The 115,343-nt window shown below is 38.2% G+C and carries 114 protein-coding genes and 3 pseudogenes (1 of these 117 running past the window's edge); 101 read left to right on the top strand and 16 right to left on the bottom strand.

Translation table 11 applies throughout. The features are described 5' to 3' along the window. The 8 genes from BLR86_RS03830 to BLR86_RS03795 form a co-directional block, all read left to right on the top strand. Nucleotides 1-583 carry the end of an ATP-binding protein gene (locus tag BLR86_RS03830; protein ID WP_217642359.1) on the top strand. The gene continues 1,097 nt to the left of window position 1, outside the view, so 583 of the gene's 1,680 nt are visible here — the last part of the coding sequence; its start codon lies off the left edge, out of view; its stop codon occupies nucleotides 581-583. A gap of 45 nt (nucleotides 584-628) precedes the next feature. Continuing rightward, on the top strand, nucleotides 629-2,665 hold the full coding sequence (locus tag BLR86_RS03825; RefSeq protein ID WP_090758482.1) for a TnsD family Tn7-like transposition protein: 2,037 nt from the start codon (nucleotides 629-631) through the stop codon (nucleotides 2,663-2,665). Nucleotides 2,666-2,838: 173 nt separating this feature from the next. After that, nucleotides 2,839-3,642: a LytR/AlgR family response regulator transcription factor gene (locus tag BLR86_RS03820; protein WP_090758480.1), complete on the top strand. Its 804-nt coding sequence runs from the start codon at nucleotides 2,839-2,841 to the stop codon at nucleotides 3,640-3,642. Between the two features lie 9 nt (nucleotides 3,643-3,651). Beyond that, complete coding sequence (locus BLR86_RS03815) at nucleotides 3,652-4,905, top strand: sensor histidine kinase (RefSeq protein WP_090758478.1); 1,254 nt, start codon at nucleotides 3,652-3,654, stop codon at nucleotides 4,903-4,905. 114 nt (nucleotides 4,906-5,019) lie between these two features. Then, nucleotides 5,020-5,814: a hypothetical protein gene (locus BLR86_RS03810; RefSeq protein WP_090758476.1), complete on the top strand. Its 795-nt coding sequence runs from the start codon at nucleotides 5,020-5,022 to the stop codon at nucleotides 5,812-5,814. A gap of 77 nt (nucleotides 5,815-5,891) precedes the next feature. Beyond that, nucleotides 5,892-7,295: a hypothetical protein gene (locus BLR86_RS03805; RefSeq protein WP_217642358.1), complete on the top strand. Its 1,404-nt coding sequence runs from the start codon at nucleotides 5,892-5,894 to the stop codon at nucleotides 7,293-7,295. Nucleotides 7,296-7,300: 5 nt separating this feature from the next. Beyond that, a complete protein-coding gene (locus tag BLR86_RS03800) occupies nucleotides 7,301-7,972 on the top strand; it encodes an ABC transporter ATP-binding protein (protein WP_090758472.1) in 672 nt (223 codons plus the stop codon). Between the two features lie 387 nt (nucleotides 7,973-8,359). Next, on the top strand, nucleotides 8,360-8,683 hold the full coding sequence (locus BLR86_RS03795; protein WP_090758470.1) for a hypothetical protein: 324 nt from the start codon (nucleotides 8,360-8,362) through the stop codon (nucleotides 8,681-8,683). A 685-nt stretch (nucleotides 8,684-9,368) separates the two neighbouring features. Here the strand turns inward: BLR86_RS03795 and chrA are convergent. Beyond that, nucleotides 9,369-10,516 (bottom strand): annotated as a pseudogene (gene chrA / locus BLR86_RS03790) (chromate efflux transporter). Nucleotides 10,517-10,881: 365 nt separating this feature from the next. Between chrA and BLR86_RS03785 the strand changes: the two are divergent. Continuing rightward, nucleotides 10,882-11,103 carry an urease accessory protein UreH domain-containing protein gene (locus tag BLR86_RS03785; protein ID WP_090758468.1) on the top strand — a complete coding sequence of 74 codons (222 nt, stop codon included), beginning with the start codon at nucleotides 10,882-10,884 and terminating at the stop codon, nucleotides 11,101-11,103. Between the two features lie 453 nt (nucleotides 11,104-11,556). On the opposite strand, the pseudogene BLR86_RS03780 reads toward BLR86_RS03785, so the two are convergent. Together BLR86_RS03780 and BLR86_RS03775 are read right to left on the bottom strand one after the other, a co-directional pair. Beyond that, nucleotides 11,557-12,730: pseudogene (locus tag BLR86_RS03780) on the bottom strand (IS256 family transposase). Between the two features lie 245 nt (nucleotides 12,731-12,975). Next, nucleotides 12,976-13,863 carry a LysR family transcriptional regulator gene (locus tag BLR86_RS03775; RefSeq protein ID WP_090758466.1) on the bottom strand — a complete coding sequence of 296 codons (888 nt, stop codon included), beginning with the start codon at nucleotides 13,861-13,863 and terminating at the stop codon, nucleotides 12,976-12,978. Nucleotides 13,864-14,193: 330 nt separating this feature from the next. Between BLR86_RS03775 and BLR86_RS03770 the strand changes: the two genes are divergently transcribed. Continuing rightward, nucleotides 14,194-15,081 carry a DMT family transporter gene (locus BLR86_RS03770; RefSeq protein ID WP_090758464.1) on the top strand — a complete coding sequence of 296 codons (888 nt, stop codon included), beginning with the start codon at nucleotides 14,194-14,196 and terminating at the stop codon, nucleotides 15,079-15,081. A 230-nt stretch (nucleotides 15,082-15,311) separates the two neighbouring features. Here BLR86_RS03770 and BLR86_RS03765 read toward each other — a convergent pair whose 3' ends face one another. After that, nucleotides 15,312-15,542, bottom strand: coding sequence for a sigma 54-interacting transcriptional regulator (locus BLR86_RS03765; protein ID WP_302847205.1), 231 nt, complete (start codon nucleotides 15,540-15,542; stop codon nucleotides 15,312-15,314). Between the two features lie 221 nt (nucleotides 15,543-15,763). Here BLR86_RS03765 and BLR86_RS03760 point away from each other — a divergent pair, with 221 nt between their 5' ends. The 18 genes and pseudogenes from BLR86_RS03760 to BLR86_RS25595 form a co-directional block, all read left to right on the top strand. Beyond that, nucleotides 15,764-16,495 (top strand): FadR/GntR family transcriptional regulator, encoded by a 732-nt coding sequence (locus BLR86_RS03760; RefSeq protein WP_175492781.1) that lies wholly within the window; start codon nucleotides 15,764-15,766, stop codon nucleotides 16,493-16,495. A gap of 233 nt (nucleotides 16,496-16,728) precedes the next feature. Then, a complete protein-coding gene (locus tag BLR86_RS03755; protein WP_090758457.1) occupies nucleotides 16,729-17,445 on the top strand; it encodes a (Fe-S)-binding protein in 717 nt (238 codons plus the stop codon). Between the two features lie 39 nt (nucleotides 17,446-17,484). Next, nucleotides 17,485-18,924: a LutB/LldF family L-lactate oxidation iron-sulfur protein gene (locus BLR86_RS03750; RefSeq protein WP_090758455.1), complete on the top strand. Its 1,440-nt coding sequence runs from the start codon at nucleotides 17,485-17,487 to the stop codon at nucleotides 18,922-18,924. Further along, complete coding sequence (locus BLR86_RS03745) at nucleotides 18,921-19,640, top strand: LutC/YkgG family protein (RefSeq protein WP_090758453.1); 720 nt, start codon at nucleotides 18,921-18,923, stop codon at nucleotides 19,638-19,640. Before BLR86_RS03750 ends, BLR86_RS03745 begins: the two co-directional genes overlap by 4 nt. 913 nt (nucleotides 19,641-20,553) lie before the next feature. After that, nucleotides 20,554-21,390, top strand: coding sequence for a 3-hydroxyacyl-CoA dehydrogenase family protein (locus BLR86_RS03740; RefSeq protein WP_090758451.1), 837 nt, complete (start codon nucleotides 20,554-20,556; stop codon nucleotides 21,388-21,390). A 73-nt stretch (nucleotides 21,391-21,463) separates the two neighbouring features. Next, nucleotides 21,464-21,856 carry a Zn-ribbon domain-containing OB-fold protein gene (locus BLR86_RS03735; protein ID WP_090758449.1) on the top strand — a complete coding sequence of 131 codons (393 nt, stop codon included), beginning with the start codon at nucleotides 21,464-21,466 and terminating at the stop codon, nucleotides 21,854-21,856. Nucleotides 21,857-21,858: 2 nt separating this feature from the next. Further along, entirely contained in the window at nucleotides 21,859-23,019 is a 1,161-nt protein-coding gene (locus BLR86_RS03730; RefSeq protein ID WP_090758447.1) for a thiolase family protein, read from the top strand. A gap of 30 nt (nucleotides 23,020-23,049) precedes the next feature. Beyond that, nucleotides 23,050-24,252, top strand: coding sequence for a cytochrome P450 (locus BLR86_RS03725; protein ID WP_090758445.1), 1,203 nt, complete (start codon nucleotides 23,050-23,052; stop codon nucleotides 24,250-24,252). 53 nt (nucleotides 24,253-24,305) lie between these two features. Beyond that, nucleotides 24,306-24,497: a ferredoxin gene (locus BLR86_RS03720; RefSeq protein ID WP_090758443.1), complete on the top strand. Its 192-nt coding sequence runs from the start codon at nucleotides 24,306-24,308 to the stop codon at nucleotides 24,495-24,497. A 217-nt stretch (nucleotides 24,498-24,714) separates the two neighbouring features. Continuing rightward, complete coding sequence (locus BLR86_RS03715; RefSeq protein WP_090758441.1) at nucleotides 24,715-25,473, top strand: SDR family NAD(P)-dependent oxidoreductase; 759 nt, start codon at nucleotides 24,715-24,717, stop codon at nucleotides 25,471-25,473. 11 nt (nucleotides 25,474-25,484) lie between these two features. Continuing rightward, nucleotides 25,485-26,432, top strand: coding sequence for an MBL fold metallo-hydrolase (locus BLR86_RS03710; protein ID WP_090759415.1), 948 nt, complete (start codon nucleotides 25,485-25,487; stop codon nucleotides 26,430-26,432). Between the two features lie 304 nt (nucleotides 26,433-26,736). Next, the gene (locus BLR86_RS03705; protein WP_090758436.1) at nucleotides 26,737-26,925 is read left to right on the top strand and encodes an aspartyl-phosphate phosphatase Spo0E family protein; all 189 of its coding nucleotides are present in this window, start codon (nucleotides 26,737-26,739) and stop codon (nucleotides 26,923-26,925) included. Nucleotides 26,926-26,966: 41 nt separating this feature from the next. After that, entirely contained in the window at nucleotides 26,967-27,317 is a 351-nt protein-coding gene (locus tag BLR86_RS03700; protein ID WP_368086754.1) for an LrgB family protein, read from the top strand. Nucleotides 27,318-27,542: 225 nt separating this feature from the next. After that, a complete protein-coding gene (locus tag BLR86_RS03695) occupies nucleotides 27,543-27,689 on the top strand; it encodes a thiamine pyrophosphate-binding protein (RefSeq protein ID WP_090758432.1) in 147 nt (48 codons plus the stop codon). A 248-nt stretch (nucleotides 27,690-27,937) separates the two neighbouring features. Next, nucleotides 27,938-29,632 (top strand): thiamine pyrophosphate-binding protein, encoded by a 1,695-nt coding sequence (locus tag BLR86_RS03690; protein ID WP_090758430.1) that lies wholly within the window; start codon nucleotides 27,938-27,940, stop codon nucleotides 29,630-29,632. An 18-nt stretch (nucleotides 29,633-29,650) separates the two neighbouring features. Then, nucleotides 29,651-30,946, top strand: coding sequence for an MFS transporter (locus BLR86_RS03685; protein ID WP_090758428.1), 1,296 nt, complete (start codon nucleotides 29,651-29,653; stop codon nucleotides 30,944-30,946). A gap of 113 nt (nucleotides 30,947-31,059) precedes the next feature. Further along, nucleotides 31,060-32,610 carry a long-chain-fatty-acid--CoA ligase gene (locus BLR86_RS03680; protein WP_175492779.1) on the top strand — a complete coding sequence of 517 codons (1,551 nt, stop codon included), beginning with the start codon at nucleotides 31,060-31,062 and terminating at the stop codon, nucleotides 32,608-32,610. Nucleotides 32,611-32,699: 89 nt separating this feature from the next. Then, nucleotides 32,700-32,848: pseudogene (locus BLR86_RS25595) on the top strand (DUF4372 domain-containing protein); the annotation flags it as partial. Between the two features lie 241 nt (nucleotides 32,849-33,089). Here the strand turns inward: BLR86_RS25595 and BLR86_RS03675 are convergent. Next, the gene (locus BLR86_RS03675; RefSeq protein ID WP_090758424.1) at nucleotides 33,090-33,644 is read right to left on the bottom strand and encodes a DDE-type integrase/transposase/recombinase; all 555 of its coding nucleotides are present in this window, start codon (nucleotides 33,642-33,644) and stop codon (nucleotides 33,090-33,092) included. Nucleotides 33,645-33,941: 297 nt separating this feature from the next. Here BLR86_RS03675 and BLR86_RS03670 point away from each other — a divergent pair, with 297 nt between their 5' ends. Continuing rightward, complete coding sequence (locus tag BLR86_RS03670) at nucleotides 33,942-34,703, top strand: SDR family NAD(P)-dependent oxidoreductase (RefSeq protein ID WP_090758422.1); 762 nt, start codon at nucleotides 33,942-33,944, stop codon at nucleotides 34,701-34,703. 325 nt (nucleotides 34,704-35,028) lie between these two features. Here the strand turns inward: BLR86_RS03670 and BLR86_RS25590 are convergent, their stop codons facing one another. After that, complete coding sequence (locus BLR86_RS25590; RefSeq protein WP_175492778.1) at nucleotides 35,029-35,250, bottom strand: TCP-1/cpn60 chaperonin family protein; 222 nt, start codon at nucleotides 35,248-35,250, stop codon at nucleotides 35,029-35,031. On the opposite strand from BLR86_RS25590, the gene BLR86_RS03665 reads away from it, so the two are divergent. The 9 genes from BLR86_RS03665 (at nucleotide 35,250) to BLR86_RS03625 (ending at nucleotide 45,451) form a co-directional block, all read left to right on the top strand. Continuing rightward, a complete protein-coding gene (locus BLR86_RS03665; protein WP_254782242.1) occupies nucleotides 35,250-35,639 on the top strand; it encodes an SDR family NAD(P)-dependent oxidoreductase in 390 nt (129 codons plus the stop codon). The two genes, BLR86_RS25590 and BLR86_RS03665, sit on opposite strands and share 1 nt — an antisense overlap. Before the next feature lie 162 nt (nucleotides 35,640-35,801). Next, nucleotides 35,802-37,013, top strand: coding sequence for an acyl-CoA dehydrogenase family protein (locus BLR86_RS03660; protein WP_090758420.1), 1,212 nt, complete (start codon nucleotides 35,802-35,804; stop codon nucleotides 37,011-37,013). Next, nucleotides 36,991-38,043: a phosphotransferase family protein gene (locus tag BLR86_RS03655; protein ID WP_090758417.1), complete on the top strand. Its 1,053-nt coding sequence runs from the start codon at nucleotides 36,991-36,993 to the stop codon at nucleotides 38,041-38,043. The genes BLR86_RS03660 and BLR86_RS03655 overlap by 23 nt, the downstream gene beginning before the upstream one ends. Before the next feature lie 21 nt (nucleotides 38,044-38,064). Then, nucleotides 38,065-39,213, top strand: coding sequence for an acyl-CoA dehydrogenase family protein (locus BLR86_RS03650; protein WP_090758415.1), 1,149 nt, complete (start codon nucleotides 38,065-38,067; stop codon nucleotides 39,211-39,213). Nucleotides 39,214-39,477: 264 nt separating this feature from the next. Further along, on the top strand, nucleotides 39,478-40,212 hold the full coding sequence (locus BLR86_RS03645; RefSeq protein ID WP_090758413.1) for an urease accessory protein UreH domain-containing protein: 735 nt from the start codon (nucleotides 39,478-39,480) through the stop codon (nucleotides 40,210-40,212). A 162-nt stretch (nucleotides 40,213-40,374) separates the two neighbouring features. Next, the gene (gene copZ / locus BLR86_RS03640) at nucleotides 40,375-40,581 is read left to right on the top strand and encodes a copper chaperone CopZ (RefSeq protein ID WP_090758411.1); all 207 of its coding nucleotides are present in this window, start codon (nucleotides 40,375-40,377) and stop codon (nucleotides 40,579-40,581) included. Nucleotides 40,582-40,660: 79 nt separating this feature from the next. Then, on the top strand, nucleotides 40,661-43,075 hold the full coding sequence (locus BLR86_RS03635; RefSeq protein ID WP_090758409.1) for a heavy metal translocating P-type ATPase: 2,415 nt from the start codon (nucleotides 40,661-40,663) through the stop codon (nucleotides 43,073-43,075). Nucleotides 43,076-43,393: 318 nt separating this feature from the next. Then, a complete protein-coding gene (locus tag BLR86_RS03630; RefSeq protein ID WP_090758407.1) occupies nucleotides 43,394-44,080 on the top strand; it encodes a response regulator transcription factor in 687 nt (228 codons plus the stop codon). Next, nucleotides 44,081-45,451 (top strand): sensor histidine kinase, encoded by a 1,371-nt coding sequence (locus BLR86_RS03625; protein WP_090758405.1) that lies wholly within the window; start codon nucleotides 44,081-44,083, stop codon nucleotides 45,449-45,451. It abuts the gene before it with no gap. 91 nt (nucleotides 45,452-45,542) lie between these two features. Here BLR86_RS03625 and BLR86_RS03620 read toward each other — a convergent pair whose 3' ends face one another. After that, a complete protein-coding gene (locus BLR86_RS03620) occupies nucleotides 45,543-47,333 on the bottom strand; it encodes an urease accessory protein UreH domain-containing protein (RefSeq protein WP_090758403.1) in 1,791 nt (596 codons plus the stop codon). A gap of 195 nt (nucleotides 47,334-47,528) precedes the next feature. Here BLR86_RS03620 and splB point away from each other — a divergent pair, with 195 nt between their 5' ends. Together splB and BLR86_RS03610 are read left to right on the top strand one after the other, a co-directional pair. Next, nucleotides 47,529-48,554: a spore photoproduct lyase gene (splB, locus tag BLR86_RS03615; RefSeq protein WP_090758401.1), complete on the top strand. Its 1,026-nt coding sequence runs from the start codon at nucleotides 47,529-47,531 to the stop codon at nucleotides 48,552-48,554. Between the two features lie 89 nt (nucleotides 48,555-48,643). After that, nucleotides 48,644-49,528, top strand: coding sequence for a patatin-like phospholipase family protein (locus BLR86_RS03610; RefSeq protein ID WP_090758399.1), 885 nt, complete (start codon nucleotides 48,644-48,646; stop codon nucleotides 49,526-49,528). A gap of 30 nt (nucleotides 49,529-49,558) precedes the next feature. Here the strand turns inward: BLR86_RS03610 and BLR86_RS03605 are convergent, their stop codons facing one another. Further along, nucleotides 49,559-49,951 (bottom strand): SA1362 family protein, encoded by a 393-nt coding sequence (locus BLR86_RS03605; RefSeq protein WP_302847193.1) that lies wholly within the window; start codon nucleotides 49,949-49,951, stop codon nucleotides 49,559-49,561. 339 nt (nucleotides 49,952-50,290) lie between these two features. On the opposite strand from BLR86_RS03605, the gene BLR86_RS03600 reads away from it, so the two are divergent. The 16 genes from BLR86_RS03600 to BLR86_RS03525 all read left to right on the top strand — a co-directional run bounded on the left by BLR86_RS03600 (nucleotide 50,291) and on the right by BLR86_RS03525 (nucleotide 62,480). Continuing rightward, the gene (locus BLR86_RS03600; protein WP_090758395.1) at nucleotides 50,291-50,788 is read left to right on the top strand and encodes a YqhR family membrane protein; all 498 of its coding nucleotides are present in this window, start codon (nucleotides 50,291-50,293) and stop codon (nucleotides 50,786-50,788) included. 101 nt (nucleotides 50,789-50,889) lie between these two features. Beyond that, nucleotides 50,890-51,951: a M24 family metallopeptidase gene (locus tag BLR86_RS03595; protein ID WP_090758393.1), complete on the top strand. Its 1,062-nt coding sequence runs from the start codon at nucleotides 50,890-50,892 to the stop codon at nucleotides 51,949-51,951. A 20-nt stretch (nucleotides 51,952-51,971) separates the two neighbouring features. After that, the gene (efp, locus tag BLR86_RS03590; RefSeq protein WP_090758391.1) at nucleotides 51,972-52,532 is read left to right on the top strand and encodes an elongation factor P; all 561 of its coding nucleotides are present in this window, start codon (nucleotides 51,972-51,974) and stop codon (nucleotides 52,530-52,532) included. A 165-nt stretch (nucleotides 52,533-52,697) separates the two neighbouring features. Next, complete coding sequence (locus tag BLR86_RS03585; protein WP_090758389.1) at nucleotides 52,698-53,141, top strand: PCYCGC motif-containing (lipo)protein; 444 nt, start codon at nucleotides 52,698-52,700, stop codon at nucleotides 53,139-53,141. Between the two features lie 10 nt (nucleotides 53,142-53,151). Continuing rightward, a complete protein-coding gene (locus BLR86_RS03580) occupies nucleotides 53,152-53,835 on the top strand; it encodes a c-type cytochrome (RefSeq protein WP_090758385.1) in 684 nt (227 codons plus the stop codon). Nucleotides 53,836-54,217: 382 nt separating this feature from the next. Next, nucleotides 54,218-55,276, top strand: coding sequence for a hypothetical protein (locus tag BLR86_RS03575; protein WP_090758383.1), 1,059 nt, complete (start codon nucleotides 54,218-54,220; stop codon nucleotides 55,274-55,276). 13 nt (nucleotides 55,277-55,289) lie between these two features. Continuing rightward, nucleotides 55,290-55,754, top strand: a complete 465-nt coding sequence (locus BLR86_RS03570; protein WP_090758381.1) for a cytochrome c maturation protein CcmE — start codon at nucleotides 55,290-55,292, stop codon at nucleotides 55,752-55,754. Between the two features lie 15 nt (nucleotides 55,755-55,769). Then, nucleotides 55,770-57,752, top strand: a complete 1,983-nt coding sequence (locus BLR86_RS03565; RefSeq protein WP_090758380.1) for a heme lyase CcmF/NrfE family subunit — start codon at nucleotides 55,770-55,772, stop codon at nucleotides 57,750-57,752. A 1-nt stretch (nucleotide 57,753) separates the two neighbouring features. Beyond that, nucleotides 57,754-58,257, top strand: a complete 504-nt coding sequence (locus BLR86_RS03560; protein ID WP_090758377.1) for a cytochrome c-type biogenesis protein — start codon at nucleotides 57,754-57,756, stop codon at nucleotides 58,255-58,257. 12 nt (nucleotides 58,258-58,269) lie between these two features. Further along, nucleotides 58,270-58,647 (top strand): hypothetical protein, encoded by a 378-nt coding sequence (locus tag BLR86_RS03555; protein WP_090758375.1) that lies wholly within the window; start codon nucleotides 58,270-58,272, stop codon nucleotides 58,645-58,647. Beyond that, nucleotides 58,644-59,639 carry a hypothetical protein gene (locus tag BLR86_RS03550; protein WP_090758373.1) on the top strand — a complete coding sequence of 332 codons (996 nt, stop codon included), beginning with the start codon at nucleotides 58,644-58,646 and terminating at the stop codon, nucleotides 59,637-59,639. The genes BLR86_RS03555 and BLR86_RS03550 overlap by 4 nt, the downstream gene beginning before the upstream one ends. Before the next feature lie 21 nt (nucleotides 59,640-59,660). Continuing rightward, a complete protein-coding gene (locus BLR86_RS03545) occupies nucleotides 59,661-60,368 on the top strand; it encodes an ABC transporter ATP-binding protein (RefSeq protein WP_254782225.1) in 708 nt (235 codons plus the stop codon). Then, a complete protein-coding gene (locus tag BLR86_RS03540) occupies nucleotides 60,368-61,042 on the top strand; it encodes a heme exporter protein CcmB (protein ID WP_090758369.1) in 675 nt (224 codons plus the stop codon). Before BLR86_RS03545 ends, BLR86_RS03540 begins: the two co-directional genes overlap by 1 nt. Before the next feature lie 3 nt (nucleotides 61,043-61,045). After that, the gene (locus BLR86_RS03535; protein ID WP_090758367.1) at nucleotides 61,046-61,807 is read left to right on the top strand and encodes a cytochrome c biogenesis protein; all 762 of its coding nucleotides are present in this window, start codon (nucleotides 61,046-61,048) and stop codon (nucleotides 61,805-61,807) included. 12 nt (nucleotides 61,808-61,819) lie between these two features. Then, nucleotides 61,820-61,945 carry a CcmD family protein gene (locus BLR86_RS03530; protein WP_090758365.1) on the top strand — a complete coding sequence of 42 codons (126 nt, stop codon included), beginning with the start codon at nucleotides 61,820-61,822 and terminating at the stop codon, nucleotides 61,943-61,945. 22 nt (nucleotides 61,946-61,967) lie between these two features. After that, nucleotides 61,968-62,480, top strand: a complete 513-nt coding sequence (locus BLR86_RS03525; RefSeq protein ID WP_090758362.1) for a TlpA family protein disulfide reductase — start codon at nucleotides 61,968-61,970, stop codon at nucleotides 62,478-62,480. A gap of 44 nt (nucleotides 62,481-62,524) precedes the next feature. Here the strand turns inward: BLR86_RS03525 and BLR86_RS03520 are convergent, their stop codons facing one another. Beyond that, nucleotides 62,525-63,199 carry an SIMPL domain-containing protein gene (locus BLR86_RS03520; RefSeq protein ID WP_090758360.1) on the bottom strand — a complete coding sequence of 225 codons (675 nt, stop codon included), beginning with the start codon at nucleotides 63,197-63,199 and terminating at the stop codon, nucleotides 62,525-62,527. 165 nt (nucleotides 63,200-63,364) lie between these two features. Between BLR86_RS03520 and spoIIIAA the strand changes: the two genes are divergently transcribed. The 11 genes from spoIIIAA (at nucleotide 63,365) to BLR86_RS03465 (ending at nucleotide 70,958) form a co-directional block, all read left to right on the top strand. Next, nucleotides 63,365-64,288, top strand: a complete 924-nt coding sequence (spoIIIAA, locus tag BLR86_RS03515) for a stage III sporulation protein AA (RefSeq protein ID WP_090758358.1) — start codon at nucleotides 63,365-63,367, stop codon at nucleotides 64,286-64,288. Beyond that, complete coding sequence (spoIIIAB, locus tag BLR86_RS03510; RefSeq protein ID WP_090758356.1) at nucleotides 64,289-64,804, top strand: stage III sporulation protein SpoIIIAB; 516 nt, start codon at nucleotides 64,289-64,291, stop codon at nucleotides 64,802-64,804. An 11-nt stretch (nucleotides 64,805-64,815) separates the two neighbouring features. Next, nucleotides 64,816-65,019 (top strand): stage III sporulation protein AC, encoded by a 204-nt coding sequence (spoIIIAC, locus tag BLR86_RS03505; protein WP_090758354.1) that lies wholly within the window; start codon nucleotides 64,816-64,818, stop codon nucleotides 65,017-65,019. A gap of 16 nt (nucleotides 65,020-65,035) precedes the next feature. Then, nucleotides 65,036-65,425, top strand: a complete 390-nt coding sequence (gene spoIIIAD, locus BLR86_RS03500; protein WP_175492795.1) for a stage III sporulation protein AD — start codon at nucleotides 65,036-65,038, stop codon at nucleotides 65,423-65,425. A gap of 37 nt (nucleotides 65,426-65,462) precedes the next feature. After that, nucleotides 65,463-66,662, top strand: a complete 1,200-nt coding sequence (spoIIIAE, locus tag BLR86_RS03495; protein ID WP_090759413.1) for a stage III sporulation protein AE — start codon at nucleotides 65,463-65,465, stop codon at nucleotides 66,660-66,662. 11 nt (nucleotides 66,663-66,673) lie between these two features. Continuing rightward, entirely contained in the window at nucleotides 66,674-67,306 is a 633-nt protein-coding gene (spoIIIAF, locus tag BLR86_RS03490; RefSeq protein WP_090758350.1) for a stage III sporulation protein AF, read from the top strand. Next, the gene (gene spoIIIAG, locus BLR86_RS03485; protein WP_090758348.1) at nucleotides 67,296-67,946 is read left to right on the top strand and encodes a stage III sporulation protein AG; all 651 of its coding nucleotides are present in this window, start codon (nucleotides 67,296-67,298) and stop codon (nucleotides 67,944-67,946) included. Before spoIIIAF ends, spoIIIAG begins: the two co-directional genes overlap by 11 nt. 15 nt (nucleotides 67,947-67,961) lie before the next feature. Further along, nucleotides 67,962-68,516 (top strand): SpoIIIAH-like family protein, encoded by a 555-nt coding sequence (locus BLR86_RS03480; RefSeq protein ID WP_090758346.1) that lies wholly within the window; start codon nucleotides 67,962-67,964, stop codon nucleotides 68,514-68,516. A 128-nt stretch (nucleotides 68,517-68,644) separates the two neighbouring features. After that, on the top strand, nucleotides 68,645-69,160 hold the full coding sequence (gene accB / locus BLR86_RS03475; protein WP_090758344.1) for an acetyl-CoA carboxylase biotin carboxyl carrier protein: 516 nt from the start codon (nucleotides 68,645-68,647) through the stop codon (nucleotides 69,158-69,160). Nucleotides 69,161-69,176: 16 nt separating this feature from the next. After that, nucleotides 69,177-70,532 (top strand): acetyl-CoA carboxylase biotin carboxylase subunit, encoded by a 1,356-nt coding sequence (gene accC, locus BLR86_RS03470; RefSeq protein ID WP_090758342.1) that lies wholly within the window; start codon nucleotides 69,177-69,179, stop codon nucleotides 70,530-70,532. An 18-nt stretch (nucleotides 70,533-70,550) separates the two neighbouring features. Continuing rightward, a complete protein-coding gene (locus BLR86_RS03465; RefSeq protein WP_090758340.1) occupies nucleotides 70,551-70,958 on the top strand; it encodes an Asp23/Gls24 family envelope stress response protein in 408 nt (135 codons plus the stop codon). 303 nt (nucleotides 70,959-71,261) lie between these two features. Here the strand turns inward: BLR86_RS03465 and BLR86_RS03460 are convergent, their stop codons facing one another. After that, nucleotides 71,262-72,308 carry a nuclease-related domain-containing protein gene (locus BLR86_RS03460; RefSeq protein WP_254782224.1) on the bottom strand — a complete coding sequence of 349 codons (1,047 nt, stop codon included), beginning with the start codon at nucleotides 72,306-72,308 and terminating at the stop codon, nucleotides 71,262-71,264. Nucleotides 72,309-72,445: 137 nt separating this feature from the next. On the opposite strand from BLR86_RS03460, the gene nusB reads away from it, so the two are divergent. The 11 genes from nusB to spo0A all read left to right on the top strand — a co-directional run bounded on the left by nusB (nucleotide 72,446) and on the right by spo0A (nucleotide 84,053). Beyond that, the gene (nusB, locus tag BLR86_RS03455; RefSeq protein WP_090758338.1) at nucleotides 72,446-72,835 is read left to right on the top strand and encodes a transcription antitermination factor NusB; all 390 of its coding nucleotides are present in this window, start codon (nucleotides 72,446-72,448) and stop codon (nucleotides 72,833-72,835) included. Nucleotides 72,836-72,862: 27 nt separating this feature from the next. Next, complete coding sequence (gene folD / locus BLR86_RS03450) at nucleotides 72,863-73,717, top strand: bifunctional methylenetetrahydrofolate dehydrogenase/methenyltetrahydrofolate cyclohydrolase FolD (protein ID WP_090758337.1); 855 nt, start codon at nucleotides 72,863-72,865, stop codon at nucleotides 73,715-73,717. A gap of 13 nt (nucleotides 73,718-73,730) precedes the next feature. Beyond that, nucleotides 73,731-75,089: an exodeoxyribonuclease VII large subunit gene (gene xseA, locus BLR86_RS03445; RefSeq protein ID WP_090758335.1), complete on the top strand. Its 1,359-nt coding sequence runs from the start codon at nucleotides 73,731-73,733 to the stop codon at nucleotides 75,087-75,089. Continuing rightward, complete coding sequence (locus tag BLR86_RS03440; protein ID WP_090758333.1) at nucleotides 75,079-75,312, top strand: exodeoxyribonuclease VII small subunit; 234 nt, start codon at nucleotides 75,079-75,081, stop codon at nucleotides 75,310-75,312. The genes xseA and BLR86_RS03440 overlap by 11 nt, the downstream gene beginning before the upstream one ends. A 3-nt stretch (nucleotides 75,313-75,315) precedes the next feature. After that, the gene (locus BLR86_RS03435; RefSeq protein ID WP_090758331.1) at nucleotides 75,316-76,209 is read left to right on the top strand and encodes a polyprenyl synthetase family protein; all 894 of its coding nucleotides are present in this window, start codon (nucleotides 75,316-75,318) and stop codon (nucleotides 76,207-76,209) included. A 150-nt stretch (nucleotides 76,210-76,359) separates the two neighbouring features. Beyond that, on the top strand, nucleotides 76,360-78,255 hold the full coding sequence (gene dxs, locus BLR86_RS03430; protein ID WP_090759409.1) for a 1-deoxy-D-xylulose-5-phosphate synthase: 1,896 nt from the start codon (nucleotides 76,360-76,362) through the stop codon (nucleotides 78,253-78,255). Between the two features lie 2 nt (nucleotides 78,256-78,257). Then, the gene (locus tag BLR86_RS03425) at nucleotides 78,258-79,097 is read left to right on the top strand and encodes a TlyA family RNA methyltransferase (protein ID WP_090758328.1); all 840 of its coding nucleotides are present in this window, start codon (nucleotides 78,258-78,260) and stop codon (nucleotides 79,095-79,097) included. A 308-nt stretch (nucleotides 79,098-79,405) separates the two neighbouring features. Next, nucleotides 79,406-79,855 (top strand): transcriptional regulator AhrC/ArgR, encoded by a 450-nt coding sequence (argR, locus tag BLR86_RS03420; protein ID WP_090758326.1) that lies wholly within the window; start codon nucleotides 79,406-79,408, stop codon nucleotides 79,853-79,855. Nucleotides 79,856-79,870: 15 nt separating this feature from the next. Continuing rightward, nucleotides 79,871-81,571 carry a DNA repair protein RecN gene (gene recN / locus BLR86_RS03415; RefSeq protein WP_090758324.1) on the top strand — a complete coding sequence of 567 codons (1,701 nt, stop codon included), beginning with the start codon at nucleotides 79,871-79,873 and terminating at the stop codon, nucleotides 81,569-81,571. Nucleotides 81,572-81,685: 114 nt separating this feature from the next. Further along, a complete protein-coding gene (gene spoIVB, locus BLR86_RS03410; protein ID WP_090758321.1) occupies nucleotides 81,686-82,975 on the top strand; it encodes a SpoIVB peptidase in 1,290 nt (429 codons plus the stop codon). Between the two features lie 286 nt (nucleotides 82,976-83,261). Continuing rightward, nucleotides 83,262-84,053, top strand: coding sequence for a sporulation transcription factor Spo0A (gene spo0A, locus BLR86_RS03405; protein WP_090758319.1), 792 nt, complete (start codon nucleotides 83,262-83,264; stop codon nucleotides 84,051-84,053). 65 nt (nucleotides 84,054-84,118) lie between these two features. On the opposite strand, the gene BLR86_RS03400 is transcribed toward spo0A, so the two are convergent. After that, complete coding sequence (locus tag BLR86_RS03400) at nucleotides 84,119-84,253, bottom strand: YycC family protein (RefSeq protein WP_090758317.1); 135 nt, start codon at nucleotides 84,251-84,253, stop codon at nucleotides 84,119-84,121. A gap of 42 nt (nucleotides 84,254-84,295) precedes the next feature. Here BLR86_RS03400 and BLR86_RS03395 point away from each other — a divergent pair, with 42 nt between their 5' ends. Then, nucleotides 84,296-85,024 (top strand): glycerophosphodiester phosphodiesterase, encoded by a 729-nt coding sequence (locus BLR86_RS03395; protein WP_090758315.1) that lies wholly within the window; start codon nucleotides 84,296-84,298, stop codon nucleotides 85,022-85,024. 15 nt (nucleotides 85,025-85,039) lie between these two features. Here BLR86_RS03395 and BLR86_RS03390 read toward each other — a convergent pair whose 3' ends face one another. Further along, the gene (locus BLR86_RS03390) at nucleotides 85,040-85,276 is read right to left on the bottom strand and encodes a DUF2627 domain-containing protein (RefSeq protein ID WP_090758313.1); all 237 of its coding nucleotides are present in this window, start codon (nucleotides 85,274-85,276) and stop codon (nucleotides 85,040-85,042) included. A gap of 188 nt (nucleotides 85,277-85,464) precedes the next feature. Here BLR86_RS03390 and BLR86_RS03385 point away from each other — a divergent pair, with 188 nt between their 5' ends. The 17 genes from BLR86_RS03385 (at nucleotide 85,465) to BLR86_RS03305 (ending at nucleotide 105,702) form a co-directional block, all read left to right on the top strand. After that, the gene (locus BLR86_RS03385) at nucleotides 85,465-87,540 is read left to right on the top strand and encodes a sigma-54 interaction domain-containing protein (RefSeq protein ID WP_090758311.1); all 2,076 of its coding nucleotides are present in this window, start codon (nucleotides 85,465-85,467) and stop codon (nucleotides 87,538-87,540) included. Nucleotides 87,541-87,633: 93 nt separating this feature from the next. After that, the gene (yqiS, locus tag BLR86_RS03380; RefSeq protein WP_090759407.1) at nucleotides 87,634-88,575 is read left to right on the top strand and encodes a phosphate butyryltransferase; all 942 of its coding nucleotides are present in this window, start codon (nucleotides 87,634-87,636) and stop codon (nucleotides 88,573-88,575) included. A 37-nt stretch (nucleotides 88,576-88,612) separates the two neighbouring features. Next, nucleotides 88,613-89,707: a branched-chain amino acid dehydrogenase gene (gene bcd, locus BLR86_RS03375; protein ID WP_090758310.1), complete on the top strand. Its 1,095-nt coding sequence runs from the start codon at nucleotides 88,613-88,615 to the stop codon at nucleotides 89,705-89,707. Between the two features lie 95 nt (nucleotides 89,708-89,802). Then, nucleotides 89,803-90,906: a butyrate kinase gene (gene buk, locus BLR86_RS03370; protein WP_090758308.1), complete on the top strand. Its 1,104-nt coding sequence runs from the start codon at nucleotides 89,803-89,805 to the stop codon at nucleotides 90,904-90,906. 18 nt (nucleotides 90,907-90,924) lie between these two features. Further along, complete coding sequence (gene lpdA, locus BLR86_RS03365) at nucleotides 90,925-92,346, top strand: dihydrolipoyl dehydrogenase (protein ID WP_090758306.1); 1,422 nt, start codon at nucleotides 90,925-90,927, stop codon at nucleotides 92,344-92,346. A gap of 34 nt (nucleotides 92,347-92,380) precedes the next feature. Beyond that, nucleotides 92,381-93,376: a thiamine pyrophosphate-dependent dehydrogenase E1 component subunit alpha gene (locus BLR86_RS03360; RefSeq protein ID WP_090758305.1), complete on the top strand. Its 996-nt coding sequence runs from the start codon at nucleotides 92,381-92,383 to the stop codon at nucleotides 93,374-93,376. A 12-nt stretch (nucleotides 93,377-93,388) separates the two neighbouring features. Beyond that, nucleotides 93,389-94,372, top strand: a complete 984-nt coding sequence (locus BLR86_RS03355) for an alpha-ketoacid dehydrogenase subunit beta (RefSeq protein ID WP_090758303.1) — start codon at nucleotides 93,389-93,391, stop codon at nucleotides 94,370-94,372. 15 nt (nucleotides 94,373-94,387) lie between these two features. Beyond that, nucleotides 94,388-95,680, top strand: a complete 1,293-nt coding sequence (locus BLR86_RS03350; protein WP_090758301.1) for a dihydrolipoamide acetyltransferase family protein — start codon at nucleotides 94,388-94,390, stop codon at nucleotides 95,678-95,680. 318 nt (nucleotides 95,681-95,998) lie between these two features. Next, complete coding sequence (locus tag BLR86_RS03345) at nucleotides 95,999-97,873, top strand: methylmalonyl-CoA mutase subunit beta (protein WP_090758299.1); 1,875 nt, start codon at nucleotides 95,999-96,001, stop codon at nucleotides 97,871-97,873. Further along, complete coding sequence (gene scpA / locus BLR86_RS03340) at nucleotides 97,854-100,052, top strand: methylmalonyl-CoA mutase (protein WP_090758297.1); 2,199 nt, start codon at nucleotides 97,854-97,856, stop codon at nucleotides 100,050-100,052. Before BLR86_RS03345 ends, scpA begins: the two co-directional genes overlap by 20 nt. Next, nucleotides 100,053-101,171, top strand: a complete 1,119-nt coding sequence (gene meaB, locus BLR86_RS03335; protein WP_090758295.1) for a methylmalonyl Co-A mutase-associated GTPase MeaB — start codon at nucleotides 100,053-100,055, stop codon at nucleotides 101,169-101,171. It abuts the gene before it with no gap. Nucleotides 101,172-101,250: 79 nt separating this feature from the next. After that, on the top strand, nucleotides 101,251-101,688 hold the full coding sequence (locus BLR86_RS03330; RefSeq protein ID WP_090758293.1) for a BrxA/BrxB family bacilliredoxin: 438 nt from the start codon (nucleotides 101,251-101,253) through the stop codon (nucleotides 101,686-101,688). Between the two features lie 219 nt (nucleotides 101,689-101,907). Beyond that, nucleotides 101,908-102,678, top strand: a complete 771-nt coding sequence (locus tag BLR86_RS03325) for a transporter substrate-binding domain-containing protein (protein ID WP_090758291.1) — start codon at nucleotides 101,908-101,910, stop codon at nucleotides 102,676-102,678. Nucleotides 102,679-102,750: 72 nt separating this feature from the next. Then, nucleotides 102,751-103,410: an amino acid ABC transporter permease gene (locus tag BLR86_RS03320; RefSeq protein WP_090758289.1), complete on the top strand. Its 660-nt coding sequence runs from the start codon at nucleotides 102,751-102,753 to the stop codon at nucleotides 103,408-103,410. Beyond that, nucleotides 103,403-104,125, top strand: a complete 723-nt coding sequence (locus BLR86_RS03315; protein WP_090758287.1) for an amino acid ABC transporter ATP-binding protein — start codon at nucleotides 103,403-103,405, stop codon at nucleotides 104,123-104,125. The genes BLR86_RS03320 and BLR86_RS03315 overlap by 8 nt, the downstream gene beginning before the upstream one ends. 57 nt (nucleotides 104,126-104,182) lie before the next feature. Beyond that, complete coding sequence (locus tag BLR86_RS03310) at nucleotides 104,183-105,166, top strand: aromatic acid exporter family protein (RefSeq protein WP_090758285.1); 984 nt, start codon at nucleotides 104,183-104,185, stop codon at nucleotides 105,164-105,166. A gap of 23 nt (nucleotides 105,167-105,189) precedes the next feature. Further along, nucleotides 105,190-105,702 (top strand): L,D-transpeptidase, encoded by a 513-nt coding sequence (locus tag BLR86_RS03305; protein WP_090758283.1) that lies wholly within the window; start codon nucleotides 105,190-105,192, stop codon nucleotides 105,700-105,702. Nucleotides 105,703-105,751: 49 nt separating this feature from the next. Here BLR86_RS03305 and prli42 read toward each other — a convergent pair whose 3' ends face one another. Next, nucleotides 105,752-105,886 carry a stressosome-associated protein Prli42 gene (gene prli42, locus BLR86_RS25895; protein WP_175492777.1) on the bottom strand — a complete coding sequence of 45 codons (135 nt, stop codon included), beginning with the start codon at nucleotides 105,884-105,886 and terminating at the stop codon, nucleotides 105,752-105,754. A gap of 123 nt (nucleotides 105,887-106,009) precedes the next feature. Between prli42 and mce the strand changes: the two genes are divergently transcribed. From mce to BLR86_RS03285, 4 genes are all read left to right on the top strand, one after another. Continuing rightward, a complete protein-coding gene (gene mce / locus BLR86_RS03300; protein ID WP_090758281.1) occupies nucleotides 106,010-106,414 on the top strand; it encodes a methylmalonyl-CoA epimerase in 405 nt (134 codons plus the stop codon). A gap of 7 nt (nucleotides 106,415-106,421) precedes the next feature. Beyond that, nucleotides 106,422-107,972: an acyl-CoA carboxylase subunit beta gene (locus tag BLR86_RS03295; protein ID WP_090758279.1), complete on the top strand. Its 1,551-nt coding sequence runs from the start codon at nucleotides 106,422-106,424 to the stop codon at nucleotides 107,970-107,972. Between the two features lie 73 nt (nucleotides 107,973-108,045). Continuing rightward, a complete protein-coding gene (locus BLR86_RS03290; RefSeq protein ID WP_090758277.1) occupies nucleotides 108,046-109,167 on the top strand; it encodes a tripeptidase T in 1,122 nt (373 codons plus the stop codon). A gap of 73 nt (nucleotides 109,168-109,240) precedes the next feature. Further along, the gene (locus BLR86_RS03285; protein WP_090758275.1) at nucleotides 109,241-110,512 is read left to right on the top strand and encodes a DNA polymerase IV; all 1,272 of its coding nucleotides are present in this window, start codon (nucleotides 109,241-109,243) and stop codon (nucleotides 110,510-110,512) included. 40 nt (nucleotides 110,513-110,552) lie between these two features. On the opposite strand, the gene zwf is transcribed toward BLR86_RS03285, so the two are convergent. Next, the gene (zwf, locus tag BLR86_RS03280) at nucleotides 110,553-112,022 is read right to left on the bottom strand and encodes a glucose-6-phosphate dehydrogenase (RefSeq protein WP_217642362.1); all 1,470 of its coding nucleotides are present in this window, start codon (nucleotides 112,020-112,022) and stop codon (nucleotides 110,553-110,555) included. 198 nt (nucleotides 112,023-112,220) lie between these two features. On the opposite strand from zwf, the gene rnz reads away from it, so the two are divergent. Beyond that, complete coding sequence (gene rnz, locus BLR86_RS03275; protein WP_090758273.1) at nucleotides 112,221-113,144, top strand: ribonuclease Z; 924 nt, start codon at nucleotides 112,221-112,223, stop codon at nucleotides 113,142-113,144. Between the two features lie 48 nt (nucleotides 113,145-113,192). Here rnz and BLR86_RS03270 read toward each other — a convergent pair whose 3' ends face one another. Both BLR86_RS03270 and proC read right to left on the bottom strand, forming a co-directional pair. Next, a complete protein-coding gene (locus BLR86_RS03270) occupies nucleotides 113,193-114,332 on the bottom strand; it encodes a glycosyltransferase family 2 protein (RefSeq protein WP_090758271.1) in 1,140 nt (379 codons plus the stop codon). Between the two features lie 62 nt (nucleotides 114,333-114,394). After that, the gene (gene proC / locus BLR86_RS03265; RefSeq protein ID WP_090758269.1) at nucleotides 114,395-115,240 is read right to left on the bottom strand and encodes a pyrroline-5-carboxylate reductase; all 846 of its coding nucleotides are present in this window, start codon (nucleotides 115,238-115,240) and stop codon (nucleotides 114,395-114,397) included. Nucleotides 115,241-115,343: the final 103 nt, after the last annotated feature.

Below are 115,343 nucleotides of genomic sequence, written 5' to 3'. Positions count from 1 at the left end.
AGTGTTATTTGATGAAACGAATATAGATGAAAAAATAGCTCCACAGGTGCTAAGACAAACAGCAAAGATAGATATGAAAATTATCCAGCCAATGCTCAATGCTATTCGTAAAAACAATTTAAAAGCGATGTATAAATATGAGGATATTATGATTAATCTTGACGACTTAATGATTAATCATAAGAAAGGCACTGAATACGAAGGTAAAATCAAAGATGCGATGAAAGAGCGTTTAAAAACATTAGATTACAAGCGCCGAGATACGATTGAGATTCTAAGTGTTGAATTAGCTGCTTTGGGGATTTTTACTGCATTGGATGCAAAGGATCTGCGAAATTTAGTCACAAAGGCAGTTGAAAAATATCCTGTGGAAATCGAATACAATCAATTAAAATTGCATGTAATTCAGCAGGCTATGGAATTGAATCAAAAAAAACTTTCTAAGGTTATTTTAAAAGAAAGACAAGTGATCAATTTGCCGTTATTAGCTTTAAGGGAAAGAGCTTTGGCAAAGAAAAAACAACCGTATGATTATCTAAAGCAAAATAACTTTATTCGAGATCCAATGGGTGAATTCTTCTGAACTTAAATTACTAATTTACTAGAAATTTAAAGTGTGGTGATTTAATTGCTCCCGTTTTTTACTGATCCTTACCCGGATGAATTGATTTATTCAGCTATTAGCCGTTTTCATTTTTATAGTGGTAATATCAACTTTGTAGAAACATTAGAGGAATTATTCCAAAGTCGAACCGTTGTACCAAGTATAGAGTTTGGTAGTCATTTCTCTACATTGGTAAAAAATTTGGGAAGCAACTATTCAGTTGAGAGCCTATTAGCTCAAAATACTACATATCCGTATTTCGCTCCATTTATTACGATTGAGCGTCAAAATAATGTGTTAGAAGATGTCCGTACAAATGGACAAGGTATGCATGGAAGATTGGGAATTTCAGGTGGTAAAATTAGTAGAAAACAAGGGTTATATTATTGTTCAAAGTGCGCCAACAACGATATTAATATATACAGTGAACCATATGTTCACCGTGAGCATCAGCTCCAAGGTATTGATTATTGTCCGCATCATGAATTGATATTAAAGATGTATCCTGTTGATTATAGAGTTTTTAGTAGACATGGGTACATAAGATTTGATAGAAGATTAATGGACTTATCTGATATACAGGAAACAGAATCCTGTGAATTTAAAGAGGTACAAGTTAAGTTAGCCAAAATGGCTTATCGATTACTGCAAATACCAATCAACCAATTTAGCATCGAAAAAGTCTTTAAAAAGTATAGAACGCTCTTGAGGGAAAATAATTGGTTAATGACCAATACTAGACTAAAAAGAGAAGAACTTTTTAGAGCCTTTATATCAAAGTTTCCACAAGGTTTTTTAGAAAAATATGAGTCACTAGTAACAGTTAATGGACAAAACCAATGGTTGCAAACAATGCTTACTAACTATTTAAGAAGTAGTGTACATCCATTCCGTCATTTGCTTTTATTGTATTTCTTTGATCAAGATATAGAATCGTTCCTAGAATTAAAAGGTGATGAAGGGCCATTTGGGAGTGGACCGTGGCCTTGTTTGAATAAAGCTGCCAAGCATTATAAAGATTTGGTAATATCGGAGGTAGAAATAAAAACCAGAGATAAAGTTCTAATTGGAAAATTTTCATGTTTGTGTGGTTTTGAATATACAAGGATAGGACCAGACAAGAGTGAGGAAGACAAGTGGCGTAAAAGTCGAATATTAGCTTATGGAAAAGCATGGGAAGAGAAGTTTGAAAAGTTAGTGAATATGAATGAAAGTCGTAAAAAAATCGCATTAGAGTTAGATGTGAGTCTAAGGACAATTTATAGGCTAATTGAACTTCAAATAACATCCCCAGAACTCAATGAAAAATATCGTGCAGAATTATTAGGGTGGAGAGAGAAATTTCCAAATGCTAATCGAATGCAATTTCAGACGGAGTTAAAGAAAACTTTTACTTATTTATATAATCATGATAGAGAATGGCTTAATGCCAAATTTCCTTCAAAGCGTGATACCTTGCATACACCGAAGAATCCTGATATTACTTTAAAAAATAATACTGAAAATCGTATTAAATACTATCGTTCCTTGTTATCAGATGCAATAAAGGAATGCCCTGATGTTACAAGAACACAGTTATGGAAAAAGTTCCATAGCGCATGTAAGTATCTATCTGAACATGATAAAGAATGGTTCGATGCTAATTTACCTCAGACACGTCAGGCAAAAACGATAACAAATGCAACAGACTGGGATTTGCGCGATCAAGAATATTACCAAAAGATAAAGGAAGCTTATCCCGAATTAATAGCATTAGAAAAACCAGTTAGAATTACAGGTACATTATTTAGCAAACGACTAAACATATTCAACCTCTCAATCAAAACTTATGTGGAAAAATTGCCACAGACTAACGAGTTACTTAATGAAATTACAGAAACAGTTCAAGAGTTTCAAATTCGACGTTGTTGCATAGTAATAGACCAAATGTTAAAGGAAGATAATTGGGTGAGATTTGAGAAATTAAGGGAAACTTGTGCTATTGAAACCAAGAATTTTAAAAAAATAAAACCATATTTGGAAGGTACATCAGTAAAAAGCAGAAAAATATATAAAAAATGAAGTTATACTGTCCGCACAAATTCCCTTAATCTTTATTTTGCTAAATAACCTTTCAGATGATCCGTCGTCATTGAGGTAACATTCAGATCGTTAAAGTATTGGATAAGTAGCCTAGATTGGAGCTCATACGCTTTTAATGTCTGAGGTGTATTTTTAGCTAAATAATTTTTACTTTGTATCTTTTTCAATTATTACTCATTATTGCTCTGACTGCTGGTAATCGTGTAAGGTTAAATCAGAATGTGACAATGAGGGAATGGAGGATGCAGATGCGTGCATTAATCATCGAGGACGATCAGCGCATACAACAGTTTTTACAGTCTATATTAACACGACTTCAGCCGACAATTCAAATTGATGTAACGGATAGTGCAGTGGAGGCGCTAGCAATTGCACGGGCAAAAGCGATTGATTTTTTCATTGTCGATATCCAGCTTGTCGATTTTAAAGGGACAGATCTCGTGAAGCAAATTCGAATGATGCCTGCGTATCGGTTTACGCCAATTGTGTTTGAAACAGGGGTTGCGACGGAGGAGCTGTATGCGTATCGAGAGCTAAAGTGCTTTTATTATTTAGTGAAGCCGTATACAGAGGTTGAGTTTGTGCAGGTGATGACAGATGTGTTTGCTTTTTTAGATTATGCGGACAATGGGGTGGATGAGCAGACGTTGAAAATTGAGCAAAAGGGCTTTTTGTTTGAATATTACTTAAAAGAAATTGCGTACATTGAGTCGTTTGGCAAGAAGGTTTGTCTCCATGTAGAGCGCGATGGGCAATTAGAGGAAGTGATGCTCTCAAGCTATTCATTAAAGCGCATGCTCGAGCTGTTAGACAAGCACTTTATCCAAGTACATAAAAGTTATATTATCAATCGGGAGAAGTTGGAGAAAGTGGATTTTGCACAGCAAACGCTGAAGTTACGAAGTGTGGATGTAGCGGTTCCAATTGGTTTGAAATATCAGGATGTGTTGAAATAGGGTGAATAGATGACAGTGATGGTAGCATTAGATATTGTGGCTTTATGGTTCCTTGCGTGCTTATTTTTTAGGGAACAAATTAGCAAGCGTATAGGTCATGTAATTTGGATTAGTTTTTTAGTAGGCTTTATTTCGATAAGTGACTATAATAATTCTATTTTTACAGTGAAAGAACATCTTTCTATTTTACCATTTCAGTATTCGGGGACACTTACTATCTTTTGTATTTTAACGTTATTAGCTAATAGCTATTTATTTAAACGTAGCCATTTGACGATTTTATTAATGACGTTTTTGAGTCTAATTGTATGGCTGATTATTCGAATACAAGCCGTATTATTAAACGAATTAATAGGTGCGCCACAATTATTGAACCATATACTCGGATGTGCTTTTGCAATCGTTCTTTATATTGCTTTTACTAAATTTGTTGGACATGTCTATTTTGAAAAGATGACAGCTATTCAACAGTTTGTTTTATATATTATCTTTTTTGCAAGCATCGTTGCCTATGAGTTTTATATTGAAGGAATACCAGAGGTTTTACAGCGAATCCTCTTGATTGTGGCAGCTTTATTATGTGTATTTTTTACATTATTCATTTATACACAAAAGCGACAGCAGGCAATGGTTGCGCGACTTCAGGCGGCAGAGGAATATGTGCCGATTATCGACGAGCTTGTAATGGAGGTACGTTCACGTCAACATGAATTTGCGAATAAAATGCTGGCGGTGACAAGCATTTTAGAAACGGCGGAAACATTGGAAGAGGCGCGAGCAAACATTACAGCGTTTACGCATAATGTACGATTGCAGCCACATCAGGAGCAGCTGCTGACGATGGAACAAAAAATTGTGGCAGGCTTTTTATATGCGAAGCTTCGACGGGCGGAGCAAATGGGGATTCATGTTGCTATGGATTTTGCTGTACCTGCACATAAAATGCCGTGTGAGGAAGTGGATTTAGTGGAGGTTTTAGGCATTTTACTTGATAATGCTTTTGAAGCGAGTCAGAGCGGGGAAACAGTAAAGCTTGTTTACCGATTAGTAGACGGACAAGTGCGTTTAGAAGTAAGCAATTCAGCACCGCATTTAACGAATGAACAAATGATGCAAATGTTTGAATTAGGTTATTCTACAAAAGGAGAAAAGCGTGGGTTTGGCCTTCATAATTTAAAGCAAATCGCTAAGCAATATAACGCAAAAGTCATATTAAAAAATGAATCGAACTGGCTGACAATTGGTCTTCAATTTACGGTATGAAATAAGGTTTTACGGGAATGAAAAAGTTTACGTTCCTGTAAAACCTTTCTTTGTTCTAAAAGGGTTGTTTTCGTCTATTCGCTTATTTATAGTGGGCTGTGAGGAGATGAGGAAATGAAAAATTTATTAAAAAATGAATGGCAGAAAGTAAAGTTTCCATTTTGGCTCGTATTCTTACTTTCTATCATAACTGTTAGTATGACAACCTTCACAACATATAAAACATATCAAATTGAACAACAACTGCAAGTATATGAGGTAGGATTTGAATATTTCATCTTATTTTACGCACTCGTATGTGTAATTCCTACAGCTTGGCTAATGTATTTTGAACGGAAAACGTACTACGTGAAATATATACTCCCTCGAGCGAAGCAGCGTACATATATTTTAGTGAAAGCTTTTATGAGTATGGTAATTGGCTTTGTAATGATTTTTGGTATATCTCTTATCAGTTTAATTATTGCTCTTTATATAGTGCCGGAAGTACCAGAAAGAATATCGTCATTTGATTTACATACAGGAGCGCCGATTAGTGTAAGAGAAATGAGGATTTTTGGTGATATGTTCGTAGAGCATCCCTTTTATTATGGATTTATTTCGAGTGTATGGAAAGGCTTTATCGGTTCGTTGATTGGATTGTTTGGCTTTGTTCTAAGTGTATTTAGTCGAAATTTATTTGTTATTTTAACGGGTCCTTTTTTATATACAATCATTGAAAATTATAGTTTGTCTGCTTTTGGATTAGAGGAGTTCCGATTAGTCACTTCTTTTGAACCGTCAACTATTTATATCAAAGATTTTACATGGGCAAGCGCGTTAGCAGGTCCAGCATTATTAGTTGTTGTCGTTTTTGTTTATGTATTGTACCTGCGAATGATAAAAAAGAAATCGACCTTTGAGCTATAGGTGATTTCATGCAACCGCTAATATTATTTTATTTTAAGCAAACGTTGACGAAGTTTTGGGGGGCATTTCTCATCCTATTGGCTATTTTTTGTTTCGCTGAGCGCCAACGATTTGAGGGAAATGGACAGTTATTTATTATAAAGCTATTAACGGATCATTATTTCATTATTTTTTTAATGACACCCATTTTCATACAGTGTGTTTCGCAAGTAGTTAATGAAGCACGGATGGTGGAGCTGATTCGAGTAAGGCGCTATTACTATTTGACGCTAGCGAAATGGTCCGCAACTATTTTGTTTACTATGGTGTTTGTTGCAAGTGTTTGTGCTGTGACAGCATTAATGTCTATAGGACTATCGTTTAATAATGAATGGACAGGAACAATTGATGAAGAATTAGCAGCATATTTAATCGCAACATTTCAAAGTCCGTTCGAAGCTATTCTATCAACATCGTGTTTTATGCTAGTTGGTTATAGCTTTGTCGGTTGTACATTTATAACCGCTTCGCATTTTTTTTCGCGAAAAGGGGCGTATATTTTTATAGTCGCCAGTTATGTATTGATGATATTAGCATTTAAAATCGTATGGATTGATTGGTTGAAATATATTTCGATGAGCCGGTTTATTATTTTGCATCATAATTTTACATGGAAATTTACATGGCAAGAAACACTTTTGATTGTAATGATTGGCATCGTGGTACAGTTTATATTAATAAAAAAATGGAGGTATAAGGGCAAGTTGTTGCAAATAGGGGAGCAAGTTGTTGGAAAAGGTTTGTTTCGCTATTACGCACGTATTCTCTTTGCAAGGCAGCAGATGATAATATGGTTTGTTGGGCTATTGGTACTCATCGTGATGAAGGCTTCTAGATATGAGGAAACGTTACAGGATTTTATTGTCCGCTTTTTTTATGGCTATATGAATGGAGAAGTACATTTATTTACGTGGTTAGAGCAGCTAATTTATGTGGGGATACCGATTTATTTATTTGCGGTGTTTATGCAAGGTTGGTTCGTGAAAAGAGATTGGCCGCTGTATATGAGAGTGCGATCGAAGCGTCATTGGATTCAAGCGGTTGTATCTTTAATGGGGCTGTATGTGATGAGTTATGTGCTATTAACATTGCTATTGATTATTAGTGTTTCAGTTCTTTTGGATAAACCGTTTGTAATTGATGGTGGCCAGTTGGCTTATATCTTTGGTATGAAAGTGCTTGAAATTGGAGCGTTAATGGGGCTGATGTTGTTATTATTTATTATGACGAATAACGTGACGCTTGCATTCCTATGCATACTTGGTTTATTTATCCTAAATTTTTTCCCGTTTGCATGGACGAACTATAATGTGGCAGGAATTGGTCAGTTAGCAAGGATGGTGGAGATGAATCAGTCTATGCTTGTGAGTGGTTTTAGTTATTTAGCTAGTGTATTCATTGTCATAAGCTGTTTTTATAAAAAGTATTTTGCAGGAAGGTGAGTTATATGGTTTGGGCGATTGAAGTGAGTAATGTAACGAAGCAATTTGCAGGAGAGGTTATATTAGAGAATGTTCAATTAAAGGTAGCACAAGGAAAATCGATTGGCATTGTTGGTGGGAATGGAAGCGGCAAGTCGTTACTATTTAAGCTTATTTGTGGTTTCGAGAAGCCAACGAGCGGGCAGGTGAAAATTCGGCAGCAGGTACTAGGGGAGAAGCTGGATTTCCCAGAGAATGTTGGGGTGTTTATTAATGAGCCAGGCTATATCGAGCTGTTTTCGGGCTATAAAAATTTGCAGTTTTTAGCGGCCATCAATAATAAAATTTCGGCGAAGGAAATCAAGACAGCGATGGAGCTAGTTGGCTTGAATCCAAGCAATAAAACGAAGGTAAAGGATTATTCGCTCGGGATGAAGCAAAAGCTGGGCATTGCGCAGGCCATTATGGAAAATCAAGATATACTCATTTTTGATGAGCCATTTAATGCGCTGGACTATAAGACATATCAGGATATGAAGGCAATTATTCAAGAGCTAAAGTCGCAAAGGAAAACGATTTTGCTGACGAGCCATCATTTTGCGGATATTGAGGAGCTTTGTGATGAGGTATATGTAATTGAAGAGGGGAAGTTAATGCCTTTATCAATTAGTATGAGAGAAACATTTTCACAAAAATAGAAAGTGTACTTTTTATGTAATCCCTACTTTATTATACAGGTCATTAATTAGTATTTATCTTTATTATTTAATGAGAAATTATCATAAATAGGGATTGTTTTGTAAATTGAGTATATTTCAAATAACGATTAATTAGAGGGGATGAATGGCTTTTAAATCTTCTCCTAGATTAATTTATAAAAATTTGCATCGCTATATGTAATGAAAATTGGTAATATTTCATAATACACCCGTTCCCCCACTATATTTGGTAGCATCTTTGTGATTAACGTTGTAAGTGAATAAATCTGATGACTTCTACAACAATCGGGCGCGATTCCAGATTATTGACTGCACTCTTTCTTGATGTAAAGGTCCAGATTGTTGAAGATACAAAGGGGAATTGATATGTCGAATGAAACTGTTAATGAATGGTTAAGAAATAAAGGATTATCTAATACTGATATTGATTTTATTGAAACGCTTTTAACTTTTACATCTACTGCTAAACGACTTAGTAGTAAATTAGATGAGATTAATCAAAGATTTCAAAGTTTATTTCCTGACAAAAAAGCCGAGATTAATCCAAATTTAACATTTTGGAAATTTGAGAAATTACTACAAGGTAATGTATTGTTCATTGACTTAAATGAAATGCTGAACAGATATAAAGCACAAGGTCTTTGTGTGGATCTCTGTAATCAATTATTAGAAAGTCAGTTGAAAAAGTAATTATTCCATTATCGGGCGCTTTTCTTGAAGAACGGATCTCAGAAAGTGATCAAACTTTAATATAAAAAGTTGTGAATCATTTCACAAAAAAAGAACTGTTTTGATCAATCTTTATTTCAAAACGGTTCTTTTAATTTAACGTAAAATATGGGTTTGTGAGTAATTTTTGATCAAACATTATTTTAAAGCTACACTTGGGGCTAACGGGTTCTCTTTTGAAATACAAGGATTGAAAAAACAGGTTAAATAACTTACAAAAAAGCATGGTAAAATTCACATAAATGAATTTGCCATGCTTTTTATATTTCTTTAAACCTATATAAAACCTAAAATTTGTAAATAATTATTGATTTTCTTGTAGGTATAAGAATTCATAGGCGGAGAATTTCCGGCTAATGTGTATAGGGGAGGCTTTAGATGCAGATATAAGCGGAGATATTCCGATTAACTGCTCTAAATAAGACGAAATCCAAGGATATGGATAATATAAGCGGAAAGGCTCCCCTTATTTTAAGGGAAATATGGGTATTTCCCAATTTAATCGGAATTTTTCCGTTTATTTTTCAAACAAAAAAAAGGGTGAGAAATCACTGCGATTTCGCACCCTATTTGCATTGCAATTTACTGATTTGCACCTTTAATGAGAACCCGTTGCTCTTGGGGCATCCTCGTTTTATTACAATAATTATCCAATCAAACCAAGCAGATAACCACCAATGGTTCCAGTAACCACAATCACCCAAGGTGGCAGTTTCCAGTAAGCAAGCATACTAAACAATAGGGCAGCAAGCGCAAAATCCATTGGGGCCAAGATTGAACTGGTCCAAATGGGAGTATAAAACGCAGAAATTAATATGCCGACAACTGCTGCATTAATACCCCTTTTATTTTTGGATTACGGCTTAAACTTTCCCAAAACGGCAGCGTACCTAATACTAGTAAAAACGCTGGGAGAAAGATAGCAAAGGTTGCCAGCAAACCGCCAGCCCAGCCATTCACAACTGCGCCTATATATGCAGCAAAGGTAAACAATGGTCCAGGTACTGCCTGTGCAGCGCCATACCCCGCTAGGAACGTTTCTTTACTTAGCCAGTTGCTAGGAACAAATTCGCGTTCCAATAATGGTAAAACCACATGCCCCCCGCCAAAGACTAAGGAACCAGAACGATAAAAGCTATCAAACATTGCAACCCAGCTAGAACCTGTCAACTCTCTTAAAATAGGCAGAAAGAGCAATAATCCGAAAAATAAGCCTAAACAAATGACTCCAAATCTACGAGAAAGTGGAAACTGTATAGTCGAAGGAGAATCTTCTTTTTGCTCCTTGAAGATAAAATAACCTGCGATGGCTGCGATCAGGATTACACTTACCTGTGTATAAGCTGTTTGCCAAAGAAGAGTAGATATCAAAGCAAACAAAGCAATTGATTTTCGTGATAAATCGGGGGTTAATTTGGACGCCATACCACTAATAGCATGTGCAACCACGGCAACGGCTACAATTTTTAAACCGTGAATCCAACCCGCTTCAATATCCATTCCTTGTAGTAGAAGAGCAAATAGGATAAGCACTATGACAGAAGGTAAGGTAAAACCAATAAATGCCAATATCCCTCCAAGTAGCCCACCACGCAATACGCCAATGCCTATCCCAACCTGACTGCTCGCAGGGCCGGGCAAAAATTGACAAAGAGCTACTAAATTGGCATCATCCAGCCACTTCCTTTTCCGAACATACTCTTCGTGAAAATAACCTAAATGAGCAATTGGACCTCCAAATGATGTTAGACCAAGCTTGGTAGAAATGATAAGGATTTCGAATATTCGTTTCATAAAGTCTCCTTCTGTATTTTTTTAAAATTTAAATAGTAAAAATGAACTCTAAATAAAATAATCTCTTTCTTTTATTTTAAGAGTTCTCAAGAAGGTTTCATATTTTTTGTTTGTAAATATTATTAATGATTCATTACAATAAAAATCCCTTGAAAGGATTTACTAAAAATAAAAAAAGAATCATCATGTTTTTACTATCCAACCTTAAGAGATTGTAGAAATCTCTTCATCTCCTCTTCATATAATCTGAGTACTAAATAGTAGTAATTAGTAAATAAACCTATTTACTAGAATTCAGGTGATCAAATGTATAATTTATTGAGTCAGTCACCAAACCGTTTTTTATCATTGCTAATAACTTAGAGTTGTTACCCATTGTTTTTGCCCTTTTATTTGTTGGGGCATTAGCACCATGTCAGCATACTGGAAACATTAGTGCGTTAACCCTTTATGGGAACCAATCTTTTCAACAAAAAATTGTTTGGAAGGATGTAATCTACCTCACATTAGGGAAAGTAGCCGCCTTCTCATTATTAGGCGTGCTTGTATGGATGTTAGGAAGAGAAATTGAAGAAACCCTAATATGATCTCTGGGGATTTGCCCAAGTAATAAATACTAATATCGCTGATGACCTATTACAAAATAAAATATAATCATTTAAAAAGCCCAGTAAAGGCTTTTTGTTATTTTTGGGATTGGCACGTAAATTGCATATATAAAAATAAGGAGGTGAAGAGATGGGTTTTACTCAACTTGAATTAATAGCTGAGATGCTATATGCCGAAATAGAAGAAATAGAGCAAATAGGTCTTAGTGCATAAGCTTGCATAAACGAATGAATGAAAGTGGGATTATATTTACTGGTAATAATATAATTTCCTTTTACCATAAAACAGGATAGGGCAATGCAGAAGTGCAACCCAAGCGGTTTTATGGCTTTTACATTAAAACGGACGGATTTATGCTGTTCGTTTTTTTGTGTCCGTTTTAGGGAAAACAAAAGCGATAAACTTCAGGGGTTAGGGGACAGAGTCCCCAATTATGATGTTTGGTTTAAAATCTCAAGCTGGCTCAAAATCATGTCCCAATTACGGTAACGCATTGTCCATTTCTTCCATATTTTGAGCCGCCAAGTAAAGCATTTTTCTTAAGCTATCATCATTAGGAAAAATGGACTTGGTTTTTGTTACTTTTCTAAATTGACGGTGAAGTCCCTCAATAATATTCGTAGTATATATTATTTTCCTGATTTCTGGAGGATATGCAAAGAAGGTGGCCAAAATGTCCCAATTTTCTTCCCATGACCTAACCGAAGATGGATATTCTTTGCCCCACTTATCTTTGAATTCTATGAGTCTTTCTCTGGCCGTTTCGCTTTAAATCGGCGACAAATTCCTTTATGTGTTTATAAGATACATATTTGGTGCTTGAGCGAATCTGGTGAATGATACAACGTTGAATACCGGCAAAAGGATACACCGCTTGAATGGCTTCTCTAAAGCCTGTAAGCCCATCAACACAGAAAAGATTAACGGTTTTCACCCCTTGGGTTTTCAAATCGTTCAACACACCTAGCCAAAACTTACTACTTTCATTTCCTCCAACCCAGCTGCCCAGTATTTCTTTATTTCCTTCAATGTTGATTCCCAAAACAACGTAGGCTGCCTTCGAGATAATTTGGTGATTATCACGAATTTTATAATGGATGGCATCCATGAAAATGAAAGGATAATAGGCTTCAAGTGGACGGCCCTGCCACTCATTCACCTGTGGCATAATTTTCTCACTAATCTTACTAACTAATTCGGAAGAAATTTCAATATTATAGAGATCCTTGACCTGTTCCTGTATATCCCTAGTGGACATTCCGTGAGCGTATAGGGACTGTATTTTTTCTTCCAGACCATCCATATTTCTTTGGTATTTGTCCGAAATTTGTGGCTCGTACGAGCCATTTCTGTCCCTAGGAACACTTACTTCAACTTCACCGAATGAAGTTTTTAATTTACGTTTAGTTGCGCCATTTCGGTAATTGCTAGGTCCATCACTCCGGCGCTGGTGTTTCTCATAACCTAGCTGCTCATCAATTTCACATTGGAGTACTTCCTCCAAATATCAGAAAACATTTCTTTAATCGTTTCCATGATTTGATTGGTACTTGTGAATTTTTCTTCCTTAACAATTTCTTTGATTAATTCCTTTGGTAATTTCATGTCGAAAATCCTCCATTGCAAAAATTATTTATCGTAATTCATGCCAAGAAGGATTGCTTCCATACTTATTTACACAACATTTTCCGCACTGTCAGTGGATTTAACCTTTTCAGTAGCTTCTCCTATTAAGGATTCTTTTTCTTCTTCCAGAATGTTTTGTTTATAACATTTTTACTTGCATTGTATAGCTTTACATAAATTCATATTTGACTGAAGCCAATTGTGATGAATTTATCCGTTTCTTACTAGATACATTCAATGACTTGTGTTGCTGTAGCGATAAATTGTTTAACCAAATTTGAATTGTCATCTGTTCGCCTAGCAAGACTCATTTCTACACGTGGGGCTTCTTTCTCGATGTTCACATATGTGACATCGCGTGTATAAATATTCGATGTTGATCTTGGCACAATACTAATACCCAGTCCTGACGCAACCAATCCTATAACTGTCTGTATTTCTTTCACACTTTGACGTATAATTGGGCTGAAACCAGCATCGTGACATTTTGAGATGGTATCATCGTACCACCCCGGCCAAATTTCCCTCTCCACCAATATAAATTGTTCAGGGCTCAGATCATCCATCGATACTGAAGCACGCTGCGCAAATGGATGCAACTTCGGTACAACAGCGATACATGTCTCTTGATAAACTGACAAGAGTGATAAAAGCGGATCAAAAATAGGGGGTCTTACAAAACCAATATCAATTTCCTTATTATGAAATGCCTCAATTTGCGTAGGAGTAGGCATCTCTTGAAGAATCAAATCTACGTATGGAAACTGTTCACGAAACCCCCGAACAATGACAGGAAGAATATCAAATGTTGCGGATCCAACAAACCCCACTACTAACTGTCCAACCATTCCATTTTGTGCCCTAAGAGCTAAAGCCTTAGCTCCCTCTAATTTCGTAAGGACTTGGCGAACTTCTTGTAAGAAAATTTTTCCTGCATTTGTCAGCTCTACATGTCTTTTTGATCTCTCAAACAACTTTACTCCAAGTTCACTTTCGAGTTGTAAAATCTGTTGACTTAAAGGTGGTTGTGTCATCTGTAAACGCATTGCCGCACGTCCAAAATGTAACTCCTCTGCCACAATTGTAAAATATTTAAGTTGACGCAATTCCACGCTTCTACTCCTTTCAATTAAGTCGTTTTACGACTTAAAAATATGATATTTATATATTAGACACTAATTGATTTTCGTTGTAAAGTTTTTTAATAAGAATGAAGATGTAGAGGTGGAAACAAATGGGCTATGTTTCTTCAAAATTCATACACTGTTCTTCAAATGATAGCTATCAGTGAAATTTGAGAACAGGTAGAGGATTTAAAAAACTAACGATTCCGAGAAATTTAATTAGATTGTTCACACTAGATGGTGAAACCCAATAGTTTGTTAAATGGTTAACACCATTTTTCTAAATATTTAATTATTTAAGGGAGGGGAATCATTCATATGAATGCTGCGATGGCCATTTTATGTCTGATATGGGGATTTAATTTTGTTATCATGAAATTAGGAAATGGTGCATTTCCTCCTGGAGAGTTTGCTACTTTGCGGTTTTTAACAGGTTCTTTTGTACTCCTAGGTGTGTGTGTGATGAAAAAAATACCACTTCCTAATAAATCCGATTTCAAATGGTTGGTTCTATGTGGACTGTTCCAAACAGCTTATTTTAACATTGCTATTCAAATATCGCTTAACTACATTAGTGCAGGTCTTTCCTCTGTTTTGACCTACAGTATGCCGCTTTTTCTATCAATTATGGCACATAAGTGGATACCTGGTGAACGGTTAACTGTAAGAAAGATGTTTGGAATTTTGATAGGCATAGTCGGGTTATTTCTCGCTATGAATATCCGTTTAGGAGGATCAATATGGATTATGTTTCTGGCATTAAGCTCGGCTATTTCTTGGGCTATTGCCAACTTGCTTTTTAAACTGAAATTAAAGCATTGTGACACCATTCAATTTACAACTTGGCAAATGACGATCGGAACGGTGGGATTATTAATATATACGCTTTCATTTGAACACGGTGAATCTCATTGGGGATTTATGCCGGTCGTTTATATTCTGTTTTCTGGGATTATTGCATCTGCCTTGGCTTTTGTAATGTGGAATCAAATTCTGAGGCGTACAGAAGCAAGCAAAGCATCGATTTCTTTACTGATTGTACCCATCGTGGGTGTCATTTCTGGATACATATTTTTAGATGAAAACCTAAGTATAGTTACTTTAGCAGGAATTATGCTTGTACTGGTAGGGATATGGATTGTAAATAGTAAAAATACTCAAGAAACCAATAAAAACGTATCAAGGGATGTCGATAAAGCACTGTAGTAGAAACTGCCTTTATTGTGTATTATTTACTACTAGTGGAATCTCTAAAATTTTGTAATTAAGTTCACCCGTTAGGGAAAAAAGAATTAATTGATTTTAAAATTGAGATTATATTTTGGTTATTCCATTAAGCGTATGCAATAACATGTAGATTTAAATGGCTTTATTGTTATCATTTTTTAGTGTAGTGAAGTATTTCATATTAAAAGTTAAATAATTTTAACCCCGTTCTACTCTGTAATATTAAAGACAAGTTCGGATTCCAAGAGATGTTCAGGAATGGCGCCACAATTAATTTTTACAAATGGCCCTTTATCTTTTCGGTCACTGATCGAATGAATATAATTTGCGAGCACATCTTTACCTACACCGGACTCTCCTAAAATGAGGACAGGGGTATCCACAGCAGAAAACTTATTTGCAAGCGAAACTACTTTTTCCATCGCAGGGCTTCGGTAGATAAGATAATTCCCATCCGCGATTGAGAGTTGAACTTCTTGTAGTGTTTGCTTAAAACTTTTTGTTAGTGCTGTTGTTTCTTTTAGATTTCGTTTTAAAGTATTGAGCCAAAGGTGTATTTACAGAAAGGACGATTGGCGAGTATACTCAAAGTGTAACCTGGTGTTCAGATCACCTTTAGCTATAGGTTCAAATGGGTATATACGTAATAGGAGTGATTAATGTGTGGGAAATTCAGCAAGTGAAGCCAAAAAATTTATACGAGAATGTGGTTGAACAACTAAAAGAAATTATATCTAGTGGAAATTTGAAACCTGGAGATAAAATACCATCGGTACGTTCACTATCAAGTTCATTTAATGTTGGGCAATCAACAATACGTGAAGCATTGAGTGTATTAAAAACGATTGGTTTGATAGAAGCAAGACATGGAGAAGGGACATTCATTCGTAATTTTGATTCCTCTATCCTAAACCAGTCTATTCCCGATTATCTCCTCATTACAAAAGAGGACATAATAAATTTGTTGGATGTTCGTAAGATCCTAGAGAAGGGGACGGTAGCATTTGCTGCTCAAAGAAGAACAACAGAAGATTTAATAAAAATTGAAACTGCCATTAACCAAATGGAATCCGATTTAACCTCTGTTATCATTGGCGGTGAAGCTGACTGGGCTTTCCATTTCGCAATTGCTGAAGCTAGCCAGAATAAAATTTTGATATCGTTGATGGAACATCTTTCAACTACAATGCAAAAGGCTATGAAGTTTATCAGGGATAAATATTATGTCTCTCCGAGCATGCCAGAAAAATTATTGGCAGAACATCGCGGGATTTTTTTAGCAATCAAGGAACAAAATGTTGCCCAAGCTGAGGAACTAATACTTGCACATTTGGTTAGTGGCCAGGATCTGATTTCATTTGACCGATACGAAGATATCGTGGAAGAAAATTGAAAGGATCGTAAAAAAATTAAAAAAATCTAAATCATTTCTATTGCGGACTTAATTTACTCTGTGCTTTCAACTGTTCTCCACAAAAATTGAACTACTTTTTCAAATATAAGTGCATTATTTTATGAAACCCCTTTCAAAAAGGGGTTAATTGGTGTAATATTTAGAATATTGAGTAGTCTGGTGATCAGATGACCTGCAAGAAGAAATAGAACGCTTTTAAGGGGAAGAGAAAAATGAAGGTTACTCTATTTGCAACGTGTATAATTGATATGTTTCAGGGGAATGTAGGCAAAGCAACAGTTGAACTACTTGAAAGACTTGGGTGTGAAATTGCATTCCCTGAGTCGCAGGTTTGCTGTGGCCAACCGGCATATAACAGCGGGTATGTAAAAGAATCAAAAGAGGCCATGAAACGGATGATTGAAACGTTCGTTGATGCCGAATATGTTGTCTCACCTTCCGGTTCTTGTGCTTTTATGTTTAAAGAGTATCCACATATTTTTGCAGGCGACCCCGTTTGGGAACCTAAGGCGCAGGCATTGGCAGATAAAACATATGAGTTAACTCAATTTATTGTGGACGTTTTAAAAATTGAGGATGTCGGGGCTACTTTCAAGGGGAATGTTACCTATCACACATCGTGTCATATGACACGATTATTGGGGGTTAAAGAACCACCAATGATTCTACTAGGAAATGTTAAAGGATTGAAGTTCACTGAATTACCAGGAAAAGAACAATGCTGCGGTTTTGGAGGTACCTTTTCTATTAAAATGTCACAAATCTCGGAGCAGATGGTTGACGAAAAAGTCTCCCATGTTGAAGAAACGGACGCGGAATATCTTGTCGGTGCAGATGCTGGTTGCCTGATAAACATCGGCGGCCGGATAGAACGATTAGGGAAGCCCATTAAGGTATTGCATATTGCAGAAATATTGAACAGCCATTAATCTATGTACTTTTTCGAAAAGATATAAGGGGGATTTCCAATGGCGATAAAGATTGGTACGCAACAGTTTACGGAACGTGTTGATAACGGAATTCATGATGAATTCATGCGTGGTGCAGTTGCTTCTGCACAGGATGGGATGAGCATGAAGCGCAAGGCAGCAACAACCGAGGACTTGACCAACTGGGAGGCATGGCGCAATCATGGGGAAGAAATCAGGCAGCATGTTCTTGAATATTTGGATTATTACTTAGAGCAATTAAGTGAAAACGTAGCCAAACGCGGTGGACACGTCTTTTTCGCTCAAACGAAGGAAGAAGCGAATGAATACATCAGAAGTGTAGTGCGAAAGAACGAAGCGAAAAAAATTGTGAAATCCAAATCGATGGTGACGGAAGAAATTAGTGTTAATGCAATGCTTGAAGAGGAAGGCTGTGAAGTTGTGGAAACTGACCTCGGTGAATACATTTTACAGCTTGATGAGCATGATCCACCATCACATATTGTAGCACCGGCATTACATAAAAATCGAGAGCAGATTAGGGAAGTTTTTGAAAAGAAATTAGGATACAAGAAATCATCCAATCCTGAAGAACTTGCCTATCAGGCACGGGTTACGCTTAGAGAAAAGTTTTTAGCAGCGGAGATTGGGATAACAGGCTGTAACTTTGCAGTTGCAGAAACAGGTTCCTTTTGTTTGGTCACAAATGAAGGGAATGCTGACTTGGTAACGGCACTGCCGAAAACACAAATAACCGTTATGGGCATGGAGCGGCTGGTTCCAACCTTTGAAGAAATGGAAGTACTCGTCAGTATGCTGACTAGAAATGCGGTTGGGCAAAAACTGACCAGCTATATCACCTTATTGACCGGACCGCGAGAAGAACTGGATGTAGATGGACCGGAAGAATTCCATCTGGTCATTGTCGATAATGGCAGATCCAACATTCTAGGCGGTGAGTTCCAATCCGTATTGCAATGTATTCGCTGTGCTGCGTGTATCAATGTATGCCCGGTATATCGTCATATCGGCGGGCATTCTTACGGTTCCATTTACCCTGGACCAATCGGTGCCGTTTTGACACCACTGCTTGAAGGGTATGATGAATTCAAGGAGCTGCCATATGCATCCACCCTGTGCGGTGCCTGTACAGAAGTATGTCCAGTGAAAATTCCGCTTCACAATCTGCTGCATAAACATCGGGAAGTCATTGTGGAAAAAGAAGGGAATGCCCCTATTTCTGAAAAATTATTGATGAAGGCATTCGGGTTAGGTGCTGCATCACCAACTCTATATAAAATTGGTTCGAAGATTGCACCTGCTGCTATGTCTCCATTTATCTCAGGGGATAAAATTTTAAAAGGACCGGGACCATTAAAGGCATGGACAGAAATTCGGGAATTTCCGGCACCAAAAAAAGAGAGATTCAGAGATTGGTTTAGCAATAGAGAGAAAGAGAAAGGAGACAATAATTCATGATTGGCACGATCCATAATCGAGATAAATTTTTAAATCAAGTTGCCAGCAGGTTGAACCGCCCGCGAATTTCTAAACCGATGGAAAGGCCAAGATGGAAATATCAGCCTCAACTTGAAATCTATAAGGATGCTTTACAGGATGAACTACTGGGGATTTTAAAAGAGCATTGTAAAAAAATCCATACGAAGATTTTTACCGTAGATTTGGCCGAGCTCTCCACGGTGGTACATGATGTGGTCGCGGAAAATGGCGGCGGTCCAGTAGTAACATGGAAGGATGAACGGTTTTCCAAATGGGGCCTCGATTCCCTGATGAAAGAAAAGTGGCCATCTGAAAATGTTGATGTTTTTGAATGGGATTATACATTAGGGGAAAAGAATGTCCATCAGGCTGAGCATGCAAATGTCGGGATCACAATTAGTGAAATAACGCTGGTTGAGTCTGGAACGGTCGTTATGTTCAGTGACAAAGACAGGGGAAGAACTGTCAGCTTTTTGCCAGCGACCTCTATTATGCTGATTCCCAAAAGTTCGCTTGTTCCAAGAATGACTCAAGCGGCGGTGAAAATCCGGGAAATGCACCAAAATACAGGACATATTCCCTCCTGCATAAATTTTATCACGGGTCCAAGTAACTCTGCTGATATTGAATTAAACCTTGTTGTTGGCGTACACGGACCGATAAAAGCAACGTATATTGTGATAAATGACATATAGGGCATAAGATATGCAATGGTAATTTATGGACCCTAGGAAGAGTTTTGGCTTAAACGCTGGTTGAGGCCGGTGCTATATGTTTTCATTGTTGTAGGGAAAAATCTATTAACTCAAAAGTTGAAGGAAAAGATTATCTAAAGAAAGACTATTTATTATTGACAGAAAATTATGTATGTTGATATAATTATAAATAGTTGGAAAATTCATGAGTAAATCGATGAAATAGAGAAAATAAACAGAGTCAAAAATCTTTTTAAACTCTAATGATCAGATCACCTAATAACCGCATTAAGTTATTTACTTGACATACTCATTGTAGTATATAAATTTTTTTAAACCTTCAAAAGTCTGCTAAAAATCAATTTAACATCTTGTTCAGATCCGCGATACATTTCAATGATTTTTAATTTGTCTATTGTGACCAGATCACCTCATAACCATGTGGCTTGTTGTCCAATTACAAAGTTGTATGAACATTGGAATATAGAAAAAATGTTTTTTTTTTCAACAGTTTTGAACATATGAACAGTGAAAATAGAACAATCACGCAGACACTAAATCCTGCTGACAGTTTATATAGTGATGATGATGTCTCGTATGATCCGCTATAAAACAGCACCTATCAAGTTTACGATTTGACATAATGATCAGATCACCCGATTGCTTTGTTAATATATTTTATGAGTGGTCAAATTCTAGGGAGTTTCGGTGAAAGGTCACGAAATATAACAATCATAAATGTCTATTAAGGGGGTGGGTAGCACTCGTTGCTAAAGAAGAACAATCTTTGCTTTATCAAAATTAAAACGTTTTTAATCTAACGGAATTCGATTTAAACCGATACGTTCTGTAACTGCCATGTAAAAAGCATGGAAGGCAGATCGTAACAACAGTAAAATTTGGGGGGATTTAAGTGAATAAATTAAAGGTGTGTGTTGTTGGTGCCGGAACGATGGGACGCGGAATTGCCCAAGTTTTTGCGGAAGCAAACTGGGATGTTCTGTTAATTGACAAGAGCAAAGATCAGCTATCAACAGCATTTCAGTTTATTAGGAAATATTTGTCTTTCAACTATAACAATGCCGAAATCGAACAAATTATTGCACGTATCTCAACAAGCGAGCAAATCGATCGTCAAATTTCCGACTATTCATTAATTGTAGAAGCGGTTCCAGAGAATCTAGATTTGAAGAAACGTATTTTTAGTGAAATTGAACCATTGGTCCCGGTAGAAACAATTCTAGCAACAAATACTTCGCAAATAAGTGTTACTTCCATTGCAAGTGCTTGTAAAAGTACTGGAAGAGTTATAGGAATGCATTTTTCCAATCCACCGCATCGTATGGAATTAGTGGAAATTATTCGCGGTTTGAAAACGGATGAGAATACGGTTGATAGGGTAGTAGAAATTACAAAGCAAATTAGGAAAAAACCTTATGTAGTGAACGATGTCCAGGGATTTGTAGTAAGCCGTATTGCAGCAGCTGTCATTTCGGAGGGAATAAGGATTTTAGAAGAAGGCGTATGTGATAAAGAAACACTCGATGGAATTGTAAAGACAGGTTTACATCATCCTATGGGTCCTCTAGAGTTGGTCGACCATATCGGTCTAGATATATTTTTAATGTTAAGTTCCGATATGTTTGAAGCTTATGGAGACCGGTTTCGAGCATCTCGAACGTTAAAGCAATATGTGGAGGCAGGAATGTTGGGCAAAAAAGCAGGAGAAGGGTTTTATAAATACGCATAACCTTTCAGTCTACATATTCTGAGTATTTATATAACACCACTAAACTGAAATTTATGAAATTGGAGTGATTTGATTGTATAACTTAGAAAAGTTGATGGTCACTGATTCTCAGGACGATAATATTAAGCTGAATTGTTCCTATTGTCCTAAATGCGAAAAAAAATATTTTCCGTTAAAAGAAATATGCGCTGATTGTTTGGAGTCATTGACGAATGTTGAGATTAGTTCAACTGGACGCATATTTTCCTATACGACTATTAGGACAGATTCACCGTTTTATAAAGCACCATATACACTAGCGTTTGTTGATTTAGATGAAGGGGTCCGTCTTCTAGCAAGGGTAAATGTCGAGAGTCACCAACACCTAGATAGTAACAAACGTGTGAAAGGAGTCCGTACTACCATCCCTACAAAGAGTGGAGAAACAATCAACGCATTTGAATTTAAGTTAATAGAGGAGGTTTAAAAATGAGAGATGTTGCGGTAATTGGAATGGGAATGACACCATTCGGAAAATTTCCAGAAATGCCAATCAGTAAGCTAGGGTATACTGCCATTATTGAAGCTTTGAAAGATAGCGGGATCGAAAAACAAAGAATTGAAGCTGCATTTATTGGGAGCGTTTACGGGGAGATGGGCATCGGTCAAAAAATATTAATGGAAATTGGGTTAACAGGAATCCCTGTAACAAATATTGAAAACGCTTGCGCAAGTGGTTCAACTGCTTTTCGGGAAGCCTGGCTGCAAGTGTCAATGGGAGTGGTAGACGTTGCTTTAGCTGTTGGTATTGAACAATTATCAACAAGTATTAGCGGACCTATACCATTAAATTTGGAAGATTATGAAGTGAGTCAAGGTTTAATTTTACCAGCTCAGTATGCATTAATGAGTCGTAGATATATGGATCGGTACGGCATAACTGAAGAACAACTCGCTCAAGTATCGGTAAAGAACCACTATAATGGGACATTAAATCCAAAATCTCAATATCGTAAACAATTAACAATTGATGAAATTATGTCATCAAGACCAATCGCGGATCCTATTAAGCTATTAGAATGCTGTCCAATTGGTGATGGTGCAGCAGCTGCAATACTAGTGTCAAAGGATTACGCAAAAAAACTAGGTATTTCAAATCCTGTTAGTGTAAAGACTTCGGTGATGTTAAGTGGAGATACAGTTTACGAACCTGAAGAAAGCGTTTGGAGTCAAAAGTTAATTAATAAGACTGTTTCTAAAGCCTATGAAAATGCAGGGCTGGGACCTAATGACATTGATTTTGCCGAAGTGCATGATGCTTATCCGATAGCGGAGCTTTTAGCTTATGAGGGTCTACAATTTTGTATGCCTGGTGACAGTGGGAAATTAATTAGTGATGGTGTAACCGAATTAACTGGAGCTAAACCAGTCAATACAAGTGGGGGATTGCTGTCCAAAGGTCACCCATTAGCAGCTACAGGCATAGCACAGCTATATGAGATATATTTACAGCTTCATGGTAGAGCAGGAAATAGACAAATAGAAAAAAACGGGAAACTTCCTCTTGTCGGTGTGGCAGAGACGATGGGAGGAGGAGGTATTTCAAACTTAAGTGGTAACATTTGTTCTATTATTATTCTCGCAAAATAAAATTAACCCCATATTAAGGAGGAAATCTTAATGATTGCAATTACTAATGACCTGTTGGATCCTCAAGCTGTCAGTGATCCCTATTCCTATTTTAAACAAATACGGAAAGAAGATCCTGTTTATTGGAATGATCGCTGGAAAGGATGGATCGTCACTAAATACGATGACGTGTATGCACTTTTACAAGATCCACGAATTTCCGCGGACCGAATTAGCAAACAAGTAATGGATAAAATGCCGACAGAGGGAAAATATGTTGCGGAGGTAATGAAAAAGTGGATGCCCTTAACCGATCCGCCCAATCACACTCGTATTCGCAGGGTATTACAAAAGGCTTTTTCCCCTCGAGTTATCGGGTCAATGAGGGAAACAATACAGAAAATAGTAAATGAAGCCATCGATGAAATTGAAAAAAGAGAACGTATAGATCTTGTTTCAGATTATGCATTCTCCATTCCGTCAAATATACTTTCAGCAATGATGGGGCTGCCAACGGAGGATTTTGATAAAATCAAAACCTGGACACATGATCTCAATACTTTAGTTTTCATTGATTTATCCGTAAAAGATCGACACATGAAGGCTTTTCTTGCTGTTAAAGAGATGTCGGCTTACTTTGAAGAAAAGTTCGAAGAAAGAAAAAGAGAGCCAGGATCAGATCTTATTAGTGCCCTTATTGAAGCAAATGAGGGAGGGATTTTAAGCAATGAAGAATTAATTGCTCAGAGTATTCTTTTGTTTCAAGCTGGACATGAAACAACGACAGGAATGATTGCAAATAGTGTGCTAGCACTTCTTAAAAACCCTAGTCAAATGAAATTATTAAAAGAGAACCCATCATTGATTAACACAGCCGTGGATGAGTTTGTTCGTTATGATGGTGCTGCAAAAGCAGTGGTTCGAGTTGCTAAAGAAGATATCGAAATTCGTAATAAAATCATAAAAAAAGGTGAAAGACTACTAATTGTAAATGCATCTGCAAATAGGGATGAAGAAAAATTTGAGGATCCAGATCAATTGGATATTACACGGGATCCGAATCCGCATCTTGGATTTGGTCATGGGGCTCATTATTGTCTTGGAAATCAATTAGCGCGATTAGAAGTAAATATTGCTGTCAACACCCTATTACAAAGAATTAATCATCTGGAATTGGCAAATGATCAATTAACTTGGGAATCAACAATCATAGGCCGTCTTTTAAAATCACTTGATGTTTATATAGCAAAGTAACTAGATTTATATGAAAAAAGTTTTCATTCCTATTTAAATGGGGGTAATTCTTCGTGAAGGTTACAGTTAATAAAAACGCATGTATTGGTAATGGAATGTGTATCGGAATTGTATCAGAAGCTTTTAAATTTGGAGAAGATGGTAAATCGCAAGCCTATAATACAGATCCCAAATTACTAGATTTAATCCGTGAGGCTGAAGAGAATTGCCCTGTTGGTGCAATAATAATCGAGGAAGTTGACTAATGGGGGTCTAATTTATTTATTTTGGATATGAGGACCAGTGGAATGATTTGTTACTTTTGGCTTTTTTCCCAATGTACTGTTAGCTGCGGATCCTGAGCTAGGAGATAGTCCGCAACATAACGATTAAACCATGTACATTCATCTGGCACTGGTCCTTGTTTCGAGTTATTTGGTATTTAAGTGATTCTATAAAACTACATGTTATGGGGAGATTCTATTGCGACTTAAAGATAAAGTTGCCTTCGTAACTGGTGCTGGCGGCCCAATGGGGGAAGCAATCGCTTTACGATTTGCGGAAGAGGGTGCCCAATTAGTGATTACAGATATTTCTCAGAATCGGTTAAATCAAACAAGAGAAAAACTACTTGAATTTATGGATGTCGACCAGGTTGTAGCGATAAGGGCAAATGTACTAAATTTTGATGAAGTAAAGGAAGTAGTGGAAGAGGCAAATAAAAGATTCTTGAAAATAGATATTCTTGTGAATGTCGTTGGCGGAATCCGTGATACGACCATGATGAAATCTATTTTTGAAATAGATGGGGAACGCTGGGATCATACGATGGAACTCAATTTAAAGGGAACCTTTCATTGTACAAAATTAGTGGCTCCAAAAATGATGGAGAATGGATATGGAAAAATAGTCAATATTTCTACTATTCACTTTGAAGGGGATAAAGGATATGCAGATTATGGTGCTGCGAAGGCAGGAGTATCCTCATTTACGAAAACGGCTGCCAAGGAATTAAGTCCTGCTATTAATGTTAATTGTATTGCTCCTGGGTTAATTCAAACTTCAGTCGTAGACAGAATGGACAGTGAAACCCTTGAAGAATATCGGAATAAAACATTATTGGGGAGGTTAGGAAAGCCAATTGATGTCGCCAATGCTGCTCTATTTTTAGCCAGTGATGAGTCAGCCTTTATTACTGGGCATATCATACCTGTTTCAGGTGGCATTTGGCCACATCTATAATGGATATTAATATGACAAATAAAATATATGATCTCTCCAACTCTATTTATCTAATTGATGTATTTGATCTAGGATTACCTAATCGTACAGGTACATATGTCATTATTGACGATGACATTACACTAGTGGAAACAGGTTCTAGCATGTCTTTGCCTCATATATTAAATGGATTAAAAGAATTAGAAATTGATCCACAAAATGTGAAAAACATCATTGTCACTCATATTCACCTTGATCATTCCGGAGGAGTCGGATTATTATTGCAAGACTGTCCGAACGCTGCTGTTTATGTACATTCTAAAGGTGCTCGTCACTTAATTGACCCTTCCAGACTAAAATTGGGGGCAAAAGCAGTTTATGGCGATGATTTTGACCGCCTTTTTGAACCAATTCTGCCCGTACCTGAAGAGAAAATCACTATTAAAAAAGATGGTGACATCTTGCAGATTGGCAAAAACCGCACTCTGACTTTCTTTGATACGCCGGGTCACAGTGATCATCATTTTTGCATTTTAGATTCCGTTAGTAATGGAATATTTACGGGTGATACACTCGGAATGAACTGTGAAGAAGTTCTAGCAGACTTAGAAATTAAACTTTATCTGCCTTTATCTTCTCCCAATCAATTTAAGCCAGATGCAACACTGGATTCTCTTGAAAGAATAAAGAAACTGAATGTAGATCGCATTTATTTTGGACATTTTGGAGCTGCCTCAGATGTAGAAGAAGTGTATAAACAAATTAATTCATGGTTACCGCTTTATGTAGAAATCGGAGAAAAAGCTGTCCATCTAAATGAGGATCAAACATGGATTGCTGATCAAATATTTGACCTTATTAAAGGTGAATTAACGATATTAGGAGTACCTGATTCGCATCAAATTTACGATTACTTACAAATCGAATTACCTATCAGTGCAATGGGTATTGCCGATTATTTTAGCAAAAAAAATCGATAAACCTGATCTAAGGGTTTTATATGACTGGGAAAACGAATTTCTCCTGATTGAGCAGAAATTCAACAAAGGCGGACTGAACCATTTAGACGGACATACTTTACGCCCCAATGTTCTCATAATCTGAAAAATAAGTATTTTACAAATTGTGGATCCTTATGTCACTGTTGTTTTTTACTTTAGTTAGAAAGAGTAATTAACATAATTTACAGTCTCGTAAAGTGGACTATTTTCTTGCTTAGGGATAGATTCCTCTCAAACTTAGAACGTCGATTGAATTGAATTCAGAAAAAAGGAGATTTTGACTATGCATCTAAGAGCTGCAATAGAATGCTATAAACGCATAGGTGTATATCGTAAAGAGCTGTATTCAATGGCAATAGATAGAGAAATTTCACATCCAGATGTCATCAATATCAGTCAACAATTAGATAAAGAAATTATAAATATACAAAAAATAATCCAAGAAGTCGGATTATTCGGTGTTTTAAAATAGAAGATCGCCTTAGGAAATCATACTATTATTAGAATAGGCGGATTTCCTTCCAGCTTGGTGTACTCGATAGTATCGAAGCTGTAACTACCCCTATAGCGATGGAACTATCTAGGATAATGGGGGGAGACCCCTCCATTACTGTCGGAGTAACTTTTTTTTCGGGAATGTTTGGATTTCTAACTGTCGGATACTTTTTGGATCGTTTCTCGATTAAAGATCCTATTTCAAGTGGGTTAGTTATAGGTGTTTCATATCATGGATTGGGAGCAGTACGTGCCATGGAAGAGGGGGAATTAACCGGTGCAATTGGCAGCATTGCCTTTATTATTACCGGAACGATTACAAGCTTCTTAACTCCAATTCTATTAATATGGTTTAAGACAATTATATAATTGCTCAAATAATACTGAGACATCGAAAATAGTGGTCCAGAGACAAACGAAAACAAAAACAAAGATTGCTTGCATAAACAGGTATTTTTTTTGAAAGGAGATGAGTCTTCATGTAGGTACATATTGATAAGATCATAGGTTTTGGAAATGAAATGTGTGGTTTATAAATTGTACCAGAATTTGTTATCCATGTAATATTAATTATAATCTTTGGAGGGGAAATGAATGAATGGAGCTGAGCTACTTGTTGCGGCTCTCTATAAAAAGGGAGTACGAAAGGTCTTTTCACTTAATGGTGGACACATTAGTTTCGTATACAAGGCGTTGATTGACTATGGAATCCATATTGTTGATGTACGGCATGACTATTAATATGGTTTAAGACAATTATATAATTGCTCAAATAATACTGAGACATCGAAAATAGTGGTCCAGAGACAAACGAAAACAAATACAAAGATTGCTTGCATAAACAGGTATTTTTTTTGAAAGGAGGTGAGTCTTCATGTAGGTACATATTGATAAAATCATAGGTTTTGGAAATGAAATGTGTGGTTTATAAATTGTACCAGAATTTGTTATCCATGTAATATTATTTATAATCTTTGGAGGGGAAATGAATGAATGGAGCTGAGCTACTTGTTGCGGCTCTCTATAAAAAGGGAGTACGAAAGGTCTTTTCACTTAATGGTGGACACATTAGTTTCGTATACAAGGCGTTGATTGACTATGGAATCCATATTGTTGATGTACGGCATGAAGAAGCTGCCGCTCATATGGCGTATGCATGGGCCCGTCTTACGGGGCAGCCTGCTGTTGTATTAGCAACGGCTGGACCTGGAGTAACAAATACAACAACCGGTGTTGCTACAGCTTTTCAAGCTGCAACTCCGATGGTAGTAATTGGAGCACATGCACCTATTGCTCAAATGGGAATGGGGGCAATGCAGGAAATTGATCAAACGGGAATTATGAAACCAATTACAAAATTTGCTGAACTCATCTTTGAAACGAAGAAAATTCCTATGTGGGTTAATAGAGCGTTTCAAACAACTAGTAGTGGGAAGCCAGGACCTGTTTTCCTAGATATACCGACAAGTGTTTTTAAGGCTGAGGCGGACCCAAATTGGTTGGAACAGGTTAGCGACACATTAGTTGTCGACCCACCAGCTCCTGATCTGTCGGCTGTCCAAAGCGTTGCATCAATTCTGAAGAATGCTAAGAGACCGATTATTATTGCAGGAGGGGGTACATTCTTTTCTGGGGCTCACGAAGCATTGATCGATTTTGCAGAGCGCCATGGAGTACCGGTTTTGACGACATCTCTGAATAAGGGGGTTTTTCCGGATAGACACCCACTCCATGTAGGAGCAGCACGTTCGCTTGCAATGGCAACTGCAGATGTAGTTATTATTCTTGGTGCACGACTTAACTTTATTTTAGGTTACGGTTTTGAGCCAAGGTTCTCAAAAGATTCTATATTCGTTCAGGTAGATACGGATCCAACTGAACTCGCCCGAACTCGTCCTATTGATGTGCCTGTAATTAGTGATGTTCGAAAATTTATCATGGAGCTGGATACGGCATTACAAGATCAAACTAATGTATCTCAGCAGTTTTCTTCGTGGGTAGAGAAATTGCAAAAGAAGGATCGCGATAACAGGGATCGATTAGATCTACAAGCAGCCGAGTTGACATCTTCGCCAATCCACCCGCTTCGACTTTGTTACGAAGTAAATAAGTATTTAACGAAAGATACAACCATAGTTGCTGATGGAGGAGATATCCTTTCCTATAGCAGGCTTGCGTTTGGTCGTGACTTGCCAGGACATTATGTAGATCCTGGTGCATTAGGCACAATTGGTATTGGCATTTCTGCAGCTATAGCTGCCAAACTTGCCCGTCCCGAATCACCAGTAATCTTAGTAACTGGAGATGGCTCATTAGGATTTACCTTAGCGGAATTAGACACTGCGGTTAGACACAAAATTCCGTTTGTAATTGTTGTTAGTAACAATGGAGGCTGGAATATTGAACGAAAGGCCATGGAATTAGACTATGGCCCAGAGTACACAGTTGGTACTACTTTAAATACAACGCGCTACGACTTAATTATGGAAGCATTCGGGGGACATGGAGAATGGGTGACAGAGTTGTCGCAGCTTCCAGATGCTCTACAAAGATCTATCGAATCCGGGGTACCAGCATTGGTTAATGTAGAAACGGATATGGATGTCGTTTCTCCCGACTTGGCAAGGGGTCTTGCTCAAATTCCAGAGGAACAAGCTATAAACTATAAAACTACAACTAAATAACTATTACGGAGGAATAATATGCAATTAAAAAAATTAGGAAACGCAATTCCAAAAACGAGATGGTATCGTATAGGATTTTTCTTGTTCCTCGTATATTTATTTGCATTTATAGACCGCTCGAACATCGGAATGGCCGCACCAAGTATGACTAGTGAATTGGGTCTTTCCTCTAGAGAAATGGGCTTCTTGTTGTCTGCGTTCTTTTTGGGTTATATTCTAACGCAAATGCCTGGAGGATGGATCGCCCAGCGATTTAGTGCAAAGTGGGTTATTATTTTTGCGACGACGTTATTTGGCGTTTTTAGCGGCTTGACTGGATTCATGCAGTCAATTGAAAGTTTAGTAGCTGTACGGTTTCTGTTGGGATTGGCAGAAGGTGCTATGTGGCCCTCCTTCATGGTTTTGACAATAAAATGGTTTCCTGTAAATGAACGTGCACAAATCTCTGGGTTATTCCTATTAGCTGTTCCTTTATCCAGTGTTGTTTTATCTCCATTTGCAGGCTGGATGATTGATATGTGGGATTGGAAAATGATGTTTTTCCTCCAAGCCCTGCCACCAATAATCTTAGCGGTATTAGCAATTTTCCTATTAACCGACGACCCAGCGGAGGATAAAAGGCTTTCTGAGACAGAACGAGAGTTCATTCTTAAAAATAGGGGTATTCAAACAAATGATGTTTCTACTCAAAAACAACCCTTTGTAAAATCGATACTATCATCCCGTCTTTGGGCCCTAGGTTTTATATACCTGTTTTGGTTGACGGGATTATACGCATATGGGTTGTGGCTTCCAACAGTGGTAAAGTCAATAAACGGCGGCACATTAACAACGGTTGGATTGTTAAGTGCCCTTCCACCACTCCTGGGTTCCATTTCCATGTTTATAAATTCCCGTCTTTCTGATAGGAAAATGACACGTGGAAAATATGTCGCTTGGCCGCTTACTCTAGGTGGAACAGCGCTTTTAGTGAGTTATTTTATCCATGATCCGGTTTTGAGTTACCTTTTGCTGTGCATAAGTGCGATTGGGATTTATACACCATTTGGAGCTTGGTGGGCTTGGTGTTTGGATAATATCCCTCCAGAACACACGGGTTCGCATAATGGTTTCATAAATTTATTTGGGAATTTTGGCGGGGTGATTGGTCCACCAATTGTTGCCTTTGCTAGTGTCGGTTCAAATATTGGTTCAGGGTTTTATATCCTTGGTTTTGGAATGCTTCTTGCTGCGCTATTATCTGTATTATTAAGTATTTCAACAAATAGAGATAAAGCTTTGGAGCAAATTGCTGTGAAACCGCCTTCATTGTAGGCAACCTCTTGCTGGGTAGTTCAATTCTGAAATTATCAGTTAATGACTGAGCCCGAAAACTATGAATCATATAATTTTCGGGTTTCTAAAGTGTATAAATGTTAGGGGGGATCATGATGGAATTCACGCTTGGAAAATTACTGTCTATTACTGCTGCGAAATACTCTAATAAAACGGCAATTATTTTTGGTGATACGAGATATACCTATGCTGAAGTAGAAGAAAGAGCTAATCAATTAGCTAATAACTTGATAAAAAGGGGACTCAAAAAAGGGGATCGTTGTGCAGTCTTATTTTACAATCGTGCTGAATGGCTTGAGATATACCATGGTTTGGCCAAAGCAGGTATTATAGTGGTTCCCGTAAATTTTCGTTTTACGGCCTCGGAAGTTCAGTATGTAATTAACAACTCCAAAGCCAAAGCGATTATATACGAAGCATCCTTTTCTGAATTAGTCGAGGAGATTAAAAAAGATGCACCAACTCTTGCTTATTATGTGGGTTTAGGTGTAAAGGATAAAGCCATTAATTATGAAGAGTGGTTAAAATCCTCCTCATCAGATAATCCTGAAGTAGATGTTAGGGAAAATGATCCCCTTTTAATAGGATATACTTCCGGTACAACGGGATTTCCTAAGGGAGCAGTGATTACTCACCGGAAAATGGTAACAAATCTTCTCGTGTTTGCAAAGGAATTTGGGGGAATTAATTGTACAGATAAGATGCTGTTAATTATGCCAATGTTTCATGGGAATTCCACTTGGTTCTTACAAATGATAGCCATAAATGGTGGAACAAGTGTCGTCTTTCCTTCTATCGGCTTTAATCCAGAAGAGTTATTAAGTATTATTCAAAAAGAGAAAATTACTTTAACTTCGTTGGTTCCGACTATGCTTACTATGATATTGAATTTACCTGAAAATATTAAAAATAAGTATGATATGTCTTCTCTTCGGATGCTTTTGAGCAGTTCAGCTCCAATCATGTTAAAAACCAAAGAAGAAACTCTTAAGTTTTTTTCAGGGGCAGATTTATATGAGTTTTACGGTGCTACTGAAGCGGGCATCGTAACCCTATTACGCCCGGGGGATCAGTATAGAAAAGCATGTTCAGTCGGTCAAGTCGTAGTAGGTCAGGAAATTCGCCTCCTGGATGAAGATGGAAATAAAGTTCCCGAAGGTGAGATTGGAGAGCTTTATGTTAGAGGTATCTGTGTACTATTAGATGAGTATTGGGATAACCCTGAAGCGACGAGAGAAGCACACCGAGAAGATTGGTTGTCAATAGGGGATATGGCCCGAATGGATGAGGAAGGCTTTATCTACTTGGGAGACAGAAAAAAGGACATTATCATCAGCGGAGGAGAAAATGTCTATCCTTCAGAAGTGGAGAACGTCATTTCAAGACATCCAAAAGTGTACGAAGTAGCAGTAATTGGGTTATTTGATGAACTATGGGGCGAAAGAGTGCATGCAGTAATTGGGTTAAAACCGGGAGAAGTAGTCGAAGAGCAAGAAATTATTGATTATTGTCGTGATAAGTTGGCTGGATATAAAATACCTAAATCGGTAGACTTTGTCGAACAGCTGCCAAAAAATCCGACAGGGAAAATTGTTCGTCGTACTTTAAAAGAACAGTATTCCAAGAAGATTCTAAACAGGTGAAACGTACTATATATTTACGTAGGTACACTAATGTTGCATTAATTAATCAGGTGGTAACCCGTCCAAATGCACTAATAAAGGACACTCACTTGGACAAGGTTACACGAAAAACTTTATTTGGACAATGGTTTTCACCTGTTCTTCAACTATTTGAAGAACAGGTGAAAACGATAAAATTAGATTACTATATGAAAAAAATTAAACAGAGTCATTCCTAAAATTACTGCTTTTTGCGCAGCAAGGGGGAAAGCAGGAAAGCCGTTCCGGATTAACCCCCGAATTTTGGACAATATCATTCTTAATCTAACTTTTTCTTAAATTTACATTGCTTTTCGTTTCCTTTTATCCTTTTTGGAGTCTAGCCATTTCTTCCATTCCATCAAGGGTAAAGGCTTCGCCCGACTATCGTCGCCCTTGATTCCACTCCAGAAATAGCTGTTTTTATTTTGGGACAAAAGGAAGAAAAAATGGAAAGGGGATTAAACCCGAACCTCTTTGATTTGCATCTTTTCCTGCATTTGTTTCTTGTAAAATTCCATTGGTGATAAATCTAGAATACTCGAATGCATGCGTCTTTCGTTGTAGAAAACCATGAATTCTGTGACAACTTCATAGGCCTGTGCATATGTTTCAAATTGCCATCTGGATAAGCAATCATCCTCAAAGATCCGATGGAATGACTCGATATGGGCATTCATATTCGGTGTTTTTGGTGGAATTCTTTCATGTTTAATTTTGTAATTTCCACAAAACTGCTCGAAGGTATGGGAAATAAACTGTGGTCCATTGTCTGTTCGAATCACAGGTTTTTCCAATTCATCGAATTGTTGGAGTTTAAATAAAGCCCTCTGCACCGCTTGATTCACGTCGCTGCCTGTACAACTTAGGCCGATATGGTAGTCCACAATGCTTCGGTCATAGACATGAATTATGGACATGACAAAGAAAAATCGATCTTCACCCTCGACATAGCCGTATTTAATGTCTGCCTCCCATAATTTACATGTCTCCGTATTGCCCGTTTTTGTATTCAGTACACCAACGACTTACCATGTTTGCATTTAGATTATATCGACGAGCCACTAGGGATCCTTGTTTAAGTACATGACTATAGAAGCGGAATTAGAGTTAGTAATAAACTTCTTATAAATAATAATTACTCTCCTAAAGATGATTATGGGAATGATTTTTTATTTTCAACTTCTAACTTTTCCGAGGCTTTTACTCCTATTGGGACTGTTCTATCTCTGTTTATTTAATACTTTTCATTTCGGCATGATTTTTGTGTATTAGATAGGTAAGAAGGAAATTTAAAATAGGAGTTGATGAAAATGGCAGATATCTTTGATTTAAATAATAAAACAGCTATTGTCACAGGAGGTAACCGCGGGTTAGGGCGGTTAATGGCCCTAGCTTTAGCGAAAAAAGGAGCAAACGTTGCGGTCGTTGGCCGTGATGAAGTCAGAAATACAGAGGTAGTAAATGAAATAAAACATTTGGGCAGAAAGGCAATCGGATTAACTACAGATTTGACTAAGATCGATTCAATCAAAAATATGGCTTCAAAGGTGATAGAAGAGTTTGGCACATTTGATATCTTAGTGAATAATGCGGGTACTTCCGAAACGAAATTTGCGTTAGAGGTGACAGAGGAAGAGTGGGATAGGGTTATGAATTTGAATGTCAAATCCTTATTCTTTTGTTCACAAGTAGCCGCAAAGACGATGAAGTCACAGGGGCATGGGAGAATTATTAATATTGCTTCCGTTGTAGGAGCTGTTGGGGATGTAGGAATATGTGCTTATACGGCAAGCAAAGGTGCGGTTATTAATTTAACAAGATCCCTTGCCTTAGAATGGGCGAGATACGGAATTACTGTAAACGCAATAGGCCCAGCCTATATTGAAACTGAAATGAACCAAGAGGAATTAAGTAACGAAAAAGTAAGAAATAAAATTATTAGTAAAACACCGCTAAAACGGCTAGGAACCCCTGAAGAGCTGGAAGGTGCAGTTATATTACTTGCTTCGGATGCAAGCAGTTTTATCACAGGTCAAACGATCTATGTCGATGGAGGATGGTTAGCTCAATAATGGTAATAAGAGGAAGACAATTGTAACGCATGTCTACTACAGATAGGAATACTAATAAGAAAATCCTGAAAAAGGCAGAAAGTACCAATTGTCACCTTGATAATAGTCTGAAAATTAATTTCCTTTAAATTTGGCATAATATTTGCATTAATAGAAAGCGTGATATTAATCATGGGTATTCTAACATAAAGCCGGTCGATGGGAAATACCGACATATAAAATTTAAAATGAGAGTGAAGGGTTTTTGATATTCCGCGAGCGCTTTCTTGGTTTTTAAACGATATTAGAAGGAAGCTCTCTATAATACCGTTGAACATACAACGATTTAGGAAAAGTGAATATATTCTGTTAACACATTGTCATTATGATCATATAATCCACAGTTATTTGCAATAGTTATGAGAGGAGTTGTTAAGGCATCCAACACAACCTGAGCCCCGTTGTATCTATCTCCTTCAAAATGACTTATTTGTTCCCTTATTTCGGGTAAAACTTGGAGTAAGGCAGTTCCTCCACCTACAACAATCCCTTCCTCGATTGCAGCCAATGCAGGCTGCAGCTAAGGTAATGAAGGAACAAGGATCTGGAAAAATCATTAATCTTGCTTCTGTCGCAGGTGCTGTCGGTGATCTCGGTATAAGTTCTTATACTGCCAGTAAGGCTGCAGTCATCAATCTAACTAGATCGCTTGCCCTCGAATGGGTTAGGTATGGAATCCAAGTCAATGCGATGGGTCCTGCTTATATCGAAACCGAAATGAATAGGGTTGAACTAAGCAATCCAAAAGTACGTGAAAAAATCGTTGGTAAGACACCTATGAATAGATTAGGTGTGGCTGATGAATTGGCAGGGGTAGCTATTTTACTAGCTTCAGATGCTAGTAATTATATGACAGGGCAAACTGTTTTTGTTGATGGAGGATGGCTTGCTCAATAAGTGCTTGAGGCATGCCTAAGTTTTATATTTTATTTCAAAAAATGAATGAAAAATTGAAATTAGAGATTGTGTATTCTTCACCTAGTAATAATATTTATCTCTCGATTTTCTACTTTACTATTATTTTGAAATTTATCGTAATTCCAATAGGAGTGATTAATAGTGTTTAATTTTACTGAAAGTGAAGAGCAAAAAAGGATGATTGAGCAAGCAACGGAAATTATGAATAAGTATGTGTATCCAAATGAAAAATACATGGTCCCACACCGTGGGTTGCCAGAGGAAATATTAAAGCCATTGCAACAAATCGTTAAGGAGAAAGGATTATGGGCAGGCCACTTACCTAAAGAACTAGGTGGTATGGGTATGGGATTCGTGTCCTTAGGTTTGCTTTCTGAAGTCATTGGCCAAAGTCCAATTGGTCCATATGTTTTTGGTTCGATGGCTCCTGATGCGGGAAATGGAGAAATATTAGTCCATGCAGCAAATGAAGAGCAAATGGAAAAATATTTAAAGCCATTGGCAAATTACGATGTTCGCTCCTGTTTTGCGATGACAGAGCCGGGGGTTTCTGGCTCAGACCCAAGAACGCTGCTTGGAACGGCAGTAAAGGATGGAGATGAGTGGGTAATCAATGCCCATAAGTGGTATACCACAGGTGCGGAGGGAGCAGCTTTTACCATCGCGATGGTTGTAACTGATCCGGATGCTGACCCTTACCATCGTACAAGCCTGTTTATTGTCGAAACAGATAACCCAGGTTTTGAAATCGTTCGCGAGGTACCTGTCATGGGTGACCATTATCCAGGCGGACACTGTGAAGTCCGTTTTAATAATTGCCGAATTCCAGGGAAAAATTTGCTAGGCAATCGAGGCGAAGGATTTAAACTGGCACAATTGCGATTAGGCCCAGGCAGAATCACCCATGCCATGCGCTGGCTTGGTGTCGCACGTCGTTCATTGAATGAAATGATTGCTTATTCGTTAACCAAAAAGGATGGTGAGAAAACACTTGCTGACTCACAAACCATTCAAAATTATATCGCCGATTCAGAAGCTGAAATTCAAGCTTCCAGATTATTAACCCTTCAGGCAGCTTGGAAAATGGATCAGGGTGATCAAGCTCGTAAGGAAGTTTCGCTCATCAAACTTTACGGTGCTCATATGTTAAACAACGTCCTTGATCGTGCGATTCAGACTTTAGGTATGTATGGGGTAAGTTCGAACACACCACTTGAGGGTCTGCTTCGGGAAGCAAGGGCAGCAAGAATCTACGATGGTGCTGATGAAGTGCACCGGATGGTTGTAGCACGTCAAGTCTTAAAAGATTTCCAGTTAAAGGAGAGATTGCATGAGCCAACAACAGTTACCTAAAAAAGTTAATGATATTAACTGGTTAACCATTAAAGAATATATTCATCAGCAAATATCCGGGCTATCTGATGAGGCACTACAGGTAAAGCAATTTTCTGCAGGTTACTCAAATTTAACCTACTTTATCTCGATTGGAGATTGGCAAGCGGTTTTAAGGCGACCTCCGTTTGGTCCCATACCACCAAAGGCACATGACATGAAAAGAGAATGTGAGATATTAGAAAAGATTCATCGGGTATTCCCACTCGCACCTAAGCCTTTTCTATACTGTGAGGATCCAAGTGTTATGGACCGACACTTCTATGTGATGGAGAAAATAGAGGGTGTTGTTCTCGACAATTCACTACCCAAGGAGTTTGAAGATCGGGCAGATACGGGGGTTCTTGTTTCAAATGCTGTGGTAGATACCTTAGTCAAATTACATGCGATTGATTATGAAGCTGCAGGTTTAATTAATTTCGGATATCCGGACGGATATTTAAGCAGACAGGTACATGGATGGATTAAAAGGTTCCATAATGCAAAAACAAATGATATCCTCGAGGTTGAATCATTAGAGAAATGGCTCATTGACAATATCCCCCCATCACCGGCACCAACGATTGTTCATAATGATTTTAAGCTGAATAACATGATGTTTTCGGCTACAAATCCGGGTGAGGTAATTGGTGTTTTTGATTGGGAATTAAGTACGATTGGTGATCCCTTAACCGATCTTGGGGCTACATTAGCCTATTGGACGGAACCGGGGGAAGAAGAAACAGGACTGACGTCGGTAACGACAAAACCTGGTTTTGTTTCAAGAAAAGAACTACTAGAAATGTATGCGAAGAAAAGCGGCCAAGATCTAACGCATATTGATTACTACCTCACCTTTGCTTTTTATAAAATCGCTGTCATTCTCCAGCAAATCTATTATCGTTGGAAAATTGGCGAAGCAATGGATATTCGATTTAGTAAGTTAGATGTTGGAATCAAGAACCTGCTTGAACAAGCTGCTAGGGCACAGAGAAAAGAGATTTTAAAATAGGTCTCATTTGGAGGGATAATAATGTCTGAATTATTAGTAGATAAAGAGTTACAACTATTAAAAAAAACTGTACAGTCGTTGATTAAAGAGAGTGTAGCACCTGCAGAGTTATCGCCAGGTGAATATGTAAAAAAATTGCCAGAAGAAGTAGTTAGCCGACTGCAAACAGAAGCAAAGAGTTCGGGATTACAAGCATTAGGAGCGAAAAAGGAATGGGGCGGTGCTGGCTTATCTATACTAGCAAGAGCAATTTTGCTTGAAGAAGCCTCACAGCATCGTCTAGGACTATACCATCCAGCTGGAGATGCCTTAGGAGGAGAATTTCCTCGTTTCTTAGAGGAATGTACTAGTGAGCAAATCGAACGGTTAGTTAAACCTGCTATTAAAGAAGGAAAGGGTTGTTTTATTGCTCTTTGGGAAGAACATGAGGATAACTATCTTGAGAAACTGACCAGCTCAGCGGTCAGAAATGGTAATGAATGGATACTCAATGGGAAAAAGACATACATCCAAAACCTTGAACAGTCTGCATTTGGAGTCGTTCTTGTAAATTGTATATTAGAAAATGGAGAAAACCAACCGACACTTTTCCTTTTAGAATTTGATGACCAATTAGAGATAGAGGAAACGGTATTGATTGATGTTCAAACAACATATAATATTTCATTAAAAAACTATCGAGTTAATGATAATCAACGAATTGGTGCCGTAGGTAAAGGTGCTGACTTAATGAGGCAGTGGTTGGCAGAAGCACAAATTTTACTTGGTGCAAAATCTATTGGTGTAGCTGCTAAAGCCATTGAGTATGGAAAGCAATTCGCCAAAATTAGAATTACAAGAGGTAAACCTCTCGCTGAATTCCCGTCCATTCGTACTATGCTTGGAAAAGCGGTTATTAATCTCCAGTCCGCAAGATTAATGGTTCAAAATGCTGCAAGAAGATCAGATAACAAAGAATCCGATTTCGAGCTTGTGGCGCAAATGGCGAAGCTTCATGCAACGGAAACGACTGCAAAAGTTATCGATGATATGTTACAAATTCATGGTGGTACAGGGTATGCAGGGGACCTGCCAATTGAACGATGGTTCAAGGAAATACGAATTGCAAGGGTTAACCTGCAAAAAGCAGAAACCATTATTGAGAATGTTGCAAGGACCATTTTAGGATGACTGAGAAAAGGTACATCAAAGTTAGGACACTATTATAAATGATAATGTTGAATGGCATTAAATTAAAGAATTACTTCCACATAACCAGCTAGATTCCTTTGCTCCATAATCTAGCTGGTATTTTTGCCTTATTATCTATCCAACTTTAAAAGAAGAATGTTGCAAAATTGTCAAAATCTCTACATACCATCTTCATATAATCTGAGTACTATTGATATAGTAGTAATTAACAAAAACAGTATTTACTAGAATACAGGTGATCCTATGTATAACGTATTAAGCCAGTTTAGTGCGTTTGTCAGCAAACCTTTTTTTATCATTGCCAATAACTTGGAATCATGGCCCGTTGTTTTTGCTTTACTATTGGGACTAGTGGGAGCACTGGCACCATGTCAACTAACCGGTAACATCAGTGCATTAACGCTATACGGTAACCGATCCTTCCAGGAAAAAATCGTCTGGAAAGATGTTATCTTTTTCACTTTAGGTAAAATCGCTGCCTTCTCGTTATTAGGAGGGCTTGTCTGGATTTTAGGAAGAGAAATTCAAGATAACCTCATAAACTATTTTCCATGGGTCCGCAAAATAATGGGTCCGTTATTAATTATTGTTGGGTTATATATGCTAGGATTAATAAAAATTAAAGGAACAATAAATTTATTTAAAGGTTCCAAGGAGTTCAAAAAGGAAACCCCATTTGGATCATTCATGCTAGGTTTTAGTTTTTCACTTGCTTTTTGTCCAACCATGTTTATCCTGTTCTTTGTTACTCTAATGCCAGTTGTGTTGTCTAACTCATATGGAATTATACTACCTTCCATATTTGCTTTAGGAACTGCCCTACCGCTAATCCTATTTATTTTTATTATCTGGTACTTAGGTGGTGGGGGTTTATTAATGAAAAAAGGAAGGAAATTCGGTGTCATAATCCAGAGGATATCGGGAATCATTATGTTATTGCTCGGTATAATGGACTCCATGACTTATTGGTCACTCTAAGGATAAAAATGGAAGTATGAACAAAATGTGAAAGTTGGAAAATAAAAAAAAAAAATCCTATAAAAGAACTTTACATAGGGTAGGGGGGTATGGTTAAATAAGGATGAAGATCTTACCTCTATTATGAGGATAATATAGTTAATTAGGAAAGGGTGTATATAAATGGAAAAGGTAACATTAAACGTTCAAGGTATGTCATGCGATCATTGTGTAAAAGCAGTTGAAGGAAGTGTTGGTGAACTGAACGGTGTTAGCACTGTAAAAGTTAATTTAAAAGCCAAGACAGTGGATGTTGAATTTAACACTCAAGAGGTAACGCTCGATAAAATTAAAGAAACAATTGATGATCAAGGTTACGATGTAAAGTAATATGAATGACACGTGCTAATGAGTAGCACGTTCTTTTTACAAAAAAACATACCCACGTGGGGTATAGGGGGTGGCTTTTATGGCTCAAAGTTTAAAAGAAACCAATCTGCAAATCTCTGGAATGACTTGTGCTGCTTGTGCAACAAGAATTGAAAAGGGATTAAATAAATTAGAAGGTATAGAAACAGCAACCGTCAATTTAGCTCTTGAAAAATCAGCAATAAAATACAATCCAGAAAAACTTAAGGTTGAAGATATTGAAAAGAAAATTAGGGATCTAGGCTATGAAGTGGTTACGGAAAAGGCAGAGTTTGATATCACCGGGATGACCTGCGCAGCCTGTTCCACAAGAATAGAAAAAGGCTTAAATAAATTAGAAGGTGTAGTTAAGGCCAATGTGAATCTAGCACTTGAGAAAGCAACGGTTGAGTACAATGGTTCAGCCTTAACCACTAATGACATTATTAAAAAAGTGGAAAACCTTGGTTATGGTGCCCATGTTAAGGAAGACGCAAAAGAAACAAGCGACCATCGTCAGAAGGAAATAAAAAGGCAAACGAAAAAGTTTATCTATTCTGCGATTCTTTCCCTTCCATTATTGTGGGCAATGTTCGGACACTTTTCATTTACTTCATTCATATGGGTACCCGAGATATTTATGAATCCTTGGTTTCAGTTGGCTTTGGCTACTCCCGTTCAGTTTATAATCGGCGGTCAGTTCTATATCGGTGCTTATAAAGCATTAAAAAATAAAAGTGCCAATATGGATGTTCTTGTTGCTCTAGGTACATCTGCAGCCTTTTTTTACAGTTTATATTTATCCATTATGTCGCTTTCAATCGAGACACATTCACTTGAACTTTATTATGAGACCAGTGCAGTCCTTATTACATTAATCATCTTAGGGAAGCTTTTTGAAGCAAAAGCAAAAGGTCGTTCGTCAGAAGCAATTAAAAAATTAATGGGGCTGCAAGCTAAGACCGCAACGGTGGAAAGAAACGGGCTAGAACAAGAAATCCCGCTTGAAGAGGTTATTGTTGGTGATGTCCTTTATATTAAGCCTGGAGAAAAAATTCCAGTGGACGGAAAAATTATCGAAGGAAATTCAGCCATTGATGAATCAATGCTTACAGGAGAAAGTGTCCCTGTTGATAAGAGTATCGGTGATGAAGTAATCGGTGCAACACTTAACAAAAATGGTTTCCTAAAGGTTGAGGCAAAGAGGGTTGGAAGGGACACTGCACTTGCGCAAATCATTAAGGTGGTCGAAGAGGCACAAGGTTCGAAGGCCCCTATTCAGCGCCTAGCCGATAAGATATCTGGAATTTTTGTTCCAATCGTTGTTGGGATTGCTGTTATCGCTTTTATTATTTGGTATGTATGGGTGGCACCTGGAGATTTTGCTGAAGCTTTAGAAAAAATGATAGCTGTCCTCGTGATTGCCTGTCCATGTGCGCTTGGGCTGGCAACTCCTACCTCTATCATGGCGGGTTCAGGTCGGGCTGCAGAATTTGGGATTCTTTTTAAAGGTGGAGAACATTTAGAAATGACCCATCGAATTACCACTGTTGTATTGGATAAAACCGGTACAGTCACGAATGGAACACCTGTATTAACAGATATTTCTACTAATGACCTACTTTCAGAGGAAGAATTCTTGTCATTAGTGGGCTCTGCTGAGAAACAATCAGAGCATCCTCTCGCGCAAGCAATTGTTCAAGGTATAAATGAAAAAGGGATTCCTTTGAAGAATGTTACTGAATTTGAAGCCATTCCTGGTTTCGGTATTAGAGCAATGGTCGATGGTAAAGAATTATTAGTTGGTACAAGAAAATTAATGAATAAGTATGATGTGCAGGTGGCTGGTGCTCTTGCACAAATGGATGAATGGGAAAAGGTAGGGAAAACAGCGATGCTCGCCGCTGTTGATGGTCAATATGCTGGTACAGTTGCTGTTGCTGACACCATAAAGGAAACGTCAAAAATGGCGATTAGCCGCCTTAAAAATATGGGACTCGAGTGTATTATGATTACAGGCGATAATCAACAAACTGCCTTAGCGATTGCAAAGCAAGCTGGTATTGATCATGTAATTGCTGAAGTTCTTCCAGAGGGAAAAGCAGAGGAAATTAAGAAACTACAGGCACAAGGGAAGAAAGTTGCAATGGTTGGTGATGGAATAAATGACGCCCCAGCACTTGCGATTGCAGACATTGGGATGGCAATTGGTACCGGAACGGATGTAGCAATGGAAGCAGCTGATATTACCCTCATTCGTGGTGATTTAAATAGTATTGCCGACGCTATATTCATGAGTAAGAAAACGATAACGAACATTAAACAAAATCTTTTCTGGGCACTAGCTTATAATTCGCTCGGAATACCAGTAGCTGCGCTTGGTTTCTTAGCCCCTTGGCTTGCCGGAGCTGCGATGGCATTCAGTTCCGTTTCAGTTGTCCTAAATGCCTTACGATTACAAAAAGTAAAACTTTAGATGTGAAACTTCTTAGGAATACAAAAAGGCTGACACATAATTGTCAGCCTTTTTCATATTTTACACTATGTTCAGCTAGTATACTTATTTTACAAACAATTAGGCTGTGTTAAAGCTAAATGTTGATATATGCACCTGTTGATTTGCGCGGAAGGCACGAAGACTCCTGCAGGAGTACGGAGCAGGTGAGACCCCACAGGCGCTTGCGCCGAGGAGGCTCGCCGCAACGCCTGCGGAAAGCGAAGTGCCTGGAGCGTAAATCAACAGCCCAATTTAACACAGCCAACAATTAAAAAATAGTGAGCAGGGTGAACGATCATGAATCATATTTTACTAATTGAAGATGAGGCAAGTGTAGCAACTGTTATTAAAGGTTATTTGGAAAAAGAAGGATATAAAGTTCATTGTGCGGCAAATGGTCTAAAAGGGTTAGATATTTTTAATACAGCAGATTTTAAGTTAATCATACTTGATTTAATGCTCCCAGATATAAGCGGTGAAGAGGTATGTAAAATAATCCGCCAAACCTCTGATGTCCACATTTTTATGCTGACAGCAAAGGGGTCATTAAATGACAAAATAGAGGGTTTAAATATTGGTGCAGATGAGTATTTAATTAAGCCCTTCAGCCCAAGAGAACTCACGGCTAGAGTAAATGCTTTATTTAGAAGATTAAGCGCTAATTTTCCATCATCAAAGATTATTTTTAATGATGGCCATTTACAGATTGATTGTGATAAAAGAGCTGTAAAAGTTCATGGACAAGTAATACCGTTTACACCGAATGAGTTTGATATATTATGTGGACTTGTTACAGCAAAAGGAAGTGTATTATCGAGAGAACAATTAATAGATAAAATCTTTGGAGCAGATTTTAGCGGATACGATCGAACAATTGATGTCCACATAAAAAATATTCGTAAAAAAATAGAAAGTGATACCAAGAATCCTAAATATATTGTGACGGTAATGAAAGCTGGCTATAAATTTGGCGGTGAGAAATAAATGCAATCTATCAGCAGAAGATTAAGCATCTTATTTGTGTTATGTGCTGTTGCAGCCATCCTGCTTGTTACCATTTTTGTTAATTTTACTGTCTCACATAAATTCAATCAATACATGCTCGATATTCAAAACAAGAGATACGAGAGAATTGTTACTTATTTTGAAGAAGCCTATAAAAGGGAAGGGAAATGGACGAAAAATACCGGGATTGAATTAATGCACGAAGCTTATATGGGTAACTATTGTTTGACACTTATGGATCGCAACAAACAGCCTGTTTGGGGAATGGACCCAGAGGAACTATTAAATCAAATTCATATTGGTGAAATGTCTGTTCAAGATAATGGTGTTTATACAACTAAATCGTTTGAAATAATTGTAGATGGAAAAGTAGTTGGCTTTGTCGATATTGGACAATATTCATCCGTCCTACTATCGGAAGAGGATTTAACCTTCAAATCTGCAATAAATAAAAGCATTGTTGCCAGTGGAGTTCTAACACTCATCATCATTGGTAGTTTTAGTCTGTTTTTTTCAAAACAATTTTCTACCCCGATTCGGGAGGTAGCGAAGATGTCGGTTAGCTTATCACATGGGAATTTTAATGCAAAATCGAATATCAATAGCAATATAGAAGAATTAGAGGATTTAAGAAAGAGTATTAACATCCTAGCTGAAAAATTAAATTATCAGGATACACTTAGGAAGCGGCTGGTATCGGATATTACCCATGAGATTAGGACACCATTAAATGTTTTGCAAAATAATCTTGAAGCCATGATTGATGGGGTATTTCCTGTAACAAAAGAAGGATTACATTATTTAAATGAGGAAGTTATCCGATTTGGAAAATTGATTAATGACTTGAATCTATTAAAGGAGTTTGAATCAGAGAGTATCAAGCTAAATTATGAAACCATATACGTGGATGATTTAATTACAGAAATAAGCAGAGATTTTTTTATGGCTGCCGAAAATAAGAATATTAATATAGAGTTTATGATTCTATCCGATGAAAACTATCAAATTATTGGCGATAAGGACAAAATAAAACAAGTATTTATTAACTTATTATCAAATTCTCTGAAATTCACAAATAATAATGGAAAGATTCTTATAAAACTATATAAAGAAAATAAAAACATTATAGTAGAGTTAATTGATAATGGTATAGGTATTAAGCAGGAAGATTTACCTTTTATTTTCGAAAGGCTTTATAGAGGAGATAAAAGCAGGAATCAAATAGAAGGAGCTGGCCTCGGATTAACGATTGTTAAGAATATCTTAGAACTTCATAATGCAATGATTAAGATTGATAGTGAAGAAGGTGTAGGCACTACAGTGAGAATCTATTTTGATCCAACTCATTAACACTAAACCTGGGTATTTTCTTTACGTCTAAAATGATTTATATCGGGAAAAAGAGCTTTGATAATCAATTGATTACCAAAGCTCTTTTCTATTATTGTAAATATTTTCCCCTGACTTTCTCTAAATCTATTGAATTTAGATCATCCACAACTTCAATGATACCAAGTAATTCTTGCTCATTTAAAAAGATACCATAAGACCCACTATCTCTAATAGAGAACTCAATATTATTCATTCCTCTTGTACCTGTAAAATCAGTAACAATTTGTTTTGTTGTTGTATTCAAAATCATAAAGTACCCGTCAGCATTATCAAAGGAAGTTAAGTCTAATGCCATTCTGGTAGTGAGCCCTTTATTTACTACCATGATTAAAGGTTCAAATTCATATCCAGTTCCAGTAACTGTAATTGTCTGCTCGTTCCCAGCAACTTCGGCTACTTTAACTAAGCGGTCTGTCGCTATCTTAGTAAAATCATCTCCATAAATACTAGGCTTAGCGGGTTGTTCAGGTGCTGCAGCAACGGCAGTATCAAGTCCATCACCATCACTACTAGATGCAGCTATTGATTCAAGATCATCTACAACCTTAATTACTCCACGTTTCATTCCCATCCAACAGCTGAAATTTAGATCTTCATCCCCAGGTGTGAATTCAATTAGGTTATTCCCACTTTGTAGCTTCTGTTGAATATTCATGTCTGGCACTACAATTGTATTATTACAGCCAGTAATTTTTTCGCCTTCAACCACCCATTTAAGAGGCATTCCTTTTTGGACATAAAGGGTTCTTGGAGTGTAGCCGTAACCATTAGCTGTCATATTCAATACCTGAACACCGTCTTTAATGGTTGCCTTAATTGCACTGGATGTGTCTGATGAGGCGCTTATCTCGCCGAAGGCACCAGCACTTGACATAATAGCCATCGGGCTTATATTCATACCAGCGAGGGCAAGTCCTCTATTACTCATAATAATACCGAGCATAATGATTAATACACCGCTAAATTTAAGGATTTTCTTTGTGTACCCTTTACTTAATAAACCGGATAATGCTCCAAAGGTCAGCATTAATGGGACCGTTCCGATTGAAAACATAAACATTGATAGAGCACCAGCCGCAGCACTGCCTGTTCCTAGTGCGAATATTTGCATCGTTTGTAATGGACCGCATGGCATTAACCCGTTGAGAAGCCCGACAAAGAACGGAGCTTTCGGTTTCCTCATTGCTTTACAGGCGACGGTAGGTAATTTAATTTGGAATTTTCTAAAAGCCTTAAACCCTGACATATTAAAGCCCATCATAATCATGAAAATACCTGCAAATAACTGTAATCCTGCTTTAGCAGTAAGAGATAGAGCAAAAACAGAACCAATGGCACCAATAACCCCACCAAGAATCGTATAGGCGACTACCCTTCCAGCATTATATAAAAGTGCAGGTTTTATGGCTTCAAATTTACTCTTGCTTTCTTTTCCAATACTTTGGGAAAGCATGATACCGCCGCACATTCCTACACAATGAATTGAGGTAATGACCCCTACAACAAATAATACGGCATAAGAGGCATTATTTAACTGGTCTTCCATATTGTAGTTCCCAGTGTTGATCCCAAGCAATACAACAACTGCTACCGCAATCATAATGCCGATAAACTTAAAGTCTTTAGGCTTTTCTGAACTATAACCTACGCTTTGAATAGAATTTTTTATTTTTTTCAAGTCGCATAAATTATCATCATATTCAATTTCCGCAAATTGACCGCTAAAACTAGCTTTTACATTTACTACTCCATCTAATTTTTTTACTGTCCTTTCAACCCGCTTCTCGCATGATGTACAAGTCATCTCATACACCTTTATGCTTTCTCTTTTTATGCTCATAAGAGTTCCCTGCCTTTACTTGTTAATAAACATTAACGAATTAGTAGGTAAAGTATAGAGAATTTTTATGTTGATGATATGAAGAAAGAGAGTGCTATAGTGAACAATTTGTAGCCAAAATATAACCAAATTATGAACCATGTTTATAAAATAATTGCTCATACTATAAAAAAAGATTGAAAAGAGGAAAACAATTTGGAACCATTTATGCCGCAATTAGTGTATTTTGAACCGAGAGCTCTAGAATATCCGCTCGGAAGAGAACTGAAAGAGAAATTTGAAAAATTGAATCTTGAAATCCGAGAGACTACTTCCCATAACCAGATTCGCGATTTGCCAGGGGAAAATGAAAATCAGAAATACCGAAATGCAAAATCAACACTTGTTGTAGGAATTAGAAAGACACTCAAATTTGATACATCTAAGCCTTCAGCTGAATATGCCATCCCTTTGGCTACAGGGTGCATGGGACATTGCCATTATTGCTATTTACAAACGACACTTGGCAGCAAACCCTATATTCGCACCTATGTAAACCTAGATGAAATATTTGAACAAGCACAAAAATACATGGATGAGCGCAAGCCAGAAATAACAAGATTTGAAGCCGCTTGTACCTCGGACATCGTTGGTTTGGATCATTTAACGCACTCACTAAAGAAGACCATCGAATTTATTGGACAGTCAGAGTTTGGAAGACTCCGATTTGTTACGAAATTCCATCATGTCGATCATCTCCTTGATGCCAATCACAATGGTAAAACAAGGTTTCGCTTTAGTGTAAATTCACGCTACGTAATAAAAAACTTTGAGCCAGGGACATCATCCTTTGAAGATCGTCTGGCTGCTGCTAGAAAGGTCGCAAAAGCAAATTATCCATTAGGGTTTATTGTTGCACCTATTTATTTGCATGAAGATTGGAAACAGGGCTATCATGAACTATTCGAACGGTTAAGTAATGAGCTTGCGGGAATAGAAATACCAGATTTAACGTTTGAACTTATTCAACACCGGTTTACTAAACCAGCAAAAAATGTCATTGCTAAGCGGTATCCAAAAACAAAGCTAGAAATGGATGAAGAAAAGCGAAAATATAAATGGGGGCGTTATGGAATAGGAAAATACGTATATCCTACAGAAGAAGCAAAAGAATTAGAAACCACGATTCGCAATTATATTGAAGAATATTTTCCAAATGCTGTTGTTGAATATTTCACGTAGAAAAATAAATTTTATACCTGTACACCGTACTATTTCTGTTATCTTCTGCTTAAAGATGTAACAATAAGTTACCTTTAGGAGTGACTGCCATGAAAATAGACGGTGTTTTTTCTGGAGGAGGCATTAAAGGTTTTGCGCTTATTGGGGCCATCGAAGAAATTGAAAAAAGAGGTCTTCAATTTGAACGAGTCGCCGGGACGAGTGCAGGCTCGATTGTAGCTGCGTTTATTGCTGCCGGGTATGGAAGTGATGAAATAGAACGGCTTCTTGATGAGCTTGATTTAACAAAGTTTCTTGATTCTCGGAAAATGGTCATTCCGTTTCCCTTTGCTAAATGGCTGTTTGTTTATTGGAAGTTGGGATTATATAAAGGAAATGAGTTGGAGAAATGGATAGGAGAAAAATTAGCTGCAAAGGGAGTAAGGACATTTTCAGATTTACCTCCTCAAAACCTAAGAATCATTGCATCTGATTTATCGAACGGCCGATTAGTTGTCCTACCTGATGACCTAGTGAAATACGGTATTGCACCTGGATCTTTTTCAATTGCGAAAGCAGTAAGAATGAGCTGTAGTATTCCCTATTTTTTTGAACCTGTAAAACTAAAATCAATGGATGGTGTCAATATAATAGTGGATGGAGGGGTATTGAGCAATTTCCCGATGTGGCTCTTCGACCGGGATAATCTCCAAAAAATAAGACCAGTAATTGGGATTAAGTTAAGCGCTAATGAATACGAGCATGAAAAACATCAGATTAAAAATGCTATTCAACTGTTTGGTGCATTGTTTGAAACAATGAAGGATGCACATGATTCACGTTATATTTCCAGAAGACATGAAAAAAATATCATTTTTATCCCTAGTGAAGGTGGATTGTCCATTGAGTTTGATTTGACTGATGAAAAGAAACAAGAGTTATTTGAATTGGGAAGGAATGCAGCTAAAAAGTTTTTTGCTTCTTGGTGTTATTAAAGAATTGAAATACAAGAAAAAATCGAACGTTTATAAGGACGCTCGATTTTTCTTTTTGCCTTTTTTACCATCGATGACTGTTAAGTGAACTGGAGATTTCTTTTTTATCTTATTGCTTTTCTTTAAAGAAGCTAGCGAGCCCAAAGAAGAACTTTTAGTCTGCTGTTCTCCAGTTTTAGATTGCAATCGCTTTTTTGATTTCTTAGCTGCTTTAATAAACGCTTGCTGCTCTTTTTTTTGGGGATTTGCTTTTGCAATTAGACGGAAAACGTAGAATATGGCTAAGCCGACTAATGCAAAGACTGCAATACTTTGAAGAAAACCAATAGGATTACTAGTAAATGCTCCAATAATTCCAATTATTCCTAGAACAATAACACTACCAACCAAAGGAACGGAAATCCGATTTTTCAAGAACGCCACCTCCCTAAGAGCATCATAAGCATTTTCTTAATTTTTTAAACACATAAAAAGTAATGTTTTTGCTAATCTCCAGCCATCGATGTTATCTAAGCATGTCTTCTATTGTTTAATTAATGGATAAAATAGGTAAATAGAGGTATATCAAGAGACTATGTGTGAATTTTTGTATGTACTTAATTTTATTCTACTTCAAACAAGAAAAAACCTCTAGGATGACATAATATTTCCAATTAAAATATTTAATTTATGCAAGTGTAAGGAAAGGAAAGGGCATAATATGGTGGAATTCTGTTGGATAAAAGTATTAGGTATCATACTTTTTTAAGGAGGTAGATGGTTATGGTTAATGAGCCAAAGAAATCAAATTACCCAAAACCCATGTCTTTTACTGCACATGTTTTCTGGACAGGGTTATTTGGAGGTCTTTTTTGGGGAACCATTGGTTTTTTTGCATACTACTTTAACTTCACTGAAATTCGTCCTAATGTCATACTTGAACCATGGGCTTTAGGGAAATGGAAAAATGAATGGCTTGGAACGATTATCTCGATACTATTACTAGGAATGTTATCCGTTGGTGCAGCTTTTGTTTATTCCATTGCACTAAAAAAATTGAATGGTATCTGGATAGGCTTTGGTTACGGTATCACCTTATTTTTACTAGTATATGTTGTATTAAATCCACTCTTTACTAGTATGAAGCCATTTTTAGAATTAAGCCGTAATACTTTTATTACGACCATTTGTTTATATTTAATTTATGGATTATTCATTGGGTATTCCATTAATTATGAATACCAAATCAATCATATGGAAGTTAATGAGACAGCATCTTAACGCTTTATTAGTCTTAAAGTACTTAGATGTGTTAAAATAAATTCTGATATTATTTCATATGGAAAGTTTTCTACAGATTACATACAAGGGAGTGGGAGAAGATGGGTAAAATAGATAAATTAAGATCGAGTTTTTCTACATATGGAATTGACGGTTTTTTAATCACCAGTCAGTATAATCGTCGATATATGACAAATTTTACTGGTTCATCTGGAGTGGTTTTAATTAGTTCTGACACGGCGCAATTTATTACCGATTTTCGATATGTAGAACAAGCCTCATCCCAATGTGAAGGGTATGAAGTTATTAAAATGACAGGAACGCTTGTGGAAGAAGTAGCGAAACAAGCAAAAAAACTAGGTATTCAAAAACTCGGTTTTGAAGAAGATCATTTAACTTTTTCGTCCTATAAAGCTTATGAAAAAGAAGTTGAAACAGAACTTATTCCAGTTTCAGGTGTAATTGAAAAGTTACGCTTGATTAAGACGGAAGCTGAGATTAAGATATTAAAGGTGGCAGCAGATATTGCTGATGCTGCGTTTAAACATATATTGGATTTTATTCGTCCGGGAAAAACGGAGCTTGACGTATCCAATGAACTTGAGTTCTTTATGAGAAAGGCAGGAGCAGCTTCTTCTTCCTTTGATATCATTGTTGCCTCTGGGCATCGTTCTGCGCTCCCGCATGGTGTTGCTAGTGACAAGGTGATTGAAAAAGGAGATTTTGTAACCTTGGACTTTGGTGCTTATTATGACGGTTATGTATCTGACATCACTAGAACAGTAGCAGTAGGTGAACCTGAGGCAAAGCTGAAGGAAATTTACGATATCGTTTTAGAAGCACAACTGAGGGGAATGGCTGGAATAAAGCCAGGAATCACAGGTAAAAAGGCAGATGCACTTACAAGAGATTACATAACAGAAAAAGGTTATGGAGAATATTTCGGACATTCAACTGGACATGGTATTGGCCTTGAAGTACATGAAGGTCCAACTCTTTCTTTCCGTTCAGATTTGGTTCTTGAACCAGGCATGATTGTTACGGTTGAACCAGGTATCTACATACCAGGACTTGGCGGGGTTCGGATTGAGGATGATACTCTCATTACCAAAGACCATAATGATGCACTTACCCATTCAACAAAAGAACTTATTATTTTGTAATCGACATAGGAGGATAAAACATGAGTATTTCTGTTAATGATTTTAAAACCGGTCTAACCATTGAAGTGGATGGCGGGCTTTGGCGCGTTCTTGATTTCCAACATGTTAAACCAGGAAAAGGCGCGGCATTTGTACGTTCTAAGCTTCGTAACCTTCGTAATGGAGCAATCCAAGAGAAAACATTCCGTGCTGGTGAGAAGGTTGAAAAAGCACAAATTGATAATCGTAAAATGCAATACCTATATGCTAGTGGTGATCAGCATGTGTTTATGGATATGGAATCTTACGAACAAGTGGAGCTTCAAGAAAACAATATTGAATATGAACTAAAGTTTTTAAAAGAAAACATGGAAGTTCATATCATGATGTTCGGACATGAAACACTTGGTGTTGAACTGCCAAACACGGTTGTATTAGAAGTTGCTGAAACAGAGCCAGGAATAAAAGGTGATACATCATCAGGTGGTACAAAATCAGCAACCCTTGAAACTGGACTTCACGTTCAAGTTCCATTCTTCATTAATCAAGGTGACAAATTGATCATTAACACAACTGAAGCTTCATACGTCTCACGTGCATAATACTAAGCCTTAGTCCTTAATTGGACTAAGGCTATTTTTTTAACTCTTTCTCGGCTTCAAAGTTTTAAAACTTCACTAAATAGTAATAATTAGTTGGTTCAGTTCAGAACTTAGTTTGCTAAAATTAAACTGAAATTACATCACAAACGAAGGGGTGACAGATAAGTGAAAAAAGTCTATACACTAATGTTCTTCAGTATCCTACTAGTCATAATTGCAGTAGGTTGCAGCTCAAATAAAGAAAAATTAACCCTTGATAAGAAACATAGTCCATTACCTGATTATGTTTTGAACACTTCTGAAAAAATTGAAGAGACATATACAATGGCAGCAACCTATCCCGAGGTTTTAGCTAGTGTTCCTTGTTTTTGCAGTTGTGGAATGATTGGACATAAAAGTAATCTTGATTGCTTTGTAGGGCAATTTGGAGATGAAAATGCGGTTACCGAGTGGTCCGATCACGGTGTAACATGTGATGTTTGTATAGACATCGCGCAGGATTCGGTAGAAATGTATCAAGATGGTAAAAGCCTTAAGAAAATCAGTGACTTAATTTATAAGAAATATGAAGATTATGGAGAGGCAACACCAACTCCTGAACCTAAATAAGGGACAGCTTATGAAAAAAATATTATATGGCCTCTATATACTTATTATTTTTGGAATTGTTGTTTGTCTAATAAATAGTGATATCTTTAATAAAAAGAATACCGAAGCTATTTTTGCAGGAGAAAAAGTCTATAAAAAACAATGCTTGATTTGTCATGGTGAAACTGGAAAAGGTGAAGGGCCAAATGCAGGAACAGCCATTAATAACCAAAACTATTTAAATATTGTATCTGATAAGGATATTTACAACAGTATTAAACATGGCAGAGAAGGAACGGGTATGCCAGCTTACAGTGAAAGATTGTCAGAAAAGGATCTGAATAATCTTGTCACATTTATTAGGGATTGGCAAAAGCAAGAAATTGAATTTGAAGTTCCGAAGGAAATAGCTGGGAATCCTGAAACTGGAATGAAACTATACAATCAAAAATGTCTAAACTGCCATGGTGAGGCCGGAGTTGGAAAATTAAAAATGGGCCCAGCTCTTTCTAATCCACAGTATCTGAAGTTTACAACAGATCAACAAATCTGGATTACTGCTGCGTACGGCCGTGAAAATACTTCGATGGGTCCATCTTTAAAAGGTAAAGAAGGTGTACGGCAGCTTGAAAAAGACGAAATAACAGATATTGTCAGTTATATTCGTTCCGTAAAAGTAAACGACGATAGTAGAATTGATTATCTTGAACCTTGAATTCAATAAATGAATTCAAGGTTTTTTTATTCTCATAGATAGTCTTTAGTTTCAAGATGATGATAAATGGTTTATTTCGGCAAATAACTACAAAATAGTCTATTTGTGAAGAAATTAACAAAACGTTCATTTTCAAATCAACTAGGTATATAGGTTAGGGTTTATAGTACTAGTTGGGATATAAAAAAACAGGAGGATATTTTGGGAAGATAGGTAATTGTGAACATTCTGTGGTCATTTTTTGACGAAAAGGTAACGTTTTTTCTCCTTTTACAAAATGTTCAAATGTGAATCAACTATACATAGGTGATTAATATTATATTTATTTCAAAGAGGGCTATAGTGAAAAATAGTTTCTTATAGGAGCTCAAGGAGGATCATTATGCTTAAAAAAAAGTTTTTGGCTATATTTGTAATCACGTCATTTTTAGCTAGCTTTATCATTCCAAGTGCAAGTGCTGAAACAGCATTTCAGCCAGAAAAGTTTCCTTATACCGATATGCAAATTCAAATAATGCCCGAGTTTGATTATCCTGAAAACTGGCCAAAAGATACCCCGTCCTTACTTATCGGACAATACGGCACTTTTACAAACAAAAGTGGGGCGGATTTCGATGGGAAAATTGAAATTGAAGTACCTGCAAATGATAATGGCTTCCAAGCATATTTAATTGCTGAATTTCCAGAAGACAATAAGCCGGAAGTACAACGTCCTTTTGATGTAGATAAGGATAAGGGAGTTATCACTTGGAAACCTTCTAAACCAATCAAGAAAGATGAATCGTATAGGTTTGTAGTTGAGTATTATACCAGCACAGTAGAAGTAAAAGATGATAGAAGTTTTACTTTTGAATATAGTAACCCAGCTGAAATTGGCACATTTGATGTCATCTTTTACTCACCTATGGATGCAAAAGAGATCTCATTAGAGCCTAAAGCGCCAAACAACACAAAAAGTGAATATGGCGAAGAGCTATTCTACTATCAATACAAAGATGTGAAAATTGGTGAAAACTATAAATATTCTTTTTCATATCAAAAAGATGGATATAAATCAACTTTAGAAGCTATCAATGAGAAACAGCCGCCAAATGATGAAAACCATACGGGTGTTTCTGCAACAGATCAAATTAAAGGTGGTTCTGGTGGATCAGGCAGTTCAGGCTCTGATATACCATTAATAGGTATTGGCGGTGCCATCGTTATTGGAATCGCAATCATCATTGCTGGTTTGTTTGTTTACTTGGGATTAAAAGGTAAATCACAATCTGCACCTAAAACTTCAAGTTCTAAATCAGCAAACAACCCACCTAAGAAGCAACAAGTTAAAAAGGAAAGCAAGTCAATCAACATTGACGATAAAAAAGAATTACGAAAAAAGCTATTAACAGGAAAGATTGACCAAGAAACGTACGATGAGGAAATGAAAAAATTAATTTAATGGGGTGAATGGGTTGAAAAAGAATACGATTGTAATGCTAGGTGGTTTCATAATCGCAGGTGCAATAGTTTTCTTGCTTATGGCAGCAACACCAGGTTCAAGCGGTATTGAATTAACAATGAAAGAGCTTTTAGCAAACCAAGAAAAACATAAAGATGATTTTGTAACAGTAGAGGGTCTATTAATCGAAGAATCTATTAAATGGAACCCAGATAAAATTGAGTTGAAATTCAATATCAAAGATAACGATGGTAATTTAATGCATGTTATCCATAACGGAACAAGGCCAGATAATTTCTCTGAAGGGGTTATTGTAATCCTCCAAGGAGCGCCTACTAAAAAAGATACGTTTGTCGCTGAAACAGTTAAAACAAGATGCCCTTCGAAATACGAAGGAGAAGATGTTGAAAACTATGATCCTGAGGCACATAAAAAATTATTAGATCAGCCACCAACAGAACCAGACACGGCAAAATAATAAGAAGGTGACAATATGTACTTATTTGCTAATGCAACCATCTATGTAGGCTTAGCGCTTGCAATATACTCACTCCTGATCATCACATTGGGGATTAGCACGAAGAATCAAAAATTAATCAACAGTGGTAAAGGTGGAGTAATGGGAATCCTAGTTTGTGCTACGATGGCCATGCTCTCCTTATTCTATTTACTCGCTACATCTCAATTTCAATATGAATATGTTACGGATTATACAAGCAGTGAACTGCCAGTTATTTATAAGCTTACAGCCTTATGGGCTGGGAATTCAGGATCATTGTTATTATGGACTTTCTTCTTAGTTCTTTACACCGTAATGATTGCCTTCTCAAGAAAAATGAGAGGAAATCCAATGGTTCCATATATTTCCGCCATTCTATTGGGAAATATCGTATTCTTCTTCCTAATCCTTGGGTTCGTTGCTAAACCGTTCATTCTTTTGGATCAAGTTCCGATTGAAGGTCATGGTTTAAACCCAATGCTGCAAAACCCAGGTATGATTATTCACCCAGTTACCCTTTACCTTGGTTATGTAGGACTCGCTATTCCATTTGCGTTTGCAATGGCTGCACTATTATTGAAAAATGTCGATGATTTCTGGATTAAAATGACAAGACGCTGGACGATTATAGCTTGGTTATTCTTAAGTCTAGGAAATATATTCGGCGGTCAATGGGCTTATGTGGAGCTAGGTTGGGGCGGTTACTGGGCATGGGATCCAGTTGAAAATGCCTCCTTTATGCCTTGGTTAACGGCAACTGCGTTCTTGCACTCTGTCATGATCCAAGAGCGAAAAAACATGTTGAAAATTTGGAACATAAGCCTAATTATTACGTCTTATGCATTAACGTTATTCGGAACATTCCTTGTACGTAGCGGTGTACTGACATCCGTACACGCATTTGCTAATTCAAATCTTGGATTATACTTTCTAATATTCATGGGTGTAGCAGTAATTGGTGCCTTATATGTGTTAATGAGCCGTTACAACCTCTTGAAACGTAGTGCAGGAGAATTCAATTCATACATTTCGAAAGAAAGCAGCTTCTTATTAAATAACCTATTGCTAGTAGGAGCAGCGTTTGGTGTATTCTGGGGAACAGTTTTCCCATTAGTATCTGAAGCTGTACGAGGTACAAAGGTTACTGTGGGTATGCCGTTCTTTAATACGGTTCAAGCACCAATTCTATTGTCGATGATGTTTGTTATGGCTGTTTGTCCATTACTTGCATGGCAAAGGTCATCACTCAAGAATTTAAAGAAAAACTTCTTAATTCCAGCAATCCTTGCGGTTGTTGCAATGGCATTAATGGTCGTTCTTGGTATTCAAAAAGCCTGGGCAGTAATTGGCTTTGGGGTAATCGTTCTATTATTTATCACACATTTCCTTGAGTTTTACCGAGGTGTTAAAGCACGAAGAAAAATGACGAAGGAAAAAGTTCATCTTTCACTTTATCGACTAATGACTAAAAACCGTCGTCGCTATGGCGGTTATATCGTCCATATTGGAATAGCATTTATTGCAATGGGTATTATCGGTTCACAAAACTATGATGTGCAAACAATGAAAACTGTGAATCTAGGAGATTCTATTGAAGTCAAGGATTATCGTATTAATTACGAGCGTCTTGATCAAAAACGAGAAGGTATTAATGACATCGTATATGCGGAAATGACCGTATTCAAGGATGGAAAACGCATTGGAAGCATTCAGCCTGAAAAAGTCTTTTACGGCAACTGGGATCAGCCTTCATCAGAAGTTGGTCTAATCTCATCCTTAAAAGAAGATTTATATATTGTTTTAAGTGATTGGGAGAATGATGGCAAAGCAACCTTTATTGTAAAAGTTAATCCAATGATTGCATGGCTATGGATTGGCTCTTTCATGATTGTCATAGGTTCGCTATTTGCAGTTTGGAATGGAAAATATCAAAATATTACTCCACGATACACAGGAGTACGCAAAGAGGTGTCTTAATATGAAAGGTAAAATCCTTATTGGACTCCTTCTGATTACATTTATTTTTCAAGCTTCATTCTTTCAGGTTGGAGCTGAAGAGTTTGACTACAAGTCTAAGGAATTTGAAGCGGCTGCCTCACAATTTATGTGTACATGCGGCTGTGGTCAGGACCACTTCGAATGTGACCCAAAGACTTGTAATCTTACGATTGGGTTTAAGGAAGACATCGTTGGGATGATGAACAAGGGCTGGGATAAGGACAAAATTCGTGAATACTATGTCAATATTTATGGAGAAGAAATTTTAACAGCTCCAGAAAAAAGCGGGTTCAGTTTAGTTGCTTGGGTACTGCCTTTTGTAGTATTAGGGATTGCAGGGGTGGCGATTTTCTTCCTCATTCGAAAATGGGTGAAGAAAAATGGAACGGATGAAGGAACCCTTGACAACGATATCGATAAGGATGAAATAGAAGAGGAAATTCTTTCATCCATGATTGAAGAAGAACGCAAAAAGTACCTTTAGGATGTGAACATAATGCAAGAAATCTCGGTCATATCAATGATATTTACTGCTGCACTTGTGCTAATTTGTTTATTTCTGGTTCTGGCACCATTCTTTTCTTTTGATTCCTATTTAAGTTTCGCGAGCAAGGGGCAAGATGCTGCATCAAACAAAGAAGTGCTTTTATCTACTCTTAACGAATTAGAGTTTGAGTATAAGATGGATAAAATTTCACACGCTGATTACAAAAATCTTAAGAAACAATATGAATCTCAAGTTGTCAGCATCATGAAGGATGAAGAAGAGCAAATGTCAGGGACGACCATTGATAAGGATTTAATGGCAGAAATTGAAAGTGAAATAGAAGCTACTATGAATAGTTATAAAAATAAAAAGGGGGAAGGAAAGTGATCAAAAAAATCACAGTACTCCTCCTCGGACTGCTGCTGTTCATTCCATTCAATGGAATGGCAGCTGCAGAATCTCCGATCTCAATCGATATGCACTATCTAGTCGTTAGTCCTTCAGAAGATGGGTCAACCAATATGATGAATATGGTGAACTTCACCAATACTACAGCAGAGGAATATAAAGGCGACGGCACCGGCGAAGCAGTACTGAATGTTACAATACCCAAAGGCGCAACAGGATTTTCTTTTTTAGATAACAAAACAGCTCAAAAACAAGTGGATACAGGATTTATCACTACAGATCCTATACCGGCAAATCAAACATTGGTTTTGCCATATAGCTATAGAATGGCGAAGGGCGAGGAAATTAATTTAAGCTTTGATTACCCTGTACAGGCAATGCAAATTCTTGTTCCAGAGGGAATGGGAAGTATCGAATTTAAAAATGTAACTGCTACTAATCAAGGTCTTTTCAAAATGGATGATCAAAATTATCAGGGCTATAGCGTGGAAGGAATCGAGGCCAAACAATCCTTTACGATGATTTATGACAAAGATAAACAGCCAGCAGCGAGTGAAACCAAAGGCTCTTCAGAACTGGGCGCAGGAAAAGCGAATACAAATGTAACCAAAACAGCACCTGCGTTTCATAATCCTGGCCATCTTCGGATGTGGGCACAATCCCCTTTAAGAACCTTTGATCCGCATGTCTTCTTAATTGTCATGTCTGCCATTATTATCGCAGCCCTATCCTATTTTGGTTACTTTAGGATGAAGGCAAGGGCAGAAGAGAAAAGGCTTGGTGCTGATAAAGAAGAAAGTGCATTTAAAAATCTCATGGCTAAGCAAAAGGCTATAATGGATAAGATTCTCGAGCTTGAAGAAAATTTCAGTGATGGAAACATGTCTGAAGAGGATTATCAAAATAAATTGGCAGCATATAAGCAGCATTTAGTACAAGTAAAAATGAACTTACGCCAATTTGTAGAGTAACAGTCGGAATGCGAGGGATACATGATGATTGAAATAAAAAAGCTTACAAAGCAAGCCGACAATAAGTTAATCCTACGAGGTGTAGACCTATCAATAAAACAAGGTGAAACGGTTGCTATTCTCGGTCCAAATGGTGCTGGAAAGAGTACTCTGCTAAAAGTGCTGGCAACCTTAATTAAGCCTACATCAGGACTTGTAACGATTAACGGATTGGATTTGAAAAAAGACCATATTGAAGTAAAAAAATTGTTTGGATATTTACCTCATTCCAGTTTGCTTTATGATCACTATACTCCATTAGAAAATCTAGTTTTCTTTGGAAATTTATACGGCGTCAAGGATGTTGAAAATAAAGCAAGGCAACTTGTAAAAGAAGTGGGTCTCTCATTCTTTATCAATGAACCTGTAAAGAATTTCTCTCGTGGGATGATTCAGAGGATTGCGATAGCAAGAGCGATCATTCATGATCCGAAAGTTATGCTGCTTGATGAACCACATACAGGCTTGGATCAAGGTGCCATTAATATCCTAAATAATGTTGTCCTCTCTATGAAAGAGAAAGGGTGTACAACATTAATGGTCACACATGATTTCAAACAAGCAGCAGAAATCTGTGATCGAATTGTCATTGTGAAAAATGGCAAGATTGCAGATGACTTTAAAATTAACAAACATTCGTTAGGTTTAGTTTCAGAAAAATACCAGGTTTTAGTGGAGGGAGTATCATAATGTTAAGAGCAGCCCTCACAATTGCCAAAAAAGATATCTATTCAGAATTAAGAACGAAGCAAGTTTTGGGAACGATGATCATTTTTGCTGGTTTAGTTATATTAGTACTTAGCTTTGCTTTTGATCCGGCAAACAATACGACAAAAGCAGTTATACCCGGCGCTGTCTGGATCATCATTGTTTTTTCAGGAATTTTGGGACTTAACCGTTCTTTAGTGTCTGAACAACGAAATGATACGATGCATGGGTTATTGGTTGCTCCAATGGATGCATCCAGCATCTATTTAGGAAAATTCATGGCAAACTTCTCGATGATAATAATAGTAGAGATTGTTGCAATACCGTTTCTGTTTCTATTGTTTGATTTTAAACTGACTGGAAGTATTTTGTATTTCATTTTAGTGCTATTTGTCGGTAGTTTTGGCTTCATCGCCATTGGCACCTTTTTGGCTGCTCTTGCTTCCAATTCAAAGAGCAGTGAAATGTTATTACCGCTTCTCCTATTCCCAATGACAAGTCCTGTCTTAATTGGAGTTACGCAAGCGACAAAAATTATCTTAACAAATATGGAAAAATTACCGAACGCTATTGCTTGGATGCAATTGGTTGCAGCCTATGACGTAATCTTCTTTGTTCTTTGTTTTATCCTAATTGAGTATGTCCTGGAGGTTTAAAAAATGAGTATGAATCTCGAAAGAGAAAAAACGACCCTTCCTATTGAAGAAGTAGTCCAAGTCAAAACATCTATGCTTACGAAAGTTTTATACACTGGAATGGTAGTATCCATGCTAGTAGCATTTTACTTTATTTTCATGTATGCAGAGGTTGAAAAGACCATGGGTGTCGTACAAAAGATATTTTATATGCATGTTCCATCAGCGTGGGTTGCCTTTTTAGCATTCTTTGTGACATTTATTTTCAGTATCTTATTTTTAATAAAGCGCAAACGGATTTATGACACCTATGCCTATGTATCTGCAGAGATCGGTGTGGTTTTTACTGCTATCGTATTAACAACAGGTCCAATCTGGGCAAAATCTTCTTGGAATACATGGTGGGCTTGGGAACCACGCTTAACCACAACATTGATTCTATTCTTCCTTTATATGGCTTACCTAATGGTTCGCCAAATGGATGGCGTTTGGGACAAAAAAGCTAGATTAGCTGCTGTTTTTGGAATTATCGGATTCGCTGATGTACCAATTGTATTCTTTGCCATTCGCTGGTGGCAATCCAAATTCCATCCAATCGTTTTTGGAGATGGCCCTTCACAAGAAGGAGGAGGAATTGCTCCAAGTATGCTTGTTGCCTTATTGATTACAATTGCGGCATTTACCATCCTGTATGCATACCTCCTTCACAAGGGTGTTTCATTTGAAAATATGAAAATCAAAGTAGGTCACTATAAAGAAAAATTACGCGAAAGATTAGAAAACTAGGAGGAATTTATTATGGGATTCATGTATGGAGCTTATTCAGTCGTTTGGGTAATCATTTTTGGTTATATGCTTCTTATCGGAAAACGTCATAACAGCCTTAAGAAAGATATAGAATTCTTAAAACAACTGGATAAATAAGCGGTTGTTAGGAGGTAGCACTATGAACAGACGAGTCATTAACTTACTCGTATTGTTTCTCTTGATTGGAATGTTTGGCTTTTTCGGATATAGTTTGGCAAGCAAAGGTGATAATACTGATGTTGGTGATCAGGCTTATAATTTTGAGCTTCCAAACTTAGATGGTACGGATACGAAGCTTTCTGATTACAAGGGAGAAATAATCATCTTGAATTATTTTGCATCATGGTGTAAACCATGTGTAGATGAAGCTCCAGAACTAGAGGCATTCGCAAAGGACTACGGTGATAAATACAGATTAATCATGATTAATAAGGGTGAAACAAAGGACCGTGTAAAAAAATTCCTTGAAAAATATAATACACCTGCTGTTTACGTATTTGATTACAATTCTAAAGTTGCCAAAAAGTATAATGTTACAGGGCAGCCAGAAACATTTGTTATTGATAGACAAGGCGTTATAAGAGAACACTACAACGGGCCAGTAACCTCCGCACAACTTTACGGAATGGTTAAGAAATACGATCAAAAGTAAATGTAAAAGGATTGAGCCACTCATCATGGTTCAATCCTTTTTTTTTACCCATTTATTGAACTATATTTATACTCTGTTGAAACATTTGCTCGGATAAGGAGCTGACCCGGTTGAATGGGTGTTGAGCTTGCTCCTTTAGCAAACGCCACTTGATGGCTCTCAAATGGTTGAATCGTAGCTCCACCCTCCACGACAAGGATCGGGGTAGGATTTAATGTCACTCGTAAAGTGGTGGCGATGGTTTGCGCCTTGTTGTTTGCATTGTTTAACGCCATAACTAGTGCTTGTTGGTAATAAGCTTCCTTATACCTTGAAGTAAATTGAACATGAGCAACAGAGTTGGCTCCGTTCTCCACAGCAGTATCTACTACCTTTCCAATAGTAGATAAATCGTCAATTTTCACCTGTAAAATATGTGTGATTTTATGACCGCGAAAAATCTGTTGTCCAGAAGAAAAGTCATAGTCAGGTTCGATGCGATAATCAACCGTCTGTATCTGATTTTTATCAATCCCTAAGGCAATTAGGGCATTAATGATCTTGTTTGCAATGATTGAATTCTGCTGCTGTGCATCCATTAGTTCTTTACTTTCCGTCACTACTCCAAGATTAACAGTTGCTGTATCAGGCTGAACGGCAATTTCCCCTTCACCATTCACTTTTATTAAATGATTCCTCTTCGGCAAGTTGTTACGTTCGCCCGCATTCGGATTGTACATGGATGTTTCCCCCTTATTATTTGGCTTAGTTTCATTCTACTAACTCTGCTAGAAAAATAGAATATTAGAGTATTTTGAAAGAATTGAAATTTTCAAAGTCATATTGCGTATCGAAAGGCATACATTTTAATTAATGAGACAAGCAACTCGTAAGGAGGAACGAATGTGGAAACGATCCTAAAATTCTTACCAAAAAACATTGCCGATCTAATTAACAAACTCCCTCCTAATCAAAAAGAAGAATTGGAAGAAATCCGAATTCGCATCAGCCGACCAATAGAAATTACCCTAAAAGGAGCTCCAAGATTTCTATCGTATATTATTCGGCAAGAAGATGCTTTCCATTTAATGAACAAGATCAGCCAATTCTCCATCTATACATTAGAGGAAGAGTTAAAGCGTGGGTATATCACTGTTTCAGGAGGTCATCGCATTGGTCTTGCAGGTAAAGTAATCCTTGAAGATGGAAAGGTAAAGGCGATACGGGATATTGCTTCTTTTAACATCCGAATTGCCAAAGAGAAGATTGGGATTGCCGAAAAGATTACTCCTTTTATTTTCAAAGACTCTTGGATGCATACGATGATAATTGGACCGCCACAAACAGGCAAAACAACGCTGTTAAGAGATATGGCCCGAATTATTTCAACGGGAAAACTAGAAAAGGGAATCCAAGCATATAAGGTAGGAATCGTTGATGAGCGCTCTGAAATAGCAGGATGTGTAAATGGGATCCCCCAAATGTCATTCGGACACCGTCTAGATGTGCTCGATTCCTGTCCAAAGGCTGAGGGGATGATGATGATGATTCGTTCAATGAGTCCAGATGTGTTAGTTGTGGACGAAATTGGCCGTAAAGAGGACGCTGAAGCAATTCAAGAGGCGGTCCACGCCGGGATAAAACTAATGATGACCACTCATGGCTCCAGCTTGGATGAAGTAAAGAACAGACCGTCGTTAACAACCATTATTGAACAAAACATATTTCAACGATTTATTGTATTAAGCAGATTTCATGGACCGGGAACCATTACACATATTTTGGATAGAAACGGAAAAGAACTGAGTCGAAAAGTGAGCGTGACCTAAATGGTTAAAATAATTGGTGCTATTTTTATTATTCTCGCTACCACTTGGACAGGATTTGAAGTTGCCAAACATTTAAGTGAACGTCCTAAACAACTCAGGCAATTAAGATCCGCGCTGCAATCATTAGAAGCTGAAATTATGTACGGTCATACACCCCTGCATGAAGCTGCAAGGAGATTAGCGGCGCAATTATCAAAACCATTATCATCATTCTTTGAGGGCTTTGCAAAGAAACTGACAGATACTGAAACAACTGTCAAGGACGCTTGGGAAGAAAGCTTGAAAGAGGTTTGGAAACAAACTGCACTTAAACAAGGTGAATTTGAGATTATGAAACAATTCGGTGAAACCCTTGGGCGGCATGATCGCATTTCCCAGCAAAAACATATTATGCTAACTCTTTCCCATCTCGAAAGAGAGGAAGCGGACGCAATTGAAAACCAAGCAAAATACGAAAAAATGGTAAAGAGCTTAGGATTCTTTTCGGGACTATTACTGATCATTTTATTAATTTAGGGGGAAAAGCAATGGGCTTAGAGGTAGATATTATTTTTAAAATAGCTGGGGTGGGAATCGTCGTAGCGTTTTTGCATACCGTTTTAGATCAAGTAGGAAAAAAGGAATATGCCCAGTGGGTTACATTATTCGGTTTTATTTATATTTTGTTCCAAGTCGCATCGATTGTGGACGACCTTTTCCAGAAAATAAAATCAGTCTTCTTGTTTCATTAGAAAGGAGGGCTTTGCCATTGAAATTATTAAAATAGTTGGAGTGGCTCTTGTCGCAACCTTTCTTGCCTTAATAATCAAAGAACAAAAACCAAATTTTGCCTTCCTTTTAATTGTATTTGTAGGATGCAGTATTTTCCTATTTTTAGTCGATAAAATCTATGAAATTATTCATATGCTGGAAAGGCTGGCAGTAAATGCAAATGTGAATTTGGTTTATGTAGAGACAATCCTAAAAATTATCGGAATTGCCTATATTGCTGAGTTTGCATCTCAAATTACTAAGGATGCAGGACAGGGTGCTGTGGCATCGAAAATTGAACTTGCTGGGAAAGTGTTGATACTTGCGATGGCTATTCCAATTTTAACCGTAATGATTGAAACAATTATCAAGCTGATTCCAAGCTAATTGGTCATTTTCTTTTTAAAACAAGAGGTGAAAAATGATGAAGCAAAAGCTGCAGATTATTCCCATTATCATTCTATTATTCTTAGTATTTACTTCGACAAGTGTACAAGCTAACGAAAAAGAGAGTCTTGCCTCTACACCTCTTTCTCCACAGGAATTAGTTGACGCACAGCTTAAAAATATGGATTTAACAGAGCTAAAACAATATTGGGAGGATATCCAAACGAAATATGGAGGCTTCCTCCCAGAAAGCCAAAAAGGAAGTTTGTATGATTTTGTTAAGGGTGATAAGAAATTTACTTTCAAGGATTGGACACAAGGAATCCTAAAATTCTTGTTCCATGAATTTGTTGTGAATGGTAAATTGCTAGGTTCTTTAATACTTCTTACGATATTCAGTATGTTTTTACAATCGATGCAAAATGCATTTGAAAGCAGCACGGTTAGTAAAGTTGCCTATTCAATTGTCTATATGGTTTTAGTCATTCTTGCTCTTAATAGTTTTCATGTCGTCATAGAGTATACCAATGAAACAATAGGGAGCATGATTTCCTTTGTTCTCTCCCTTATTCCGCTCCTGTTAGCATTAATTGCCTCTTCTGGAGGAATCATTTCAGCAGCTTTTTTTCACCCAGTTATCTTGTTTTTAATGAATATAAGCGGGATGTTTATGCAATATGTCATACTTCCACTGCTCTTTTTAGCCACGCTTCTGAGTATTGTCAGTACGATGTCGGATCATTATAAGGTAACACAGCTAGCTCAGTTGATCAGAAATTGGAGCATCGGTTTAATGGGTCTTTTCTTAACCATTTTTCTAGGGGTTATCTCGGTTCAAGGTGCTTCCACAGCCATTACCGATGGAGTTGCCATCCGCACAGCGAAATTTGTTACAGGTAACTTTATCCCGGTGATAGGTAGAATATTTACGGATGCCGCGGATACGGTTGTCAGTGCCTCAGGATTGTTAAAGAATTCAGTTGGTATTGCAGGTGTAGCCATTCTACTAATTATCGTTGCTTTTCCAGCTCTAAAAATCCTAATGATTGCGTTTATTTATAAATTTGCTGCCGCTATTTTACAACCATTAGGCGGGGGACCCGTTATTAAATGTTTAGATATTATAAGCAAAAGCGTTATTTATGTTTTTGCTGCACTGGGGATTGTCTCTCTCATGTTCTTTTTAAGTATTACCGTTATTGTGGCAGCCGGGAACCTAACAATGATGATGAGATAGGGGAGAAAGTGATGGACTTTTTAATAGAATGGGTAACTAATATTATTCTTTTTATTCTTCTGGCAACTGTTATCGATATGCTGCTTCCAAATACTAGTATGCAAAAATATACAAAAATGGTTACGGGGCTGCTGTTAATTGCCATTATTCTGACACCGATTTTTAAATTAATCTCAAAGGACTTTGAAACGGCAATGGCTCAAATCCCCTCCTTTCAAGGTTCTGGAGAAAAAAATATGGAAAATTTAATAGAATTGCAGAAAAAAGAAATACAAGCCTCCAATCATGCATATATTTTAGAAACGATGGCTGTCCAGCTTGAAAAGGGTGTAAAAGAGGAGTTGATGGAACAATTTGGTTTGGAAATTGTAAAAATTGAACTAACCACCAAGGATGATAGTCAAGAATCATTCCCTGAAAATCTTGAAATGGTTACAGTTCGCCTGCACCAGCCAGAAACAGTAGTTACGACAGTCGAAGCTATAAAACCAGTAAGTATTAATACGGGAACACCTCTTCCATCTAACGATCTAACAGATGAATCAGAAAAAATCGCCGCTTTTCTTTCGCAGCAATGGAATGTAACCGAAAACGCAATTGAAGTCTCGGTTGAAGGGGGGATAAATAAACAGAATGGAAAATAATAAAGGACCATTTTCATGGCTTAAAAACATAGTTTCAAAGGGTGAAAATACCGATAAAAAGGCAGGGAAATATCAATATATGATCCTTGTTCTTTGTATCGGTGCAGCCTTCATGATTGTCGGCAATGTATTATTTTCTGACAAATCAACTCCTAGTGAGAGCCAGGCAGTCAATAGCAGCCAAGGCAAAACGGAAGAAGTGGAGACATTCGGACTTAAAAAGGATTCAAATAATAAAACTATTGCTAGTTACGAAGAATCATTCGAGAAAGAGCTGACAAAAGCACTTGAGGAAATGCTCGGAGTAGATAATGTAACTGTCGTGGTCAATATTGATTCTACAGATAAGAAGGTGCTGGAGAAAAATACAGTAACTAAATCTCAAACAACGGAAGAAAAGGACAACGAGGGTGGAGAGAGAAAGGTACAAGAGACCTCAACCGATCAGCAAGTAGTTATCATTCGTGATGGGGAGAAGGAAGTGCCCATTATTGTTGGAGAGGTTAAACCAGATATACGTGGCGTGCTGGTAGTCGCTAAAGGTGCAGAAAACATTCAAGTTAAAAAATGGATAATTGAGGCAGTAACACGATCGCTTGGTGTTCCAAGCCATCGCGTTGCCGTTATGCCTAAAAAATAAAAGGGGGATTTACGAATGTTATTGAAAAAACAAACGGTTTGGTTATTAACAATGTTAAGTTTGGTAGTAGTATTATCAGTTTATTACATTACTTCACCTGAACAAAAAAGCAATGAACTAGCAGCAGTGAAACAAGAAGAGAAAGCGGATCAAAAAGAAACAAAAACAGATACTGAAACGAAGGATGGCGATACCATTATTTCACAGGTTGCTGGTGATGAAGAATTTGAATCGCTTCGTTTAAAGCTTCAGGATGATCGCAGTGAATTAAAAGAACAATTAACCGATGTAGTGGCAACAACTGGTCTCCCTCCAAATGAAAGAAGTGAAGCAGTTGATCAAATGAAAAAGTTAAATGAAATTGCCCAAAAGGAACAAACGCTTGAAACATTAATTAAGGCAAGGGATTATGAGGACGTCCTCGTTAGAGCAGATGGTCCAACTGTTAAAATTATTGTAAAGTCTAAAAAGGAATCTTCAAAATCCGAAGCGAATGCGATTATCAAAATGGTGAAAAAGGAAATTGGTGAAACAAACTTTGTAGCTGTAGAATTCCAGCCTACTAAATAAGTTTAAAAGGAAAGCCGTCGGCTTTCCTTTTTTTAGCTGAACCAGAAGAAGGATATTGAACTTTTGCAAGGTATTAGCGTATAGTATTAGTAGTTAGTCTTAATTTTGCAGGACAAGGAGTGTTCAGATTGTTAAAAGTACAAGAAATACGTGAATTAATAAAATTGGTTGACCAATCCAGCATTGAAGAATTTGTATATGAAAATGAAGGTTCAAAAATTAAAATGAAAAAAAATACTGGAACAACAGTAGTAACTACAGTCCAATCAGCTCCACAGGCTACAACTCAAGCTGTTCCTGTGGTTCAAGCAGTACCGAAAGTGGTAGCAGCGGAAGCACCTATTCAAGATGCGGTACCGACTACAGCAGACAATGCTGCTGCATCTCAAGTGGATACAGCAAATTTACACAAAATTACTTCCCCAATGGTTGGGACATTTTATGCTTCTCCAACACCTGAAGCAGATGCGTACGTTAAATCAGGCTCTGTTGTAACGAAGGATTCTATTGTTTGTATTGTTGAAGCAATGAAATTATTTAATGAGATTGAGGCTGAAATTAACGGTGAAATCGTTGAGGTACTTGTAAAGAGTGGACAATTAGTGGAATACGGACAGCCATTATTTTTAGTAAAACCGGAATAAGGAGCTGGTAACGCAGATGATAAAGAAACTGTTAATTGCAAACAGAGGCGAAATTGCAGTCAGAATTATTCGTGCATGTAGAGAAATGGGAATAGAATCCGTTGCCGTTTTCTCTGAAGCAGACCGTGAAGCTCTGCATGTACAACTAGCCGACGAAGCCTATTGCATAGGACCGACATTGTCAAAAGATAGTTATTTAAATGTAACAAATATTATAAGTGTGGCAAAATTAACAGCGTGCGATGCGATACACCCTGGCTACGGTTTCCTAGCAGAGAATGCAGACTTTGCTGAACTTTGCCGTGAATGTAATATTACCTTCGTAGGACCAAGTCCTGAAGCGATTACGAAAATGGGTACGAAAGATATTGCTAGGGAAACCATGCGCGAAGCGGGTGTTCCGATTGTACCGGGATCAACTGGTATAATAAATGATATTGATGAGGCACTCGAGCTTGTTAGTAGAATTGAATACCCAGTAATCATTAAAGCAACTGCTGGCGGGGGCGGTAAAGGAATCCGCGTAGCAAAAAACGAACAGGAACTTATTAAGGGTATTAGTATTACACAGCGGGAGGCTTTAACTGCTTTTGGTAATCCTGGAGTGTACATAGAAAAGTATATTGAGGATTTCCGTCATGTTGAGATTCAAGTAATTGCAGACACCTATGGAAACACTATTCATTTAGGAGAAAGAGACTGTTCGATTCAACGCAGGCTTCAAAAGCTCTTAGAAGAGACTCCTTCACCAGCATTAGATGGAGAAATTCGTGCTGAAATGGGAAATGCTGCAGTAAAAGCAGCAAAAGCAGTTGATTATTCAGGTGCAGGAACGGTAGAATTTATATATGACTACCGCAATCGGAAATATTATTTTATGGAAATGAACACAAGGATACAGGTGGAGCATCCTATAACTGAAATGGTCACAGGTATTGATCTGATTAAGGAGCAAATCCGAGTAGCTTCTGGGGAAAAACTATCGGTAAATCAGCAGGATGTTACGTTTACTGGCTGGGCAATTGAGTGCCGAATTAATGCCGAGAACCCTGAGAAGAATTTCATGCCATCAGCAGGAAAAATAAATATGTATCTCCCTCCCGGCGGTTTTGGTGTTAGAATTGATTCAGCTGCTTACCCAGGTTATACCATTCCACCTTATTATGATTCTATGATTGCGAAAGTTATCACATATGGTAATAGCAGAGAGGAAGCAATCTCACGAATGAAACGTGCTTTAAGTGAATTTGTGATCGAGGGTATTCATACGACCATCCCGTTCCATATAAAATTACTTGAGCATGAAAAATTTGTAGAGGGACAATTCAATACGAAGTTTCTTGAGTTACATGATGTGATGAAGTCTATCTAAAATCTGGAGGTGTACTTTATGAGCGAGTATAATGTATTAGAGATGAATCAAGGAAACAGCGGACATGGGAAAGTAGAAATCGCACCTGAAGTAATTGAAGTAATTGCTGGTATTGCTGCTTCGGAGGTCGAAGGAGTCGCACAAATGCGTGGCAATTTCGCGACTGGTGTGGTGGAACGATTAGGAAAGAAAAACCATGGCAAAGGTGTTAAAGTAGAATTATCTGAAGAGGGAATTAAAGTTGATGTATACTGCCTAATGAAATTTGGGGTATCCATTCCTTCTGTAGCAGGAAAAATACAAGACAACATCCGTCAAGCATTACTTAATATGACAGCGTTAGAGGCTGAGGCAGTAAATATCCACGTTGTTGGCATTTCATTTGAAAACCAAAAGCCAGAACCAGAAGTGGAAGAAGAGATCTAAGAATCGGACCAAAGGAGAAAATCCTTTGGTTTTTTCTTTTGAAGGACAAAACTTTTCAGCTGATTCGCAGATTTGTCCTTCATCCTGGGTATGAAGGACAAAGCCCAGCAAGAAATCGAGAGAAATGTCCTTCTTCCTGGGTATGAAGGACAAACTCCAGCAAGAAACCAAGAGAAATGTCCTTCATCCTGGGTATGAAGGACAAACCCCAGCAAGAAACTGAAAGAAATGTCCTTCATCCAATTAATGTAGTATTAACGCACTATTAACGGATAAATTTTATCTCTTATCTATGATTCATTCTTAATACGTCCATTGGTGAACGCCTTTTATATTAAGATTCTTTCCCAGTATCCTGCTTATTCTTTTTCTTGAATCGACTACGCTACACCATTCATGAATAATGTTTGTTGTAATTTTCTGTTCTGGAAAAAGGAGTTTGAACTCCTCTACATTGCGCATAACTGCACTGGTTACCAGTTCATCGTATCCACATTCACCACAAATCAAGTTCCATCCAGATATAGTCACTGAAAAGGAGTCACATTTACAGCAGGTCAACCCTTTTTTTATCGTCTCAAATGTATAGGTGGGCAACTGGATTTTTGGTGGCTCCACCTGGTGCAATGAAATGAGTTTGTCCGCTAAATTTTTATGCGCCTGATTGAGCCGCGACGGCTTCTGCTCTAATTTTTGCATAAAACGGTCAATCTGAGTTGGAAGAATAAAAGGCAGGTTAGGTGGAGTTTGATATAACGTAAATTGGGGATTAATGAAAATAACATAAGCCTCAACTGTAAGTTTACTTCCTAGCGATTTAAGTAGCTGGCTTAGCAATAACTTACTTCGTTTAAGTTGGTCTAGCGGGTTTGGAAGATCTCTTCCACCGAGTGTTTTAAAATATTCAGAGTCATAAAGGTACTCTCCTTCAAAATTTTTCACCTCAAACAGGGAATAAGTATCTTGAAAAATAAGGGAAGAATCAAGTTGGAAACTTGACTTGTTGCTCTCAAGCTGCAAATCATTCAAAATATGACAGTCACGTTGGATTTTCTCCGTCAGTACATCAAACTGTAACTCCCCTTGAAACCCTTTTTCTTGATTTAAATAATACCAATGCTCCTCTTCGGTTAATTTCATCCGTTTAATCAAAATTCGTAAAATCATTAATACTAGTGGTTCACTTCGCCCTTTGTATGGCACAGCCCACATCTCATATCCCACATCCTTTCTACATCCAATCATATCTAAAAAATAAGATAAAAAGAATGTATACTTTGTGAAACCGATGTCAACTCTCCAAATAGTAAACTCTTCTTTTTTACTTTTACTGTTATTAGTATCCTGCAACGAAGTAAAAATAGGTTCTGACAGTGCGAATCGCTTTTAGTTATGCTATTATCTTTTATGTGCAGAATATTATCATGCAATCGATGTATGAAATTTGACAAAAATTAATTATTATCTCTAAAGGAGTTAACGGTATAATGAAAAGAAGAACAGCAAGGGAAAAAGCGTTACAAGCACTATTTCAAATCGATGTTAGTAACACAGATCCAGCATCTGCTATTGAACATGTTTTGGAGGGGGAGTCAGGAGACGACTACCTAACAAAACTAGTTTTAGGTGTAGTTGAAACAAAAAATGAAATTGATCCGTTAATAAAGGAAAATCTTGAAAAATGGACGATTGATCGTTTAGCGACTGTTGACAGGAACTTATTAAGGATTGCCATTTATGAATTAAAATATTTCCGAGATGAAATTCCTGAAAATGTTATTTTAGATGAAGCCATAGAAATCGCCAAAATATACGGTGATGAACAATCTAGTCGATTTATTAATGGGCTCCTTTCGAAGGTAAAAGAAAAACTATAATAAAATATCAACATAGGGGGAAATGTCATGGCAGCAATTATTATTGATGGGAAAGAAATAGCCGCGAGAAAAAAGGTGGGAATTGCTGAGGAAGTCCAAAAATTAAAGGAATTAGGGGTGACACCTGGACTTGCGGTCATTCTTGTGGGTAATAATCATGCCTCGAGAACCTATGTAACAAATAAAGAAAAAACATGCCGGGACCTTGGGATGCACTCAGTGTTGATTGAATTATCAGAAGAGGCTACCCAAGAAGAACTACTTACAAAAATAGATGACCTTAATGAAGACCCAGCAATCCACGGTATTCTCGTTCAACTCCCACTTCCAAAGCATATTGATGAAACGAAAGTGATAGAATCGATCTCTCCCCTAAAGGATGTCGACGGGTTCCATCCCATTAATATTGGAAGAATGATGACGGGTCAGGATGCTTTCTTACCCTGTACACCATTTGGAATCATGGTCCTATTAGAAGAAACAGGTATACCTATTGCAGGGAAACATGTAGTCGTGGTTGGCAGAAGCAATATTGTTGGCAAGCCGGTCGGTCAGTTATTCCTTAATCAGCATGCTACTGTTACGTATTGCCATTCAAGGACGAAAGATTTACAGTTTCACACAACCCAGGCAGATATTATTGTGGCAGCAGTTGGTATAGCCAACTTTATTAAAGCTGACCACGTAAAAGAAGGCGCCGTCGTTATTGATGTCGGGATTAACCGGAATGAAGCAGGAAAGCTTTGCGGCGATGTTGCTTTTGATGAAGTAAGTGAAAAAGCCGGTTATCTTACCCCAGTTCCAAAAGGAGTAGGTCCGATGACAATAACTATGCTTATGTATAACACGCTTAAATCAGCAAAAAATACGCTGCGGTTCTAATAAGGAGTTTGTAATGCAGGAAAAAAAGTATTTAACTGTGCTCGCATTAACAAAATACATAAAAAGAAAATTTGATGCTGACCCTCATTTACAAGATGTTCATGTTCGTGGTGAAATTTCTAACTTTAAACAGCACTCGAGCGGACATATGTATTTTACTTTGAAGGATGAAAAGGCTCGTATTCTTGCCGTTATGTTCTCGAGCCAATCACGGTCGATGAAATTTTCTCCTGAAAATGGGATGAAAGTTGTTGTTAAAGGAGATATCTCTGTCTATGAACCAAGCGGTCAATACCAAATTTATATTAAAGAAATGCAGCCAGATGGAATTGGGGAATTATTTTTAGCCTATGAGCAGTTAAGAAAAAGACTTGAAGCTGAAGGGTTATTTTCTGTAGAGCATAAAAAGCCCATTCCTAGCTATCCGCAAACGGTTGGCGTCATTACATCACCAACAGGAGCCGCTATAAGAGACGTTATCACAACGATAAAAAGACGTTATCCGATTGCTAATATTCTAGTGTTACCTGCCCTCGTACAAGGAGAAAAGGCAGCTCCATCCATTGCTAGGGCGATTGAAAAAGCAAACAAGATGGATGAGCTTGATATACTTATAATTGGACGGGGCGGCGGTTCTATTGAAGAATTATGGGCATTTAATGAGGAAGTAGTTGCTAGGGCTATTCATCAATCTGAACTCCCAATTATTTCTGCTGTTGGCCATGAAACTGATTTTACGATTGCTGATTTTGTTGCTGACATGCGAGCACCTACACCAACAGCGGCAGCAGAGCTGGCAGTGCCACATATTGAGGAATTGATGGAGAGAATTTTGCAGCGAAAAACGCGTATGCTTCAATCCATGAATGGGAGATACCGAATTGAAAAGCAGAGACTAGACCGTGTACAAAAATCTTATGCATTTCGCTACCCGCATCGCCTTTACGAACAAAAGCTTGAACAGGTAGATAAATTAACAGAAATGCTAGTCCGTGGTGCTTCAAGATTGACAGAAGTGAAGAAGTCACAACATGATACCATTTATAACCGTTTATTGCGAAACCATCCAAGAGGCGCTCTCCGAGAGGCAGAGAATAGATTAAACCGTTCCCAAAAGGATATCGAGCGGGCAATGGAACAAATAATCTTGAAGAAAAGCACAGAATTTAAAAGGATCATTTCAACTCTTCAAGCATTAAGTCCATTAAAAATTATGGAACGTGGCTACAGTCTCGTCTATACAGAAGAGAATGTGTTAATAAAAAGTATTAAACAAGTTAAAGAGAACGACTCACTTCAAATTCAATTAATAGATGGCAGCCTTCTCTGCAATGTACAGAACGTAAAGGAGAGCGAAAACCGTGACGAATGATCAAAAAGTATCCTTTGAGGAAGCGATGAATAAGCTGGAACTTATTGTAGATAAGCTTGAAGAAGGAGATGTCCCATTAGAAGAGGCGATTGCCTTTTATAAAGAGGGGATGGAGCTGTCCAAGCTTTGTCATGATAAGTTAAAAAGTGTTGAGGAACAATTAACACAGATTATTACGGAGGACGGACGTAAACAAAACTTTACGATAGAAGGAGAGGAGTAGGCTTTGAATACGAACGTTCTAGATGCTTTTATACAAGAACATAAACAACTGGTTGAATCAGAGCTTCGAACCTTGGTGGAAAAGCTGAAAGCACCTCCTATTATTAAAGAAGCCATGCACTATTCCCTTGAAGCAGGCGGGAAGAGAATCCGACCTTTACTGGTATTTGCTACCTTAGCAGCCTTTGGGAAAAATCCTAAAGATGGGCTGTTGGCAGCATCAGCAATAGAAATGATTCACACCTATTCATTAATCCACGACGATTTACCAAGCATGGATAACGATGACTTAAGAAGAGGTAAGCCAACCAATCACAAAGTGTTTGGGGAGGCTATTGCTACTTTAGCTGGAGATGCATTATTAACGTATAGTTTTGAGGTAATCAGTCGTATACCAGCCGAAAATGCCTCAAGTGAAACCAAACTCCAATTAGTGCTGGAAATGGCTAAAGCTGCTGGCTGCGAAGGAATGGTTGGAGGACAGGTTGCTGATATGGAAGGAGAGGGAAAAACTCTTACCATTGATGAGCTTGAGTATATTCATATCCATAAAACAGGTGCACTGTTAAAATACAGCGTCATTGCAGGTGCACTAATAGCAGGGGCAAATCAAACACAACTTAAAAATCTTTCTGCGTATGCCCATCATCTTGGTCTTGCTTTTCAAATCCGAGATGACATTCTCGATTTAGAAGGTAATCCAGAAGTTTTGGGTAAACCTGTTGGAAGTGATACTACAAATCATAAAAGTACCTACCCACAGCTATTATCAATGGAGGGTGCAAAAGAAGCGCTGCAAGGACAATTGGACTTAGCGAAGCATTACTTAGAAAAGTCAGGACTTACCATAAATCTGCTCAAGGAAATCGCAGATTTAATAGCATCGAGAGACCACTAGAATAACTGGTATTTGAACAACAATGTAATTGTGTTATAATTGTTGTCAATGTAGAGAACGTTGTCAATGCCGTTACCACTTCTTGTGTTAGCGGCTATTTTTTACTGTTTGATATCTGAAAGAAATTGTATGAAAGTGAGTGGTCCAAAAATGGATCTGTTATCAATAAAAGACCCTTCCTTTTTAAAAGGAATGTCAAATCAAGAATTGGAAGTATTGAGTCAAGAGATACGTCAATTTTTGATTGAAAAGCTATCAGTGACTGGAGGCCATATTGGACCGAACTTAGGTGTTGTCGAATTAACAATTGCCTTACATAAGTGCTTTGATAGCCCCAAAGATAAATTTATCTGGGATGTAGGACACCAGTCTTACGTTCATAAAATACTTACAGGCAGGGCTTGTGAATTTGATACATTGCGTCAATATAAAGGACTATGCGGCTTCCCAAAAAGAAATGAAAGTGAACATGATGTTTGGGAGACGGGTCATAGCTCTACTTCACTTTCAGCTGCAATGGGAATGGCTATTGCAAGAGATTTGAAAAAGGAACATTCCTATGTCGTACCAATTATTGGTGATGGTGCATTAACAGGTGGAATGGCCTTAGAAGCATTAAACCATATTGGTCATGAGAAGAAAAACATGATTGTCATTCTAAATGATAATGAAATGTCGATAGCCCCGAATGTCGGTGCAATCAATAATATACTTGGCCAATTGCGTACAGCTGGGAAATATCAATGGGTGAAAGATGAATTAGAGCTGCTCTTGAAAAAGGTCCCTGCTGTTGGAGGGAAACTTGCAGCAACAGCCGAACGAATAAAAGACAGTTTAAAATATTTATTTGTTTCTGGCATGTTCTTTGAAGAAATGGGCTTCACATACTTAGGTCCGGTTGATGGACATGATTATGAAGCATTATTTGAAAATTTCCGTTACGCCAAAAAAACAGAAGGTCCCGTTCTTCTTCATGTTATTACGAAAAAGGGAAAAGGCTTCTATCCTGCTGAAAGTGATACGACAGGTACATGGCACGGAACAGGACCATATAAGATGGATACGGGTGCTTTTGTTAAACCAGCTAAAACACCACCACCAGCTTGGAGTAGCTTAGTAAGTGAAACGGTTCGCAAGTTAGCACGTGAGGATGAACGGATTGTAGCGATAACACCTGCTATGCCAGTCGGTTCAAAGCTAGAGGGCTTTGCAAGTGAGTTTCCAGAGAGAATGTATGATGTTGGGATTGCCGAGCAGCATGCTGCTACGGTCGCTGCTGGATTGGCCACTCAAAACATGAAGCCGTTTTTAGCAATTTACTCCACATTTTTACAAAGGGCATATGATCAGGTTGTTCATGATATCTGCCGCCAAAATTTAAATGTTTTTATTGGAATTGACCGGGCAGGCTTAGTCGGAGCAGATGGTGAGACCCATCAGGGAGTGTTTGACATTGCTTTTTTAAGACATGTTCCAAATTTAGTGCTAATGATGCCTAAAGATGAAAATGAAGGGCAGCATATGGTTTATACTGCGGTCCATTATGATGATGGTCCGATTGCGATGAGATACCCTCGAGGAAATGGTTTAGGTGTACCGATGGATGAAACATATAAAAGTATTCCAATTGGTACATGGGAAGTGTTGAAGGAAGGCGAAGATGCTGCAATCTTAACCTTTGGTACAACGATTCCAATGGCGCTGGAAGCAGCGGAAATTCTAGAAAAACAAGGAATTGCTGTAGGGGTAGTAAATGCTCGTTTCATAAAGCCGTTGGATGAAAAAATGCTCAACCAGTTATTCTCAAAAAATATCCCTATCCTTACAATTGAAGAAGCTGTGCTCCAGGGCGGCTTTGGAAGTTCTATACTCGAATTCGCACATGATCATGGGTTTTACCAGCAAGCAATTGATAGAATGGGAATACCAGATAAATTTATCGAACATGGTGATGTAAATTCATTACTTGAAGAAATTGGGATGACTACTTCGGAAGTAGTTAAAAGAATGACCATACTTGCACGAAAAAAACAACAAAGGGCCTAACCATGAAGAATAAAGAAAGATTAGATGTGTTATTAGTTGAAAGAGGCTTAGCTGAAACGAGGGAAAAAGCAAAACGTTCCATTATGGCTGGATTAGTATATTCCAATGAAGAACGTTTAGAAAAACCCGGCGAGAAAGTAAAAATAGATATCCCATTAATGATTAAAGGTAATGCTCTTCCTTATGTCAGCCGGGGTGGGCTTAAGTTAGAAAAGGCTTTAAAAGTTTTTGATGTGTCAGTCAAGGATAAGACGATGCTCGATATCGGTGCTTCAACGGGAGGATTTACTGACTGTGCACTGCAAAATGGTGCGAAAATGTCCTATGCCTTGGATGTTGGCTATAACCAACTTGCATGGAAGCTTCGTCAAGATGAACGAGTAGTGGTGATGGAGAGAACCAACTTTCGCTATGTAACACCACAAGATTTAGCAGGGGAAATGCCTAATTTTGCAACGATTGATGTTTCCTTTATTTCTTTAAAATTAATCATACCGGTCTTAAAGACGCTTCTTGTACCTGGCAGTGATATTGTTGCCCTTGTAAAGCCGCAATTTGAAGCTGGTCGTGAGCAAGTTGGTAAAAAAGGTATTGTTCGCGATGAAAAGGTACATTTACAGGTTGTTAATAAAATTGTCGATTTTTCCCTTGAACAAGGATTTAATGTAGTTAATTTATCTTTTTCCCCCATAACAGGAGGAGATGGGAATATTGAATTTCTACTACATCTCAGATGGGGTGGTGAACAGGAAAAAGGTCAAAACCTATTGCCGATTGAGCCATCACAAATAGTAGAAAACTCCCATAAAGAATTAAAAACCAAACAAGATGTAGAAGGATAGGCATATGCTTATCCTTTTTTGGCTGTGTTAATATTGATTTTATAACCTGTTGATTTGAGCGGAAGGCGCTCGACTCCTGCAGGAGGACGGGGCTGGGGAGACCCCGCAGGCGCTTCAGCGCCGAGGAGGCTCCCCGGCCCGCCCGCGGAAAGCGTAGCGCCTGGAGCTCAAATCAACAGTCAATTTTAACAAAGCTTTTTTCCAAAATAATAATTGTACATCCTTGGCAAAATGGGCTAACATATTTGTAGAAGCGACATTTTTGTACAAAATCACTTAAATGTTTTGATAATTACGGGGTGAATCGATTGAATAAAGGCCAACGACATATAAAAATTAGAGAAATTATTACTAGTAATGATATTGAAACACAAGATGAACTTGTTGATGAGTTAAAGAGTGCAGGTTTTAATGTTACACAGGCAACAGTATCTCGAGACATTAAAGAACTACATTTGGTAAAAGTTCCATTGTTGGATGGAAGATACAAATATAGCCTTCCAGCAGATCAACGTTTTAATCCATTGCAAAAATTAAAAAGGTCATTAATGGATGCCTTTGTTCGGATTGATTCCGCTGGCCATTTGCTGGTAATGAAATGCCTGCCAGGTAATGCTATGGCTATTGGGGCTCTCCTCGATAATCTGGATTGGGAAGAAATTTTGGGAACCATCTGTGGAGATGATACGATATTAATTATTTGTCGTACACCAGAAGATACAGAGATAATCACCAATCGGTTCCTTGATATGCTTTAGAGGGGGGAATGTAGCTTGTTATCAGAACTATCGATTAAGAATTTTGCGATTATAGAGGCACTTTCTACTTCTTTTGACAAGGGGTTAACCGTTTTAACAGGGGAAACCGGTGCAGGGAAATCGATTATCATTGATGCGATCCACTTACTGGTAGGCGGCAGAGGATCCGCAGAATTTGTCAGGCATGGAGCGGAAAAAGCAGAAATCGAAGGTTTATTCCAGATAGAAGAGCACCATCCTTGTTCTTCAAAGGCACTTGAGTTTGGAATAGAAATTGAAGAGGGAATGGTCGTTTTACGAAGAGATATATCGAAGTCAGGTAAAAGTGTGTGTAGAATTAATGGTAAGCTTGTCACCATTTCGACTCTTCGGGAAGTTGGTTCGACCTTAGTGGATATACATAGTCAGCACGAACATCAAGATTTAATGGATGAAAGCAGACACCTGCCATTGCTTGACCAATTTGGGTTTGAACAAATTTCTCCTTCTCTTTCAGAATATCAAGAGGTGTTTCGCCGTTATGAACAAACTTATCAGAAGCTTAAAGCATTAAGTGAGAATGAGCAGCAAACTGCCCATCGTTTAGATCTCATTCAATTTCAATTTGATGAGATTCAAAAAGCAAATTTAAAACTCCATGAAGATGAAGATCTTTTTGAAGAAAAAAGAAGGCTAGTGAATTTCGAACGTGTTTTTGATGCGATTCAATCGAGTTATAATGCCTTAACAGGTGAACAAAAAGGGCTTGATTGGATTAGTATGGTAATGGGACAACTTGAAGATGCGGCAGCTTTGGATTCAACTTATAAGGAACTATATGAATCCGTCATGAACAGCTTTTACCAATTAGAGGATGCTTCCCGAATGTTAAGAAATGAACTAGATGGACTAGAATACGATCCGCAGCGATTAAATGGGATCGAAGAAAGATTAAACGAAATTAATCAATTAAAGCGGAAGTATGGAAAAACGATCGATGAAATTTTAGAATATGCTGCGAAAATTGAAGAAGAAATTGAAACCCTGCAAAATAAGGAAACACATATAGGGCAATTAGAGAAGCAATTAGCTTCAATTAAAAAGGACCTCACTCTTGAAGCTAAACAACTGACAGAACTGCGGAAACGATGGGCTGGAAAACTGACAAAATTAATACATAATGAATTAAAAGCGCTATACATGGCAAAAACAGTCTTTGAAATCCGATTTGAATCTATATTGCCTCATTTCACAAAAAATGGTGTTGATCATCTCGAGTTTTTTATTTCAACGAATCCTGGGGAACCATTAAAGCCGTTATCTAAAATTGCCTCTGGTGGTGAATTATCGAGAATCATGTTGGCACTTAAGAGCATTTTTTCCAAACACCAAGGAGTTACATCCATCATTTTTGACGAAGTAGATACTGGTGTAAGCGGCAGAGTGGCACAATCAATTGCTGAAAAAATTTATAAAGTAGCTGTAGATTCGCAAGTTTTATGTATTTCACATTTACCACAAGTGGCTGCAATGGCCGATATACACTTGTTTATTTCTAAAGTCACCAAAGGCGGCAGAACAAAAACTTCCGTAACTCCCCTAACGGATGATGAGAAAATAAAGGAAATCGGCCGAATGATTTCGGGTGTTGAAATCACGGATTTGACAAAGAAACATGCAGAAGAATTGTTATTTTTAGCATCAAAAAATAAAAAAATTGAAAAGCTTCCCAAATAGGGGAGCTTTTTTATGTTGTCTCAGGTTATAAATGCTGCTGATGCAGGCAAAATTATAGATGTAGCCATTTCGTTATAATGTGGAAGTGAAGCAGAAGCGAGGAGAGTGAAGATTTTGAAGTTAGAAATAATTAGAAAGATCATTGGTGGAATTCTCCTTGTTTCATTAATCAGCGTTCTTTTTTTTCAACCATTTCAGCAGTACCTTGATATACCAAAGACGATAACCGTCTTTGAAGGACAAGACTATAACTTTCAAAAGGCTGTACCGGTTTCAGCCTCTTTAGTATCTCACAATTCGAACATCACACTTGAACAAGATCAAGATCAAGTTGCGTTAATTGCAAGGGAAAAAGGCAAAGAAGAAATGTTATTAGAATTTGCAGGAATACCCGTAAAAAAGGTCGATGTTAATGTCTTAAAGGATTTTAGAGTCCAGCCAGGTGGACAATCCATTGGTGTTAAATTAAATACGGTTGGCGTATTGGTCGTAGGTCACCATTTAGTTAATACCGAAGATGGGAAAAAATCTCCAGGCGAGCTTGCAGGGATTAAAATTGGTGATATTATTACTGAAATTAATGGAAACAAAATAGAAAAGATGACAGATGTTGCACCATTTGTCCAAGATGCAGGGCAAGGCGGAAAAGCATTAGATATGATCATTAGCAGGGAAAGTGGTAAGTTTACGACGAAACTTACTCCACTGAAAGAAAAGGGAGAAAACTCCTATAAGCTTGGATTATATATTCGTGATTCAGCAGCAGGAATTGGAACGATGACATTTTTTCATCCGCAATCGAAAAAATATGGTGCCTTAGGACATGTAATTTCCGATATGGATACGAAAAAGCCAATTGTCGTTGAGGATGGTCAAATCGTCCGTTCAACTGTTACCTCGATTGAAAAAGGGAGTAACGGAGATCCTGGCGAAAAGCTTGCTCGCTTTTCTTCAGACCGAGAAATTGTCGGAAACATCCAAAAAAATAGTCCATTTGGCATATTTGGAGTTTTGAATAAAGAATTAAAGAATGGAATTATGGATATGCCGCTGCCGATCGCTTTATCCCACCAAGTAAAGGAAGGTAAGGCAAAAATCTTAACAGTGGTGAATGATGACAAAGTTGAAGAGTTTGAAATTGAAATTGTCAGCACGATCCCGCAGAAATTTCCAGCCACGAAAGGCATGGTTATAAAAGTTACTGATCCCAGGCTTCTCGAAAAAACGGGTGGAATCGTTCAAGGGATGAGTGGGAGTCCGATTATTCAGGACGGTAAGCTGATTGGAGCAGTTACACATGTCTTTGTCAATGATCCAACCTCTGGTTACGGAGTACACATTGAATGGATGTTAAATGAAGCGGGAATTAACATATATGAGAAAACACAGGAAAAGGCAAGTTGATACGAAAAGCGGAAGCGGGAACAAAAAATGGGCGAATTCGCCCATTTTGTTTGTGTATAAAGAAAATTCGACAAACCTTGGTGAACCTAGACGAACATTGCGAATTTAGTCGAAATTTAAAGGAAAACAAAGAAAAGATAAGATTTTTTCACTATTTTAAGAAATATTAAAAAAACTAAAGGAATTTTAGTTGCATTGTCGAATTTCTAATTTAGAATAGAATTAAGAGAAAAAATAATTAAATATAAAATAGATCTGACCATTTGGGTTTGAGGAGGAAATAAAGGTGAAAAAGATTAAAGTATGTGTGGTAGACGACAATCGGGAGTTAGTAGGATTATTAGAAGATTATATTTCTTCCCAAGATGATATGGAAATTGCAGGTATAGCACATAATGGTCAGGATTGTTTAGACCTTCTTGAATCAACAGATCCGGATGTACTCGTTTTAGATATTATTATGCCTCATCTTGATGGTTTAGCCGTCCTAGAGCGCTTAAGAGAACTGAAAAAGGGTGCTATTCCTAATGTTATAATGCTTACTGCATTTGGGCAAGAAGACGTTACTAAGAAGGCTGTAGAGCTTGGTGCATCGTACTTTATTTTAAAACCATTTGATATGGAGAACTTAGGAAGCCATATACGTCAAGTAAGTGGAAAAAGCAGTCAGGTTAGTCGTAAGGTTCCAACAGGGAATTATCGCTCACATACTGAAAACAAACCAAGAAATCTAGATGCCAGCATTACCAGCATTATCCATGAAATTGGTGTTCCGGCACATATTAAGGGCTATTTATATTTACGTGAAGCGATTTCAATGGTTTATAATGATATTGAATTACTAGGATCAATCACAAAGGTGTTATACCCTGATATTGCGAAAAAATATAACACCACAGCTAGCCGTGTCGAACGTGCGATCCGTCATGCTATTGAAGTAGCATGGAGCCGTGGAAACATTGATTCTATCTCCTCCTTATTTGGTTATACTGTAAGCATGTCTAAGGCTAAGCCTACAAATTCTGAATTTATCGCAATGGTAGCCGATAAACTTCGTTTAGAGCATAAGGCTTCTTGAAGAGACCATTAATATAATTAAAAAAGTCTTCATTTTTGATGAAGACTTTTTTAATGGTATGAATATTATTTTTCTTTTTCTAATTCCATTAATTTTTGAATAAGTATATGCTGTGGCATATGCATCAGTTGTTCTAATGGAACATTAAGTTTTTCTGCAAGCTTAATTGCGGTTTCAGGCGATAATTGTAAAGGTTTCATGGCAAGTTCCTACCTCCAATTTTTTAGTTAGGATGTGAAGTAATGACACAAATTTTTGCACACCGTGGTTATTCTGCTGTTTTTGCTGAAAATACCATGAGTGCTTTTGTTGCTGCTGAAAAGGCAGGTGCAGATGGCATAGAGCTTGATGTCCAAGTAACGAAAGATGGTGAAGTTGTTGTCATTCATGATGAAAAGGTCGACCGGACAACAACTGGAAATGGCTTTGTTAAAGATCTTACATTTAAAGAAATCCGAATGTTTAACGCCAATAAAAAAGGTGAAAAAAAAGAACCGATACCATCATTGATTGAGGTATTAGAATGGATGAAGACCAATCAGTTAATTTGTAATATTGAACTAAAGAATGGGATACTCCCATACGAAGGTATGGAAGAGAAGGTAATAAAGCTAGTGAGAGAATATGACTTGAGCGATAGAATTGTCATTTCTTCTTTTAATCACTACAGTATTGTATTAAGTTATCGGATGGCACCCGAAATCGAAACAGCACCACTTTTTAATGAGCGAATTTATATGCCATGGGTATATGCGCAATCAATTCGAGCACAAGGGATTCATCCGAAATTCTCATCCATTACAGAGGAAATAATCAAAGAGTCGATGAAAAATGGGATATCAGTTAGACCATACACCGTGAATAAAGATGCAGACATCGCCAAGCTGTTAAAAATAAACTGTAGCGCCCTCATCACAGACGATCCGGTTAAGGCTCTAAAAATGAAAAAACAATTGGGAAAAGAGACCTAAACTTAATGGTCTCTATTATTTTTTTGTAAACCTTGTTTGTACTTTATTTCTTTTCCGATCACGATGAAAAATGAACCCTGCGACAAAGCCTAAGCCGCCAATGAATAGGACGAGTCCAATCAGAAATTGCAGCCATAAGAAAGGAATTGGGCTTTGAAGAATGCCAAAAGTCATATCGCGCATTAATTTAATTCCATAACCAGCTAAAATTCCTGGAATTACTAATATAAGTAGAGCAAAAATCCGCTTCATAATAAATCCTTCCAATTGTATAGTAAGTCAAATAAGTAAATCCCTACAAGAAAAATACTAGTACAAAGAATTAATTTGTCAAGATACCAAAAAAAATATAGAATAAATAATGAAATATATTGCATGCTTTCGATTATATGGGTATGAAAAAGTTTTCTAGCTTTCAACTATAATAAAGGGGCGAAAAAATGCAAAATGTCATGATTGTTGGAGCCGGTAAAGGTGGTTCAGCGATCCTTAAATTACTCAATGAAACTGAGGTTCTTAATGTCCAGGTTGTGATTGACAGGAACTTTGATGCACCAGGGATCTTATTAGCACAAAGTCTGGGGATAAAAACCGGGACAGATTGGAAGCCGTTTTTAACTGAAAATATTGATATAATTATTGAGGTAACAGGAAATGAATTTGTATTTATCGAGTTAAGGAGCACCAAAGAAAAGAAAACGGTGTTAATACCCGGGAGTGTTGCATTTCTTCTTGCAAGGCTTCTCGAAGAAAAAGAAGAATTGATTATTAAACACCAAAATGTCTCTTATCAGCAGGAATTAATCTTCAATGCGACGAATGATGGGATGATTGTAATCGATGCAAATGGCTTTGTGATTCTATATAACCGCCGTGCTGAAGAAATGACAGGTGTAAAACGTGAACAAGCCATTGGAGCATTTGTTGTTGAAGTCATACCAGAAAGTAGACTCCCGCAAATTCTTGAAACAAGAAGAATAGAAACCAATCAAGAAATGATATTGGGAAATGGCCGGAAAATTATTACTACCCGAATTCCTATCATTGAAGAAAATGGAACCTTAATCGGAGCATTTGCCGTTTTTAAGGATATCACAGAAGTAGTTAATCTGGCTGAAGAAATTACCGACTTAAAAGAAATCCAAACGATGCTTCAGGCGATTATTCATTCCAGCGATGATGCCATTTCGGTAGTAGATGAAAACGGCAGGGGTATTCTCATTAATCCCGCCTATACCCGCCTTACTGGGCTTACTCAAGAACAGGTTATTGGCCAGCCAGCCACTGCTGATATATCAGAGGGCGAAAGTATGCATATGAAGGTGTTGCAAACAAGAAGAGCAGTACGCGGTGTTCCGATGCGAGTGGGTGCCAATAAACGGGAAGTCATTGTTAATGTCGCACCGATTATTGTAAAAGGAAAATTAAAAGGCAGTGTCGGGGTTATTCATGATATGTCAGAAATTAAATCTCTAAACCGGGAATTAAATCGAGCACGTCAAATCATTCGTACCCTTGAAGCGAAGTATACCTTCGAGGATATTATCGGCAGTTCAGAGGAAATGATGCTTGCGGTTGAGCAGGCAAAGCTTGGGGCAAAAACGCCGGCAACTGTCCTGTTACGTGGAGAATCCGGTACAGGAAAAGAATTGTTTGCCCATGCTATACATAATGCAAGTGATCGAAAATACAACAAATTTATCCGTGTTAATTGTGCTGCAATCTCTGAGTCTCTTCTAGAGAGTGAGTTATTTGGATATGAAGAGGGCGCGTTTTCTGGGGCAAAAAGAGGTGGGAAAAGGGGCTTTTTTGAAGAAGCAAACAACGGTAGTATTTTCCTTGATGAAATAGGTGAATTATCAGCCAATACCCAAGCAAAATTACTCAGAGTATTGCAGGAAAATGAAATCACCCGAGTCGGTGGGACAAAGCCTGTACCGATAAATGTTAGAATCATTGCGGCAACCCACGTGAATCTTGAAAAAGGAATTGCAAAAGGTTCTTTTAGGGAAGACTTATACTATCGTTTAAATCGTATGCCAATACATATACCGCCACTCCGGAATCGGAAAGAAGAGATTCCTGTATTGTGCGAAAGGCTTATTCAAAAAATTAATCGTGATTATGGCAGAAATGTCGATGGAGTTACCCAAACGGCAGTGCTTAAATTAATGAATTATGATTGGCCGGGGAATGTCAGGGAACTAGAAAATATTCTTGGCAGAGCGATAATTTTTATGAATTATTATGAAACTTTCATTAATGTGCATCACCTGCCAGAACTTAGACCAAAAAAACCGGGAAGTGAGCCACTTCTAACTGACCATAACGAATCCATTCAGCAGGGGCGATCGTTAACCGAAATGGTTGAAGAGTATGAAGCTGAAATTATCACACAAACTCTTCACCGCTTAAATGGAAATAAAACCGCTACTGCTAAAACACTTGGAGTATCCGTTAGGAATCTGTATTATAAATTAGACAAGTACAAACTTGAAAATAATAGCATGCAATAATTTTCACAGTATGAAACCTATTGCGTATAGAATTTGGAGTTATTAAGCGTTTTCAACTATATTCAAACTGGCATGGATATTGCATACATAAATATGGAGTTGCAGGGAGAAAGGGTTGATGACAGCTTGTTACTTGAATCACTAATAAACAAAGCAACCCAACTTGATGGTAACACGGTAGCCGTTGCAGTGGCAGAAGATGAAGAAGTCATTGAAGCGGTTATTGAAGCATTAAATCGTGGTCTAGCTAATTTTATTTTATTTGGTGATAAAGAAAAAATTAATTCAATTTTACATGGTAAACACGAACACCTGAACGAAAATAACAAAAAGATTACTGTAGTTCATGCTGATACAAATGCGTTGGCTGCAGAACTGGCAGTCAGGGCTGTATTTAATAATGAAGCAACCGTGTTGATGAAAGGGAATATCCCTACAAGCAACCTTTTAAAAGCAGTCTTAAACAAGGAATACGGTCTTAGAACGGGTAGTGTTTTATCACATGTAGCTGTCTTTGAAGTTCCTGATTTCGATCGCTTTACCATCGTAACCGATGCTGGGATGAATATCTCCCCTGATTTAGAACAAAAGGCTCAAATGATAAAAAATGCTGCATCACTGGCTAGGGCAATTGGAATAAAATATCCCAAAGTGGCTGCCATTGCAGCCGTAGAAGTTGTCAATCCGGCAATGCAGGCAACGATTGATGCCGCTGCACTAACAGTGATGAATAAGCGGGGACAAATATCGGGCTGTATCATCGATGGACCATTAGCATTAGATAATGCCGTTTCTGCTTTAGCTGCTGAACACAAAGGGATTGATAGTGAAGTAGCGGGGAGGGCTGATATTTTATTAGTTCCCACGATCGAGGTTGGAAACGTCTTATATAAGTCATTAATTTATTTTGCAAAGGCGAAGGTAGGAGCTGTTATTGCTGGTGCAAGGGCTCCAATCGTATTAACTTCAAGAGCGGATTCGGCTGAAAGTAAGTTGTACTCACTTGCGCTCGCTATCTGCTCTGCTGCTAAATAGAATTTCATAGTTGCCAAATTAGAGGAGGATTTTTCACATGGAAATTTTTAAGTACTTAGAACAATATGATTACGAGCAAGTCGTATTTTGCCAAGATAAACAATCTGGATTAAAAGCAATTATCGCTATACATGATACAACATTAGGACCTGCATTAGGCGGGACCCGTATGTGGACATATGAATCAGAGGAAGCTGCAATTATTGATGCATTACGTCTAGCAAAAGGAATGACTTATAAAAACGCTGCAGCAGGGTTAAATCTTGGCGGCGGTAAAACCGTGATCATTGGCGATCCGCGCAAGGATAAGAGCGAAGAAATGTTCCGTGCTTTTGGTCGCTATATTCAAGGGTTAAATGGTAGATATATTACAGCAGAGGATGTAGGAACAACTGTAGCTGACATGGATATCATTCATGAAGAAACAAATTATGTTACAGGAATTTCACCCGCATTCGGCTCATCTGGAAATCCTTCACCTGTAACTGCTTATGGTGTATATGTAGGAATGAAAGCTGCTGCAAAAGAAGCCTTTGGTTCAGATTCTTTAGAAGGTAAAGTGGTTGCAATACAAGGTGTGGGGAATGTTGCCTATACTCTTTGCAAGTACTTACATGAAGAAGGTGCACAATTAATTGTCACCGATATTAACAAAGAAGCTGTACAACGCGCAGTAGAAGACTTTGGAGCACGTGCCGTTGACCCAAATGAAATCTATGGTGTTGAATGTGATATCTACGCTCCGTGTGCACTAGGTGCAACAATAAATGACGATACCATCCCACAGCTAAAAGCTAAAGTTATTGCCGGTTCTGCAAATAACCAATTAAAAGATACTCGACATGGTGATGTTATCCATGAATTGGGTATTGTATATGCTCCTGATTATGTTATTAATGCTGGTGGCGTAATCAATGTTGCAGATGAACTTTATGGTTATAATCATGAACGCGCCATGAAAAAGGTTGATCAAATTTATGCAAGTATTGAAAAGGTAATTGCCATTTCAAAGCGTGATGGCATTCCAACCTATGTTGCAGCTGATAGAATGGCTGAAGAAAGAATCGAAAAAATGCGTAATTCACGCAGTCAATTCTTACAAAACGGCCATCATATTTTAAGTAGACGCTAAGATTTGTAAAATACGAAGGGCTAAGCGCTGAATACGTCATTCAGCGTCTTTTCCCTTTAATAGATAGAATTGAGAAAAAATGGAGGCCAAATACCTTGCCAGATAAAAAATATCGAATTCTCACTATCAACCCAGGTTCAACGTCAACTAAGATCGGGGTCTTCGATAATGAAATTTCCATATTAGAAAAAACGATCCGTCATGATTCCGAAATAATTAATTCATTTTCTACTATTATTGATCAATTCGAATTTAGAAAAAGCACTATTTTGGAAACACTGGATAATGAAGGAGTAAATATCTCTAAATTAAATGCAGTTTGTGGCCGTGGAGGGGTGCTCCGTCCTATTGAGGGTGGAACCTACGCAGTCAATGAAATGATGTTAAATGATTTACGGACTGGTTTTGCCGGTCAGCACGCTTCCAACCTAGGCGGTATCATTGCATATGAAATCGCTTCAGGCTTAAATATTCCGTCCTTTATTGTCGACCCTGTTGTGGTTGATGAACTCGAACCGATTGCTAGAATTTCTGGTTTTTCTTTAATCGAACGAGTAAGTATTTTTCATGCATTAAACCAAAAAGCAGTGGCAAGAAGAGTTGCAAGAGAATTAGGGAAAAAATATGCCGAGTTAAATCTTATCATTACACATATGGGCGGCGGCATAACCGTTGGAGTACATAAGCAAGGCAGAGTCATTGATGTAAACAATGGGCTCCATGGTGAAGGTCCTTTTAGTCCTGAACGCGCAGGAACTGTTCCTGTAGGGGATTTAGTAGCGCTATGTTATTCAGGGCAATATTACCGCGATGAAATCATGAAAAAACTAGTCGGTCAAGGGGGACTAGTTAGCTATCTAGGAACAAACGATGCAGTCGAAGTTGAAAAGAGAATTGAAGCTGGTGATCAAAAGGCAGCTCTAATCTTTGAAGCCATGGCCTACCAGGTTGCAAAGGAAATTGGTGCCGCAAGCGTCGTATTAGCAGGGAAAGTTGATGCAATTGTCCTGACAGGTGGTCTTGCCTATGGTAAGGGATTTGTGAAGTCAATCACCGATAGGATTAATTGGATAGCTGATACGATTATCCAGCCTGGTGAAAATGAACTTCAAGCATTAGCTGAAGGGGCATTAAGGGTGTTACGTGGAGAGGAAATGGTAAAAGACTATCCAGGTACTTTTAAAACAGCTAAAATCTAAATTTGGGGAGGAAACATAGTGTCACAAGAATACGATTTAGTCATTCTTGGTGGTGGTACTGGCGGTTATGTGGCTGCTATTCGTGCCTCTCAACTTGGCTTAAAAACAGCTATTGTCGAAAAAGGGAAGCTTGGGGGAACATGCCTCCATAAAGGCTGTATTCCAAGTAAAGCACTCTTAAGAAGTGCCGAGGTTTTTAGGGCAGCAAAGCACAGTGAAGATTTTGGTGTAATGACCAGCGAAGTTACTTATAACTTTGGTAAGGTTCAGGAGCGAAAAAATAAAATCATTGATACTCTTCATAAAGGTGTCCAACATTTAATGAAACAAGGGAAAATTGACGTATACGAAGGATTAGGCAGAATTTTGGGTCCTTCCATTTTTTCACCCCTGCCTGGGACCATTTCAGTTGAAATGAATAATGGCGAAGAAAATGAAATGCTCATTCCGAAAAATGTTGTAATCGCGACTGGTTCTAGACCAAGAACTCTCCCAGGATTAGATATTGATGGAGAATATGTACTAACTTCAGATGAAGCCTTGGAGCTTATGACCCTACCTGCTTCGATTATTATCGTTGGTGGGGGTGTTATTGGGATTGAGTGGGCATCGATGCTTTCTGATTTTGGTGTTGAAGTAACGGTAATAGAATATGCCGACCGGATTATTCCAACAGAAGATCACGAGATTTCCAAAGAAATGCAGCGCCTTATGAAGAAAAAGGGCGTTAAACTCGTAACAGGAGCAAAGGTTCTTTCTGAAACACTTGTAAAAGGTGAAGGGGTAACGATTTCTGCTGAAGTAAAAGCGGGCGTGAAAGAATTTAAAGCAGAAAAGCTTCTTATATCGGTAGGTCGTCAAGCGAATGTCGAAGGTATTGGCTTAGAAAATACCGAAATCCAAATTGAAAAAGGATTTATCGTAACAAATGAATTTTACCAAACAAAAGAATCTCATATTTACGCAATTGGAGATGTAAATGGCGGCTTGCAGCTGGCACATGTTGCTTCTCATGAAGGAATTATTGCCGTAGAGCATATTGCTGGAAAAGATCCTTCCGTGCTTGATTACAACCTAGTTTCTAGATGTATTTATAGTAATCCTGAAGTTTCAAGTGTTGGAATAACCGAAGCGCAGGCAAAAGATAAGGGGCATAAAGTAAAAGTGGGCAAATTTTCTTTTCGAGCAATCGGAAAGGCGCTTGTATTCGGAGAATCCGATGGCTTTGTCAAAATTGTTGCTGATGAAGAAACCAATGATATTCTAGGGGTGCATATGATTGGTCCACATGTGACAGATATGATCACAGAAGCAGGTTTGGCAATGGTATTGGATGCAACTCCATGGGAAATTGCTCATACAATCCATCCACACCCAACGCTTTCTGAAGCGATTGGGGAAGCTGCACTAGCAGTTGACGGCAGAGCGATCCATTCTTAGAATTTTTTATGCGACAAATGGGAGGTAAAAATAAATGACTGGAAATCGTCATCATGCATTAGGTTTAAGTGATGAAAATGTTTTGGAAATGTATGAAACTATGTTATTAGCACGCCGGATTGATGAGCGGATGTGGTTATTGAACCGTGCGGGTAAAATACCATTTGTTATATCATGTCAAGGACAAGAGGCAGCCCAAGTAGGTGCAGCATTTGCACTTGATAAAGAAAAAGATTATGTGCTGCCATATTACCGTGATATGGGAGTTGTCTTAACTTTCGGGATGACACCAAAGGATTTAATGTTATCCGGTTTTGCAAAAGCGGAGGATCCAAACTCTGGAGGTCGCCAAATGCCTGGGCATTTTGGGCAAAAAAGAAACCGCATCGTTACCGGATCATCTCCAGTGACAACTCAGGTTCCCCATGCTGTTGGTGTAGCATTAGCAGGGAAAATGGAAAGAAAGGACCTCGTTACCTTTGTTACTTTTGGTGAAGGTTCCTCCAACCAAGGAGATTTTCATGAAGGGGCTAACTTTGCTGGAGTCCATAAGCTGCCTGTTATATTCATGTGTGAAAATAATCAGTATGCGATTTCTGTTCCGATTGAAAAACAATTGGGCTGTGAGAAAGTCTCGGATCGGGCAATTGGCTATGGTATGCCTGGGTTTACAGTTGACGGGAATGATCCATTAGAAGTATATAAAGTAGTAAAGGAAGCAGCGGACCGTGGACGGCGCGGTGCGGGACCTTCATTAATAGAAACCATCTCATACAGACTGACACCGCATTCTTCTGATGATGATGACCGTTCCTATCGAGCGCCCGATGAAGTGGCTAAGGCAAAAACGAAGGATCCAATCATTACATTTGGCGCCTATTTGAAAGAAACAGGTGTGATGGATGATGAGTTGGAAAAAGAAATCAACGATCGTGTGATGAAGCAAGTGAATGAAGCCACTGATTATGCTGAAAATGCACCGTATGCAGCACCTGAACACGCGTTGAATTACGTTTATGCGGATAAGTAAGGGGGATATAACATGGCAGTAATTTCTTATATAGACGCGGTCACAATGGCCATTCGGGAAGAAATGGAAAGGGACCCAAAGGTATTTGTTCTCGGTGAAGACGTTGGGATAAAAGGCGGGGTCTTTAAGGCCACTCAAGGCTTATATGAACAGTTTGGTGAAGAGCGTGTAATTGATACACCACTTGCTGAATCGGCCATTGCCGGGGTAGGAATCGGGGCAGCGATGTATGGAATGAGACCGATTGCTGAAATGCAATTTGCTGATTTTATCATGCCTGCTGTCAACCAAATTATTTCAGAAGCAGCAAAGATTCGTTATCGTTCGAATAATGACTGGAGCTGTCCGATGGTGATTCGTGCACCATATGGCGGCGGAGTTCACGGCGCACTTTATCATTCTCAATCGGTTGAGGCATTATTTGCGAATACACCAGGCTTGAAAATTGTTATGCCGTCCACTCCTTATGATGTAAAAGGGCTTCTAAAAGCAGCTATACGAGACAATGATCCAGTATTGTTTTTTGAACATAAGCGGGCGTACCGGTTAATCAAAGGTGAAGTACCAACAGATGATTATACTTTGCCGATTGGGAAAGCCGATGTGAAGCGTGAAGGCGATGACATTACCGTTATTACCTATGGGCTTTGTGTGCATTTTGCCCTTCAAGCAGCAGAAAAATTAGCCAATGATGGCATTTCAGCACATATTCTTGATTTAAGAACGGTTTATCCTTTAGATAAAGAAGCCATTATCGAAGCTGCTTCCAAGACGGGTAAAGTCTTACTCGTGACAGAGGCGAATAAAGAAGGAAGCATTATCAGTGAGGTATCTGCGATTATAGCTGAAAATTGCTTATTTGAATTAGATGCTCCAATTATGCGCTTAGCAGGACCAGATGTCCCAGCTATGCCATATGCACCAACAATGGAGAAATTCTTTATGGTTAATCCTGAAAAAGTCGAAAAAGCAATGCGAGAGCTTGCAGAGTACTAATAGGAGGTTGGAATTTTGGTTATTGAACAAATTAGAATGCCTCAGTTAGGGGAAAGCGTAACCGAAGGAACAATCTCAAAATGGCTTGTTTCTGTCGGAGATAAAGTAAACAAATACGATCCATTAGCTGAAATAATGACAGATAAGGTAAATGCAGAAGTTCCTTCTTCCTTTACAGGGACTATTAAAGAATTGATTGCTGAAGATGGAGATACACTTGCAGTCGGCGAAATTATTTGTACGATTGAAGTCCAAGATGGGAAAACCGAAGCAGCAGCAGTTAGTGAGAAAAAGACTGAAATGGTTGAAACAATTGCTGTTCCGCCTGCTGAGCAAGGGAACAAAGCCCGTTATTCTCCTGCAGTGTTAAAAATATCGCAAGAACATGAAATTGATTTAACTCAGGTGACAGGCACCGGAGCTGGCGGTCGGATTACACGTAAAGATTTGCTGAAATTGATTGATTCAGGCAATATCCCGCGTGCAGGTATCAAGGTTGAAGCGCCTAAGCAGTCAGAAGTAGTCCAAGAAACAGTGCAAGTGATTTCAACACAGCCTGCTACTACAAAACAGGCTGCACCGGCTCCGAATATCCCAGTAGCAGTTGGCGATATTGAAATCCCAGTTACGGGAATACGTAAAGCAATTGCGGCCAATATGCTCCGCAGTAAGCATGAGGCTCCACATGCTTGGACGATGATTGAAGTAGATGCAACAAATCTTGTAGAATATCGAAATTCCTTAAAGAATGAGTTTAAGAATAAGGAAGGCTTCAATTTAACTTTCTTTGCATTCTTTGTAAAAGCTGTCGCGCAGGCATTAAAGGAGTTCCCACAGATTAATTCCATGTGGGCTGGTGACAAGATTATCCAAAAGAAAGACATCAATATTTCGATTGCGGTTGCTACGGATGATGCCTTATATGTACCAGTAATTAAAAATGCTGATGAGAAAACGATCAAGGGAATTGCCCGTGAAATTACTGATCTTGCAGTAAAGGTCAGAAATGGAAAACTCCGTTCAGAAGATATGCAAGGTGGGACGTTTACCGTTAATAACACCGGCTCATTTGGGTCGATTCAATCAATGGGGATTATAAATTATCCACAAGCTGCGATTTTACAAGTAGAATCAATCGTCAAGCGCCCCGTAATAATGAACAACAACATGATTGCCGTACGTGATATGGTCAATCTATGTATGTCACTTGATCACAGAGTATTAGACGGATTGGTTTGCGGCCGTTTCTTACAACGTGTAAAAGAAATTATAGAAAATACATCGGAATCAACGACCTCTATTTACTGATTAATGAGAAAAACCGCTGCCGTAATGGACAGCGGTTTTTTTAAAAGATAAGAAAGTATAATTTTTTGAACTTAGGTTACTGTCCAGCTCCAGCACCCTAGCGGCTAGTGTCCTTCGCTCTCCGCCCTTCGATAAGTCAACATCGAATCACCTCCGGCTCTTCGTGTTTCCTTTATCTTGGTTGGAGCGCTCCAGGCCATACGCCGCTGACCAGGGCGCTTGCGCTTTTCTTATTGCGTGTAATGTTATTGTGTCCTAAAATAGAGAGTAATAGGAATTTAAAGAAAATTAAGTATTTTAATGTTTGGAGGGGAAAAAATGAGTTTGCGAGATCAATCATTTCCAATAATGACTCAAGACGATTGGGAAATGAAAGCGGAGGAATCTTTAAAGGGTAAAAGTATTGAGACTTTAAAAAGTAATACATATGAAAATATAATTTTGAAACCGCTTTATTCTAGAGGGGATGTTCAAAAAGCATCTGACTATCCGGGAGGTTCAGATTTTCGCAGGGGCATTGATTCATTAGGATATGTAGCCAATGAATGGAAGGTAGCACAGCGAATTTCCTATAATTCTGCTGACGAATTAAAGGCAAAGCTCCATGAGGGCGTTGAAAAAGGACAAACAGCTCTATCCTTTGAAGTTTCGGAGACTCTTTTTGAAACAAAACAAACTTTACCTGAAATACTAGGGGACTTACCTTCGAAATTCCCGATTGCTGTAAATGGGAAAGGCTTGCAATCTAGAATGCTGGCAGCCATAGCAGAACATGAGGAAATGGCTAATCAAGTTACTGGATATGTTGGCAAGGACCCAATCTCTTTGTTTGCAGAGGATGGGCTAATTGGAGAAGATTACTTCAATGGCTGGATAGAGGATATAAAAAATGCAAACGAAACACTTCCACATTTACGAACGGTATTAATCAATACATCAATCTATCACCAAGGTGGAGCAAATGCAGTTCAGGAGCTCGGAATTGCAGCAGCAACCGGTACTTTCTATCTTCAACAGTTACTTGATAGTGAAATGAAGCTTGAGGAATCTATTTCGAAAATGATTTTTCAATTCTCAATCGGCAGTAACTTCTTTATGGAACTAGCAAAACTGAGAGCAGCCCGGATTCTATGGGATAAAATAACCAAAGTATATGGAGCCGAAGTTCAATTTAGGGGAATGCAAATTGCAGCTGAAACTTCTACATTCACTAAAACGGCATATGACCCTCATGTAAACATTCTTCGCGCTGGAAATGAGGCATTTGCAGCTGTTGTCGGAGGAGTTCAATACTTACATGTAACAGCTTTTGACGATGTCTTGGGCAACTCCTATTTATCTGAACGGATTGCGTTAAATACACAAAATATTTTAAAAGAAGAAGCCCATTTACAAAAAGTTGTTGATCCTTCGGGCGGCTCCTGGTATGTAGAGGCATTGACGACAGAGCTTGCAGAAAAATCGTGGCAGTATTTTCAGGAGATTGAAGCAAAGGGCGGAATGCTAGAAGTATTAAAATCGGGCTGGCTTCAAGACGAAATATCCTCCGTATTTTCAAAACGGAAGCAGGATATTTTTACGAGAAAACAAAGTATTGTTGGAACGAATGTATATGCCAATCTTGCAGAAACGGTTGTTCCAGCGCAGGAAAAAATTGCTGATAATTATTTTATAAATGGTAGTTCGAATATTAAAATTAAGGCGATTACAAATAGAAGATTGTCAGAACCGTTCGAGGAACTGAGAAAAATCAGTGAACGGATTAAAGTGAAAGTAGGCTCCAACCCTACCATTGGAATGATTTGTCTTGGGGAGCTAAAACAATATAAACCAAGACTTGATTTCATGAAAGGATTTCTGGCCGCAGGCGGTCTTACAGTTGCCGAAAGCGAGTCGATTACTTCTTTAGAGGCAGCGAAACAATTTATCGTAAAACAAGATACAAAGTACTTCTGTTTGTGCGGCAGTAATGCACAATACGAATCGATAGGACATGAAATCCTTACTGCCCTTAATCATGAATTTGCTGACAGTGTCTTTTATCTAGCAGGTTTACCGGAAAAAGAGCAACAGGATCGATGGATGAATGAAGGAGTTAAACAATTTATACATCTAAAAAGCAACTGTTATGAAACACTTTCTTCAATATTAACAGAAATGGAGGTGGCCCAAGATGAAGTTTCAAAAGCCTGATTTTGAAACTATTTCTCTTTTTGATGATCAAGACTTAATAACAAAAGAGCAATGGCAGGAACAAGTCGCAAAAGAAATTACCACCTCGATTGATGATTTACTGTTTGAAACCAATGAACAAATTCAACTAAAACCACTCTATACATCCGAAGATCGTGAAGGAATACAGCATTTGGATGACCTGCCAGGACTGCCACCATATACACGAGGACCGTATCCGACCATGTATGTGAATCGCCCTTGGACGGTTAGACAATATGCCGGATTTTCAACTGCCGAGGAGAGTAATGCCTTCTATCGTCGGAATCTAGCTATGGGTCAAAAAGGGTTATCCGTTGCCTTCGATTTAGCCACTCATCGCGGCTATGATTCTGACCATCCACGGGTTGTCGGTGATGTCGGTAAAGCAGGGGTCGCCATTGATTCTGTTCTTGATATGAAAACACTTTTTGATGGAATTCCGTTGGATCAGATGTCGGTATCCATGACCATGAACGGTGCCGTTTTGCCGATCTTAGCCTTTTTTATCGTTACAGCAGAAGAACAAGGGGTTACACAGGAAAAACTGTCTGGAACGATTCAAAATGATATCTTAAAAGAATATATGGTTCGTAATACCTATATCTATCCACCAGAAATGTCGATGAAAATTATTGCTGATATCTTTGAGTATACATCCAAATATATGCCAAAGTTTAATAGTATCAGTATTTCTGGCTATCATATGCAGGAGGCTGGAGCTCCCGCTGATTTGGAATTAGCTTATACGCTTGCAGACGGATTGGAGTATGTCAGGACAGGCATCGAGGCTGGAATTGACATTGATAAATTTGCACCGCGTTTGTCCTTTTTCTGGGCAATAGGGATGAATTATTTTATGGAAGTAGCAAAAATGAGGGCTGCTCGCTTAATTTGGGCAAAAATGATGAAATCATTTGAGCCAAAAAACGAGAAATCCATGGCGCTCCGAACCCATTCCCAAACATCAGGCTGGAGTTTAACGGAACAAGATCCATTTAATAATGTCATTCGCACTTTGCTTGAAGCACATGCTGCGGCAATGGGACATACACAGTCACTACATACAAATGCCTTGGACGAAGCGATTGCCCTGCCAACAGATTTCTCAGCACGAATTGCCCGAAATACACAATTATTTTTACAAGAGGAAACAGGGATTACCAAAGTTATCGATCCATGGGCTGGATCTTATTATGTTGAAAAGCTTACTGATGAATTAGTGAAAAGGGCTTGGACACATATTGAGGAAATTGAAAATCTTGGTGGAATGGCGAAAGCTATTGAGACTGGTCTGCCAAAAATGAGGATTGAAGAGGCTGCTGCAAGAAGACAAGCACAAATCGACTCCGGAAAAGAAAGCATCATTGGAGTAAACCGTTATCGTCTGGAAAAAGAGGATGCTATCGATATTTTAGATATTGATAACACTGCAGTCCGATTAAAGCAACTCGAAAAATTAACCACCTTAAAGGCTGGGCGTGATGACAACAAGGTTGCAGAAGCTTTATCTGCATTAACAAATGCCGCAGAAACAGGTGAAAGTAACTTGTTGGAGCTTGCTGTCCAAGCCGCCAGAGTGAGGGCAACCCTAGGAGAAATTTCAGATGCGATTGAAAAAGTTGCCAGCCGGCATAAAGCGGTGATTCGCTCGATTAGTGGAGTATATAGTAAAGCCTTTACGAATGAAGATGAGATAACTGAAGTGAAAAGGATGACCGATGATTTCCTTGAGAACGAAGGAAGACGTCCACGGATTCTAATCGCCAAAATGGGGCAGGACGGACATGACCGTGGCGCAAAGGTGATTGCGACAGCCTTTGCTGACCTGGGGTTTGATGTCGATATCGGACCATTGTTCCAGACTCCTGAAGAAACAGCCATGCAAGCGGTTGAAAATGATGTCCATGTTATTGGAATGAGCTCGCTTGCTGCTGGTCACAAGACGTTACTGCCACAGCTCGCTTCGGAGTTGAAAAAGCTTGGACGAGAAGATATTCTGATGGTCATCGGCGGTGTTATCCCTGCACAGGATTATCAGTTTTTATACGATAATGGTGCAGCGGCAATTTTCGGACCAGGGACAATTATCCCTGTTGCTGCCCAAAAGGTAATCAAAGAAATTTACCTACAGCTGGGCTATGAGGAAGAGGAGAAGTAAATGGCTCAAGATATGAAACCGGAATGGAGCGACCCAAATGAACCTGAAAAATTTTCAACCGTGATCAAAAAGGGACAAGAACTAGAGGGTCAGCCTGTTGCCATTGAAAAAAATTTAGTTTTTCAAAAAAGAAAATCTAAAGAACCTACTGTCGAAGAATTGATTGATGGGGTATTATCTGGGAATCGAGGAATGCTTGCTCGTGCCATCACTTTGGTTGAAAGTAATGCTGGGCAGCATTTCCACAAGGCACAGGAGCTATTGCAACAGCTTCTATCGCACAGCGGTAAAGCCATTCGTATCGGGATAACCGGTGTTCCTGGTGCTGGAAAAAGTACTTTTATAGAAACATTTGGAACCTACCTTTGTGACCTTGGACTTCGGGTGGCGGTGTTAGCAATTGATCCGAGCTCTAGTCTCGCGGGTGGCAGTATTCTAGGTGATAAAACTCGAATGGAGCAATTGTCACGCAACCCAAGGGCCTTTATCCGTCCTTCGCCAACAGCAGGAAAGCTGGGTGGTGTGCACCGGAAAACAAGGGAATCAATGTTGATTTGTGAGGCCGCAGGTTTTAATGTCATCTTAATTGAGACCGTTGGAGTCGGTCAAAGTGAAGTCATTATCAGAGACATGGTCGATTTTTTCATGCTGCTGGTTCTGACTGGTGCAGGTGACGAATTACAAGGAATGAAGAAAGGAATTATGGAATTAGCGGATACCGTTCTTGTGCATAAAGCCGATGGAGCTAATAAAGTGATAGCGGAGCTGACTAGAAAAGAGTACGGTCGTATCCTCCATTTTCTCCAGCCAGCAACTAAAGGGTGGTCTTCAAAGGCTTATACCTGCTCATCTTTAACAGGGGAAGGGATTAAAGAAGTTTGGAAAGTCATTAAGGATTTTGAGAGTAAAGGAAAGTCCTCTGGAGTGTTTGCAGAAAGACGAAAAGGACAACAGCGCAAATGGATATATTCGCTAATTACCGATCAGCTGCATTACAGTTTTTTCCATCATCCTGAAGTAAAGCTCAAACTGCCCCAATTGGAAAATGAAGTAATGGCAGGAGAAAAAACGGCAGCTACTGCGGTAGAAATTCTATTCAATACCTTTCTATCTAAATAAAAAGAAATGATTTATTTGAAGAAAACATATTTTTACTGTTATCATGTAGGTATATCAACTAAAATTAGGAGTGAAAAGTATGAGTATGGATTTTAATTTTTTCATGAATGATGTTGTGACTCAAGCTCGTTCTGAGATTGCGGCAGCAGGTTATAAAGAACTCAAAACACCTGAAGAGGTTGAATCAGCATTTGAACAAAAAGGTACAACGTTAGTAATGATTAACTCAGTTTGTGGTTGTGCGGGCGGAATTGCACGGCCTGCAGCAGCTCATTCCCTTCATTATGATAAGCGTCCTGACCATCTTGTTACTGTTTTTGCTGGACAGGATAAAGAAGCAACCGAAAAAGCACGCAGCTATTTTACAGGATATCCACCTTCCTCTCCATCCTTTGCATTATTAAAAGATGGAAAGATCGTTTCAATGATTGAAAGACACCAGATTGAAGGCTACGACCCTGCGACAGTCGTATCTAGATTACAAAAAGAATTTGAAGAAAACTGTGAAGAACTTTAATAAGCATTTCAAAAGAGCTAATCTCCTATTTGGAGGTCGGCTCTTTTTTTATTTTAGAAAAGTAATAATAATTTTTTATAAATATACTTGCATAATTATTTTACCCTGTGTTAAAATTCATTACGTTGCATAAATATTAAACTTTTACTCAACTAAGTTAGTAAAAAGTACAAACTAAACTAATAATACTATTCAGAAAATTATAGGAGGAAAATAAAAATGAAAAAAGCAATTATATTATTCATGACAACTATTTTATTTGCCGGTATTCTTGCAGCCTGTGGTAAAAGTAATAATGCAGGTGATAAAAAGACACTAGTGATGGCAACCTCAGCCGATTATGCCCCGTTCGAATATACTGAATCAGGTAAAGGTGGCGAAATTATTGGCTTTGATGTTGATTTAGCAAAAGCAATTGCTGGAAAACTCGGCTATGAAGTTGAAGTGAAGGATATGGATTTTGGCGGTTTGATTCAGTCACTTAAATCTGGACAGGCAGACTTTGTATTAGCGGGAATGACTCCAACGGAAAAAAGAAAGAAAAACGTAGATTTCAGTGATATCTACTATACAGCACAGCACATGGTTATCTCTAAAAAAGAAAGTGGTATTGCAACAGTAGAAGATTTAGAAGGTAAAACAGTTGGTGTTCAGTTAGGTTCTATTCAAGAAGGTAAAGCAGAAGAAATTAATAAAACGGTAGCATTAAAAGTAGAAAATCGTAACCGTATCCCAGAGCTGATTCAAGAATTAAAAGCAGGCCGTTTTGACGCTATCATTATTGAAGATACAGTAGCTAAAGGATATCTTAAGAAAGAAGCGGATTTAACGAACTTCACAATGAGTGATGACCCTGAAGAAGCAGGTTCAGCGATTGCATTTCCAAAAGATAGCGATTTAACAGAGAAATTTAACCAAGAGCTTAAAAAAATGAAAGAGAACGGCGAACTACAAGAATTGATTGTAAAGTGGTTTGGCGGGGAAAACTAAGTTATATCCAAGACGTTCAGAAGTCTTCTGAACGTCTTGCTAATTCCATTATTTAGAGAGGACGGCAGATGAATGAACTTAGATTTCACGCAATTCATTCCTTCGATGCCATACATTTTAGAGGGAATAGTTGTCACACTTAAAATCGTTATTTTAGCAGGGATATTAGGCTTTATTCTTGGAATTATCCTGTCATTGTTTAAAATTAGCAAATTCAAATTTCTCGGTTGGTTTGCGGACCTTTATACATCCATCTTCCGTGGTACGCCATTAGTATTACAGCTGATGCTGATCTATTATGGATCACCACAGTTACTTGGATATCAAATTGAACCATACACAGCGGCAATATTGTCCTTTGCTCTTAATTCAGGTGCATACATATCTGAAATTATTAGAGCAGGGATTCAGGCAATAGATAAAGGTCAACAGGAGGCTGCAATGGCTCTTGGTGTACCTTACACAAAAATGATGTGGGATATCATTCTGCCACAAGCGCTTAAAAATATCCTGCCGGCATTAATGAATGAATTTATTACCTTAACAAAGGAATCTGCAATTGTCACAACCATTGGGGTAATGGATATTATGCGGCGTTCCTACCAAGTTGGAGCTGAAAATTATTCGTTTTTTGAACCACTCTTAATTGCCGGAATGATCTATTACTTAATGGTCATTACCTTAACCTTCCTAGGAAAAGCGGTTGAAAGGAGAATGAGACGCAGTGATTAAGGTAGAAAATTTGCATAAAAATTATGGCAAGCTTGAAGTATTAAAGGGGATTACAACGACAATCGAAGCAGGAGAAGTCGTTGCGATTATTGGGCCTTCTGGTTCCGGGAAGTCTACCTTTTTACGTTGTATGAACCTTCTTGAAAACCCAACAAGCGGACGTATCCTAGTAGGAGGTCAAGATGTAACCGATAAAAAGACGAATATCATGAAAGTGCGGCAGAATGTTGGGATGGTATTTCAACACTTCCATTTATTTCCCCATAAGACTGTTTTGCAGAATCTTACCTATGCACCGATAAAGGTAAAAGGATTGTCAAAGGCTGAGGCAGAAAAGATTGCTTTTGATCTATTAGAAAGAGTTGGTTTAGCAGAAAAAGCAAATGAATACCCAACAAGGTTATCTGGCGGGCAAAAGCAGCGGGTTGCCATTGCCAGAGCACTGGCAATGGAGCCAGAGGTTATGCTATTTGATGAACCGACTTCAGCACTTGACCCTGAAATGGTGAAGGAAGTTTTAGATGTTATGAAATCGCTAGCTCACACCGGGATGACGATGGCGATTGTGACTCACGAAATGGGCTTTGCACGTGAAGTTGCCGATCGAGTTCTATTTTTAGATGGCGGAGTGCTAGTAGAAGATGCAAAACCACAAGAATTTTTCACAGATCCAAAAAGCAAACGTGCACAAGATTTCTTGCAAAAGATGCTCTAATCAGGATAAGCTAAAGATGGTCATTGATGATCATCTTTTTAATTTGGGGAGATTTTTATGAAATATAAAATTGGTTATCGTACAGTTAAAACCGCATTAGGAACTGCCATCTCTATCCTAATTGCTCAACAATTAGGTTTAGACAACTTTGCTTCAGCAGGAATCTTAACAATCTTATGTATTAAGGTCACAAAAAGAAAATCTTTACGGGCATCATGGGATCGATTTTTAGCATGTGTTTTAGCCATGCCCTTCTCGGTTCTATTTTTTGAAGTAATAGGCTACCATCCAATCGTAATTGGAATTATGCTGTTATTCTTTATCCCAACCGTTGTAATGTTTAAAGCAAACGATGGAATTGTTACGAGCAGTGTCATTATTTTACATATTTATATGGCAAATGCGTTAACGCTTGATCTTTTTCTAAATGAGCTTGGTGTAATTATTATCGGGATTGGCGTGGCACTTATAATTAATATTTATATGCCAAGCGCTGATGATAGATTAAAACAATATCAAACAAGAATCGAGGAAAACTTTAAAGTTATTTTTTGTGAAATGGTACTTTTTCTAAGAACCGAAGAAAGTGAATGGACTGGTAAAGAAATAACTGAAACGGCAACATTACTAGAGGAAGCAAGATCGTTCGCCTTTCGCGATGTAGAAAATCATTTTTTAAGAGAAGAAAATGACTATTTTCATTATTTTAAAATGAGAGAAAAACAATTTGAAATTCTCGAACGAGTTCTACCGATTGTTACGTCACTTACTGTAACGCTGCCCCAAGGAAAAATGATTGCCGAGTTTCTTGAAGAATTATCCGAAAATATCAAACCAGGAAACACGGCACATATATATCTTGGAAAATTAAGAGAAATGAAAAAGGAATTTGAAGAAATGGAGCTTCCGAAAACAAGAAAGGAATTTGAGGTCCGTGCAGCTTTGCTCCAATTAGTGAAAGAGATGAACGACTATCTGATTATTAAACGTTCCTTTAAAACATCCAAATGGAATAAACCGGGGAAAGTCGAAGCAAACTAAGGTAAAAATGGCAGGTGGATTTTATGAATAAGATACTATCACCAATCCTGTTTGCTTTTTTTATATCACCCCTTTGGCCGTTAGGACCGAATCCTCTTCCTGGTGACCCTTTTGTTATTATTAATAAAACCACAAACGAACTAGCACTTATTGAGGATAACAAGGTCCAAACAGTTGTGAGTGTTGGTACGGGTAAAACTCAAGAATTGACACCAGAAGGACTTTTTACGATCACGGTAAAAGCAGAAAATCCTTACTATCGCAGAAAGGATATTCCCGGCGGGGATCCTGATAATCCACTTGGTACTAGATGGATAGGCTTTGATGCGGAGAATACAGATGGAAGAATTTACGGAATACACGGGACTAATCAGCCTGCATCAATTGGGAAATATGTTTCACAAGGTTGCATTAGAACACAGAACGAGGTGATATCCTCCTTATATCCTTTGATTCCATTGGGTACTAAAATATTAGTTACTTCTACCAATAAACCATTTGAAATCCTTGCTAAAGAACATGGAGCGATCCACTAAACATCAAAAGGGACTGTTCGCGCAGAACAGTCCCTTTTGGTGTTTTTTATTATATGAATTGAGCAATCCCGATTAGCAGTGTTGAGGCTAACATAGCAATTAACATTAAATAAACGACAATTTTTCTTGTTTTCTTTTTAGACAATTTGGGTTCCCCCTTTAAATTATTTAGCTTTATATACATTTTACAGGGAAAAGCCTAATTGGACAATGGAACAACATCTCAAATTGGGAAGGAATTATGAATCTTTTAGCGAATATGGTAATTGTCGAAATGATTTAAATTTTGAAAAACAGAGGGGTAAAAATGATAAAAAAAGTGGATCACATTGGAATTGCCGTTCGGTCACTAGAGACTACACTTCCATTTTACACAGAGGTGTTGAATCTTCCTTTATTAGGAATTGAAGTGGTTGAAAGCCAAAAGGTCAGAGTGGCTTTTCTGAAGGCGGGGGAAACGAAGCTTGAACTCCTTGAGCCAACTTCAGAGGAAAGCACCATTGCCAAATATATTGAAAAACGTGGTGAGGGGATACACCATGTTGCGCTTGGTGTTGATTCTATTGAGGACAGAATCAAGGAAATGAATGAAAAGGGAATTACCATGATCGATAAAGAACCAAGGATTGGTGCTGGTGGAGCTCATATTGCCTTCATGCATCCAAAGTCAACTTCGGGTGTTTTGGTCGAGCTATGCGAAAAGAAGGGGTGAAGGGGTAATGATAGACATCTATGAAAAAATAAATGAATTATATGATAAGCGCCGGGAAGTAGAGCTTGGCGGTGGAGATCAGAGAATTGAAAAACAGCATGAAAAAGGAAAATTAACGGCAAGAGAACGAATCGATCTTTTAGTTGATAAAGGAACTTTCGTGGAATTAAGTCCATTTATTGAGCACAGAACCAATGATTTTGGTCTTGATGAACAGAAAGGACCAGGCGACGGAGTAGTAACGGGCTATGGGAAAGTAAACGGCAGGCCCATCTATTTATTTTCACAGGATTTTACCGTTTTTGGTGGTGCACTTGGGGAAATGCATGCCAAAAAAATCGCCAATGTCATGGATTTAGCAGCTAAAAACGGAACACCGTTCGTCGGCCTAAATGATTCTGGCGGGGCTAGAATTCAAGAAGGTGTTGTCTCGCTAGATGGGTACGGTCATATCTTTTATCGAAACGCAATTTATTCTGGGGTGATTCCACAGATATCCGTTATTATGGGACCATGTGCTGGAGGAGCAGTTTATTCACCCGCGATTACTGATTTCGTATTTATGGTTGAAAAAACAAGTCAAATGTTTATTACTGGACCAAAAGTGATCGAAACCGTAACAGGTGAGAAGATTTCTGCTGAAGACCTTGGCGGTGCTCATGTCCATAATAGCATTAGTGGAAATGCTCATTTTGAATCTGCTTCCGAGCAGGAGGTTTTAGAGGAGGTTCAAAAACTGCTAAGCTATCTTCCTCAAAATAATGAAGAAAAGCCTCCGATACTTGCGGTCGAAGACGAAAATGATTATCGCCCAGATTTAACGGACGTGATTCCATTCGATGCCATTCGTCCTTATGATGTCCGAAAAGTAATTGAACAGGTAGCGGACGCAGATTCGTTTATGGAAATTCAAAAGAATTTTGCCAAAAATATTGTCGTCGGCTTTGCACGGATTAAAGGGGAAACAGTTGGATTAGTCTGTAACCAGCCAAAGGTAATGGCGGGAGGACTTGACATCAATTCATCTGACAAAGCGGCTAGATTTATTCGCACCTGTGATTCGTTTAATATTCCGATTATTACCTTTGAGGATGTTACAGGCTTTTTCCCTGGAGTTAAACAGGAGCATGGAGGAATTATACGTCATGGCGCGAAAATTCTCTATGCCTATTCAGAGGCGACCGTTCCAAAGCTGACGGTTATTTTAAGAAAAGCTTATGGTGGTGCGTATGTAGCACTAAACAGCAAGTCTATCGGTGCTGATTTAGTTTTTGCCTGGCCCAATGCAGAGATTGCGGTAATGGGTCCACAGGGCGCTGCTAATATCATTTTTGCGAAGGAAATTCAAAATAGTGATAATCCTGAATTGGTGAGGCAGCAAAAGATTGAAGAATATCGTGAAAAGTTTGCCAATCCATATGTGGCTGCAAGTAGAGGAATGGTCGATGATGTCATTGACCCGCGTGAAACGAGAATAAAAATTATCCAAGCATTAGAGATGCTGCGTAACAAAAAAGAATCAAGACCATACAAGAAACACGGGAATATCCCACTTTAAAGCAATCATTTGAAGACAGGTTTATGAAGGAGTATACTCTAGTAGTGAGTACATAATACGGAGGTTTATTCGGATGATTAATCATGAACGTCTTTTAAATGAATTTTTAGAGCTTGTCCAAATTGATTCTGAAACAAAATATGAAACTGAAATTGCGAAAGTCTTAAAACAAAAGTTTACAGATTTAGGCCTGGATGTGTTTGAAGACGATACAACGGCTGTAACAGGGCATGGAGCAGGAAACTTAGTTTGTACCTTGGGTGCCACAAAAGAAGGCGTAGACCCTATTTATTTCACTTCTCATATGGATACCGTTGTACCGGCAAGAGGTGTTAAGCCATCAATTAAAGATGGTTATGTTGTTACTGATGGAACTACGATTTTAGGTGCAGATGATAAAACTGGTTTATCGGTTATGCTTGAAACGATTCGCGTTTTAAAAGAACAAAATATTCCTCACGGTATGATTCAATTTGTCATCACAGTTGGAGAAGAATCGGGTCTTGTTGGGGCGAAAGCACTTGACCCTTCTTTATTAAAAGCAAAATATGGTTATGCGTTAGACAGTGACGGGTTAGTAGGTAATATCGTGGTTGCTGCTCCAACACAGGCAAAGATAAAAGCTGTGATCTACGGAAAAACAGCTCATGCTGGTGTTGCACCAGAAAAAGGGGTCTCTGCGATTACGATTGCTGCGAAATCGATTGCGAAAATGCCATTAGGCAGAATTGATTCGGAAACCACTGCAAATATCGGCCGATTTGAGGGCGGCACTCAAACAAATATCGTATGCGACCGTGTTGATATTTTAGCAGAAGCGCGTTCATTGATCGCTGAAAAAATGGAAGCGCAGGCTGCCAAAATGAAAACAGCCTTTGAAACGGTAGCGGCTGAAATGGGTGGAAGAGCAGAAGTTGAAGTTGAGGTCATGTACCCAGGCTTTAAATTTGGTGAAGGTGATCAAGTCGTTGAAATCGCCCGTAAAGCGGCAGCGAAAATTGGCCGCAGCTGTGAATTACAGCAAAGCGGCGGCGGAAGTGATGCCAACGTTATTGCTGGCTTTAACATTCCAACGGTTAATCTGGCTGTAGGCTATGAAGATATTCATACAACCAATGAACGCATGCCAATCGCAGAATTATACAAGCTTGCAGAAATGACCATTGCTATTATCGACGAAGTTACAAATCAATAGGGATATGATGAGGAGAGCCAACTGGTTCTCCTTTTTGTTATAATATAGCTACTATCTTTTAGGAAGTGTAACTATGAAAGAAATGTATCCAAAAAAGGGACGAGTCATTTTACATGTGGATATGAATAGCTTTTACGCTTCGGTGGAGGTTGCTTATGATCAGGAGCTTAAGGGAAAGCCAGTTGCCATTGCGGGAAATGTGGAGGAGCGGCGGGGGATTATTATTACCTGCAGTTATGAGGCGAGAAAATTCGGGGTCAAAACGACGATGCCACTTTGGGAAGCAAAAAAACTCTGTCCGCAGTTAATTGTTAGGAAACCAAATTTTGACCGCTACCGGACAGCGTCCATTGCCATGTTTGAGATTCTTAGAAATTATACGGAATTGGTCGAACCCGTCTCGATTGATGAGGGATATTTGGATATTACAGATTCCTTTGAACTGGGCAGTCCCATTGAAATTGCCCAAAGTATCCAAAAAAGAGTTCTCGAACAATTGGATCTGCCGTGCAGCATTGGAATCGCTCCAAATAAATTTTTGGCAAAAACAGCATCAGATATGAAAAAGCCGATGGGAATAACGATCCTTCGTAAACGTGATATTCCTGCTGTTCTATGGCCATTAAATACGAATGAAATGCATGGAGTTGGTAAAAAGACCGCTGAAAAATTAACAACGATTGGCATTCATACGATTGGAGAGTTAGCCGCTGGCAATGAGATACAGCTTAAGTCACTGCTTGGGATAAATGGAATCCGCATAAAGGAAAGGGCAAACGGAATGGATAGTCGGGCTGTAGACCCAGAGGCGGTTTCAGAGTTTAAAAGTATTGGAAATTCAACTACTCTGCCAAAAGATACGAGCAATCAGCAAGAGTTATTTCGAGTTTTGGAATCATTAGCTGAAACAGTTTCAATAAGACTTAAACGAAAAAATGTTTTCGCAACGACAATTGGAATTACGATTCGTTTTAAAGATCGAAAAACGATTACACGGAGTAAAAAGCTTTCTAACCCTATTCAACATAAAAAAGACATTGCATCCCTAGCTAAGCAGATTTTTTTCAAGCATTGGAATGGGGACCCTGTCCGGTTGCTTGGTATTACAGGCTATGATTTAGTCGAGCAGAATTTAGCTTTTAAGCAGCTTGATTTATTTTCCTTTGAAAAAGATGCCAAAAAAGAGCCGTTACTGAAAACTCTTTCCTCTCTTCGTGATAAATACGGTAAGAATATCATTGAGAATGCTAGTACTCGAAAAGTGGACAATGCTGATAATGTCGGAACGGGAACCAGCTTCAATAAAGATTTTCTTCGCAATTTTCCCCACAAAGATGAAAGTTAAAAGCTCCGCACTTGTAGGAACAAATGCGGAGCTTTTTGTATTACTTACAAATATCTACATCTAAAGCATTTACAGGCCACCAGAAAAATCCGTCTTTTTCTAATAGTTCGTCGGCGGCTTTTGGACCCATCGAACCTGATGGATAATTCGGGTAGTAGTCTGCCTTCGTATTTTCCCAGACTTCGGAAATATTATCGACAAAGGCCCAAGAATAAGCTACTTCGTCCCAGTGAGTAAAGTTGGTTGCATCTCCGCGCATACAATCGTAAAGGAGCTTTTCATATCCTTCAGGGGTATTCATAGCATGAATCCCAGTATTGGCAAAGCTTAGTTTAACCTCTTGGGCATCAAGATGGCCGCCAGCTTTTTTAGCGTTAAGATGAAGCGTAATTCCTTCCTCTGGCTGGATATGAATCACTAGCAGGTTTGGATTTAATAGCTTCTCAGGCTGATAATAGAGGTTCATCGGAATGTCTTTAAATTGAACGACTATTTTTGTTGATTTCGTCGCCATTCTTTTTCCGGTTCTGATATAAAAAGGAACACCTGCCCAACGGAAATTGTCAATCATAATCTTTCCGGCCACGAACGTTTCTGTGTTTGATTCCTTATTCACCATTGTCTCGGCACGGTATTCTGGCACCTGTTCATCTTCGACAATACCGGCACCATATTGTCCGCGGACAAAATATTTGTCTACCTTTTCTCCTTTAATCGTTCTTAATGAACGAAATACCCTTACCTTCTCAGAACGAACCTCATCTGTTGTTAACTTTATCGGTGGCTCCATCGCAAGTAGTGCTACCATTTGCATAATATGGTTTTGTACCATGTCCCGTAAGGCACCGCTTGTTTCATAATAACGGCCACGCTCTTCTACTCCTAGGATTTCACTAGAGGTAATTTGAATATTGGAGATATAACGATTATTCCATAATGGTTCAAAAAGGGCGTTAGCAAACCGAATCACTTCGATATTTCGCACCATTTCTTTACCTAAATAGTGATCAATCCGATAAACTTCTTCTTCGGAGAAAGCTTTACGAATTTGTTTGTTTAATACTTTTGCTGATTCTAAATTATGACCAAATGGTTTTTCAATGACAAGCCGTTTGTAGCCCCTTACATCGGTCAGTCCATCGGATTTTAAATGTAAAGCGATCGGACCAAAAAATTCAGGTGCCATCGCAAGATAGAAAATACGATTTCCTTCTAATTCGTATTTCTCATCAATTTGCTCTGCTAAATATTTCAGGGAAGCATAAGAATTGGAATCTGCTACATCATGTGACTGATAGTAAAAATGAGAAACAAACTCGTCAATCTTATCCTTTTTTCCTAGAGCGGTTATTACCGAGTCTTTTACAGATTTTTGGAAATCTTCTGTAGATAAGGGTCTTCTGGCAACTCCAATAACCGCAAACTTATCTAATTTTCCTTTTTGAAACAATCGATATAGGGAGGGAAAGAGCTTTCGAATGGCTAAATCTCCTGTTGCACCAAATATCATGATTAGTGATGTCATATTTCTTGATTGTTCCACGATGAGTACCTCTCTTTTTATGTATTCTAGTTTAGAGTTAGCAAAAAACGACTGAAGCATGTATTGAAATCTTATCTCTTATAGAAGAGAATAAACGGACAAAGCGCAATTGTGCAAGTGATATGCTATATTATTTATTATTATATTCGAAAAGGGGGGATTACGATGGATATCTTTTTTTTAGGAACAGGCGCTGGAGTTCCTGCTAAGCTTCGTAATGTAACATCCATTGCTCTAAAATTACTGGAAGAGCGCGGGTCGATATGGTTGTTTGATGCCGGTGAAGCCACCCAGCACCAAATTTTACATACTTCAATTAAACCACGTAGAATTGAAAAAATTTTTATTACCCACCTCCATGGTGACCATATATATGGTCTGCCTGGATTGTTAGCAAGTCGTTCCTTTCAGGGCGGTGAATCAGAGGTAACGGTTTATGGGCCGAAAGGGATTAAAGACTACATAGCGGTCAGTCTTTCTGTTAGTCAAACCTATTTAAAATACCCGTTAAAGATTGTGGAAATCGAGACCGGGATTATTTTTGAGGATGACCAGTTTACCGTTGAAGCTCAATTGTTAGAGCATGGGATTCCTTCGTATGGGTATCGAATTGTCGAGAAGGACAAACCAGGCACACTTTTAGCGGAAAAGCTTGTTGAAGCTGGAGTACAGCCAGGTCCGATTTTTCGAAAAATAAAAGAAGGTGAAAGTGTTACGCTCGAAGATGGAAGAGTCATCATCCCACAAGATTTTCTAGGACCAGATCAAAAGGGACGGATAGTTACCATTCTTGGAGATACAAGATATTGCGAAAATGCGATTTCTTTAGCGTTGGGTGCGGATCTCTTGATCCACGAAGCAACCTTTTCTAAAGGGGAAGAGAAGCTTGCCTTCGATTATTTCCACTCGACCACTCATCAGGCGGCAGAAGTAGCAAAATTATCTGGGAGTAAGCAGCTCTGTTTAACCCATATCAGCTCACGTTACGATCGTCAAGCTTGGCGTGAACTGGTTGCGGAAGCACAAGAGATTTTTATGAATACCGACATTGCTGAAGATTTTAAAGAAATTAATATACCAAGTAAATAAAATCGATTTTGATTGACATCTAGGTCACTTCAGCTCATCTGGAGTGACCTACTCTTTTTCCCTTAATTCGCTTAATTTGTATAAGGTGCCTCTCCACATGATGCCACCGCGTTTATAGGTGAGCCAGCTCGCACGGATGATTGAATAAATAAACAGAAGCGCTGTAACTGGCAAAACTAGAAACATAAACGGGGAGAATACAGTCATTTTTCTAATTACTAATATGTAATGTATTCCGCTTAACAAAATAACACCTAAGCTCAAAAGAGACACATTCCTATCAAAAGAAAATATCGTAATAAACGGCAGGACATTGGTAATAAAAACACCGAATATTGCTAAAAACACCATAGTAATCCGGTAATGTAATCCGGCGAACGTATTCTTTTCCAGTCCAATAAACGCTTCCCGCAAACTTCCGTACCATTCCACCTCAATTAGCCTAAGCGCTGTGACAATCCTTTGACGATAGCCAGCTTGTTTCATTTTCATCCCAAGCTGTAAGTCGTCATCGGGACGCATTTTCACTTTCTCATGTGTTCCAAATGATTGATAAGCTTCTTTTGATACAAGATTAAATGCGCCGATTCCTGTTCCTATTTTTGACTTCGGATCATTTGCTGCCCAAGGTCGTTTAAAATAGGAAAAACCAAATAGGAAAAAGGCAACAAAAGATTTTAGCCAAAACTTCTTTGCACTCAGGTTTGGGGCAGTGGTTAAGTGGTCCAGCTTGTGCTTTTCAAAATAGTGAAGCGCCTTTGCGAATGCTTCTTTTTCAAATTTTACGTCTGCATCGGTAAAGAGTAGCCATTTTCCAGATGCTTGAAGGAATCCACGATATAATGCGTTATTTTTTCCCAGCCAGCCATCAGGCAATTCTTCTATATGAATGACGGAAATTCGCTGATCTTCGGTTTGTAATTCCTCCATCATAAGCCCGGTTGCATCGGTTGACCGATCATTGACAAGAATCCATTCAACATTTTTGTAAGTTTGCTTAAGCTGACTGCGAACACTGGATTTAATATGACTTTCTTCATTACGGGCAGCAACAATAACCGATAACAATGGACCATTTTCTAAGCCCTCTTCATTCTCTAAAGCGTCAATTTTTCGTAAACCAATGAATCCATCTAAGAGAAAAACAATCCAAACAAGAATTCCAATCGTATATAAAATCGTTAGCATTGCTGACACTTCCCCAGACTCTTTTTAAGTCTAGTTTAAAGCAATAGAGCCAAACCTCCAAATTAGGAAGTTGGTTCTGTGACTTCTAGTTGTGTACGTAAGGCAGCTCCCATTTTTTTCGATTGAGCAGTTGCAGCCTTAATACACGAAATGAACGCTTGTTGGACTTGATGTTCCTCAAGCACTTTGACTCCAGCCTCAGTTGTTCCCCCTGGGCTTGTAACATCCCGTCTTAGCTGTTCCGACGATTTTGCGGAATTTTTCACCATTTCTGCCGCCCCGATTAATGTTTGCACGATTAATTCACTCGCCATTTCCTTATCGAGTCCAACCTCAACCGCACTTTTTTCCATTGCTTCAATCAGGTAATAGATATAAGCAGGACCGCTGCCTGATAGTCCGGTTACAGCATCAAGCTGCCCTTCTTCCACAAAAGTAGTCAAACCAACCGTTCCAAATAAATTTTTCATTAATTCAATTTGTTGCGGGGTGACACGCTCATTTACTGCAACAGCAGTGGCCGATTTTCCAACTGCCGCGGATGTATTTGGCATTGCTCTGACAATGGCAATTGGTAATTTTGCTAATGTTTCGATGGTACTCATGGATACTCCTGCTAACACGGAGACCACTAGCATCTGTTCCGTTAAATAGTCGCGAATGTCGTGAATGGCAGTTGCTACATCTTTTGGCTTCATTGATAAAATGACCATGTCCGCTCCAGCTAATAGCTCATTTAATTCATAGGTTGTACTGACCCCGTAGCGTTCTTGCAGCTTCTGTAGCCTTTCCACGTTTGAATGATTGGTAACCCAAATGTTTTTTCTGTCAATTAAACTATTTTCAAGAATACCTGAAATAAGCGCCTCAGCCATCGAACCTGCACCGATTATCGCTAACTTTTTCATTTCCCATGCCTCCCTCTATAAATGTTGATTTATCAACGGTTTGACCCGTTGGTGGGGTGTCAAAAAAATATTTTTCGACACGCTTCCTAACAATACTTTCATA

It is taken from the genome of Bacillus sp. OK048, from assembly GCF_900103525.1.
Taxonomy (GTDB): domain Bacteria; phylum Bacillota; class Bacilli; order Bacillales; family Cytobacillaceae; genus Neobacillus.
This window is presented reverse-complemented; position numbering and strand designations above follow the sequence as displayed.

Bases quoted from the DNA above. Each gene is read 5' to 3' on its own strand.
- BLR86_RS03815 (WP_090758478.1), top strand. From the start codon at position 3,652: ATGACAGTGATGGTAGCATTAGATATTGTGGCTTTATGGTTCCTTGCG.
- BLR86_RS03810 (WP_090758476.1), top strand. From the start codon at position 5,020: ATGAAAAATTTATTAAAAAATGAATGGCAGAAAGTAAAGTTTCCATTT.
- BLR86_RS03800 (WP_090758472.1), top strand. From the start codon at position 7,301: ATGGTTTGGGCGATTGAAGTGAGTAATGTAACGAAGCAATTTGCAGGA.
- BLR86_RS03795 (WP_090758470.1), top strand. From the start codon at position 8,360: ATGTCGAATGAAACTGTTAATGAATGGTTAAGAAATAAAGGATTATCT.
- BLR86_RS03770 (WP_090758464.1), top strand. From the start codon at position 14,194: ATGAATGCTGCGATGGCCATTTTATGTCTGATATGGGGATTTAATTTT.
- BLR86_RS03755 (WP_090758457.1), top strand. From the start codon at position 16,729: ATGAAGGTTACTCTATTTGCAACGTGTATAATTGATATGTTTCAGGGG.
- BLR86_RS03750 (WP_090758455.1), top strand. From the start codon at position 17,485: ATGGCGATAAAGATTGGTACGCAACAGTTTACGGAACGTGTTGATAAC.
- BLR86_RS03745 (WP_090758453.1), top strand. From the start codon at position 18,921: ATGATTGGCACGATCCATAATCGAGATAAATTTTTAAATCAAGTTGCC.
- BLR86_RS03730 (WP_090758447.1), top strand. From the start codon at position 21,859: ATGAGAGATGTTGCGGTAATTGGAATGGGAATGACACCATTCGGAAAA.
- BLR86_RS03725 (WP_090758445.1), top strand. From the start codon at position 23,050: ATGATTGCAATTACTAATGACCTGTTGGATCCTCAAGCTGTCAGTGAT.
- BLR86_RS03710 (WP_090759415.1), top strand. From the start codon at position 25,485: ATGACAAATAAAATATATGATCTCTCCAACTCTATTTATCTAATTGAT.
- BLR86_RS03705 (WP_090758436.1), top strand. From the start codon at position 26,737: ATGCATCTAAGAGCTGCAATAGAATGCTATAAACGCATAGGTGTATAT.
- BLR86_RS03695 (WP_090758432.1), top strand. From the start codon at position 27,543: ATGAATGGAGCTGAGCTACTTGTTGCGGCTCTCTATAAAAAGGGAGTA.
- BLR86_RS03690 (WP_090758430.1), top strand. From the start codon at position 27,938: ATGAATGGAGCTGAGCTACTTGTTGCGGCTCTCTATAAAAAGGGAGTA.
- BLR86_RS03685 (WP_090758428.1), top strand. From the start codon at position 29,651: ATGCAATTAAAAAAATTAGGAAACGCAATTCCAAAAACGAGATGGTAT.
- BLR86_RS03680 (WP_175492779.1), top strand. From the start codon at position 31,060: ATGATGGAATTCACGCTTGGAAAATTACTGTCTATTACTGCTGCGAAA.
- BLR86_RS03670 (WP_090758422.1), top strand. From the start codon at position 33,942: ATGGCAGATATCTTTGATTTAAATAATAAAACAGCTATTGTCACAGGA.
- BLR86_RS03665 (WP_254782242.1), top strand. From the start codon at position 35,250: ATGCAGGCTGCAGCTAAGGTAATGAAGGAACAAGGATCTGGAAAAATC.
- BLR86_RS03655 (WP_090758417.1), top strand. From the start codon at position 36,991: ATGAGCCAACAACAGTTACCTAAAAAAGTTAATGATATTAACTGGTTA.
- BLR86_RS03650 (WP_090758415.1), top strand. From the start codon at position 38,065: ATGTCTGAATTATTAGTAGATAAAGAGTTACAACTATTAAAAAAAACT.
- BLR86_RS03645 (WP_090758413.1), top strand. From the start codon at position 39,478: ATGTATAACGTATTAAGCCAGTTTAGTGCGTTTGTCAGCAAACCTTTT.
- copZ (WP_090758411.1), top strand. From the start codon at position 40,375: ATGGAAAAGGTAACATTAAACGTTCAAGGTATGTCATGCGATCATTGT.
- BLR86_RS03635 (WP_090758409.1), top strand. From the start codon at position 40,661: ATGGCTCAAAGTTTAAAAGAAACCAATCTGCAAATCTCTGGAATGACT.
- BLR86_RS03630 (WP_090758407.1), top strand. From the start codon at position 43,394: ATGAATCATATTTTACTAATTGAAGATGAGGCAAGTGTAGCAACTGTT.
- BLR86_RS03625 (WP_090758405.1), top strand. From the start codon at position 44,081: ATGCAATCTATCAGCAGAAGATTAAGCATCTTATTTGTGTTATGTGCT.
- BLR86_RS03620 (WP_090758403.1), bottom strand. From the start codon at position 47,333: ATGAGCATAAAAAGAGAAAGCATAAAGGTGTATGAGATGACTTGTACA.
- BLR86_RS03610 (WP_090758399.1), top strand. From the start codon at position 48,644: ATGAAAATAGACGGTGTTTTTTCTGGAGGAGGCATTAAAGGTTTTGCG.
- BLR86_RS03600 (WP_090758395.1), top strand. From the start codon at position 50,291: ATGGTTAATGAGCCAAAGAAATCAAATTACCCAAAACCCATGTCTTTT.
- BLR86_RS03595 (WP_090758393.1), top strand. From the start codon at position 50,890: ATGGGTAAAATAGATAAATTAAGATCGAGTTTTTCTACATATGGAATT.
- efp (WP_090758391.1), top strand. From the start codon at position 51,972: ATGAGTATTTCTGTTAATGATTTTAAAACCGGTCTAACCATTGAAGTG.
- BLR86_RS03580 (WP_090758385.1), top strand. From the start codon at position 53,152: ATGAAAAAAATATTATATGGCCTCTATATACTTATTATTTTTGGAATT.
- BLR86_RS03575 (WP_090758383.1), top strand. From the start codon at position 54,218: ATGCTTAAAAAAAAGTTTTTGGCTATATTTGTAATCACGTCATTTTTA.
- BLR86_RS03565 (WP_090758380.1), top strand. From the start codon at position 55,770: ATGTACTTATTTGCTAATGCAACCATCTATGTAGGCTTAGCGCTTGCA.
- BLR86_RS03560 (WP_090758377.1), top strand. From the start codon at position 57,754: ATGAAAGGTAAAATCCTTATTGGACTCCTTCTGATTACATTTATTTTT.
- BLR86_RS03555 (WP_090758375.1), top strand. From the start codon at position 58,270: ATGCAAGAAATCTCGGTCATATCAATGATATTTACTGCTGCACTTGTG.
- BLR86_RS03545 (WP_254782225.1), top strand. From the start codon at position 59,661: ATGATGATTGAAATAAAAAAGCTTACAAAGCAAGCCGACAATAAGTTA.
- BLR86_RS03540 (WP_090758369.1), top strand. From the start codon at position 60,368: ATGTTAAGAGCAGCCCTCACAATTGCCAAAAAAGATATCTATTCAGAA.
- BLR86_RS03535 (WP_090758367.1), top strand. From the start codon at position 61,046: ATGAGTATGAATCTCGAAAGAGAAAAAACGACCCTTCCTATTGAAGAA.
- BLR86_RS03530 (WP_090758365.1), top strand. From the start codon at position 61,820: ATGGGATTCATGTATGGAGCTTATTCAGTCGTTTGGGTAATCATTTTT.
- BLR86_RS03525 (WP_090758362.1), top strand. From the start codon at position 61,968: ATGAACAGACGAGTCATTAACTTACTCGTATTGTTTCTCTTGATTGGA.
- BLR86_RS03520 (WP_090758360.1), bottom strand. From the start codon at position 63,199: ATGTACAATCCGAATGCGGGCGAACGTAACAACTTGCCGAAGAGGAAT.
- spoIIIAB (WP_090758356.1), top strand. From the start codon at position 64,289: ATGGTTAAAATAATTGGTGCTATTTTTATTATTCTCGCTACCACTTGG.
- spoIIIAC (WP_090758354.1), top strand. From the start codon at position 64,816: ATGGGCTTAGAGGTAGATATTATTTTTAAAATAGCTGGGGTGGGAATC.
- spoIIIAE (WP_090759413.1), top strand. From the start codon at position 65,463: ATGAAGCAAAAGCTGCAGATTATTCCCATTATCATTCTATTATTCTTA.
- spoIIIAF (WP_090758350.1), top strand. From the start codon at position 66,674: ATGGACTTTTTAATAGAATGGGTAACTAATATTATTCTTTTTATTCTT.
- spoIIIAG (WP_090758348.1), top strand. From the start codon at position 67,296: ATGGAAAATAATAAAGGACCATTTTCATGGCTTAAAAACATAGTTTCA.
- BLR86_RS03480 (WP_090758346.1), top strand. From the start codon at position 67,962: ATGTTATTGAAAAAACAAACGGTTTGGTTATTAACAATGTTAAGTTTG.
- accC (WP_090758342.1), top strand. From the start codon at position 69,177: ATGATAAAGAAACTGTTAATTGCAAACAGAGGCGAAATTGCAGTCAGA.
- BLR86_RS03465 (WP_090758340.1), top strand. From the start codon at position 70,551: ATGAGCGAGTATAATGTATTAGAGATGAATCAAGGAAACAGCGGACAT.
- nusB (WP_090758338.1), top strand. From the start codon at position 72,446: ATGAAAAGAAGAACAGCAAGGGAAAAAGCGTTACAAGCACTATTTCAA.
- folD (WP_090758337.1), top strand. From the start codon at position 72,863: ATGGCAGCAATTATTATTGATGGGAAAGAAATAGCCGCGAGAAAAAAG.
- xseA (WP_090758335.1), top strand. From the start codon at position 73,731: ATGCAGGAAAAAAAGTATTTAACTGTGCTCGCATTAACAAAATACATA.
- dxs (WP_090759409.1), top strand. From the start codon at position 76,360: ATGGATCTGTTATCAATAAAAGACCCTTCCTTTTTAAAAGGAATGTCA.
- BLR86_RS03425 (WP_090758328.1), top strand. From the start codon at position 78,258: ATGAAGAATAAAGAAAGATTAGATGTGTTATTAGTTGAAAGAGGCTTA.
- BLR86_RS03400 (WP_090758317.1), bottom strand. From the start codon at position 84,253: ATGAAACCTTTACAATTATCGCCTGAAACCGCAATTAAGCTTGCAGAA.
- BLR86_RS03395 (WP_090758315.1), top strand. From the start codon at position 84,296: ATGACACAAATTTTTGCACACCGTGGTTATTCTGCTGTTTTTGCTGAA.
- BLR86_RS03390 (WP_090758313.1), bottom strand. From the start codon at position 85,276: ATGAAGCGGATTTTTGCTCTACTTATATTAGTAATTCCAGGAATTTTA.
- BLR86_RS03385 (WP_090758311.1), top strand. From the start codon at position 85,465: ATGCAAAATGTCATGATTGTTGGAGCCGGTAAAGGTGGTTCAGCGATC.
- yqiS (WP_090759407.1), top strand. From the start codon at position 87,634: ATGGAGTTGCAGGGAGAAAGGGTTGATGACAGCTTGTTACTTGAATCA.
- bcd (WP_090758310.1), top strand. From the start codon at position 88,613: ATGGAAATTTTTAAGTACTTAGAACAATATGATTACGAGCAAGTCGTA.
- BLR86_RS03360 (WP_090758305.1), top strand. From the start codon at position 92,381: ATGACTGGAAATCGTCATCATGCATTAGGTTTAAGTGATGAAAATGTT.
- BLR86_RS03355 (WP_090758303.1), top strand. From the start codon at position 93,389: ATGGCAGTAATTTCTTATATAGACGCGGTCACAATGGCCATTCGGGAA.
- BLR86_RS03345 (WP_090758299.1), top strand. From the start codon at position 95,999: ATGAGTTTGCGAGATCAATCATTTCCAATAATGACTCAAGACGATTGG.
- scpA (WP_090758297.1), top strand. From the start codon at position 97,854: ATGAAGTTTCAAAAGCCTGATTTTGAAACTATTTCTCTTTTTGATGAT.
- meaB (WP_090758295.1), top strand. From the start codon at position 100,053: ATGGCTCAAGATATGAAACCGGAATGGAGCGACCCAAATGAACCTGAA.
- BLR86_RS03330 (WP_090758293.1), top strand. From the start codon at position 101,251: ATGAGTATGGATTTTAATTTTTTCATGAATGATGTTGTGACTCAAGCT.
- BLR86_RS03325 (WP_090758291.1), top strand. From the start codon at position 101,908: ATGAAAAAAGCAATTATATTATTCATGACAACTATTTTATTTGCCGGT.
- BLR86_RS03320 (WP_090758289.1), top strand. From the start codon at position 102,751: ATGAACTTAGATTTCACGCAATTCATTCCTTCGATGCCATACATTTTA.
- BLR86_RS03310 (WP_090758285.1), top strand. From the start codon at position 104,183: ATGAAATATAAAATTGGTTATCGTACAGTTAAAACCGCATTAGGAACT.
- BLR86_RS03305 (WP_090758283.1), top strand. From the start codon at position 105,190: ATGAATAAGATACTATCACCAATCCTGTTTGCTTTTTTTATATCACCC.
- prli42 (WP_175492777.1), bottom strand. From the start codon at position 105,886: ATGTATATAAAGCTAAATAATTTAAAGGGGGAACCCAAATTGTCTAAA.
- mce (WP_090758281.1), top strand. From the start codon at position 106,010: ATGATAAAAAAAGTGGATCACATTGGAATTGCCGTTCGGTCACTAGAG.
- BLR86_RS03295 (WP_090758279.1), top strand. From the start codon at position 106,422: ATGATAGACATCTATGAAAAAATAAATGAATTATATGATAAGCGCCGG.
- BLR86_RS03290 (WP_090758277.1), top strand. From the start codon at position 108,046: ATGATTAATCATGAACGTCTTTTAAATGAATTTTTAGAGCTTGTCCAA.
- BLR86_RS03285 (WP_090758275.1), top strand. From the start codon at position 109,241: ATGAAAGAAATGTATCCAAAAAAGGGACGAGTCATTTTACATGTGGAT.
- zwf (WP_217642362.1), bottom strand. From the start codon at position 112,022: ATGATATTTGGTGCAACAGGAGATTTAGCCATTCGAAAGCTCTTTCCC.
- rnz (WP_090758273.1), top strand. From the start codon at position 112,221: ATGGATATCTTTTTTTTAGGAACAGGCGCTGGAGTTCCTGCTAAGCTT.
- BLR86_RS03270 (WP_090758271.1), bottom strand. From the start codon at position 114,332: ATGCTAACGATTTTATATACGATTGGAATTCTTGTTTGGATTGTTTTT.
- proC (WP_090758269.1), bottom strand. From the start codon at position 115,240: ATGAAAAAGTTAGCGATAATCGGTGCAGGTTCGATGGCTGAGGCGCTT.